This window comes from Ruegeria sp. BB6 (assembly GCF_056539385.1).
Map to the genome: position 1 here is coordinate 113,583 of NZ_JBQFUW010000001.1, position 115,051 is coordinate 228,633.

Here is a 115,051-nt window from a genome sequence, read left to right on the forward strand (position 1 = left end):
TCAGCGCTACTAGCCACAGCGCGCCTATCCGTCTTGCATGGCACCGGGCCGAGATTTTTCGGAGTTAGATGCCACTGCACTATCGCTTGCAGAATTTTGATGGGCTTGTCGCAGACTCCGTTGCAGACCGGGCATAAAAGAGCCTAAGTCATGTGCATTTTCAGCTCATTAGATAATTTCGAGCCATTGATTGATTATCAAGTGGTGGAGTTTGCAGGATGACGCTTTGCTAAGAACTGCTTGGTCTTAGCGCTATCGAACCTTGCAACCAACTGTTGGTTGTTGGGTAGTAGCCGTGCTGCATCAGTTGTCATAGCTTCGGACATTAATTCACAAATTTATGGGCATCTTAGTGAAAAGCCTATCGAAATGGGAGGACTGCTGCTGGGTCGAGCACATAGGGTCGCTCGCGATCAAACACACTTAGTGGTGCACGTGACAAAGGCCGCCCGAGCCGCCAACTTTCAAGGTACAGCAGTTTCGCTGCGTATGGATACAGAGGTATGGAGCTCTGCAAGTGCCGCTTCGGAGGAAGGAGAGTTCATTGTTGGCTGGTACCACAGCCATCCAAACCTTGGTGTATTCTTCAGCGGGACAGATCGGAAGACGCAAAAAGACTTTTTCGACACCGAGTATTCGCTTGGGCTGGTTATTGATCCTGTTCGCGACGAAGAGCTCTGGTTTTTAGGCGGTGACAGTCAGGAGTTAGATCACAAATCGATACTGAAATACTAAGGCCGCATATTCCGAAGTGCTGCGGATTCAAGGTGCGCAAATGCGTTCCGAACTTCTGCATTTGGGGTCGAAATGTCGGTCACTTTGATGAACGGGAGTAGTGTGGGATGGCGACGAAAGAGGACATTCTTGAGCAGATCGTCGAGGAGTATCTCGTTCACAAGGGCTACTTCGTGCAGCACAACCTCAAATTCCTGCCGCGCAAAGACCACCCTGATTACATTAAGAACAAAGATTCGAACCACAGCGATATTGATGTAATCGGCTATCACCCAAAGCTCGAGGGCGATCGAAAGGTCTTGGTCGTGAGTTGCAAGAGTTGGCAGTCTGGCTTCAATCCTGCGTCCGAAATCGACGCGATCGAGAACGACAAAGTTCGGCGTGGCCGCAAAGCATGGCAAGCTTTTCGAGAACTGACTGTACCCAAATGGTCAGAGGCATTCATTAAGGCTGTGTACGATGCGACAGGCACAGATCGCTTCACCTATGTCCTGGCCGTTGCCAAGGTCGCCGGAGACAAGGCGGTTTGGGAAAACCACGAGCCGTTCCGAAATGCTCTTGGCAGCAACCCGGTCAGTATACTGACCTTTCGAGAAATGATTTTTGATATCCAGGGTCAGCTAACGACGACGCTGGCTGCGACAGAAGTAGGACGCATGCTTCAGATGTTCCAGGCTGCAGGCATTCACGTTGATCCGGAGTGAGTTTTTTTTGGGGCTTTTTCTGTGGCCTGATGCCCACCATCGCGGGAAGCATCTAGTTGCGACTATAGCCCTGATCGCCGCGTGTCAGCAGAGCGCGTTCAGACACTACCATGAGCCTCTGAACATCTTCGGTATTGAAAATACGCTCGTTCAAAACAGAGAAGCGATCGGCCACCAACGAGTTCGTTTCGCACATCTGCGAAACGGACTTGAGGAAGCTCCCAGCAGTCGACCTAAATGGCTTTGAGATTTCGAAGGGGATCGCATCCAGACGGTCGAAATAGGCGATCAAGACCTGACAAGCGACGGATAACGTGGCGAGAGCCTCAAGTTGGTAACCTTCGAGCTCCGAACCAAGCAGCGCATCGCTTTGCCAACTTCGACAATGAGGCACCAGAAAGCGTGCCAGAATTCTGATCCAACAGTTCTCGCCCGTTCTTTCGAAGGCAGGGAGAGGATAGGTTTCGCAAGGCTCATCAGGACTCGCTACAGCGAGCGTGGCGTAAACGATAACCTGGAAGAGAAGCGCTTGATCCAACTGCACTTCTCCTGGTTTCTGCAATCCAACCAACTTCTGCAAATCATTCGATCGAATTCTAAGATCGTCTATGAACTGCCGCGCCTCAGCCCTCGAACCTGTCTTGCGCTTGTCGATGATACGTCTGGCTGGCTCCTTTGCGGGCCCATCATCTGATGGATCGCTCCCATCGGTGGAAGCATCAGCGTTTCCCTTTTGGCTCTCTGCCTCTTCCACCGAGGAAAGATTTTGGTCGTGCAAATCCAAGGCATCGTTCGGGTCGGCCCAGTGAGCTTCTCCATGCCCAACGACGCGGTTAATCGCTCGGCGTAGCTCGCTCAGAGTTGTTGCTGTAACGAGTTCATTTTCGACGTTTTCTTCGTCGTCAAATTGGTAGAAGTCCGATTCATCAAGAGTAATCCCATCTTGGGTTTTCCCTCGGTTTTTACGCTGTCCACCGCCAGAGCCGAGTTTTTGCCGCTTGGATTGCATCTCCTTGTGTTGCAGGGCATCCAGTCGACCAATCATTTCGAAGATGTCCCGAATGTCTCGTTTAGCTTTGAGCTCATCAACGAGGCGACGTACCCTCAGCGACTGTGGCGGTTCTGCTGCTCGTTCGAGCTGGGAGAAAACCGTAACAACAAACGGCGCGGACATTGTTCCATCCGCGAACCCTACCCGGCCGAACCGCACCTTTCCTGCAAGATCGTCCGAGACGGGCTGAGGCTCTTTGGGTTTAGGAGAAATCTCTCCAATAACGTTCTCGGTATCATCGTGAAGTGTGATGTTCAGAGCGTCTTCATACCGTTGGGGCGGCAACCAAGATGCCAACCCGTTCTTGATCTGAACTAGCCCTCCATCACGAACGACATCGAGGGTTTCGCCTCCCTCGGCACCCTTCTTGGTGCGAGTCCGAAACTGATTTGCTGGGAAAGGCGTCGCAAGCGCTAGCGCGAGTTCGTCGGAGATTGTCTGAACGCTGTTCCTGTCTACGATTTTCCTGAATATGGCGGCCTCAGCATTTCCTCCAAATTCGCCGCGCCCCCAAAGCCCGGCCTGGCTCGAATTCATGCTGCCGGTCAACACGTAGTCAGCGTCCCTCGACTTGCATATGATAACTTTCGAATGCACCCGGCGTTCGTCAGAAGTAAGTGGTTCTGGACTCATTACAGACAGTTTGGGGTCATGTCTCACGACCTCTTGCGCGAAGTCTTGTTCTGCCAACTCTGGGATAATCCTCGTTTCCGGGTTGCCCAAAGCGTCTCGAAGCTCACGCAGGCCTCGTAGATCCTCATCCCAAAATGGCGATACGACAATCAGTTCCGATACCTCATCACTACCAACCTCTGAAAGAAGCTGGTCAGCGATGGAAGCGTCTTCTGAATCAGTAAAGACGCCTAGACGGCTACCGCTCGCGGCTTCGATCACACTGACTGCATCCACGTCCTTTAGCCAGGGCGTCATCAGAAAGACTTGGTCGATGGCACGCTTCATACCGATGTCGCCTTGCGCTGTGTGGCGCCAAATGTAGTCAAGAACCTTCTTGAATAGCCCAGCCGTATCAATGTTCTCTTCGTCTCTTATGATCAGACTGAACGCCTCGAGGTTCCCGTTAATCCCCGACGTCGTTAGATTGGATGAGCCAACTAGCAGACGCCCCTTTTCCTTCCCAAACTGCGCAACGATTTTTGGATGGAAGCAGCTTTTGAGTGCCCGTTTGGCAAGATGGTAATTTTGGCCTGCAAATCCAGGCGGCCCCAAATCCATCGATGCTTGGTTGATCATTCGGCTGTCGCCAAGAACCGCAATGTTTCTACACTGTGCGGACTTGAGGGTGGTTAGGACGACGTTCTCAAAGCAGATTGGGTCGAAAGAGAATGTGGTCATCAACGCGCTGTGATAACCCTTTTCTCGGAACTGATGATCGTATCTCACTGCTTCTCCAGCTCCGTACGACCAATTTCAGTTAATCCAGCCTCATCGAGCAATCCGAGCTGCGTGAGAAATGCGATAGCGGTTCCTAATCGTGGACCGGCCGCTCCAACTAGCCCAGTCCGCCGAGCTACGACGGTTCCTTCCTCATACTCAAACTGGAATGTGTAATTGCTCTGAAAGCGTAGCTTCCTTGACGCAACAAACAGATGCCTCGAGAGGATTCGATGCCGGATGAATTCGGCTATCGCTGACTGGGCATTAAACTGCGCCTTTGAGCTAAGAAACCCAATTTCAGTGGCGCTGGTTCTAAAGTGGCCCTTTGGCGGGAAGATTTCCTCCATATCTTGCAGCTTCGCGGACCAATCGATCCATAGTTTCGCGATGAGGGTGACTTTGGGTTCAAGGGAGGTCCCGTCTTTTGTAGCCGCCTCCTGGATTTCTCGAGTGGACAATCCACCCGCCAGTTCAACCAGTTCTAGGAAGTAATCCTCGAGGCTTACACTATTTGGTATGGAGGAACACACCTCCGCCGTGAGATCAGATATGTCCATCGTTCCATGATCCGACAGAGTTTGGACGCAAAAGCGGAGGATGCTTTCCATTGAAACGCGCATGCTGTCGGCAACCTGAAAATGCGCCCAAAGCATCCTTTCTTCGAACCTAATTGCATCGGCAGCAGGGAAGTCCTCGAGCCACTCGAACCGCATCAACCATTCACTGGGCAAGCTGCCTTTAGCTCGTGAATACTCCAAGATTTCGAGAATCGTATTTCGGCGTTCTCCGACGCCGCGCCTGCCCACCAAAGCCTCTCGCAGCAGCGTCAGCTCGCGTGTTGTATCCTGTACTTGGTCGAAATTTATCGACATCGCTTTCATGCGCTGGAGCGTATTCAGTTCCACTTTCGCTTGAAGGCAGGTATCACGAAATAGCTTCACAGTCTGTGGTCCGACCGACTCTTCGAACGCATCAGCAAGTGGCAGTCCTAGCTCGGGTGTAGGCGCCAATATCCCGTGCTTGTTCCTTTTGAGGACCCCCATCTCCGCCATCTGCGAGCCATAGATGCCAAAAAACGCGGGAAACTCGAGGTATTCTTCCTGGAGCAATAGAAAGTCGTACTCCGCAACATCCTCGCGCAAGTATCTGCCAAAGGTGTTTTCTCCGGCCAGTCCGCCACCCAAGTCATTTGCACGCGAGATCAAGCCAACAAGAGCCTCACCACGACGAATATGAGCCTCGAGATCATCCTGATTTGTGCTGAAGGTCGCTCGCCCGTACTCTTTCATCCACCAAGCGAAGAAAGCGTAGTAACGAACTCGGACCGTAACGGATGAAATCCCATTGAGCAGTCCCGAGTACAGCTGCTCAATTGGTGCCAACATTGCCAGAGGATCTAGACCGCCGGTTTTGCCGCGGTCGGTCCAATAGGGAATGCCGTCATCGAGTTCGCGCATGACGTTACCACTCGCACCTTTATTCTTTTGTCGTTGCGTTCACAGTAACCACTGGCTGGACTTTCTCAAAGACCACACGACACGCATGATTTGGCGATTTCGTCGGCATCGCGCGTACCATGTGCTGTGGCGCTCTAACGCACAGCGTTTCACGCCAAACTTCTGACACATAACCAAAATATCGTTGGTTCTATGAAGGGAGCGGTGATGCTGCATTATGCATCAGGAACACCAGAAAATGACGATTTCCAGGTGGTCGAAAACCAGCTGGCCCGTCAGCGCTTGTTCTCCGTGCATCCCAATCACTTTAAACCTCTTCTCCGTTGGGTTGATGACCTTCAGGACGGTATATTTTCCTTCGAAGATCAGCTAACCCGAACGCCGAGCTTGAGCGGTAAGCTCGCTCGCGCGGACGCCCGAATGCGCCGGGAACTGTCGGAACACGGACGTGACCCAAAGTCGTGGATAACATATGAGGAGGCGCTTCAGCGGCAACCGCAAGATCAAGCGGGGAATGGCAATGTGCAAAAGCCAGTTCTGCCGCAAGCTGTTTGAGCCAGCGAACGACCACGACTACTGCTCAATCCACTGCCGCGAATTGCAGGAAGTCCACGAAGCCAAAATGAAGGAATACGAGGACTGAAACGCATAAATTCCAGTTTTCGATTTTTTCGCGGGAAGTCGAGGCGGCTTCGACTTACCTTCACGGACACCGGGAAGGTGTTTCCCGTACTGCGCGAAATACCCTGAAAGGGACGTTCAGGGTGATTTACCTCCCTCACCGCGCGGGAGGTGATCACCGCCTTGGCACCGGCCTGCCGGTCAGCCAAGACCACGACTTTCCGTACTTGAGGCTGTAAATCAAACTAGGCGACAGGTTAAACAGTTCTGCGATCCTCACTGGCCTTTGTGCGTCCTTGAGCAGCGCGTCGATTTTCAGCGCTTTAAGGTTAATGAAGTTATTTCCGGCCCGACCATTTGTGCAACTGGACGGAAAAGGATCGATCTGCTTGTGATATGAAACCCAGCTTCTAGAAGGAAAAGTTAAATCTAAAACCTCTATGAGTTTGTATTCGAGAGAAATTTAGTTTTCTGTAGAGAGTGAATTGACGAGGATTTATTAATGATTACTGAGAAATCGACGGGTTTACATGTGATGCGAGCAATAGGTTAATTGGCAAATGTCTAAGATATTTCATCTGTCTCAGAATTTTGGGTGCGGCATAACTTTATTCGTTCTTTGGCTTAGCGTCGCCCATGCGGAGGTTCTAGGGGATGATCCCAAGACTTTTGATCCCATCACAAGTTTTATGTACCAACAGGTTGGAACAATTATCGTTTCCAACGAACAAATTGTCTTTCCGGGCGGAGCCAAACTACAGCTAATCTTCGTTAAAGATAATTCATCTGGTAATTGGCCGGTTACACCCTCGGGCTCTTCAACTTCGGCCAAGATCTACGAAGTAGACGGGGAAATACCTAGACTGAAAGGTGGTGGGTCGTTATGCGGTGACGAAGTTCCAGTTAGGTATTTAGCTGTTTGGCCGGACATCGACCCGACAAACGACAGACGTTCTGAGGCTCGGTTCAACTTCTACTCATCAGACACGCCGCCGCTTACCGACAAAAGCAAAGGTTGGTGTCTTACTTTAATCACATACACTGGCAAACGATATGACGGACCAACTTACGAAGGGACCGTTTGGACGCAACCTAGCCTCTCGACGACGCCAGCCCCAACTACGTCAACGGGTGGTAAGAGTGAAACTGGCGCGGGAGTCACTGCCGCTGATACACAGACTAAAAGCGAGCCGGCAAGCGAAGCATCAAACTTATCAGACGCGGATTATGTCTCTAATTGGATTACGTCTAAGCTGTTATTTATTCTTCTTTTGTTTGCCGCTACCGTGTTCTTGATAATCAAATTTGAGGTATTCTGGAAATCAAAAAGAACCCTAAACAGTTCAGTCAAAAATTTCTGGTTGAAAGAATCAACAGTTAAGAAAAGGGAATATTCGTGGCGATCTAATATAGTGGCTGGTGTTGTCGGCTTGCTAATTGCCGCTTTCTTTATGTGGAATTTAGGCATTATCAGCCCACGGCAACCACAATCGGTCGAAGTTAAAGACGAATGGAAAAGGGTAGCTAACAGCTACATTTCGGAAAGCTCAGAGTGGCCGGGAATATACCTTAAATTCACTTGCTGGCGTTTGGGAGACATAGGAAGGCGATATACTATGAGTTTTTCCACCCTTTACGATCCACGAGCTAAGAAGGATGAAGTTCACAGGCTACTTCGCCGTCACCAGCCTGAAGACAATTCGGTTGTAGTGGTCGGAAGAGAAACAGAAGAATACACATACAAAACACTTTCCGCTTTGGATTTGCTTGGCGGGTCCCGATCGCAACCTCAGGTCCACATTCTTGCGGAACTTATTCGTAGAGGTTCGATTAAAATAACTTCGGAAGGTAAGACCGTTAGATTTTATGCCGGTCCAGAATTGGAAGCACTGAAATACGGTGTTTGTTGACTATTCATATTCGTTTGTTCAGATTCCGGGTCTGGCTACTTAGTAGACAGGAGAAGCGACTTCTTATCAGGCTGACTCTTTTGCTTTTAGAATCGCGTCGTTCCAGACGTTCATCGCCGCTCTGCGCTGTTCCAAGAATTCGGATCGCTGATAAATCCGCGCGACTGTCGAGGCTGTAGACGCGCCGGAGTGATTGAGACATCGGTCTGCGACATGCGGATCAACCCCGTGATCTGCGCAGATCGTCGCAAAGGTTCGCCGCAGGTCTTGGAAGACCCAGCCCGTCACCCCAGACGCTTTATCCAATTCCTTCTTGAATTTCGACCAGCCGCCGAATGGCGTTGTGCCAGTGCGTCCGGCAAAGATTAGGTCTTCGTTAGTCTGCGCCATCGCCGTGTTGAGCGCGGTCGCGGCGTAGTCGTTGACCGGGACGAGATGAACCCGGTTCGACTTGTTCCGAGATGCCGGGAGGGTCCAGAGGCGCGCTGGCAGGTCGATTTCCCCGCGCTGGATAAACGAAACCTCTGCCATCCGTCCGGCAGTCCCCATCAGTACCCGGATCGCCATCGCCGGGACGGTTGGCCCCATCGCTTCGAGGGCGTTTGCTATCGCACCCAGTTCCAGCATCGACAGGGTCCGCTCTCGTTTGCGGGTCTGCCGGGTTTTCACGTCTTGCAGGAGCCGTGACCCCCTGCCCGTTTCTGCGACCCATCCGAAAAATGGCCGCGCGTATCGGACTGCGAGGTCTGCCATGCTCGGTGCCGTGCGCCGTTTCGCGTCTATCGCTGCAATCAAGTCCGGCTGTTCGATCTCGACCAAGCGCCGGGACAGAAGCGCCCCAAAGACGTTTCGCAAGACTTTCTCAGCATGTGCGCCCGTTCTCAGCCCCGCCAGACGGTCGGAAGCGTAAACATCCAATGCCGCCCCCAACGTCAGGCTGGTTCGCCTGTCAGCGGCCTTTCTGCGCTTTCCCTGCCGGTCCCCGTAGGCATCGCCCCCAGCAACCTCTTTCATAGCCGTCGCCTGCGTAAGCGTTCTGGCTGTGTCCCGCGCCGTTTTGTGTCCCATCGCAGGCCAGCGGCCGACTTTGTCCCGAACCCGTCTACCCCCGACTCGGTGCCGGAGAAACCAAGACGCGCCCGCCTTTCGTCCGATCAGTTCCAGTCCGGGGAATGTTTCGTCCCGCCATGTTCTCCGCCCGGTGTCCGGTAGCTGGCGACGTAAATAGTCTTCGCTGTGCATATGTGTCCCGCGTGTGTCCCACTTCGACCTCAAGCCGGGCGCTGATCCGATAACCCCTTGTTAAGCTGACCCGTTCCGACTTTGGGTATTTTAACTATAAAAACAGGCTAGTTAAAGGCTAAATCGCCCAAAACTAAGCTATGGGAATAATAGGGGAATTGGAAGGACCGATTGACTGTTAATCAATTGGTCTTAGGTTCGATCCCTACCGCCGGAGCCAAATCACCCCTCAAAATTGATAGTGTGTTTTGGCAAAAAGCCCGACCTGAGCAGTGTCGAATCCTGTCTAAAAAAACTTCCATCAGCCCTCTGGACGGCGCAGATGCAGGTTGCTATACGGCGCAAACCGTTCCGGCGTAGCTCAGCGGTAGAGCAGTTGACTGTTAATCAATTGGTCGTAGGTTCGATCCCTACCGCCGGAGCCAATCTCTCACATCATTTGCAGAGTCTCGCCGTTAATTCTAATCAAGGGCGAACTGCGTGCGCAGCTATCATCAGGTGGGCTGACGCTTATGCAGTAATCAGGTTGGCTAATTAGAACTCGCCGCTGGGAACGCGATCACAATCCTTAGTTGGAACTACTTGTGTAGGTCGCCTAGCTTGCATCAAGGTTTGTCGATTGAAGGCCGAGCCCATCGGGTCGATGCGGCTAAGGTTGCTGGCAACTTTTTTGTGCTGGGCTCACCAACTACGAAATGGGCGGCTCAGAAATCGAAGGGACCAAGTATCATTTGGTCTCAGGTTCGATCTCAAACCGCCCAAGCGCTTTGCATTTTGGGCATCAGCTCAACCTGCCAGTTCATCCGAAAAATCGGCGCGCAAGTTGCGTTTCAGAACTTTGCCCGTGGCGTTCAACGGCAGAGCGTCCACAAAGACCACCTTATCCGGCACCTGCCACTTGGCGATTTTGCCATCAAAGAAGGACAAAAGCTCCTCCTCTGTGGGATTTTGGCCTTCTGCTTTTACCGCAACAAGCAGGGGGCGCTCATCCCATTTGGGGTGTGGAACGCCAATCACGGCTGCGGTAGCAAGTTTGGGATGGGCTACGGCGATGTTTTCCAGTTCGACCGAACTGATCCACTCACCCCCTGATTTGATGATGTCTTTTGACCGGTCGCGAATGGTCATGTATCCGTCGGGGTCCAAAGTCGCCACGTCTCCGGTGGCGAACCAGCCATCCTGTAGCAAATCCTGGTCTTGCATCTGGAAATAGCTATCCAAAACCCAATGACCGCGCACCATCAGATCACCCTGAGTTTCTCCGTCGCGGGGCAACTCATTGCCGTCGTCATCCACGATTTTCATCTCAACGCCATAGCAAGGGCGCCCCTGACTTTCACGCAACTTGTGTTGCTCTGCCGCTGGCAACTTATCGTGCTTGGCCAAAGGCTGGTTCGCGGTGCCCAAGGGGCTCATCTCGCTCATGCCCCAAGCGTGAACCGTATCGACATCATACGTCTCGCGGAACGTTTCGATCATGGATGGCGGGCAGGCCGCGCCTCCTATGACCGTGCGCTGCAGGCTGGCCAGTTTGCTGCCGGACTTATCGGCATAGGCCAACAGCCCTTGCCAGATCGTTGGAACCCCCATTGCCAGCGTGACGCCATAGGTGTCGATGAGCTTAACCAGCGCTTCGCCGTGCAAATCCGGCCCCGGCAATACCATGCGTGAACCGGACATCGCGCAGGCATAGGGCGAACCCCATGCGTTTACATGGAACATGGGAACAACGGGCATAACCACGTCCATCGCGGAATACCCGATTACATCACGCGTGTTCGAGCCGAAGCTGTGCAAAACTGTCGAGCGATGAGAATACAGCACGCCCTTTGGATTGCCCGTTGTGCCCGACGTATAGCAAAGACTGGATGCGGTGTTTTCGTCAAAGCTGGGCCACTCAAACCCTTCGTCGCCGGTTTCGATCAGCTCATCGTAAAACTGAACACCGGGAATTTGCGAGATCGCATCATCGTTCCTTGGCCCCATCAGAACGAAATGCTGCACTTCGGCAAGATGCTCTTTGATCGCCGCGACAAGCGGAATAAAGGTCGCATCGAAAAACAAAACCCGATCTTTCGCGTGGTTCATGATGTAGGTGAGTTGTTCGGGGAACAGTCTTGGGTTGATCGTGTGACACACAAAGCCCGCACCGGACGTTCCATAATAAATTTCCAGATGCCGCCGATTGTTCCACGCCAGTGTCCCGATACGCGCTTGCGGCTCAAGACCCAGTTTGGTCAAGGCTGACGCCAGCTTTCGCGCATTTACGGCTATTTGAGACCAGCTACTTTCAGTCACCGTCCCGTCAGTTTCGACCGATATGATCTCGGTCTGACCGTGATAGCAGTCTGCGTGCTCAATCAGCGACGAGATCAGCAATGGCTGCGTCATCATTTGTCCTAGCATGGACATCCTCCCTATGTGTGAGCCGCTTCTGTGTGGCGGCTCCTTGTTCTTGCTCTGCCGCGTTTAGCAGCAAAGCACGCGTTCCAGTTGAACCCTGCCAATCATTTAATTGTCTGACAATACGAGAATGTAGCGTGCCATCATACAGGATCCCAATTTTTTGTTATCAACCCCGATGACGCATGGCGTAGGCCACCAATGCGGCGGTTGAACCATCCTTATCTGCGGCACTTTCCTGCCCATCTACGATCGGCCCGAGAGACGTGGCCAGTTCCTTGCCCAGTTCAACGCCCCATTGGTCGAAGGAATTGATCCCCAGCAACACGCCCTCAACGAATACACGGTGTTCATAAAGCGCGATGATCTGACCTAAAACAAACGGAGAGAGCTTGGGATAGATCAGTGTGGTGGATGGGCGATTGCCGGGAAAGACACGATGGCGCGCCTGACGTTCAAGCTCGGAACCCTGTAGTCCTTTTGCGGCCATCCGTTGCCGCGCCTCCTCCAGAGACCGTCCTCGCATCAACGCTTCGGACTGAGCGAGGCAGTTCGCAAACAATAGCCGATGATGGTGCGAAAGCTCAGGCTCGTGCCCTTCGGCGGCAACCATGAACTCACACGGGATTACGTCGGTGCCTTGATGGATCAACTGATAAAAGGCGTGCTGCCCGTTGGTTCCGGGCTCGCCCCACACGACGGGCCCGGACGGAACGGTTAACGCGGCCCCATCCATAGCCACGGATTTGCCGTTCGATTCCATTTCGAGCTGCTGAAAATATGCAGGCAACCGTAACAACCGTTGATCATAGGGTAATACCGCGCGGCTGGCGTGGCCTAGAACTTGCCGATGCCAGACACCGACAAGCGCCAGCAGCACCGGCATGTTTTCACCCCAGTCAGCCGCGCGGAAATGCACATCCATGGCCTGACCGCCGCGCAGAAAGGCGTCAAAAGCGTTCGATCCCACGGCAATCATCACGGGCAAACCAACCGGACCCCAGACCGAGTATCGGCCTCCGACCCAGTCCGCAAAGCCGAATACCCTGTCTTCGGGAATGCCGAACGCCTGGGTTTTGTTCAACGCGCTGGACACCGCCGCGAATTGGGCCGCCGGGTCGCCCCCGCCATCGGTCATCCATGCCCGAGCCGTGCGTGCGTTGGTCATGGTTTCGATGGTCGTGAAGGTTTTCGAGGCGACAATGACCAGCGTCCGCGTCGGATCCAGTTGTCGCAACGTATCCGCGATATGCGCGCCGTCTACGTTCGACACGTAATGCAACCGTGGCCCATCGTGATATGGGGACAAAGCATGAGTGGCCATGACCGGGCCCAGATCAGACCCACCGATTCCGATATTCACCACATCCGTAAAGCTGCCCCCTGCCCCGGCGATGGCACCGCCGCGCACCTCCTCGGCAAAGACCCGCATGCGTTGAAGCGTGTCCAATACGTCAGGCATGACATCCAAACCATCAACCTCGACCGGGCCACCGTCCAGATTGCGAAGGGCCGTATGCAGCACCGCGCGGCCTTCGGTTTCGTTGATCTTCTCTCCGGTGAACATCGCCTCGCGTCGGTCGGCCAACCCTGCCTCGTCGCACAATTGGATCAGGGCATCACGGATCGTCCCATCTATCTGAGTTTTCGAGTAGTCAAACAGCAAATCCCCGGTCGAGGCTGAAAAACTCTGCGCCCTGTCTGGCGACTGCTCGAACAAATCCAAAATTGCGCGGTCCTGCGCGCCGGTTGCCAGTGCTTTGAGGTTGCTCAGTTTCATAGCTGTCACTCCGCCCAGTGTACCGTCATACCGCTTAGTACCGCTGCGATCGGCGCCTCATCCGGGTGCAAGGTGAGTGCGCGGTTCAAAGCCTCGCGCTTTGCGGCTCCGAAAATCACCAGATGTTTGGACAACGCCCCATCCAAAATCGGCGCCGTCAGGGTGATACGCGCCTCCGGCTGGACTTCGGTCCGGGCGATTGCCAGCGGCGGGGCGTGGCTATCAAGGGCTGCCTCCAAACCCTGCATTCCGGGAAACAGCGATGCGGTGTGCATGTCTTCCCCCATCCCAAGAACAAGAACAGACAGGGGAAGGACCGGAGTGATCAAGCTTTCGATTTCCGGCAGCACCGCCTCGGGGTCTTTGCCGTCCAGATATAGCGGAACGTATTGCGCCGCAGATGCACGATTTGTCAGCAGACGCTCGCGGATCAGTTTTTCGTTGGATCGGTCGCTGCTGCCCGGCACGCAGCGTTCATCCGTAGGAAGAACGCGCACCCTGTCCCAGTCCAGATCAGCGGCGCACAATCCGTCAAAAATCGGCCCCGGAGTAGTGCCGCCCGGAACCGCCAACGAAACCATATCATGATGCAGCAACGCGGCGTCCAAATCTCCGGCCAATACGTTGGCGACGTCGATGGCCAGCATGTCCCTGTCGGCGTATTCCTGAATTTTCATGGGTTTATCCCTTGCCAGCGGCGACCATCTCGTTTCATCAGCAGCTCGGCGTCGCCCGGTCCTGTGCTGCCACTTTCGTAAGGTTTCGGAACGTCTCCGCGCGCACGCCACCCCGCAATGATCGGATCAGTCCACGCCCATGCAGCTTCGACCTCATCCCCACGCATGAACAGGGTCTGGTTGCCGCGGATGACATCCATCACCAGCCGTTCATAAGCATCCGGCGGATCCTGATTTTCCGGCCCCAATGCCTCGGCAAAGCTCATATCCAAGGGCACATCGACCAGACGCATCCCCCCTTGCCCCGGTTCCTTGATCGTCACTTTGAGCGTGATACCTTCATTCGGCTGAAGGCGGATCGATAGTACATTAGCATGGCGACCGTCCTGTTCGCCAAAGATGGAATGTGGCGCGTCCTTGAACATCACGTTAATCACCGAAGATCGGGCTACCAACCGCTTGCCCGTGCGCAAGTAAAACGGAGTTCCCGCCCATCGCCAGTTGCTGACATGCGCCCTCAGCGCCACGTAACTTTCCGTGGTGGAACGTGGATTGCCAACGATCTCACGATAGCCTGGCCCACCTCCTTCAAACTGACCGCGCACGATGTGATGCGGCTCGACCGGGTCCAAGGCGCGGATGACCTTCAACTTTTCGTCTCGCACAGCGTCTGGATCGAATTTGGCCGGCGGCTCCATCGCGATCAGGCACAAAAGCTGCATCAGGTGGTTCTGCATCATGTCGCGCATCGCACCAGCGCGTTCATAATACCCCTCCCGACCGTCGATCCCCACGGATTCAGCCACGGTGATCTGGATATGATCCACGTACTGGCTGTTCCAGAGAGGCTCGAACAACATATTCCCGAACCGTACAGCCATCAGGTTCTGAACGGTCTCTTTGCCCAGATAGTGGTCGATCCGGTAGATTTGTTTTTCGCTGAAATGCACGGCCAAGGTTGCGTTCAGCGCGCGTGCGCTCTCCAGATCATGGCCAAAGGGTTTTTCAACAACTATCCGTGTCTGAGGGGTCGCAAGGTCATGAGATTTGATCCGCTCGGCCAAAGGGCCGAACAATCCCGGCCCTACCGAGAAATAAAACGCACGCACGCGATCTGGCTTCAACTTGCCGGATAGCTGATCCCACCCATCGTCCGCAGCACCGTCAAGCGCCACGTATTCAACGCGTTCCAAGAAAGCGCTCAGCGCGACCGAGTCCAAACAATGTGCAGGCGCATGGATCGCCAGCGATTCGGCAACCAGATCACGAAAGTCGGCACTGTCGTGTTTCGTCCTGGCCGCGCCGATGATTTGCACCCCATCGGCCCACTGGCCAGCGCAAAACCGACGAAACAGAGCCGGAAGGATCTTGCGCTGCGCCAGATCACCGGTTCCGCCAAAAATGACCAGATCGAATGGGTCAACGGGTATGACACGAGAAACCATGCGTTTTCCTTACCTTGCCCCAAAGGTCATGTCCAATGTTAGCGCAACCACTACTGCAAATTTCCGCAACATCAAATCTCTGTCAGGTTGTGCGCACCCTACTTAACGAACCGCAACCAAAAAGCTAAGTCAGTGTAAGGACTTCAAGGAACCGGAAACCGGAATGAAAGACGACGCCCCAAGCAGCGCCAATATCGGCAAGTTTCAGAACAAATTGGTCACAGCAGACGGACAGGCCCGCGCGTCCGTGGCACTGAAAAACCCCGAAACCCTTTGGTTCAACACGGGCACCTTGTGCAATATCGAGTGCCTCAATTGTTACATAGCCAGCAGCCCGACAAACGACGCTCTGGTCTACATTACCGCGGATGAGGTGTGCGACTTTCTGGATCAGATCGAGGAACGGAATTGGCCTGTGCGTGAAATCGGGTTCACGGGCGGCGAACCGTTCATGAACCCCGAAATGATCGAGATGGCACGCGCCGCGCTTGAACAGGGTTATGAAGTGTTAATCTTGACCAATGCCATGCAACCTATGCTGCGCCGAAAAATGCGCGATGGGTTGCGGGACTTGCGTCAAGACTTTGGCGACAAGCTGTCATTGCGTATTTCCGTTGATCATTATCGTGCTGAACTGCATGACAAAGAGCGTGGTGAAGGCAGCTTTGAAAAGACCGTGGCTGGAATGGAGTGGCTGCGGGACAATGGTTTCAAGATGGCCGTAGCCGGGCGAACGGTTTGGGACGAAACGGATTCACAAAGCCGCGCGGGATATGCGGCCTTTTTTAAGGCACAGGGGTTTGACATCGACGCGCAGAACCCGGCGCAGACCGTCCTTTTCCCCGAGATGGACGAAACTGCCGAAGTTCCTGAAATTACAACCGCTTGCTGGGGGATATTGGACAAGTCTCCTGAGGCGGTAATGTGCTCAAATGCGCGGATGGTGGTAAAGCGCAAAGGCGCAGAAAAACCTGCAGTGCTTGCCTGCACGCTTCTGGCCTACGAGCCAGAGTTCGAGATGGGCCATACGTTGGCCGAGGCCGAGGCCGACGTCCACCTGAACCACCCGCACTGCGCAAAATTCTGTGTTTTGGGCGGGGCAAGCTGCTCTGGCTGATCAGTTCAGTTCAGGAGATTTCCAGTATTTGGTTCCCGAGGCACCAGCGGACACACGCCACCCTTTCTTGCTGAGCACAAAAAAGGACCGACCATCGGTAAAGCGCAACGTTTCGTCAGTGCGTTCATCCCCGTACATTGCGGCCGATTCAGCGGTCGCGTCATAGCCCTGAGCGATGAACTTGTCCAAATCCGCCTGCGTTTCAAACAGGATAACAAATTTGGTCTCGAATCCGCCAATTCCGATCGCCGCCCCAACGCCGCCAGTACCCATGTTCATATAGACGTGCTGGCCAGTTTCCTTGGACACTGCAACACCGCGCCCGTACCCAGCCGACACAGGGAAAACTGTCACCTTCCGCGAATCAAAAACGGCATATCCCGCGCTGACATCGTACAGTGCCTGCGCCTCTGGATTTTCGGCCAATAATTGCGCCAAGACATCGCTTGCCATGACATCCAGCTTGGCGCGTGTTTCTTCCGGGGTTGCTTCGTTTGACAGCAAATCGGCAGTAGAGTCGATCGTATCGTCAACCGCGCCGACACCTTTTTCAACCGTACTCCCGACACTCTCAGCGCCACGACCGATGGCATCCGCAGTGTTTTCCGCGCCCTTTTTGATTTTATCCAACACCCCCTGAGCGTCTGCGGACTGGCAAAGAAGTGTCGCTGCGACGGCAAGAAACAAACCACGGTGCATAAAGCGATTCCATATGTGACCAACAAGTTGTCCGTCACTTTAACCGATGTTGGCGCAATGAAAACGCCGTTCAATTCACCCGAAACTCACCCACCACATTTCGCCATTCGCCAGGCGCGATCATCTTGCGATGTGTGAACCGGACCGAGTGCAGCGGCCCCTCAATCTCTCGCTGCCAGAAATCTATGAAATCGAACAGTTTCGGATGATCGGGCGCAAGATCATAATCCTGCCAAATAAAGGTATTCAGAACGTGGATGTAGTCGGGCATGTGATAGAAAAATTCCGCCGTCGTCAGCCCGTATCCCTTGAGCATTAATTCGGTTTCGCTTTGCTCCATGCAGACCTCCAATTTCTTGCAAGGTCTCTTTAGGGTAGCACAGAAATCACCAAATACTTGGATAACAATATGTTACCCCAGTGTTACCGTGGTTTTTCGCTCGAAATGCTCAGCTTGCTTGCACCTTATGTGCCGGGTCTGATAAGATGCACACACAAGATATAGACCCAAGCCAAAGATCGGGCAGTTTACGTGAGCGATACGCCAGAAACCCCAGAAAACATGGATGAAACCCCGCCCGAGCGTCCCGTTTATGACGGCCCGACGGTGTCCATCGAATCCGAGATGCGCACGTCCTATCTGGACTATGCCATGTCGGTCATCGTGTCCCGCGCGATCCCTGATCTGCGCGATGGCTTGAAGCCGGTTCACCGGCGCATTCTCTACGCCATGCACGAAACCGGGAACACGCACGATAAGGCCTATCGCAAATCGGCGCGTCCGGTGGGCGATGTGATGGGTAAGTACCACCCGCATGGCGACAGCGCGATCTATGACGCGCTGGTGCGGATGGCGCAGGATTTCTCGATGTCGCTGCCGCTGCTGGATGGACAGGGCAACTTTGGCTCGATGGACGGCGATAATCCGGCGGCCATGCGTTATACCGAAGTGCGGATGGACAAGCCTGCCGCGTCCCTTTTGGCCGATATCGAAAAAGAAACGGTCGATTTTCAGGACAACTATGACGGCAAAGATAAAGAGCCGACCGTCCTGCCCGCCCGTTTCCCGAACATGCTGGTCAATGGTGCCGGTGGTATCGCCGTGGGCATGGCGACGAACATCCCGCCGCATAACCTTGGCGAAGTCGTCGATGCGACTCTGGCCCTGATCGACGATCCCGACCTGACATCCGAGCAACTGATCGAATACGTCCCCGGCCCCGATTTCCCGACCGGAGGCGTCATGTTGGGACGTTCTGGCGCGCGCAAGGCATATCTGGAAGGTCGTGGCAGCGTCATCATCCGCGCCAAAACCCGCGTCGAAGAAATCCGCAGGGACCGTTATGCCATCGTCGTGGATGAGATTCCCTATCAGGTTAACAAGGCCGCGATGATCGAAAAGATCGCCGAAGCGGTGCGCGAGAAGCGCATCGAAGGCGTGGCGCATGTACAGGACGAATCCGACCGCAATGGCGTGCGGGTTGTCGTGGAACTTAAACGCGATGCGACGCCCGAGGTGGTCTTGAATCAGCTCTATCGCTTCTCTCCTATGCAGACCTCGTTCGGCTGCAACATGCTGGCCCTGAACGGTGGCCGGCCCGAGCAATTGACCCTGCGCCGGTTCCTGACCTCGTTCATCGACTTCCGTGAAGACGTTGTCGCCCGCCGCACCGCATATGACCTGCGCAAAGCGCGCGAGCGCAGCCATATCCTGTGTGGTTTGGCCGTGGCCGTATCGAACGTGGACGAAGTGGTCGCCACCATTCGGTCCTCGGCAGACGCAGCCGAGGCGCGTGAAAAGCTGATGACCCGCCGCTGGCCTGCGGCTGAGATCGAAGGCTATCTGCGCTTGATCGACGATCCTCTGTCCAAGATGAACGACGACGGCACCTATAACCTGACCGAAGTTCAGGCCCGTGCGATCCTTGAGCTGCGCCTGCAGCGCCTAACCCAACTGGGCGTCAAAGAGGTCACGGACGAGCTGGAGCAGCTGGCCGCCAAGATCAAGGAATACCTGGATATTCTGTCCTCTCGCGAGCGCATCATGTCGATCATCGGCGATGAGCTGCGCGAAGTTCGCGACCAGTTCGCCGTACCCCGTCGCACCGAGATCGTCGACTGGTCTGGCGACATGGAAGACGAAGACCTGATCGAGCGTGAAGACATGGTCGTGACCGTCACCTCCGGCGGATACATCAAGCGTACCCCTCTGGCCGATTTCCGCGCGCAAAAGCGTGGCGGCAAGGGCTTGTCGGGGATGCAGACCAAGGAAGAAGACGTCGTCACCAACCTCTTTGTGGCGAACACGCATACGCAACTGCTGTTCTTCACCACCGAAGGGATGGTCTACAAGCTCAAGACCTGGCGTCTGCCGCAGTCCAGCCGAACCGGTAAGGGCAAGGCCATCGTCAACATCCTGCCGATCCCCACGGGCGTTTCTATTGCCGCGATCATGCCCGTCGATGTGCCGGATGAGGAATGGGAAAACCTGCAAATCGTCTTCGCCACCAGTGCGGGCGACGTGCGGCGGAATCGTTTGTCAGATTTCACCAATGTGCGCCGCAACGGTAAGATTGCGATGAAACTGCCCGAAGGTGTGGAACTGGTGAACGCCCGTATTTGTTCCGAGGACGAAGACGTGATGCTGGTCACCAATTCGGGCCGTGCGATCCGCTTCCGCACCACCGATGTCCGCGTCTTTAACTCGCGCGAGTCGACCGGTGTACGTGGCATCAGGCTGACCAACGGCGACCGCGTTGTCTCGATGTCCGTCATCCGCCATTTCGAGGCCGGGCCGGACGAGCGAGCCGCCTACCTAAAGATGCGCCGCCTTATGGCTGGCGTCACGGATGAGACCGAGGCGGATGAGGACGAAGGTAATGCAGACAGTGTGTTGCCCCAGGAACGCTATGCCGAGATGTCGGCGGCCGAAAACCTGATCCTGACCATTACCACAGGCGGCGCGGGTAAGCTGAGTTCCAGCCACGACTACCCTGTGCGGGGGCGTGGCGGTATGGGCGTCGCAGCCATGGACAAGGCCATGCGCGGCGGCGAACTTGTGGCCTCGTTCCCGGTAGAGATTGACGACCAGATCATGTTGGCGACGTCCAAAGGCCAGTCGATCCGTGTTCCGGTTGACGGCATCTCATTCCGATCACGCAGCGCGGGCGGGGTGAAAGTCTTTAACACCGGTAAGGGCGAAGAGGTTGTGAGCGTCGCCTGGATTGCCGATCAAGGCGACGAAGACGCGGCAGAATAGCCTTCTGACAATCAAGTCCCCCGCAGCACAAGTTGCGGGGGATTTTTTTTTGGGCTCACCGTTGGCCGCACCATACTCCCTTTACCACGCACCCGGCTCTCACGTTTTTCAGGTAGACGGAACGCCGATACAACCCTTTGAAAGTCAAACAGATAGAAGTCAAAATGATTACGTTCCCAAGTTTCTTCCGATCTTTGTTCCACGCTTTGATACTGTTTACGGCTGCCCCAACATTTGCGGCAGAACTGTTTGTTATGCCCGGCAGCAGGGCAATGTACTCGTCGGAATACGCCCAATTTGCACCTGACCGAACTCTTGACGAGAAATACGAGCAATGTGACCTGCTTCTGACCGGAGGTATCGTTCGCGGTGACCTTCGGCGCTTTCATCAGCTTTATGACTACTGGGACGACGACGAGGGCGGTTCGTATACAACGTTCATAGAAGACGCCACGCTTTGCCTTTCAAGCCCTGGAGGGGATCTGTACGAAGCCCTCCGAATTGCGAGTTTCTTCCGCTATATCGACGCCGATTTGCATACAACCGTTCTCAGCGGAGACCTGTGTGCGTCTGCCTGCTCCATCCTGTTTCTTGCCGGTGCTGATTTCTTTGAAGGCGAAAGCTATTCGACTTTCGCCACCCGTGCGATTCAACCCGGTGCCCAGCTTGGAGTTCACGCCCCCCGCATCGAACTGGGCGGAGAAGGCCCATACTCCAAGCATGACGTCGAAAGTGCGTATTCTTCAGCGATCATTAGTTCGGCAAAGATTTTTGAGTTTTCTCAAGAGCTTGACGTCGAGGGGCGGGCCTATATGAACCCATACCTGTATCAGCGAACACTCAGCACTCCTCCGCAAGACATGTACTATATCGACACTGTGGGCGATGCGATTCTTGGCGATGTCCCGGTGTCAGGTGTCAAACTGCATGCCACGTTGAACGAGACCCTGATCGACACCATTTGCGACAATGCATTCATGCTGGACGACGGTCTGTTTGACTGGGCCTTTGGTCCGACCTGGAAACGCCATCCGCTTGCATCGGCCAAAGAGATCGCTTGGGACTTCTACGACATGCTTGACGATGTTGAGACACAGGAATGGGACCCCGATCCCGACTACCGCACAAACACGAAGGTCGAACAGGTAAACCACACCGCCTATGGCTTCAAACGCGGCTATCAGGTGAGCGGACCATACTACGCCCAAGATTGCCTAGTTCGTATCGACACATCCGCCGATGTTGGCGATGATGTCTATCTGGCCAACCACGAAGACATCTGGTCCGCCAATTTCGACAGCCCCAAAATTCAGATTATGGTTGCCGAGCAATTCCCTCATGGTTTTGCAGACAGCGACGAAGACTACGTCGCACGCCCTTCTACGTATTGGGAAGCCGAGGCCACATCAGAAGAAGCGCAAATCCGGGAATACTCGGCATTGATGGCCTTTCCCTTTGAGATGCCATTGGCAGAATTGCCGCGCCAAGCCCCCAAGCCGGAACAACCACCTGAACGATCACTTCACGACTTTGACTGTGACGAATTGTGGTATGCCAGAAACTACCTGTTTCACATCAACGGGTATTGCTTTGGCTCCGACCGCGGCAAGAGCGTTTTCAGCAACGACGAATGCTTTACCAAGTCACCAGAACTGGACGATGTGGAACAGACCCTCATGAAGGTCATAAAAGCCCGCGAAAAAGAGCTGTCCTGCAACTGATCCTCTACCTAAGAAAGCGGACTGCAGCCTAAGAAGGCTGCGGTCACAGCCCGTAAAGACCGCCGAACTTGCTTTCTAGATAGTCCAGCAGAGGATCTGCGCTGGGCTCTATCCCACTTGCCCTGCGAATGACTTCACGTGGGGCGAACAACCCTCCGTGACGCTGTACGGTATCCCTCAGCCACCCAGTCGCCCCGCTTGTGTCGCCCTGCGCAAGCTGCGTGTCCAGGCTGGGGACAGACGTTTGCAGCGCTTGATACAGACATCCTGCATAGACGTTGCCCAAAGAATAGGTCGGGAAATACCCAAACAGCCCAACTGACCAGTGCACGTCCTGCAAACATCCGTTGGAAGGCTTATCGACTGCGTACCCGAAATCAGCTTTGAAACGGTCGTTCCACGCAGTTTCAAGGTCTTCGACCTGCAGATCACCTGACATCAGGGCGCGCTCAAGATCGAACCGCAGCATGATATGCAGGTTGTACTGAACCTCATCCGCTTCGGTCCTGATATAGCCGTTGTGCACACCGTTCACGGTGGCATAGAAGGTGCCCTCGTCCGCGATCCCGAAGTCGCCAAAGGCTTCTGTCATCTGACGGAATAGCCACCCGGTAAAGGCACGCGAACGCCCAATCTGGTTCTCGTAGATCCGGCTTTGGCTTTCATGAACACCCATCGAAACACCGCTTCCAAGCGGGGTCAGCGCGTAGGCTTGGTTGATGCCCTGTTCATAGGCCGCGTGACCGACCTCGTGAATCGTCGAATAGAAACAGTTGAACGGGTCTGTCTGACTGGTACGGGTGGTGATCCGAACGTCCAGCCCACTACCCGAGCTGAATGGGTGAACGGCCTTGTCCACTCGACCTGTGTTCAGGTCATAGCCGAAGGTGGTGGCCAATTTCTGAGACAGCCGCATTTGCGTTAGCTCATCAAACGTGCCCCTCAGCGTCTGAGCAGCAGGTTTGTCCAGCACCGCCGAACGCAGAGCGACCAGTCTTGGCCGCATCTGATCGAAAATCTCGGCGATCTGCGCTCCGGTCGTGTACGGCTCGTAATCCTCGACCATCGCGTCGTAAACATCGCCACCCTGCGCCAGCGCCTCGCCTTCTTCACGCTTCAGGGCGACGACCTCTTTCAGCACGGGCAGAAAGGCTGCCACATCCTCGTCCGCACGCGCCTGCGCCCATGTGCCCTGCGCGGCCGAGGTAACGCGAGCGATGGCTTTGGCCAGATCAGCAGGCACCTTGATCGTGCGCTCATAAGATCGGCGGATTTCGCGCAGCTGCGCCTTGCCGACCTCATCCTGCGGATCGGCTTGCTCTAACCATTCGGCCACGCGCGGGTCCGAGCGGCGGGCATGTAGAACAGCCTCAATCGCGGCCATTTCCTCGGCCCGTTGCGGGGCGGCCCCGCGCGGCATCACCGTTTCCTGATCCCATCCCAGCCGCCCGGCAATCTGCCCCAGCGCCGAGGTTTCGCGTTGAAAGGCCATCAGGTCGTCAAAAGCGGTCATGTCACGCTCCGCGGATCGAGGTTGCGATTGGATAGGCGGTTAGGAACCGCGCGCGCAGGATCAGAGTCCAGACGACAACGGCCATGAACTGATGGAAAATCGCGATCTGCCACGGAGCGGCATAGACCACGGTCGCGATCCCGATCACCACTTGTAGCAACAGTGCGGCGAAGGCTGCGTTAAAGGCGAAACGGGTTTGCGGATGCGCACTGGTACCGCCGCGCCGCCAGACAATTGCGCCAAAGATCAGCAACAAATAGCCCGCGCAGCGATGGATGAACTGCACCAGACCGGGGCTTTCAAAAAAGTTGCGCCACATCGGTTCAAGCATCGTGGCATCAGACGGCAAAATCTGCCCGCCGATCAGCGGCCAGTCGGTATAGGACCGCCCCGCGTCGATCCCGGCTACCAAAGCGCCGAACAGAATTTGCAGGAACGCAAAGTGCATCAGACCGGTTGAAAGAGAGAACAGCTTCGCCTCTTTCGCGCGTCGGGCCTGCATCAGGTCGCGTTCCTCGCGGCCCAGCTCGAAAATGTACCAGGCCAGAAAGCCAAGGATCACAAAAGCCAGACCCAGATGCACCGCAAGACGATAGCTGGCGACAGCGGTTATCCCCTCGCCCTGCGTCACGCCCGAGGCGACCATCCACCAGCCAACGGCCCCTTGCACGCCGCCCAGCACGCCGGGGATCAGCAGCTTAACGATCCAACCGGTCGGAATTTTACGCGCCACAAGGAAACCGAAGAACCCGATCGCCCAGACCAGACCGATCACGCGGCCCAGCTGACGATGGCCCCACTCCCACCAGTAGATAAATTTGAAATCATCCAACTCCATCCATTGGTTCTGAATGCGCCACTGGTCGATCTGTCGGTATTTGTCGAACTCGGATTGCCAGTTGGCCTCGGTCATCGGTGGGATGGCCCCAGTAATGGGCCGCCATTCTGTGATCGACAAGCCGCTATCGGTCAGGCGTGTCAGCCCACCCACGGCAATCATGATCACGACCAGCGCAAACAGCACCATCAGCCACGCCCGGATCGCCTTGCGCGCACCACCGCGGCCGCGGTCGATCATACCGGGCTGAACCGCTTCTTGTTTCTCGTCGCCCGAGACCTCTTGGAAGATGCTGCGCTTACCGCTCATGCTGTCCTCATGTCCTTGTTTCGTCGCAAGCTAGGGTGAAGCGGAAGAGAGGTCCAGCCTCAGCCCTTTTCCTTCCAGCGGACCATCTGACGCATGATCCCGTGCAACATCTGCACATCCGCCCGCGTCATCCGCATCCGCGACCACAGGTTGCGCAGGTTGGTCTTCATCCCCTCGGCCTTTTCGGGAGGGTAAAAGAACCCCGCCTCGTCCAGCCGATCCTCATAATGTTCAACCAGTTTTTCGACCTCGATACCCGTGGCCCAGTCGCCCTTGCCCAGATCGGTGGCCTCATGAACGACATCCGCGCTTTGGCGCATCCATTCATAGGCGGTCAGCAACACGCATTGCCCAAGGTTGAGCGAGGCATATTCCGGGTTCACCGGGACCGAGATAATGGCGTTGGCCTTGGCGATATCCTCATTCTCAAGCCCTGCGCGTTCGGGGCCGAAAAGCACGGCGACCTTTTCACCCGCCGCCACTTTTTCGGCCGCAATCTGCATGGCGCGCTCGGGACTGTAGACCGGCTTGGTCAGGCCGCGCTGGCGTGCGGTTGTGGCAAAGACAAAAGTGCTATCAGCCAGCGATCCGGCAAGATCGTCGAACAACTGCGCCTCATCCAGCAACCGCCCCGCCCCGCTGGACATGGCCACGGCCTTTGGGTTCGGCCACCCGTCGCGCGGGGCCACGATCCGCATCCGGTCCAGCCCGAAATTCCACATCGCGCGCGCGGCGGCTCCGATATTCTCACCCATCTGAGGGCGCACGAGCACAAATGAAGGCTGGGGCTGATCGCTGGGCATGGCTATCTCCGAAAAACTCCGGCCTGCTCTAATCCCCCCGCCTGATTAGGGCAAGCCGCCCCTGCTTCTTCTGTTCCCAAATACTTCCGCCGGAGGCATAAAAGTTTGCTTCCCCCGCTCAATCCGCTAAACCGCGCCGAGAACTGGAAACCGAAGGACGCGCCATGGACACCCCCGAGCAGCCGCAGATTTACCTGATTACGCCTCCGACCATTGCGCTCAGTACCTTTCCCGAACAGTTGGGTCGCGTGCTGGACAGCGCCGAGATCGCCTGTATCCGCTTGGCTCTGGCCGGAAATGACGAAGACACCATCGCCCGCGCGGCTGACGCCTGCCGCGAAGTCGCCCATGCGCGCGACGTGGCCATCGTGATCTCGAACCATGTCCTGCTGGCGCAACGGCTGGGCTTGGACGGGGTACATCTGGATGACGGCTCGCGCTCGGTTCGCGCTGTGCGCAAAGAACTGGGCGCGGATGCCATCGTCGGCAGCTTTTGTTCGGCCTCAAGCCATGACGGTATGACCGCCGGTGAAAACGGCGCGGATTACGTGGCTTTCGGCCCGGTTGGTACATCTACTTTGGGTGACGGCACCATCGCTGAAAAAGACCTATTCCAGTGGTGGTCCGAAATGATCGAGGTGCCGGTTGTCGCCGAAGGCGGCCTGACGCCCGAGCTGATCCGCGACCTCGCCCCCCATACCGATTTCTTTGGCATCGGCGACGAAATCTGGTCACAGGATGATCCGGTTGCCGCTCTGAAAGCGCTCACTGACGCGATGTGAGCGTTAACCCTTGCACCGGCGCTGACGCTGCGGCATGACACGGGCATGACTCAGAACAGCAACATCCTGTGTATTGGCTCGGTCCTGTGGGACGTGATCGGACGCTCGGCCAGCGCCATGCGGCAGGGATCGGACGTGCCGGGGCGGATCACCCGCCTGCCCGGTGGCGTGGCCATGAATATCGCTATGACGCTGGTGCGGTTCGGCATGACGCCAACGCTGCTGACCGCCATTGGCCGCGACCCCGAAGGTGATGAGCTGGTCAACTCCTGCGCCCGATTGGGGATGGTGACAGATCACGTCTATCGCTCGCAAGATTTGCCGACCGACCGTTACATGGCCGTCGAGGGCGCTAACGGACTGATCGCCGCCATCGCCGACGCCCATTCGCTTGAGGCAGCGGGGGCCAAAATCCTGCGCCCGCTGATGCACGGACCTTTGGGCTATGAGAATACACCGTTTGAAGGTCCGATTGCACTGGACGGCAACCTGACGCTGGCGCTGTTAGAGGAAATCGCCCAAAGCCCGGCCTTCGCCAAGGCCGATCTGCGCGTGGCCCCGGCCTCACCCGGAAAGGCCGAGCGCTTGCTGCCCTTCCTCAAACATGCCCGCGCGACGCTTTACGTAAACCTCGAAGAGGCCGGCATCCTGTGTCAGCGCGAATTCACTGATTCCGAATCCGCCGCCAAGGGTCTGCTGGACCGTGGCGCGCTGCGGGTGCTTGTCACGGATGGCGGTAGCTCTGCCACCGTCGGCACCGCAGATGAAATCCTGACCCAAACACCCCCGTCCGTTCTGGTCACCCGTGTGACTGGCGCGGGTGACACATTTATGGCGGCCCATATCGCCTCAGAATCCGGCGGAGCAACCAGCGACGAGGCTTTGACCCGCGCCCTACACGCCGCCGCAACCTACGTTTCCGGAGAAACCCCACTGTGATCGACATTCACTACTCAGCCGAAGTGCGCGCCGCCAAAGACGCAGGCCAGCCCATCGTTGCGCTGGAAAGCACCATTATCACCCACGGGATGCCCTACCCTCAGAATATCGAGGTTGCCGCGCAGGTCGAACAGGACATCCGCGACGCCGGCGCGGTGCCCGCGACGATGGCGGTTATCAAGGGCACGCTGCATGTCGGGCTTGAGGCAGACGAACTCACGTCTCTGGGGCAGTCTCAGAACGTTGCCAAGCTGTCCCGTGCGGACATGGCCGCGTGTATGGCCACCGGCGGCACAGGCGCAACAACGGTTGCCGCCACCATGATCGCGGCCCGCTACGCCGGGATCGAGGTCTTCGCGACCGGAGGTATTGGCGGTGTCCATCAGGGGGCCGAGACATCCTTTGACATCTCTGCCGACCTTCACGAACTTGCGCAATCGCCCGTAACCGTTGTGGCCGCAGGCGCAAAAGCGATACTGGACTTGGCCAAAACGCTGGAAGTCTTGGAAACGCTGGGGGTTCCGGTCATTGCTTATGGCCAGGATGAATTCCCGGCCTTCTGGTCCGCAAAGTCCCAATTCGACGCCCCTTTGCGTATGAACAGCCCGGACGACATTGCGAAATCCCACGCGACCCGGCGCGCGCTCGGTCTGCCCGGTGGCCAGCTTGTCGCCAACCCCATCCCGGCTGAAGATCAAATCCCCGCCGAAGAGCTGGCCCCCATCATTGCCTCGGCTCAGGCTGACGCTGACGCGCACAGGATCTCAGGCAAAGGCGTCACGCCCTACTTGCTGCAACGGATCTATGAGCAAACCGAAGGCCGGTCGCTAACGGCGAACATCGCACTGGTGCGTAACAACGCGCGACTGGCGGCCGGGATAGCGCGCGCACTGTCAGAACGAAGCGAATGACATAACCCTATTGTACCAAGACCCCGGACTGCTTAACTAATTCGGCAAACCACTCAGGACCGCAATGAACACACCGTTTGATGAAGAACCGCACCGTCGCCCGGGACTTTTCTCCCGTCTGCGCGCCTCTTTTCTGACGGGCATTGTAGTCATTGCGCCGGTTTGGCTGACGATATGGTTGATCTGGTCGGTTGTTGGCTGGATCGACAGCGCGGTTCTGCCCCTGATCCCACAGCGGTTTCAGCCTGAAGAATACGTAGGCATCAACCTGCGCGGCGTCGGTGTCGTCATTTTCCTGATCTTTACCGTGATCGTGGGCTGGATCGCCAAGGGGATTTTGGGACGCTCACTGATCCATTTCGCCGAAAGCCTAGTGAACCGGATGCCGGTTGTTCGTTCGGTCTATTCCGGGATCAAACAGATTTCGGAAACCGTATTTGCCCAGACCGAGCGCTCCTTCGAGAAAGCCTGCCTGATCCAGTACCCCCGCCGGGGAATCTGGGCTATCGGTTTTGTCTCGACCACTGCGAAGGGCGAGGTCACACTGCACGCAGAAACCGCGGGCGAGCTTTTGAGTGTGTTCGTTCCAACGACACCAAACCCGACATCGGGCTTTTTGCTGTTCTTCCCTGCCGAGGACGTGATCCTTCTGGATATGTCGATTGAAGACGCGGCCAAGTTGGTGATTTCCGCAGGGCTTGTTTACCCCAACGAAAAAGACCCGACGCAGCCGCCTGAGTGATCAGCCGAACATCTCGGGCAGATTGACGGTGCTGCGTGCCCCAAGCTCGTCCTTATGGTTCGACAGAAACCGATCTGCGGCCCCGCGCCCCGCATCCTTGAGCTTGTGCAAAATCACCGGATTTGGGACCGTCTTGGTCGCCACCGACAGATCATTCATCAACTCGTCATCCGCGATCATGTGAACCAGTACGCGGCTCATCTCTCCGGCCTTGAGTTTGCCGTCCGCCAATAGCCGCTGAACAAAGCTGATAGCGCGCAGTTCCCGAAACAAGGACGAGTTGAAGCTGATCTCATTGATACGATTCTGAATCTGCTGAGGGGTTCGCGGAACCTCGTTCCGCTCCAGCGGGTTGATATTCACGATCACCACATCGTCGGGCAGGTCTCCGTTGAACAAGGGATACAGCGCCGGATTGCCGGTATATCCACCGTCCCAATAGGCCTCGGTCCGGCCGGATTTCGGATCGAAAATCTCGACCGCCTGAAACAGGTTCGGCAAACAGGCCGAGGCCAAAATAGCATCCGTCGAAACCTCGTGTCCGGTAAAAACCCGTATCTTTCCGCTGCGCACACAGGTCGCGCAAACAAAAAGCTGCGGCCCTTGATCTGCGCAAATCTCGTCGAAATTGAACCGGTCCACCACGGGCTCAAGCGGATTGCGATAGAATGGACCATAGGCGTAGGGCGAAACCATCCTTGACCAGGCATCGCCAACGGAAAACGGCAGCGAATATTCCATCGCCTGCGCGATCTGCGCAGGTTCCAACGACTGCATCCAATTGGCGAGCCGCATGTCCCCGACTGCACCCATCCGGGACCACAAGCCGTTCAGACTTTCCCGCGCCCCGAAGCGTCCGTCGCGTACCATGCCGGACTTGAACGCCGCCCCGTTCAACGCCCCGGCCGAAGTTCCGGTGATCGCCGCAACCTCGATATCTTCTTCATCCAGAAACCGATCCAGCACGCCCCAGGTAAACGCCCCATGCGCACCACCGCCTTGCAGAGCCAGATTGATCCTTTTCACGATCCCACCCCTTCTTCTGTTTCAAAAATACTTCGGGGGTGTGGGGGCAGCGCCCCCACGTAATCTCACAAAGCGGTCCAGCCGCCATCCACGGAAATCGTCGTCCCCGTGATCTGCGCCGCCGCGTCCGAGCACAGGAACACCGTGGTACCCCCCAGCTGTTCAACCGTTGCAAATTCCTTCGACGGCTGCCGCTCTAGCAGGACGTTCATCACGACGTCCTCACGGCTCATGTTGTATTCCTTCATTGTGTTGGGAATCTGGGCGTCAACCAATGGCGTCAGCACATAGCCCGGACAAATCGCGTTGCAGGTGATCGGCTCCTGCGCAGTCTCAAGCGCGACGGTTTTCGTCATCCCCACCACCCCATGTTTGGCCGCGATATAAGCCGCCTTGTAGGGTGAGGCAGTCAGACCATGCGCCGACGCGATATTGACCACGCGCCCCCATCCGGCCTTGCGCATCATCGGCAGCGCAGCAGCGGTCGTGTGAAAGGCCGAGCTCATGTTGATCGCAATGATTGCGTCCCACTTGTCGACCGGAAACAGGTCGATCGGAGAGACATGCTGAATACCCGCATTGTTGACCAGGATATCGCAGGCCCCCGCCTGTTCGATCAGGGCGCGACACTCATCCCCCTTGGACATATCCGCCTTGATGTAGCGCGCGTTGGTGCCGGTCTCTTGGGAGATTTCAGCGGCTAGGGCGTGATCTTCATCCAGATCAGTGAAAGAGTTCAAAACCACGTCCGCCCCAGCCTTGGCCAGTTCGCGCGCAACCCCCAAACCAATCCCTGAATTCGACCCCGTTATGACTGCTGTTTTCCCTGCAAGGCTCATGGCCACTCTCCCTCAGACTCCATGTTGGCCACACAGTGCCATGCTGCACATGCAAAGAAAACGGGGAATGAACCAAGCGGCTCGCTTAAAGAACCAGCACAAAAAAAACGCCCGCACGAAGCGGGCGTTAAGTTATTGAGGCAGGTTTCATACAGGCAAGAAACCTATCGAGCAGTGCACCCTTTATAGGCAATTCCACGCTTCCGTCCAAGCTAAAAGTTTGAAAAGAAGAAAAATCATCGGTACGATGAATCCCAACAAAATAAGGCCAGAGCAGGATTGTTTCCAAAATGAGCCCCGATTTTCTACGACCCGTTCGCCAAGTGACCACGGGAATCACTCTGCTTTTGGGCGCATCAATCGCCAATGCAGATTCGTCGCATGGCATAGCTATGTACGGGGACCCCGCCCTACCACCGGATTTTGTGTCTCTGCCTTACGCAAACCCCGACGCGCCGAAAGGCGGGAAAGTCGTGTTCGGAAATACCGGCGGCTATAACAGCTTGAACCCGTTCGTGCAAAAAGGGACCTCTCCTTGGCAGTTGAGGTTTTGGACGCATGAAAGCCTGATGGGGCGTTCTTGGGATGAACCCTTCACACTTTACGGCCTGTTAGCCGAATCAGTTGAGACTGCTCCGGACCGGTCTTGGGTCGAATTTACGCTGCGCGAAGGGGCGCAGTTTTCGGACGGAACCGCCGTCACGGTCGATGACGTCATCTGGTCGTATGAGATTCTGGGCACCGAAGGGCACCTTCGGTATCGCGGTCTTTGGGGCAAGATCGACACCATCGAAGCGACCAGCCCCCGGACCGTGCGGATCACATTCAATGAACCCGACCGCGAGCTTGCTTTGATCGCCGGGCTGCGTCCGATCCTGCAAAAGGCTCAGTGGGAAGGTAAGGATTTTGCCAATGCCGCGCTGCACGATATTCCCGTCGGCACCGGACCCTATGTAATTGACGGGTACGAGGCTGGTCGGTTCGTCAATCTGCGCCGTAACCCTGACTATTGGGGCAACGATATCCCGTTCCGTCGCGGAACGATGAATCTGGATGAAATGCGGATCGAGTTCTACGGCGACGGCACTGTTCTGTTCGAGGCGTTCAAAGCCGGAGAATTGACCGCCGTGCGTGAGTTCAATGCTGATAAATGGGAAACTCAATACAATTTCCCTGCTGCTCAGCGAGGCGATATCGTCAAAACCAAAATCCCGCACGGCAAGCCGTCGGGTATGACCGGCTATGTCATGAATACCCGCAAAGCGCCGTTCGACGACTGGCGCGTTCGCGAAGCCCTGACGCTGGCCTTCAATTTCGAGTTCATCAACGACACGATCACGGGCGGTGCGCAACCCAGGATCACGTCCTATTTCTCGGGTTCGGATCTGGCCATGCAGCCGGGTGCGGCGACAGGCCGTGTTGAGGAGCTGCTTCAGCCCTACGCCGCAGACCTGCCGCCCGGAACGCTGGAGGGGTATGTCCTGCCGGAAGGTGACGGATCGGCCCGCAACCGGTCAAACATCCGTAAGGCCACTAAACTGCTGTCCGACTCAGGCTGGACCATTCAGGACGGCGTCCTTCGCAACGCCAATGGTCAGGCATTCACGCTGAACGTGCTGCTGCAACAGGGCGACAGCGAAGGCGAGACCGCCATCGAAATCTATACCCGCGCGCTGGAGCGTCTGGGGATTCAGGTTTCGACGGAACAGGTAGACAGCGCGCAGTTCACGGGGCGTACCTCTGATCTGGATTTTGACATGACGTTTTTCCGGCGCGCGCTTTCATTGTCGCCGGGTAATGAACAAAGACTTTATTGGGGCAGCGAGAATGCCGATACCCCGGGTACTCGCAACCTGATGGGTGTCTCCTCTCCCGCCGTGGACGGGTTGATTGACGCCATGCTTGCGTCAGAAAGCCATGAAGACTTTGTTGCCGCCACCCGTGCGTTGGACCGTGTGCTAACTGCCGGTCGGTACGTCATTCCAATCTGGAACTTTGATGTCGGGCGAATTGCCCACGCCAAGGAACTGAAACAGCCGGAAACTTTGCCAATTTACGGGGATGGGCCGGAATACATGCCGCAGGTTTGGTGGTTCGAGGAATAATTCAGGCAACCGCACCTTCGCTGGAACGGCAGCCGACGCCTACGGCTGCCCGGCTTTCGGCGGAAAACAGCAAATGCCTGCCGTTTCTCCACATGTAGCGGTACCGGAATTTTCGTTCCGCTACAACTTGAGCCGCATACTATTGACTGTTTCATACTGGAATTTCCACACAAAGGGCTTTACGCAATACATCTTTGCGATGTAACCTAAGGGCATTATTGCGCTTAGTGTTTTCTGATTATTGCTTTGACTTTAGAAACATAGCTTTTTCTCAGCAACGCAGCGCACAGAATTCGCGGACCAGCTTCCACTCACTCCAGTCTTAGGTCCGTATGCCCGTTGCGGATTGCCTGCAACGGGCACCTTGCTTCTCAGGAAAGTCGATACGCAGTGCGACATTTTGTCATACGCTGATGTGACAGCCCCCTCCGTACCCTGTTTGTGGCCGAGCAGCTTTGAAACCTGGAAACCGGAAAGCTTGCAGATGTTGAACTGGAATGATCTGACGCAAGATTGGGATGCGATGTACACGCGCGCCAAGCGGCGATTTCCGAACCTGCGCGACAAGGACAAACTGCTGCTCAGCAAGGATCGCAAAGGGTTCGAGGCGTATCTTGCCGAACGTCACCACCTGACAGTGAACGAAGCCCATGAAGAACTTGAGGACTTTCTGTTCACCGAGGGTCTGAATCGAGAATTCAGCCGAACCCTAAGTAAGTGATGTCACCCAAAGAATAGTCGCGTCTTCGTCACTGACAGACACCACGTTGTGGCCCATGCTACCGTCGTAATAGGCGCTATCGCCGCGGCGCATTTCAACGGGTTCGTAGAACTCGGTGTACAGGTGAACAACGCCCGTAAGCACGTATAGAAACTCTTCACCGTCGTGACGCACCCAGCCGTCGAACTCGTCCATCGAACGTGCGCGCACTCTGGCTCGGTATGGCAACATCTGCTTTTTCGTCAGCGTCTCGGCCAGCAATTCATGCTCATAGGTGGTGGTTGGATGGGCGGCGCCCTCACCCATACGCGTAACGGCCATCCGGCCGATCACCTGTTCTCGCTGCGGCGGCGTAAACAACTGAGGCACTGATATCTCAAGCCCGGTCGCCAACTTCTTTAGCGCGTCGTAGGTCGGAGACATCTGACCGTTTTCAATCTTGCTGAGCGTTGACCGCGCCAGCCCCGCCTGCGTTGCGGCCTGCTCGAGCGTCCAATTCCTTGCCTTGCGCAGTTCGCGCACGCGCGCGCCAAGGTCCAACGGCTCAACTTCCGTTGGTTCGCCCGAGTCGCGGGCAATTCGTATCAGGGATGTCTGGTCTTGGGTGCTCATGCGCCATTCATAGGGCCAGCCAGACCTGCTTGCAACGCAACATACGCCACGTTAGCCAGACGATATGCTTTCTGTTTTCGATCAAGGCCCTCCTCCTCGCTGTCCCGCCCCTTTCAATCTGGCGGCTCATGTGCTGCGGCAAGCGGACCGAAACGCCGAAAAAACCGCGTTATCGGTGCTTGGGCAGTCTACTGCCGAACACTGGACATACAGCGACCTAAAGCAAGCCATTCTGGGAACAGGCACTGGCCTGCTGCAAGCTGGGCTGAAACCCGGTGACATCGCGCTGATGCGGTTGGGAAACACCGTGGATTTCCCGGTGGCATATCTGGGCGCGATCTCTGTTGGCATCATCCCCGTGCCGACCTCGTCGCAACTGACCGAACCTGAAACAGCCCGCATGATACAGGAACTGACCCCGGCGGTCGTGCTCAGAGATCCAACCGTTTCCTGTGCCCCTCATCCGTTTCAGATCGAACTCGCCGACCTTGCCGAAATGAGGAGCCTACCCGCCGCACCATATCAAATGGGCGACCCGGATCGGATGGCCTATGTCGTCTACACCTCGGGCACTTCGGGGAGACCTCGGGCCGTTGCCCATGCGCACAGGGCGATTTGGGCACGCCAGATGATGGTCGACGGCTGGTACGGTCTTCGTGAGACGGATCGCCTGTGTCATGCCGGCGCGTTCAACTGGACCTACACGCTGGGCACTGGGTTGATGGACCCGTGGACCATCGGCGCGACCGCTCTGATCCCCGAGCCGGGTACGGACTTGTCCACGCTGCCAACTCTTTTGCGCGATCAACGCGCCACCATTTTCGCCGCCGCCCCCGGTGTTTTCCGCAAGATCGTGAACGTGGCACCGGACCTGCGCCTGCCCCATCTGAGGCATGGCCTGTGCGCCGGAGAAAAGCTTTCGCCGACGCTCCACGCACAGTGGAAACGCGCCACCGAAACCGAACTGTATGAAGCCTATGGCATGTCCGAGTGTTCAACCTTCATCTCGTCCAGTCCCGAGCACCCCGCGCGAGGCGAGGCGCTGGGACAACCGCAACCCGGTCGCCGCGTGGCGATCCTCGGGCCGGACGGCCCGGTCCCGCAGGGGCAGGAAGGCACTATCGCCATCCATCGTTCGGATCCCGGCCTGATGCTGACCTATCTGAATGCCCCGGACGAAGCGCAGGCACGGATGCAGGGCGATTGGTTTCTGACCGGGGATCAGGGTGCAATGGCGGTAGATGGGCAGATCACCTATCTGGGCCGCGACGACGATATGATGAACGCTGGCGGGTATCGCGTGTCCCCGGTCGAAGTTGAGGCCGTGCTGTCCCAATACCCCGGCATCACACAGGTTGGCGCTGCGGCAGTTGAGGTAAAACAGGACACATTCGTGATCGCTGCTTTCTATACCGGCCCGGAAAAGCTGGACGAAGATGCGTTGCGCACCTATGTCGAGGCAAATCTGGCGCGCTACAAACAGCCGCGCGCCTTTGTCCACCTGCCCGAGCTGCCAACCGGCGGCAATGGCAAACTCCTGCGCCGGGCGCTTCCGGCCTATTTCAAGGCGACCACCGAATGACCCAGACCGTCAAACTTGACATCATGTCCGACCCGATCTGCCCGTGGTGCTATATCGGCAAGACCCATCTGGACAAGGCGCTGGCCGCGATCCCAGATCATCCCTTTGTCATCGAATGGCACCCTTTCCAGCTTAACCCTGATATGCCCGACGCAGGCATGGACCGCCGCGAGTATCTGGAACGCAAGTTTGGCGGCAAGGACGGTGCTGTCCGGGCCTATGCTCCGGTCGTCGAGCACGCGGAAAATGCCGGCCTCAAGATCAATTTCGAGGGGATGAAGCGCACGCCCAACACGCTGGACGCCCACCGCCTGATCCATTGGGCCGGGATCGAAGGGAAGCAAAACGCAGCCGTTGACGCCCTGTTCGACGCCTATTTCGTACAGACCCGCGACATCGGAGATCACGAAGTACTGGCCGATATTGCCGATAGCATCGGCATGGACGCGGCCGTCGTGCTGAAACTGCTGAAATCAGATGCCGATCGTCAGGATATCAGCGACCGCGACACGCATTCGCGCCAGATGGGGGTAAGCTCTGTGCCGACCTTCATCGTCGCCAACCAGCACGCGGTTCCCGGTGCCCAACCACCGGAAATGTGGGAGCGTGTGATCGGTGAAATCATGTCTCAGCTTGAGGCTTCCCCTGCAAATTAGCACAGACCTCTGTGCACAATTGATCTCTGGCGCCACCTGACCCACCGTGATAGCGCGATCGGGTCAGGAGGTTGAAATGGCTGATCGCATGTCTCGGGGAGAGTTCGTCGCACTTGTCGCGATGATGTTCGCAACAATCGCGTTCTCGATCGATTCCATGCTGCCCGCCCTTCCTGAAATTGGCGCGCAGCTTAGCCCTAACGATGTGAACAAGGCTCAGTTGATCCTGACATCGTTTGTGTTGGGTATGGGGATTGGGACATTTTTCACCGGTCCTCTTTCTGACGCTTTTGGCCGCAAACCGGTCATCTACGTCGGGTCCGCACTGTATATCCTGGCCGCTGCAGTTGCGTGGACCAGCTCCTCGTTGGAAATGCTGCTGATTGCTCGCGTCGTTCAAGGCATTGGCAGCGCGGCACCGCGCGTTGTGGCCATGGCCGTTATCCGCGACCTTTATTCGGGCCGAGAGATGGCGCGCATTGTCTCGATCGCCATGATGATCTTCACTCTGGTCCCTGCGATTGCGCCCATGCTTGGGGCCGGTGTTATCGCATTGACCGGGTGGAGGGGAATTTTTGCCTCGTTCATAGTGTTTTCTCTGATCACCATCTTCTGGATGGGATTGCGCCTGCCCGAGTCTCTTGCAGTTGAAAACCGCAGGCCGCTTTGCCTGCCCTTGATGATGGATGCCGCACGGCACATGTTTGCGCACCCGACCGTGCGGGTTTCGATCATGGTGCAAACTTTGTGCCTGGGGATGCTGTTCACCATGCTGACGATGGTGCAGCCAATCTATGACATCATCCACGACAGCGCCGAGAGCTTTCCGTTCTGGTTCGGTTTCGTGGCGCTGATGTCTGGCTCTGCCAGCCTGCTGAACGCGGCATTGGTTATCAAGCTGGGCATGCGCAGAATCGTGACGTGGGTTCTGGGTGCTCAGATCGTGTTTACAACCTCGGTCATCATTCTGAACACGGCAGACTTGTCGCCAAGTGTGTCCTTCGCCGTTTTCGTAAGCTGGCAGACCGCTGTGTTTTTCATGGCAGGTATGACCATGGGCAACCTGAACGCCATCGCGATGGAGCCGATGGGCCACATCGCAGGCATGGCAGCCTCGGTCATCGGAGCGATTTCAACGGTCTTCGCCGCCGCGATTGCAGCACCGATTGGTCTGCTGTTTGACGGCTCAATCGCGCCTCTGGCGGCCGGAATTCTGACGATGAGCACGCTGGGCTTTGGCCTTATGCTGCACATGGGGCGGATCGAAAACAGATTGCTCGCCTGATCTGTGCAGTCCCGGTGAATCAGGCTAGTCTCCCCTCAATCCGAGGAGAGATTTTCAATGAGCGATTATTACGATCTGGGCACACATACATGTGCGGTCACAACCACCTCAGCCGAAGCGCAGCTTTGGTTCGACCGTGGGTTGGTCTGGACCTACGGTTATAATCACGATGAGGCCGTCGTCTGCTTCCAACGCGCTGTCGAAGCTGACCCGGATTGTGCAATGGCGCACTGGGGTGTCGCCTATGCCGCTGGCCCAAACTATAACCTGCCCTGGGATCTTCTGGATGAACGCGGGAAGAAGAAGGCGCTGACGCTGGCTTATGACGCAACCCAACGCGCGCTTGCTTTGTCCGACGGTTGCACTCCGGTGGAACAGGCGCTGATCCGCGCGCTGCCTGCCCGATATCCGCAGGGCGCCCCAACGGGCGATATGCACCAATGGGACCACGATTTCGCGGACGCCATGCGCGCAGCCTTTGCCGAGCTACCCGACCATCTGGACCTGCGCACCATCTACGTTGAATCGCTGTTGAACCTGACGCCCTGGCAGATGTGGGATTTGAAAACAGGGAAACCGGCCGAGGGTGCAGCGACGCTCGAAGCGCAAGACGTGCTGGAAGACGCCATGGCGAATGATCCAGCGGCCATGTCTCATCCCGGCCTTCTGCATCTTTATGTACACCTGATGGAGATGTCGCCGACCCCCGAGAAAGCGTTGAAAGCTGGGGACATCCTGCGCACCTTGGTGCCTGATGCAGGTCATCTGGTACACATGCCCACTCATATCGACGTTCTGTGCGGTCACTACCAGAACGTCGTTCACTGGAACGAAAAAGCGATCGAAGCAGACCTGAAGTATTATGAGCGCGAAGGCGCCTTCAACATATACACCGGCTATCGCCAACACGATTATCACTTTGTCATCTACGGCGCGTTATTTCTGGGTCAGATCGAACCCGCCCTGCGCGCCAATCAGGGCATGTGGGACACCACGCCCGAAGAAATGTTGCGCATCGAAAGCCCTCCGATGGCGGATTATTTTGAAAGCTACATGTCTATGGGGCCGCACATCCTGATCCGCTTTGGTCGCTGGGAAGAAGCCAAGGCGCTTGAGCCACCCGAGGACACCGATCTTTTCCTTACCCTGACCGCAACGACCTACTATGCACGCGCCATCGCTTTTGCAGCGACCGGTCAGGTGCCCGAAGCCGAGGCCGAGGAACAGCTTTTTCTTGCCGCCAAAGCCCGCGTCCCCGATACGCGGCTGTTGCACAACAACCGTGTTGTCGACCTTCTGGATGTCGCGCGGGAAATGCTGCGGGGCGAGATCGAGTACCGCAAAGAGAATTACGATGCCGCCTATGCGCATCTGCGACGCTCGGTCGAGTTGGACGACAACCTGCCCTATGATGAGCCGTGGGGCTGGATGCAGCCGACCCGTCACGCATTGGGTGCGTTGCTGTTTGAACAAGGTCACACCGCCGAGGCCGAAGCAGTCTATCGCGAGGATTTGGGATTAGGCGGCACACTTAGCCGCGCCTCGATCCACCCTGACAACGTCTGGAGCCTCAAGGGGTTGTACGATTGCCTGAAAGCGCGCGGCGAGGCCGACGAGATCAAGCAAATCAGCCAACGGCTGGACCTGGCTCTGGCCCGCGCTGACCGGGCTGTTGGCGCATCCTGTTTTTGCGCTCAGGCGGCGATGAGGGCCGCAGAATGAAATACATCGCAATGCTAGCCGCTGTCATTTGCGGCCCTGCTCTGGCGGATCGCCAGTCATTCCCTCCGGTAGACGAGGCGGATCAGGATCCAACCCTCGTGGCGTTTCGCACTGATTTGCTGGCCAAAATAAAAGCGCGCGACACCGAAGCAGTTATCGCCGCGGCCTGCCCCGACATTTATCTCAGTCACGGAGGGGACGGAGGCCCAGAAGAATTGCGCGAACGTTTGGTTCTCGATCCTGAGACGCTGCCTGAACAGGATCGCAGGCACGCCGACAAAATCAGTGAATGGTTTTGGACGGATATGGAGCATACGCTCGCTCAACCCGGATATTTCAACGACGAAGGCGAGTTCTGGATGCCGCATCAATGGCAGATCACCCTACCCGCCTCGCTGGACCCCTACATGGCTTATTTCGTCAGCGCCGAGGATGTGACTCTGCGCCAAAGCCCGAACCTTGGTGCGCCCATTCTGGATTTGATCAGCTACGAAGTCGTCATCGTCCGCGAGTATTCCGAGTTTGATGACTATCAGCAGGTTCTGTTGACCGATGGCGGCCAAGGCTACATGCACGGCAAATTTCTTTGGCCGATGGTCGGGTATCGCGCCGCGTTCGCCAAATCAGACACCGGCCAGTGGCAGTTGTGCACATTTGTTGCGGGCGATTAGTACGCCCGCCAAGCTAGCTCTCAATGCACCTTAGGTTTTGGCCTTTTTCTCGGCCATTACCTTTTCTGCCAGATCCCGCGCGATAGAAAACGCACCCTTGATCTTGTCGCTGTCCTTTTTCCAATCGCGCCGCACGACGATCTTGTTGTCTTTGACCTTGGCCAGCCCACGTTGGTTCTGGATAAATTCGACCAACCCCTGAGGCGACGCGAATTTGTGGTTGTGGAACTGGATCGTCGCGCCCTTTGGCCCACCGTCCAGCTTCGCAATACCGGCGCGTTTGCACATTGCTTTGATCCGCACGACCAGCATCAGAGTGTTGACCTCTTTCGGCAGTTTGCCAAAGCGGTCGATCAGTTCCGCTGCAAAACCTTCCAGTTCGACCTTGGTCGAGAGCGACGAGAGGCGACGGTAGAGGCCCAGACGCACATCCAGATCGGGCACGTAATCCTCGGGGATCAGAACGGGCACACCCAGATTGATCTGCGGAGCCCATTGGTCGTCAGAGTCCGACAGCCCCTCCATCTCACCGGCTTTGATCTTGGCAATCGCTTCTTCCAGCATCGACTGGTAGAGTTCATAGCCCACATCGCGCATCTGGCCCGATTGTTCCTCGCCCAGCAGGTTGCCCGCGCCGCGAATGTCCAAATCCTGAGAGGCCAGCGTGAACCCGGCGCCCAGCGTATCCAGCGACCCCAGAACGCGCAGGCGTTTCTCGGCCGTTGCGGTCAGTTTCTGACGAGGTTTCGTTGTCAGATAGGCATAGGCGCGGGTCTTTGAGCGCCCCACCCGGCCGCGTATCTGATAGAGCTGCGCAAGGCCGAACATATCCGCCCGATGCACAACCATCGTGTTCGCGGTTGGAATATCCAGCCCGCTTTCCACAATCGTTGTTGCCAGCAGAACGTCATATTTGCCGTCGTAGAAGGCGTTCATCCGGTCATCAAGTTCGCCCGCCGCCATCTGCCCGTGGGCGACCACATAGGTCAGTTCGGGCAGTTGCTCTTTCAGGAATTCCTCAATCTCGGGCAGGTCCGAGATGCGCGGGACCACATAGAAACTTTGCCCACCGCGATAATGTTCCCGCAGCAACGCCTCGCGGATTGTCACCGCATCGAACTCGCTGACATAAGTGCGGATGGCCAGACGGTCGATGGGCGGTGTGCCGATTATCGACAGGTCGCGCACTCCGGTTAGCGACAGTTGCAGCGTGCGCGGGATCGGCGTGGCGGTCAGGGTCAGAACGTGGATGTCCGAGCGCAGTTGTTTCAAGCGCTCTTTGTGACCGACGCCGAAATGCTGTTCTTCGTCGATGATCAGCAGGCCCAGATTGTTGAACCGTATCCCCTTGGCCAACAGCGCATGGGTGCCGATCACAATATCCACCGTGCCGCGCGCCAGGCCGTCGCGTGTTTGCTGAGCGTCTTTTGCAGAGACAAAGCGCGACAACTGCCGAACCTCCAGCGGGAAGCCCCGGAACCTCTCTTTAAAGCTGGCGGCGTGTTGGCGGGCCAGCAGCGTGGTCGGCGCAACCACGGCCACCTGAACACCTGACATGGCGGCGACAAAGGCGGCGCGCATGGCGACCTCGGTCTTGCCAAAGCCCACATCGCCACAGATCAGACGGTCCATCGGCGCGCCCGAGTGCATGTCCTCCATCACCTCGGAAATCGCGCGCAGCTGGTCGTCGGTTTCCTGATAGGGAAAACGGGCGCTGAACTCCTCCCACGCGTGGGGCGGCGGGTCCATCACGGGCGCTTTGCGCAGCGCACGTTCGGCGGCGATGCGGATCAGCTTGTCCGCCATCTCGCGGATGCGCTCTTTCAGCTTGGCTTTCTTGGCCTGCCAAGCGCCGCCACCCAAGCGATCCAGCAAACCTTCGTCATGGCCGTATTTGGACAGCAGTTCGATGTTTTCGACCGGCAGATACAGTTTGGATTGTTCTGCATACTCCAGCAGCAGACATTCATGGGCGGCACCGGCGGCGGTGACGACCTCCATCCCGATATATCGCCCGATACCGTGATCCACGTGCACCACCAGATCGCCGGGGCTGAGGGATTGGGTTTCGGTCAGGAAATTCTCGGCCTTGCGGCGTTTCTTGGGCTGACGGATCAGGCGATCACCCAGCACGTCCTGTTCAGCAATGACCGTCAGGCCGGGGGCTTCAAACCCATGTTCCAACGCCCAGACAGCCAGATGCAGCCCACGTTTGCCGACGCGCGTGCCATCGGTGACGGGGATCGCCTCGGCCAGACCTTCATCCTCGATCAATCCGGTCAGACGTTCCCGCGCGCCTTCGGAATAGGAGGCGATCAGCACCGGGCCTTTTGTCATCTTGTCGGTGATATGAGCGGCCAGCGCCCCAAACAGGCTAATGCTTTCCTGCTGACGCTCAGGCGCAAAATTGCGCCCGATCCGCCCGCCCGCGTCGATTACACCCGGCCCACTGGCCTGTGGCAGAGGGCTAAATTGCATTACCCGCCGGTCACCAACCGCCTGTTCCCACGCCGCATCGTCCAAATACAGCAATCCGGGAGGCGTGGGCTTATAAACCGTGTCCATGCGGGAGCGGTTTTCCAACGCCAGACGCCGGGTTTCATACTGATCAGCAATCGTATCCCACCGCGCCAGACGCGCAGGCGTCACCTGATCATCCAGCGAGATCGTGGCCCCCGGCAGATAGTCGAAAAGGGTCTCCAGCCTTTCGTGAAAGAATGGAAGCCAATGTTCAACGCCCTGATGTTTGCGCCCCGCGCTCACCGCCTCGTACAGAGGATCATCGGTGCCCGCCGCGCCGAATTCGATGCGGTAGTTCTGGCGGAACCGGGTAATGGCGGCTTCGTCCAGAATGACCTCAGACACCGGGGCCAGTTCCACAACCTCAAGCTTTTCGGTCGTCCGTTGCGAGACAGGATCGAACCGGCGCGCGCCGTCCAAAACGTCTCCGAACAGGTCCAGCCGCACGGGGCCGGACTCTCCGGGTGGGAAAATGTCGATGATACCGCCGCGAACGGCATAGTCCCCGGGCTCCATAACGGTGGGACTTTGGGTAAAACCCATGCGCACCAGAAACGCGCGCAGGGCTTTTTCGTCAACGCGGTGATTCACTCGTGCGGTAAATGCGGCCTGCTTCAGCACTTCGCGCGCCAGAACGCGCTGTGTTGCCGCGTTAAGAGTTGTCAGCAACACGAAACGTTCTGGCATCTGATGGACCAGAGCCGCCAAGGTCGCGACCCGCGCCGCCGCGATATCCGCATTCGGTGAAACCCGGTCATAGGGTAAGCAGTCCCAGCCGGGAAACACGAAAACAGGGACGTCTGGCGCAAAGAAGGCAAGCGCCGCGCGCATCGCTTCCATCCGCTTGTCATCACGCGCGACATGGCAGACCGGACCGCCGGTCCGGGTCATTTCGTTCAGAACAAGCTGTGCGTCAAACCCTTCGGGGGCGCCGCCAACCGTTACATGGTTCGGAGCCGTCATCGCCTTGCCTTTCCGAATTCTCTATCCCAGAACGCTGATCGAAAAGTTCTGATACATACCCCAGAGCGATGTGATCAAGATCGAAATCATCCCGACGATCTGCGTATAGATTCTGCATCGCGACAGAATCTTTGAAACGATTTCCATACCGGCCTCTGCGCGTCGCAATTTGCGCGCGGCGGATATGTTGATCAGCATCACAACGCACAGCGGAAACAAAAGCAGAAATACCGCCTGCGCGAATTCTACACCGTAATAAAAACCAAGCGTCGCCAGCCCCGTAAAGCAGAAGCAACTCAGCGCAAAAATAACCAGCCCGGACACATCCGCGATGTACAACAGCCGATTCCTGTTGATCCTGACGATATCCATAAGATCTTTCTCGGCCTGCCCGCCCATACGGCGCGCGCGCACGACCAGATCATGCGGCACACCCATGGCCCAATGACTTGCCGAGGACCATAGAACCGCCAGCACGATCCAATACCAAAGATTGGAAAAGCTGCGCATGTCAATAAGTTCAAAGATCGAAGAGTATACGTCCACGCGCCAGCCCTTTGTTCACTGTCCTTAGGGACCCTCTTCGCACTGCCGCGTCCATCGTTACCCTTGAGACTACGCCGAATTCATGCCACCCAATGCAGGATTATTCAAGGAGAGCGCGACATGAAACCGACCATCGCCCCTTTTCCAATGACCCGTTTTCGCAGAGTGCGTCAATCTCAGGCGGTGCGGAACCTTGTGCGCGAAAACTCCTTGACCGTCGACGATCTGATCTGGCCGGTTTTTGTGCGCGATGGTGAAGGCATCGAAGAACCCGTGCCATCCATGCCGGGTGTCGTTCGCCGTTCGGTCGATCTGATTGCGAAGGCCGCAGTCGAAGCGCAGGCACTTGGTATTCCCGCGATCTGCATCTTCCCATACACCGACCCCAGCCTAAAGACCGAAGACTGCGCCGAGGCATGGAACCCCGACAACCTGTCCAACCGTGCCATTCGCGCCATCAAGTCCGCAGCCCCGGACATTGCAGTGATGACGGATGTTGCATTGGACCCCTACAACATCAACGGCCACGACGGGTACGTTGTCGATGGCGAGATTGTGAATGATCAGACGGTCGAAGCGTTGGTGAAAATGACGCTGGCCCAGGCTGATGCGGGGGCCGACATCATCGGGCCATCTGACATGATGGACGGCCGGATCGGAGCGATGCGTCGCGCGCTGGAATCCGCAGGCCACAAGAATGTGATGATCCTGAGCTACGCCGCTAAATACGCCAGCGCATTTTACGGCCCGTTCCGCGATGCTGTCGGGGCGTCGGGCGCGCTGACCGGCGACAAGAAAACATATCAGATGGACCCAGCCAATTCAGACGAAGCCCTGCGCCTGATCCAGCGTGATCTGACCGAAGGTGCCGACATGGTCATGATCAAGCCGGGCATGCCCTATCTGGACATCTGCCGTCGGGTGAAAGACACGTTTGGCGCACCGACCTACGCCTATCAGGTATCCGGTGAATATGCGATGATTCAGGCGGCTGCGCAGAACGGCTGGGTGGATGGGGAAAAGGTCATGCTGGAAAGCCTTCTCGCGTTCAAGCGCGCAGGATGTGACGGCATCCTGACCTACTTTGCCCCAGAGGTAGCCCGTCACCTTCAACGCTAATACCTCAAACTTTCGCGATAATTCGCCTATTGAGAACAGGGGCGGTGCAGCTTTCCCGTGACAGGTGGACTCAATAGGCGTATCCTCGCCCACAAGATCGGGAACACCCGACAATTCAGGCAGTCATACAGAGAAAAAACAATGAGCAGTTCCAATCCCATTCGACTAAGTCGTCGTGGCTTTGCCTTTGGCATGGCCGGGCTGACCCTGACCGCAGCTTGCGGCAACGGCGTCGGCAACTCGAACGCGGCCACGATCGACGCGCGCGTCGATGCCACGCTGACCGAAATGTATTCTCGCTATCCGAACACGGTAGAGATCGCGGAAAAAGCCAACGGTATGCTGGTCATGCCCTTGATAACCGAGGCCGGGTTCGTCTTTGGCGGTGGTTACGGCCGCGGCGCATTGCGGATCAACGGTGCGACGGTAGACTACTATTCAGCCGTAAAAGGCACCGCTGGATTGCAGGTCGGCGCACAGCAATATGCCCACGTTCTGTTCTTTATGACGCAGGACGCATTGAATGACTTCCGCCGCTCCAGCGGTTGGACCGCCGGCGCCGATATCGGATATGTGGTCAGCGATCAGGGCGACTCGCTCTCGACGGACACAACAACGTTGCGCTCGCCGGTTCTGGCAGCCGTCTTCGGTCAGGCGGGCCTGCAGATCGGCGCGACAGTCGAAGGGACAAAATATACGCGGATCATTCCGTAAGTCAGCACTAACCCCCTCAGTGCTTAACCCCTGCCATGGGCGCGTCTCTGTGGCAGGGGTTTTTCTTTGCGACGTTGCGCAAAGATGCACATTCTGCCGGCGTTCCTCTTTCGGTTGGGATGGGCTTCCACTACTCTGACGCCAAACGGAGCTAGATCAGAAAATGAGCCTCAGATGGGATTAGTATTTCGTTGGCTGGTGCGCGTTGCCACGGGCCTCGTTCTTCTTACTGTGGCCGCTGTACTTCTGGTCTATTTTCTAGCCAGCCAATCCCTGCCCGAATACAATCAGACCGTCGAGGTGCGCGGACTGACTGCGCCCGTGGAAATCGTGCGCGATACCGCCAATGTGCCGCATATTCTGGGCGAGACCGACCCGGATGTCTTCTTCGGGCTTGGGTATGCACATGCGCAGGACCGGCTTTGGCAGATGACCGTCTTGCGACGCACCGCGCAGGGGCGTCTGTCCGAAGTGTTCGGCGCTCGCACGGTTTCAATCGACAAACTGCTGCGTCGGTTTGACCTTTATGGCCTCGCCCATCGCTCGGTCGACGTACAGGACGACTACACCAAGGCCGCGCTGCGAGCTTACGCTGCGGGGGTTAACGCGCGGCTGGACGAGATCAATGAGATGGCGCTTGGGCGCGGCGCGCCCGAGATGTTTCTGTTCAACGCGCCGGTTTCCCCTTGGCAACCCGGTGACAGCATCGCTGTGATCAAGCTGATGAGCCTTCAGTTGTCGGGCCATCTTGAGGATGAGGTGCTGAGGGCGCGCACCTCGCTTTTGCTGAACAACCCGGCGCGGCTAGCGGATATCCTGCCCGATGTACCCGGTGCCGGGATCGCGGCCCTGCCCGAATATGCCGCCCTGTTCCCGGGCGTGCCCCGATATGCCGCCGGATCGCCCATGCCCGGCAGTCCGCTCTCGCCGTTCCCAAAACGTGGGCTGGCCGGTGCGTCAAACGCCTGGACTGCCGCACCATCACGATCTGCCATTGGCGGGACGCTGCTGGCCAACGATCCGCATCTGGGGTTCACCGCCCCCGGAGTTTGGTATCTGGCCCGGCTGGAACTGGAAAAAGGCGGTGTCATCGGCGCGACGATTCCGGGCATCCCCTCGGTCATGGCGGGGCGCAGCGATCGTCTGGGATGGGGGCTGACTTCGTCCTATCTGGATGATCAGGACGTTCATATTGAACAGCTCAACCCCGACAATCCCGAAGAATACCTGACCCCCGACGGGTACAAGACATTCCGCAACCGCCCCTCGATCATCGAGATCAAGGACGAGGCGCCCATCACTCTGACCCTGCGATGGACGGAAAACGGCCCGGTTCTGCCCGGCAGCCACTACGACCTGGGAACCATCACACCGCCGGGTCACGTCGCATCGCTGTCCTGGACCGCCCTGAGTGCGCGGGACACGTCGATGACCGCGTCGATGGCCTTGATGAATTCCGATACCGTGCCGCAGGCGATTGACGCGGCCGAACTGTTCATCGCCCCGTCTCAGAATCTGTCCTTGGTGGACAAGGACACGATCGGCATGAAGCTGATCGGGGCCATGCCCAAGCGCGACCTGCGCAACCAAAGCCGTGGGCGCATCCCGACACCCGGTTGGCTGACCGAAAACCGCTGGCAGGGTCGCCTTCCCTATGCGGACAACCCCGAATTTGTGGCCCCGGCTGGTGGCATTCTGGGCAATACAAACAATAAGGTCATAGACCGCCCCTTCCCCGAGCATGTCTCATATGAATGGGGTGACACGCAGCGCATTCACCGCTGGGAACGCCTTATGCAATCGCGCGAAGTTCACACGCGTGACAGTTTTATCGAGGCGCAACTGGACACCGTCAGCTTTACCGCCCGCTCGCTGCTGCCCTTGATCGGCGCAGACCTTTGGTTCACCGGCGCTTCGGCCCCCGAAGGCACGCCCGAGCGTCAGCGCCAGATCGCGCTGGGTCTGCTGGCCGAGTGGAACGGCGAGATGAACGAACACCTGCCCGAGCCGCTGATCTATGCCGCTTGGCTGCGCGCATTGCAAATCCGTCTGATCTCGGACGAGCTTGGCCCGCTGGCTGCCGAATACAAACATGTCGAGCCGCTATTCATCGAACGCGTCTACCGCGATATCGACGGCGCGGCGGTTTGGTGTGACGTGCGTCAGAGCGCTCCGGTCGAGACCTGCACAGACATGGCTCGAATGGCGTTGGATGACGCGCTGATCTGGATTTCCGAGAAATATGGCGGATCGCTGGAATCTCTGCGCTGGGGCGACGCGCATCAGGCCACCCATGATCACCCGGTTCTGGGCTCGGTCCCCGTTCTGCGGTTCTTCGTCAATATCCGCCAATCCACCAGCGGCGGCGACAATACCCTGCTGCGCGGGCGCACTTCGGGCGAAGGCCCGGACCCGTTCCAGAACGTACACGGCGCGGGCTATCGGGGCGTCTATGATTTCGCGGACCCTGACAGCTCGGTCTTCATCACGGCCACTGGTCAATCCGGTCATTTCCTGTCGCGCTACTATGACGATCAGGCGCAACTCTGGCGGCGTGGAGAGTATATTCCGATGTCGCTGGACCTTGATCTGGCCCGTGCAGCCGCTGTCGGTGTGACGAATTTGGTGCCGCGCTGAGGCCATCTTTCGGCAAGTCCCCGCCCCTTTTTTGCGCTTCCGTGGACGCAGACCCTTGTTTTGGCTTACGATCCCAGGGGTCAGCGATTTGAACCGGGGGTATTCATGGCCAGTATTCGGGATACGTTGAACAACCTCGCGCGGGACTACGCGATCGCGTGGAGCTCGGGCGATCCTGAAGCGGTCGCCAGCTTTTTCGCACCGGACGGGAAAATTGAGATCAATCGCGGCGAGCCTTTCGTCGGACGCGCAGCAATTGCAGACATGGCGCGGGGCTTCTTTGCCGACTTCCCGGACCTCGAAGTACGATGCGACATGCTAAGATGGGCAGGAACCCACGCCATCTTTGTCTGGACCTTGGAAGGGCATCATGCCCGAACCGGAAATCACGTTGTCACACGCGGTTGGGAAGAATGGGAAATGACCACGGACAACAAGGTGCAATCTTCGCTTGGTTGGTTCGACGCCGAAGACTATCAAAGACAGATCGACGGCGCTTGATCCTTAGAGGGCCGCAAACTGCGCGGCTTGTTTGTCGGTCCAAAGAACCGTGATCTGGAACCCATCGTCCCCCTGCTTTTCAGACTGGACAACATCCTGACGGAACAGCCACGCGCGCTTGTCGCCCTCGGCAAAACCCAATTTCAAGGTCGTTTCGTGCCGGACGCCCTGTAGCTTGACCGCGATATCGGCCAATAGTGGCTCTATCCCTTCACCCGTCACCGCGGAAATCGCAAAGATCGCAGGATCGCGATCCGTGCGCGCGATGGCGGCTTCGCGGTCGTCGTCGCTCAGCAGATCGATCTTGTTCCAGACCTCAAGCCGCGGACGCTCATCGTCGACCCCAAGCGAAGTCAGGATCGTTTCGACATCCCGAGCTTGCTCATCGCTTTCGTCGTGGCTGATGTCGCGGACGTGGACAATGATGTCCGCCCCCAAAACTTCTTCCAGCGTAGCACGGAAGGCCGCGACCAGCTCAGTCGGCAGGTTCGAGATAAAGCCCACCGTATCCGACAGGATCACCTCGGGGCCGTCAGGCAGTTCAACCCGGCGCATGGTCGGGTCCAAGGTGGCGAACAACATGTCCTTGGCCATCACTTCGGCCCCGGTCAATCGGTTGAACAGCGTTGACTTCCCGGCGTTCGTGTACCCCACCAGCGCAACGATGGGATATGGCACCTTGGCGCGTGCGGCCCGGTGCAGCGTCCGCGTCTTGACCACCTTCTGCAACTGCCGCCGCAAGCGTACAAGCTGTTCGTCAATAGCGCGCCGGTCAGCTTCGATCTGGGTTTCGCCGGGTCCACCGACAAATCCAAGCCCGCCCCGCTGCCGTTCAAGGTGGGTCCACGCCCGAACCAGACGTGTCCGCTGATAGCTGAGCGCCGCCATCTCGACCTGCAGAACACCCTCGCGGGTCCGCGCACGGTCACTGAAAATCTCAAGGATCAGACCCGTCCGATCAAGGATTTTGACCTTCCAGGCTTTTTCAAGGTTGCGCTGCTGAACGGGGGTAACCGGCCCGTCGATCAGAACCAGTTCGATCTGGTTGTCGTGCAGCCGCTCTGCCAGTTCCTCAATCTTGCCACTTCCGAAAAGCAAACCGGGCTGGGCACGTTGCAGGCGCACAATTTCCGATCCGATCACGTCAAGATCGGGCAAAGCGGCAGCCAGCGCCACCGCTTCTTCCAGCGCCGGTTCGGGGACGCGGCGCTGTTCATCTGACTTGATTTCCGGATGCAGCACCCAAGCGCGGGTGCGCGTCCTATCGTGTTCCATCAAGAGGCGTCTTCGCCCTCATACAGGCTGATCGGCTGCGACGGCATGATGGTCGAAATCGCGTGCTTGTAGACCAACTGCGACTGTCCGTCGCGGCGCAACAAGACGCAGAAATTATCGAACCAAGTGATTACACCTTGCAATTTCACACCGTTGATCAGGAATATCGTGACCGGGACTTTTGCTTTTCTTACATTATTCAGGAACGCGTCCTGCAGATTCTGTCTGTCCGAAGCCATATTTTTATAATCTCGCCATTGTTCTTGCTACGCGCTGCGGACCAACGCGCTCCCTCCGGCAGAGTATGGAGTGTCGTTAACCGAGTTTCCAGATGAAAAATAAGACATTCTGCGGGTGTGGATTCTCAGCCCCGCCAGAGCGCCGGTGTAATCAAAGCAATAATCGCCAGGGTTTCCAGCCTGCCAATTACCATTGCAGCACACATCGTCAGCTTTGCGCCTGCTGACAAATCGACCAATCGCAACGGAACATCGGTGGCCAGTTCAATCAACGGGCCAGTCGTGCTGAGCGCTGCAACGGTCAGAACCATAGCCTGCTCAAACCCGGCCCCTGTCGCTGCCAGCAGCAAATTGAACGCCGCTGCGGTCAACGCAAACATCATCAGGAAGATCCAGGCAATAAAGGCGCCATCGCTTTGGATGCGCCTGTTGCCACCGCCAACCCCGCTGACCGAGGACGGGTAGATCAGCCGGTCAATCTCGCGCGCGCCATTGAGGTACAGGGCAAATACCCGCAATAGTTTGACCCCTCCTGCCGTGGTTGCGACGCCGCCGCCGATCAACGCCAGCCCCATGAGGATCAATCCGGGCGTGCCAAGGCCAGACAACTGCTGCGCATCATTCCAATTGGCGCTTTCAAATCCGGCTGTGGTCAGAAAAGACAGCGCCGTAAAGGTCATACCCCAAATGACACTCAACGCCTGTAGCGGCTCCATCGTGTTACCGATTTCGTTGACGCCAGCCCAAACACGAAAGAACAACAGGATCGCAACGGAACCGACAATCAACAGACCGATCCGAAATTCAGGATCTTTATCCAGTCGTGAATATCCCGTCATGGCCGTATCGGTCGAAAACGTAAGACGAGACAGCGCGAAGAAAAGGAAAAGAAACAGGATTGCTTCTCCTGTCACACCGGCCTGCGCCCCTTCAAGGCCGCCGACAGGCGAGATACCCGAGGTCGCCATCGTGGACATGGCATGACAAATCGCGGTCAGCCCTTGCTCGCCTGCAATCAGCAACAGCAGCCAGATCACTGCGGTCAAACCTGCGTAGACCGGCGTCAGTGTCCGTGTGACTCGGATCAAGCGACCGCGCGGGTCCACTTTTTCGCTCTGCGCGACACCAGAAACCGGGCGACCCGGCTGCCCGCGTGCGGTGACCTCGAACCCACCAAGCGACAAAGGTGCCAGAATAGCGGCGGCAGAAATCCACATCAAAAGACCGCCCATCCATCCCACTTGCGCACGCCACAAATGCAGCGAGGGCGTCAAACGATCAGGGTTGGGAAATATATCGGCACCGGTCGTGGTCATCGCGCTAACCATATCGAAATAGGCGTTCAGGAATGTCGTATTCCCAAGCGCGTCGTGTAGCGGAATGGCAAGAAATATCGGTAGCACCGTGAAACAGGCCAGCAAAACGGCCAGTTGCCCCAGAGTCCCGCGACGGGGAACTCGGTTGGACGACGCCAGCGCAATACTTGCGACGACGAACAGCCCCAAAAGCCCCGAATAGAAAAAGGACCGCGATGTATCGTGGTCATCCAGCGCCAGTGCGTAGATCGCGGGTATCCACATCGACAATGCGGCAATACCCCAGATGAGAAGGAACAGCGGCAATCGCCGCACCAACCCGATCTTCTGTGCCCGAGCCCGCTCCATCAGAAGAAATCAATCGAAACCTGCAGCAAACGTTCGACCTCGGGGACGTCCTTGGCCATGGCAAAAATCGCGACCACATCCTTTTCCTCGATCCGCAAGCTGCCGCTCGGTCGAAACAGCTCATCCCCTTTGCGGATTGCACCAACCAGAACACCTTCGGGAAAATCAATGTCGCGCAGTTTCTGACCCGCCATCGGAGAGGTGGACAGAACTTCGGCCTCGATCACTTCGGCCTCGGCATCGCCGATGGAATAGACTTGCCGCACACGCCCGTGGCGAATGTGGCGCAGGATCGAGCTGACAGTGGTCGCACGCGGGTTGATATAGGCGTCAATGCCCAGTGGTCCCATCAGGGCAACCATGCTGGGATCATTGATCAAGGCAATCGCCAACGCACAGCCTTCGGCCTTGGCGCGAACGGCGGCCAACATATTGGCACGGTCGTCATCTGTGACGGCCAGCATCGCATCGGCACGTTCGATCCCGGCCTCGCGCAGCAACGCAGCATCCAACCCGTCGCCGTTCAGAACGATTGTGCGTTCCAGCGCCTCGGCCGCGAGTTCCGCGCAGCGGCGATCGCGCTCGATGATTTTTGCACGAACGCGGCTTTCGCGTTCTTCCAGCGTGCGGGCAACCTCGAGCCCAACATTCCCGCCGCCGACGATAACTACGCGATCCTGTTTCTTTTGCGCCTTTCCAAACACTTCCATCGTGCGGTCCACGTCCTGGACGCTGGCAAAGACGTAACATTCATCCCCAACAAATAGCTGGTCTTCGGATTCGGGGGCAAACAGCGTACCCTCGCGACGAACGCCAACAACAACCGAACTCAGGGTGGAAAACAGGTCGGTCAGTTGCCGCAAAGGAGTATTCACGATCGGACAGTCTTCGTCGATGCGAATCCCCAAAAGCTGCGCCTGCCCGTCCATGAACATTTCAGTATCAAAGGCAGATGGGGCAGACAGACGGCGCATGGCCGCTGCCGCAACTTCTCTCTCTGGGCTGATCACCACGTCGATTGGAAGGTGATCCCGACGATACAGGTCCGAATGGATTGCCTCGAGGTAGGACTTTGACCGCAGCCGCGCGATCTTCCGCTGAATCGAGAATACCGAATGCGCCATCTGGCAAGTGACCATGTTCACTTCGTCAGAATGCGTCGCGGCAATGATCATCTCAGCGTCACGCGCGCCTGCACGCTCTAGCACGTCGGGGTAGCTGGCAAACCCGGCGATCCCCTGAACGTCCAGCGTTTCCGTGGCGCGCCGCACGAGGTCTGGATTGTTATCCACCACCGTAACGTCATTCAATTCGCCCGAAAGGTGCCGTGCAATCTGCCAGCCAACCTGACCGGCACCGCATATGATGACCTTCATGTTTTTGGCCCTTCTGCCTGAAATCTTTGAATGACAGATGCCCCCAAAGCGGTCAATTGATTTGTCATACATGTTCAGTCAAGGCAAGATAAGCGTATGAAAACAGTACTTCGCTTGATTATTCCTATTATGTTCCTCAGCTCGTGCGGTCCTCTGTCGCTGTATTACCGCGAAGGCGAAAGTGTCTCGCGCATGCAAACAGAAACCACCGAGTGCCGCGTTCAGGCGCTCAAGGACGCGCCTGTGGCCAACCAGGTACGTCAATCCCCCCCGACATACTGGCCCGGGCGGACCTACTGCCACGGAGACGGGCGGTGTTATCGCTCACCGGGATGGTGGCAACCCGGGCAGGTCTATACCGTGGACGTCAACCAAGGGCTGCGCAACACGGTCGAGGCGCAATGCATGGCGAAAAAAGGGTATCGTCCGATAAGTTTGCCGCCCTGCAAACAGAACGTGAAATCACGCGTTCCGGCACAGCCGACGACAAAATTGCCGCCGCTCAGCACCGAGTCGTGTTTTGTAAAGTTCGACAACGGCTCTTTCCAGATCATCACACCGGGTCAGGCGGGGTGACCTACCGGCGGTTTATTCCGCCGGTTCAGGTTCGTCCAACTGAGCAACCCGAGCGCCCGACTTGTTCGACGTCACGACACCCAGCGATTTCAACTTACGGTGCAGCGCGCTGCGTTCCATACCGACAAAGCTGGCTGTTCGGCTGATATTGCCGCCGAAGCGGTTGATTTGCGTCAGCAGGTATTCACGCTCGAACGCCTCTCGCGCTTCGCGCAATGGCAGGGTTGCCAAGGTACCAGACAAAACGACACGACCGGAATCGTCCGCCTTTTCGTCTTCGGCAGGCAATTCCTTTGCTTCGATCGGCCCAGTGCCGTCGCCAAGGATCAATACGCGTTCGATCAGGTTCTTTAACTGGCGCACGTTGCCGGGCCAAGTCATGGTCTGCAGCAGGGCAACCGCTTCTTCCGAAATCTCGCGCACTGGCAACCCTTGGGATTCGTTGCACATTTCTATGAAGTGCTGTGCCAGAACCGGTATATCCTCGCGCCGGTCTTCAAGCGAAGGGACGTCAATCGGCACGACGTTCAAACGGTGATACAGCTCCTCGCGGAACCGTTCCGCCGCGATCTCTGCATCAAGATCCTTGTTTGTCGACGAGATTACGCGCAGATCGACCCGAACCTTGTCAGACCCGCCAACACGCTGGAATTGCTGATCGACCAGTACCCGCAGGATCTTGGACTGAGTACCCAGCGGCATGTCCGCGACTTCATCGAAATAAATCACCCCGCCATGAGCTTCTTCCAACAACCCAGACTCAACACCGCGTTCCGAGGATTCACGCCCGAACAGAACCTCCTCAACGCGCTCAGGTTCAATACCCGCGCAGTTAACGGTCACGAACGGCGCATTTGCACGGTTTGAATGCGCGTGAATATACCGAGCCGCGATTTCCTTGCCTGCCCCTGCAGGGCCGCTCAGCATCACACGACCATTCGACTTGGTGACCTTGTCAAGCTGGCTCTGCATCGAACGGAAGGCCGCGGACTTGCCGATCATATCGGAATCCGTGACCTCCTTGCGCTTGAGCGAAGCATTTTCGCGACGCAGGCGCGAGGTCTCCATCGCGCGACGGATCACCACCATCAACTGGTCTATGTTAAAGGGCTTTTCGATAAAGTCGTATGCCCCCTGCTTGATCGCCGCCACCGCGATTTCGATATTACCGTGGCCCGAGATGATGACCACCGGAACATCCGGGTTGTCGCGCTTTACGGCCGTGAGGATGTCGATCCCATCCATTCGGCTGTCCTTTAGCCAGATATCCAGGATCAAAAGCCCCGGCGGTTCCGAATTGATTGCCGCCATGCACTCGTCCGAGTTGGCAGCCAGCCGGGTTGAATAGCCTTCGTCCTCCAGAATGTCGGACACCAGCTCGCGAATATCGCGTTCGTCATCTACGATCAGAATGTCACTCATCTTTGGCCTGCTTTCAGTTTGTTTATATTGATTGCCTGCTTCTGTAGCGCCGCCGTCTGGGAGAATTTGCCCCCCGGCAAACGGATCACGGCCATCGCGCCAAAATGGTCCTGTCCGTCAAATACCGGTGCATCTTCCAAAGTCAGCGCACCGCCATGTTCTTCGATGATCTTCTTGACGATGGGCAATCCCAATCCTGTCCCTTCGTCGCGTGTGGTTACGTATGGCTCAAAAAGCCGCGCCCTGTCTTCGGGCAACCCTATTCCGTTATCTGCAATCGTGATGACCGTCCCAGCGTCATCACAGGATATATCCACTTTTATCTGTGGTTTCAGGTTTTCCGGAGCACCCTTTTGTTTCAAGGTTCCAATCGCTTCTCCGGCATTCTTGATCAGGTTCGTCAGAGCCTGATTCAGCATTGTCGCATCAACATCCGCCAGAACCGGATGGTCTGGCAAAGTCGCATCAATCTGCACATCTGGCTGACCTGATTGTTGCAGCAAGACAGCCTCGCGCACCAATTCTATGACGTTTTCTTCATGCCGGTCGGGTTCCGGCATACGCGCGAACTTCGAGAACTCGTCCACAATTCGCCGTAGGTCATTGGTCTGACGCACGATCACGTCCGTCATGGATACAAGGCTATCGCAATCTTCCTCATCCAATTTGCGTGAGAACTTTCGCTTTATCCGCTCGGCGCTTAGTTGAATGGGGGTCAGCGGGTTCTTGATCTCATGGGCAATGCGCCGCGCCACGTCGCCCCAAGCCGCCATACGCTGCGCGCTGACCAAATCGGTCACGTCATCAAAGGCCACCACGTACCCTTCAAGACCGCCGTCTTCGCCACGCCGAGTCGCCATGCGGACCAACAGATTTTCCAACCTGCCTTTGCGGGTCACTTTGATTTCGCCTTGCACGGCCTCCTGACCGCTTTCCTTCAGGCTCTCGAACAGAGGCAGGAACTCAGGCACCGCAATGCCGATTGCCAGGTGTTCTTCCCCGCGCGACCAGTCCAATAGGCGTTCCGCCGACCGGTTCACAAATGTCACGCAGCCCTCTGAATCCACGCCCACGACGCCGGATGTCACCGAACTGAGCACCGAATCGAACAGACGGCGGCGGCGTTCAATCTGACGTGTATTCTCAAGCAGAGTGTCGCGCTGCCCTTTCAGTTGTCTGGTCATCTGGTTGAAGTATCGACCCAGCATGGCGATTTCATCATCGCTTGCTTCTTCGATGACCTGAACGCTCAAGTCCCCGGCTCCGACCCGCTGAGCCGCCGTGGTCAATCGCCCGACGGGACGCGACAAACGCTCCGCGAACCACATCCCCAGAGACATTGCCGCAAGAATCAGAATCACTGCGAACCCCAGATACAGCAGGCCAAACTCAAACAGCACCCTGCCCCTCTCGCTTTCGAGTTGCTGGTAGAACTGTGCAGTTTCCTTCGTATCGTCGAGAAGCGTAAGAAGTTGCCCATCCACCTCACGGCTGACGTAGAGGTATCGGTCCAGATAGGCTTGCAAAGGCACCAATGCCCGGAATTCACTATTCTGCCAGTCTGCAATGATCAAAAGGCCACTATCCGTCGCTTCGATCATCTGCTCGGGCGTTGGAGGTTCAAAATTGAACAGGTAAGACCGATCACCGCGCGATTTGATTTCGCCACTGCCATCAATGACATAGGCTTCGCGTAAACCACGTTGGATTTGCGATTGCCCTTGCGCCAGAACCGAACGTAGCTCGGCGTCCGAGATATAGTAGTCACGCGCGCGCGCCGTGTCCAAGAAACGCGCCAGTACGGTCGCGTCTTGCGTAAGCCCCTCGCGGTGTTCCTGCTCATAAGCCTCGGCCGCCGTCAGAGATGAACCGACAACCTGACGAACACGATCCGAGAACCACCCTTCAAGACCGATATTCACAGTAAGGCCCGCAAAAATCGCGACCGTCACAGTGGGAACCAGAGCCAACAGAGTGAAAGCACCTATCAGACGCAGGTGAAGCCGAGAGCCCGCAGATTTCGCCCGGCGCGCAGCGATCAGGCTGCCGAGCTGACTCAAAACCAAGGCCGCGACCACCAGAACGTAAACCAGGTCGGCCAGCAGGATCAGGCGCAATGTCGGTGCAGTCGTGCCCAGATTAAATGGGCCAATGACAAGGTATGTGGCCAAAGCCAGCACTGGACCCAGCAAAACCAGGCCCAAGGTGCTAAAATTGCGCAGCTTTCGGGATTTCCTCCACCGATTGATCGATAGGATCAGCCCGCTCTGTGCTCGGGTTGCCACCGTCTGCCCTCACCCTGATGTGCCGCTCGCGCGGCTTACCGCCATATTTCGTGGTCGTTGCCGGATGTGTACCCGGATGCCACGCTTTGTGTGGCGATATTACATCAGTTTGCGGCGTCGTGTCACCTGAATATCGAGATCTGTAATCTTTTTGCGCAGCGTGTTCCTATTAATGCCCAGAAGATCGGCACATTTCGCCTGATTTCCGCCAGTTGCATCCAATGCAAGCTCGATCAAGGGGCCTTCGACCTCGCGCAAAATCCGCTGGTACAGACCCGGAGGTGGCAACAAGTTGCCGTGCAGATCAAAATAACGACGCAGATGACGGGCCACGGACGCGGACAGTTTTTCGCGTTCACCGTCACCCAGAACCGGCTCCGCTTCGGGCTGACTACCCAAAACCATTTCGACCTCGGCCTTGGAAATCTCGTCTGCGCGGCTGGTCAGGCTCAGACGGCGGATCGCATTTTCAAGCTGCCTCACATTGCCCGGCCATGAGTACCGGCGCACCAACTCAACCGCATCCGGGCTGAGCCAACGTTTGGCGCCATGCTCACGCTCCTCTCGTGCAAGGAAGTGGTCGGCCAGCAAAGTAATGTCATCCACCCGTTCGCGCAGCGCCGGAACGTGGATTGTCGCGCCGCAAAGCCGGTAATACAGATCCTGGCGCACGCGCCCGCTCTCCATCGCTTCGGTCAGGTCCGACTGGCTGGTGGCCATGAACCGGGGCACGTGGTCGCCCGGCGTATCCATCATGCGAACGATCCGCGCCTGCAATTCGTCCTCGATATCCGCGATTTCATCGATCAGTAGCGTGCCGCCGCGCACACGCGCCATGACGCGCGCCGGGCCTTCCAGATCGCGAAGGTCCGCAGCGGTGGCGGTGACAAACGGCAATGTGCGACGATCCGAAAAGTCATGAATAGCCCTTGCAATCAGCGACTTACCCGTACCACTTTCACCCGAGATCATGACGGACAGATCGGTATTCATCACCCGCGCTACCAGCCGATACAAGGCTTGCATGACCGGTGTGCGCCCAACCAGAGGCAGTTCTTCGGGGCGATCGTCCGTGGGTTCAACCACTTCGGTCTGAACGCGCTGTTTCTGCTCCAGCGCCCGCGCGGTTCGCTTCATCAAATCCGGCAGGTCAAACGGCTTGGGCAAGTAGTCATAGGCATCCGCTTCGGCCGCCTGAATCGCCGTCATGATTGTGTTCTGCGCCGAAATGACGATCACCGGCAAACCGGGTCGATCCTGCGCAATCTTGGGCAGCATCTCCAACCCGTTCCCGTCCGGCATGACCACGTCCGAGATCACCACGTCACCCTTGCCTTCACCGACCCACCTCATCAGCGTCGTCAGCGAAGATGTCGCGTGCACCTTGCACCCGGCCCGCGTCAGGGCCTGAGTCAGAACGGTGCGGATCGTGCGGTCGTCATCTGCGACCAATACTGTTCCATCCATCGGGTGCTCTCCTTATTTTGCTCTTATCGGCATTTGTTGTCTCAAGTTGCGTCGCGCGGCGCCCGCCTAAGCGAGATGCGAAACACCGTTCGACCCGGAACCGAGTCGGCGGAAATCCATCCGTCATGGTCCGAGATGATTTTGCTCACCAGTGCCAGCCCAAGGCCGGTACCGTTTTCCTTTCCCGAAACGAACGGGTCAAAGATGTCGCTGCGAATCTTGTCAGGCAGGCCCGGCCCGTCGTCGATGATCTCGACCTGCAGCGGCAGCGAATGTCCTGACCCGTCGCTGCGGCGCAGTCTGAACGAATGCTCGAAATACGTCCGCAGCCGGATTGTTCCCCCTTTGGGATCGGCCGCTTCCGAAGCGTTTTTCAACAAATTTAGGATCACCTGCAAAAACTGATCAGGGTCGCCATAGGCCAAAGGCAGCGAGGGGTCGTAGTCCTCGACGATTTTCATATGCGCGCCGAAACCCAAAAGCGCCGAACGCCGTGCGCGGTCTAGAACATCGTGAATATTAACCGGTCTGAAATCGGGCTGCGACAGGTTGCCAAACTGTTCGACCTGCTCCAACAGCTTCACGATCCGGCGGCTCTCGGCGACAATTAAGTCAGTTAGTTCAAGGTCTTGCTGCGATATATTCATGCTGAGTAACTGCGCAGCGCCGGTGATCCCAGCCAAAGGGTTCTTGATCTCATGGGCCAGCATTTCCGCCATGCCGATCGCAGATTGCGCCGCGGATTTGACCGTGTTCCCCCGTGTCATCCGACCCGCCAATTCTCGTGGCGAGATGATCATGATCATGGACCCCGAATGCCCGACCAAAGGCGCGATTTGCAGCGCACATTGCAGAGGCGCGCGACTGCCCGAGCCAACATCAACGTCATTTACAAACAACGGCGTGCTCTGCTGACGCGCGCGAAGAAAGGCTTCTTCCAGCGGGGCGTCGACGGCAATCTGATCCCAGACGGGGTTCCCGATGACGGATTTACGCGAAGCGTTCAAAAACCCTTCGCCCGCCGAATTTACATCGGTAATCCTGTCATCCGCATCAATTATGAAGGCCGGGACAGGCAGCGAGGCCCAGATACTTTGGTCCGAAGTCATGCTGCGACCTCCGCACTGCTGTTCAAAGCGTCACCCAACAGACGCAGCACTTCGTTCGTATCCCGAGATGTAAGAACGGCACGGCGCAGCGCCGAGGGTGTGCCTACCTCGTCCATGTACCAACCCAGATGCTTTCGAGCGACCCGCAAGCCCAGATCCTCGCCATAAAACTCAAGCATGGACTGATAGTGCCTCCGCACCAGTTCGGTCAGTTCCTCCTCTGTAGGAATGACCGGAGCAGCCGTTCCATAGAGGTCGGCGCAAATCTGGGCCAGAACCCACGGTCTGCCCTGCGCGCCTCGCCCGACCATGAAGCCATCTGCGCCCGACTCAGCCATTGCAGTCCGAGCAGAGGTTGAATCCACGATGTCACCGTTCGCTATCACCGGAATTGAAACCGCATCTTTTACCGCCCGGATCGCGGCCCAATCTGCGTGACCCTTGTAGAACTGGCACCGGGTTCGCCCGTGGATTGTAACCATTCGGATACCCGCATCCTGCGCCCGCCGCGCAACGTCCGGCGCATTCAGCAAATTATCGTCCCACCCAAGTCGGGTTTTCAGCGTAACCGGCACGTCCACAGCGCCCACCACTGCCTCGATCAGTTTCAGGGCATGGTCTGGTGTCTTCAATAGTGCCGAGCCTGAATAGCCGTTTGTTACCTTTTTCGCGGGGCATCCCATGTTGATGTCGATGACCCGCGCACCCCGATCTGCGACCTGCCGCGCGGCCTCGGCCATCCAATGCGCTTCACGCCCGGCCAGTTGCACCGCAGTGTTTTCAACGTCCGCTGACAACTCGGCACGCTCGCGCACACCGGGTTTTGCCTGAACCATTTCCTGGCTGGCAACCATCTCGCTGACGACCATCCCCGCGCCGAAGCGCATCACCAAATCACGAAACGGGCGGTCCGTGATTCCAGCCATCGGAGCCAGCATAACCGGCGGGTTAATGTCTTTTTCAGCGAGCTGCAGTGTCAACGTGCTTAATCCTTGGGCAGTTGGGGCTTTGATACCGAATTGAGCGTATATGAACAACAAATCGGGCGGCGAAAAGCCCGGAAAATCATCATGTGCCTATTTTTTGGGCGCACTTACGCAGGTGATTGCCTCTCCATTCACCGCGCCCTAAACATTGCTCACAAATCACCAAAGGGAACGCCCCATGATCACCGCTGCCATTATCGTCGCCGCAGGACGCGGAACGCGCGCGGGCGGGGGTACTCCGAAACAATGGCAGCCTCTCGCAGGACGACGGGTCGCGGATTGGACGATTGACCGTTTTAAAGGTCAGGTCGATCACATTGTTCTTGTACTGTCCGAGGACGATCAATCCGCCTGGAGCGAATTTGAAGGAACGAACCTGATCCTCGCGGCAGGTGGGCAAGACAGAGCGGCGTCCGTGCGCAACGGATTGGACGCGCTGGCCAATTTGGACATCAAACACGTTCTGATCCACGATGTGGCGCGTCCTTGCGTGACCACCGGGCTTATTCAAAGTGTTCTCTCGGCGCTGGAGGCATCCCCCGCGGCCGCTCCGGGACTTGCCGTCACGGATGCGCTTTGGACCGGTGATGGGCGCGTTGTAACGGGAACTCAGGACCGCACCGGGCTGTTCGCCGCGCAAACGCCTCAGGGCTTTCACTACGACGCGATCGTCTCAGCCCACGCGACCCACCCCGGAGGCGCGGCAGACGATGTCGAGGTCGCGCGCGCAGCGGGTTTGGACGTGGCGATAGTTCCGGGTAATGCGGACAATCTGAAAATAACACGGCCCGAGGATTTTGCCCGGGCGGAACGCATATTGGGAACGGATATGGATGTAAGACTGGGCAACGGATATGATGTGCATCGGTTTGGCGACGGGGATCATGTGATCCTGTGCGGTGTGAAAGTGCCGCATGATCGCGGCCTTCAGGGGCACTCGGATGCGGATGTCGGAATGCACGCCGTTACTGACGCGATCTACGGCGCGCTGGCGCAGGGCGACATTGGCCAGCACTTTCCGCCCTCGGACCCGCAATGGAAGGGTGCCGCCAGTGAAATTTTCCTGCGTCACGCGGTTCAACTGGCCGAGACGATGGGCTACGCGATCTCGAATGTGGATTGCACCTTGGTCTGCGAATACCCCAAGATTGGCCCCCACGCCGAAGCGATGCGCGTGGAAATGGCGCGGATCATGGGCCTTCGCGCCGATCAGGTCTCGGTCAAGGCGACCACGTCGGAACGGCTGGGCTTTACGGGCCGAAGTGAGGGGATCGCCTCGCTTGCCACTGCGTGTCTGGTGAAATCATGAATGTTGCGCGTCTGGTCGGAACGGTCTGCGGTGTAGGCTATCTGCGCCCCGCGCCGGGCACGTGGGGGTCGCTTGCCGCCCTGCCCATGGCGTGGGTCCTGCATACGCTTGGTGGCTTTCCCTTGCTGGTGATCGCCACGATTGCAGCCTTCTTCGGCGGCCTCTGGGCGACCCGCGTCATGACACAGGGACAGGACGATCACGACCCGTCCGAAATTGTCATCGACGAGGTTGCCGGGCAGTTCATCGCGCTCTGGGCGGTTTCCTATCCGTCTTGGGCACATGGGATCGAGATCACGGCGCTCTGGCCCGGCTGGATTGCTGGGTTTTTGCTGTTTCGCCTGTTCGACATCACTAAACCCGGCCCCGTTGGATGGGCAGACCGCAAGGGGGATGCGATGGGCGTGATGCTGGATGACGTCATCGCCGGGGTCTTCGCGGCCATTGGCGTGTTGCTGCTGGCCGGGCTTGCGCATGGGGTTCTGGGGCTATGAACGTGGCTGACCTGCTCGACCGCGCCAAGGCGCAAGGGCTGATGATCGCCACCGCCGAAAGCTGTACCGGAGGTATGGTGGCCGCTGCTCTGACTGATATCCCCGGCAGTTCCGCCGTGGTCGAGCGCGGCTTCGTCACCTACACCAATACCGCCAAGCGGCAGATGCTGGGCGTTCGGGCCGAGACGTTGGAGGCTCATGGCGCAGTCTCGGAACAAGTCGCCCGCGAAATGGCCGAAGGCGCATTGCAGCACTCAGAGGCGAAACTAGCCGTCTCAATCACCGGCATCGCTGGCCCCGGCGGTTCCGAGCACAAACCAGAAGGACGCGTATGTTTCGGAGTCGCCTTGGAGGGACAACCCACCTTTGTCGAAACCGTCGAATTCGGCGCACTGGGTCGCGCCGAAGTGCGTTTGGCGGCGCGGGATCACGCGCTTGAGCTGCTATCCAAGGCAATTTCCTAAATCGACTATTTTTTAGTCAAACTTCTATTTTGTATGCACATTTAGTCAGCACTTGTGCAAAAGCCCCAAATTTAAGCACGATTTTTGCTGTCTGCCTCTTTTTTCCTCACCTCCCCTCCGCTTCAAAGCCCGCCACGCGAGTTTAAGAGGAGAGCGGCTGATGAATGGAGCCGATACCGCCTGGATCATAGTTGCAACGGCACTGGTCCTTTTCATGACACTTCCGGGACTGGCCCTGTTCTATGGTGGCCTCGTGCGCGCCCGCAACGTGCTGAGTGTCTTCATGCACTGTTTCAGCATTGCGTGCCTGATGAGCATTCTTTGGCTCGTCGCGGGCTACTCGATCGCGTTCGGCGACGGCGGATCAGGGCTTTGGGGCGGTCTGGGCAAAGCCTTTCTGAACGGCGTCGACGCCGACAGCCTGTCGGGAACCCTGCCGGAAGTCCTCTTTTTTGCTTTCCAGATGACCTTCGCCATCATCACACCCGCGCTGATCGTCGGTGCCTATGTGGAACGTGTGGGCTTTGGCTTCGTTATGATCTTCTCGGGCCTGTGGATGCTGCTGTGCTATGCGCCTGTGGTACATTGGATCTGGGGTGGCGGCATCCTGACCGATGGCGGAATTCTGGGTGAGGTCGGCGTGCGCGACTTTGCGGGTGGCATCGTGGTGCATGAAACTGCGGGTCTGGCTGCGCTGATCATTGCTGTTGTGCTTGGTCCCCGCCTGAATCGCACCACTCCGCCGCACAACCCCGGATTTGTGATGGTTGGTGCCGCGATGCTGTGGGTTGGCTGGTTCGGCTTCAACGGCGGGTCGCAACTGGCCGCTGACGGCGGTGCTGCGATGGCGATGACCGTGACGCATATCTCGGCCGCGACCGCCTCACTTACATGGGCGCTGTACGAGCGGATCAAGTATGGCAAAGCCTCGATGGTTGGTCTGGTGACCGGTACGATTGCGGGTCTGGCCTCGATCACCCCGGCTTCGGGCTATGTCGATCCGGTGCAGGCGCTGATCATTGGCGCGGTCGCAGGCGTACTCTGCCAAGAGGCCGTCAACGTCATCCGCAACATTCTGAAAATCGACGACACGCTGGATGTCTTTGCCGTGCACGGCGTCGGCGGCATCTTTGGCACGATCATGATCGCCGTATTCGGCCTTGGCGCGTGGACCGCACAATTGGGCGGGCTGGTCATCGTGGGTGTCTTTACCGCAGTTGTCACCTTTGTCCTGATCAAGGTGGTTGCGCTGATCACACCGCTTCGCGTAGACGCCGAGACCGAAACAAATGGCCTCGACCTGTCGGTACACGGCGAACGAGCCTACGACATGAGCAGCTAAGCCCACCTTGGCGCTCGGGTCCGCTTTGGACCATGGCGGGCCTCGCTTCTGCGGGGTCCGCTTTTCTTTTGGCTGGCCTCTCGACTCTGGGGGGTGCGGCGCGTTATCAGCCCGCAACCTGTTTTCAGCCCAGAGGTTTGCACCATGATCCCCAGCTCGTACCCCGACAGCACCGAAATCGCCCGCCTGACCGCGCGGATGCTGCTGGAGATCAAGGCCGTCCACTTCAATTCGCGTGAACCGTTCACGCTGGCCTCGGGCCTGCCCAGCCCGACCTATATCGACTGCCGCAAGCTGATCTCATATCCGCGCATCCGCTCGACCCTCATGGATTTCCTGACCGTGACAGTGATGCGCGACGCGGGGTTCGAGGCGTTCGACAACATCGCTGGTGGCGAGACCGCAGGCATCCCCTTCGCCGCAATGGTTGCTGAACGCATGGCCCTGCCGATGACCTATGTGCGCAAAAAGCCCAAAGGGTACGGCCGCAACGCGCGCATCGAGGGCGCGATGAGCGAGGGCGAGCGCGTGCTGCTGGTCGAGGACCTGACCACCGATGGCGGATCAAAGCTGTCCTTTGTGGATGCGATCCGCGACACCGGCGCGACCTGCGGGCATACGGCGGTGATCTTCTACTACGGCATCTTCCCCGAGACGGAAAAGACGCTGGGCGACCACGGCGTGCAACTGCACCACCTGTGCACCTGGTGGGATGTTTTGGCCGAGGCCAAGGCGCAGAAAGCCTTTGATGCAGAGACACTTGATGGGGTCGAGGCTTTCCTGAATGACCCGCGTGGATGGCAGGAAGCCCACAAGAGCTAAAAAACCACCTGTGTATAAGCTGGGGGTAACTCGCCACAGAATCGCCCCCAGAGCACTTGCATCTAGTGCCGTGAACATGGCGTCGCACTAAATGTTGCGCCGCGCGATGTTCTTTGGCAAAGTTGTCCAAACTTATCCCAAGCTGAAGCAGAGTTATACGCGACTTATCTTCAGAGATTTACAGATGGCCCTGTCGGTGCCGGATTGATTAGAACTGTCGCACGGGCAGCGGGGACAAAATGAACGAGATAAGCAGTATCGAGCAGGCAGCGGCGCAGATTCAGAACGCCGAAACCATGCCGCATTCCATCGAGGCCGAGCAGCAGCTTCTTGGCGCGATCCTGACGAATAATGACCTGTATGACCGGGTGGCCTCGATCATCGGGGCCGAGCATTTCTATGACCCGGTTCATGCCCGCATCTACGAAGTCGCGGCCAATCGCATCGCCAAGAATGCGCTGGCCTCGCCCGTGACGCTGAAATCCTTCATGGCCGAGGATGAAGGCCTGAAGGAGCTGGGTGGTCCGGCCTATCTGGTCAAACTGGCCGGTGCCTCGATCAGTGCGTTCGCGGTGCATGACTATGCCCAGATGATCTATGACCTCGCCATCCGGCGCGAGTTGATCCGGCTGGGCCGTGACATCTCGGACAAGGCGGCGCGGGTTGATGTGTCCAGCGAACCGAAAGAACAAATCGTCGAGGCCGAGCAACAGCTTTATCAGTTATCCGAGCAGGGCCAGACCGAACAGGGATTTCAATCCTTCCTTAAGGCGGTCACAGAAGCCGTCAACGTCACCAACGAAGCGTACCAGCGCGGCGGTGGCATGGCGGGGATTTCCACCGGTCTGGCCGATTTGGACAAACAGCTTGGCGGGTTGCATCCGTCCGACCTGATCATTCTGGCCGGGCGTCCGTCGATGGGGAAAACCTCGCTGGCGACCAATGTGGCGTTCAACGTGGCCAAGGCCTACAAACGCGGCACCAAATCCGACGGATCCGAAGGGGCGGTTGACGGCGGCGTGGTCGGGTTCTTCTCGCTCGAAATGAGCGCCGAGCAGTTGGCGGGCCGGGTTCTGGCCGAAGCGTCCGAGATTTCCAGCCACAAAATCCGTCAGGGCGACATGACGGAATCCGAATTCCGCCGTTTCGTGGATGCCGCGAAAGAATTGGAAGCCTGCCCGCTGTTCATCGACGACACCCCGGCCCTGCCGATCTCACAACTTGCGGCGCGCGCGCGTCGGTTGAAACGGACGCATGGGCTGGACCTTTTGGTGATCGACTATTTGCAGCTCTGCCGGGGTATGTCCGACAACCGCGTCAACGAGATTGCCGAGATTTCGATGGGCATGAAGGCCATCGCCAAGGAACTGAACATCCCGGTCATCGCGCTGTCTCAGCTCTCGCGTCAGGTGGAAAGCCGCGACGACAAGCGCCCGCAACTGTCAGACCTGCGGGAATCGGGATCGATCGAACAGGACGCCGACGTGGTGATGTTCGTGTTCCGCGAGGAATACTACAAAGAACGCGAAAAGCCCGGCGATCACGAGCTGGAAAAGATGGAAGAATGGAAACAGGCGATGGAGCGACTGCACGGCAAGGCCGAAGTCATTGTCGGCAAGCAGCGACATGGTCCCATCGGTACCGTCGAACTGTCGTTTGAGGCGCAGTTCACCCGTTTCGGAAATCTGGTCAAACCCTGGCAGCAGGACGGCCAGATCGAGGGCTACTGACCTACCACAGCTCGGGTTTGTCAAATGCGGGAACGCAGCGCGACGGACCCGAGAGAGGGGCCGCATCGCCCCCGGCCAGCGACTGCCCAATCCATCCCTTCGGTTGGCTCAGCTTTTGGGGCGGCCGGGCAAAATCTTCAGTCATCGGCTTGAAACCTGTTTTACCGTAGTAAGCGGGATCACCGTAAGTTATCGCGAAATCAACGCCTTGCCCTTTCAGGTCGTCCAGCGCAAAACGGATCAACTTCTGCCCGATCCCCGCTTTCTGGCGATCGGTTTTGACAGCGACCGGCGACATCAAAACGACGTTGCGCGGGTCTTCATCGTAAAACAGGCGCGAAAACAAAATGCATCCCAAAAGAACGTCACCATCGCGTGCCAGATAGCAGCGCAGATCGTCGTCGCGTGTCGCCATTAAGTCCTGTACCAGCGACGTCAGAGCCTGACCTTCGGCGGCCCCTTCGGAGGCGGTAAAAACCTCCCCATAAAACGATGGTATTTGCGCCTCGAAACCAGCGTATCCCGACGTGAATTCAATCATGTTCGCTCTCTTTCCTGTGGCCACAACCCAGGTGAACGATTCCCCGGGCAGACGGCTGTTGATCACAGGTTAAACACAATAGGGCACCCGTAAAAATGAAAACACGACCGGCAAATTGGTGCGCCTACTTCAAAATACAGGCCGCATGCCGCCCACGTTCCGGTCAATCGAGGTAATTATCGGCGCGTACCCCCTTGACCTGCCGCGATCCAATGTCATGAACAGAGCCATGAGTACCGCACGTTTGACGATCAATCTTCATGCGCTGGCCAGCAACTGGCAGGCGCTCGACGCGAAAACCAATGTCGAGACCGGCGCAGTGGTCAAGGCCGACGCTTATGGCCTTGGGGCAGAGCCTGTTTCGGCAACGCTGGCCGAGGAAGGCGTGCGTAAGTTCTTTGTGGCAGCAGCGGAAGAAGGGGCCGCCGTCCGGCAGGCGGTCGGGCCTGTGCCAATGATCGGCGTGTTCTCGGGCCATATGGAAGGCGACACCGACCTGTTGCGCGATCATGACCTGACACCCTTGATCAACTCGCCCGAACAGTTCCAGCGCCACGTCGAAGCCCTGCCCGATCAGGCGTTCGGAATTCAACTGGACAGCGGCATGAACCGTCTTGGCCTTGAACCGGCGGACTGGGCGGAACTGCGCCCCAGGGTTGAACCCCTGAAACCGGTTGTTGTCATGTCGCATCTGGCATGCTCGGACGAGCCTGACCATCCCATGAACCAGCAGCAATTGCGCACCTTCCGCGAGATGACTGATGGAATTTCCGCGCCGCGCTCGCTGGCGGCCACTGGGGGAACGCTGCTTGGCCCCGAATTCCATTTCGACTTTTGCCGTCCGGGTATCGGTCTGTACGGCGGGTTGCCATTCGCTGACGCGAAACCGGTGGTGACCGTAGACTTGCCGGTCATACAGGTACGCGAACTGGCGGTCGGAGAGACGGTCGGCTATGGCAACACCTGGACAGCCCGGCGACCGTCGCGCATTGCAACCGTCGCCGCAGGTTATGCAGATGGGCTGCACAGGGCAATCGGCGGCGGGATCGACGCCTTTTCAGGTGGTCAGCCCTGCCCCGTCGTTGGGCGTATTTCGATGGACCTGATTACCGTCGATGTCACCGATTTGCCCAAAGACCCCGAGCGTCTGCGCATCCTGAATGGTCACCAGACCGTCGATGATCTGGCCGAGGCCGCCGGCACCATCGGATATGAAATTCTTACATCGCTGGGCGCGCGATATTCCCGAGGCTACGTGGAATGAGCGCGCTGGACTTGCTGGGCGGTCTTGGTCGCGCAGTGCTGACCCTGCTTGCGACCTTTGGCAAGGTGGCCCTGTTTACCGTGGATGCGATCTCGCACATATTCCGGCCACCTTATTACCCGCGCGAATTTGCCGTGGCACTTATGAATATCGGATGGCTGTCTCTGCCGGTTGTTGGCCTGACCGCCATCTTCACCGGCGGTGCGCTGGCGCTGCAGATCTATGCAGGCGGCGCACGTTTCAACGCCGAGGCCGTAGTGCCGCAGATCGTTGCGATTGGCATGGTGCGCGAGCTTGGCCCGGTTCTGGTCGGTCTGATGATCGCCGCCCGCGTGACCTCGTCCATCGCGGCTGAGATCGCGACCATGAAAGTGACCGAGCAGATTGACGCGTTGGTGACACTGTCGACCCACCCGATGAAATACCTGACAGCGCCCCGCGTTTTGGCCGCGCTGATTACCGTGCCCCTGCTGGTGGGCATCGGGGATATCATCGGCATCGCCGGGGGATACGTCGTCGCGACCGAGAATCTGGGCTTCAACGCCGCCACCTATCTGCAAAACACAGTCAATTTCCTTGAAACGCGCGACATCGTCTCGTCGCTGGTCAAAGGGGCGGCGTTTGGCCTGATCGCAGCGATCATGGGCTGCTACTACGGCATGAATTCAGGACGCGGCGCGCAAGGTGTCGGTCGGGCGACCAAATCCTCGGTCGAATCCGCCGCAATCATGATTCTGGCCGCAAACTTCATTCTGACAGGGGTGTTCTTCTCGGTATGATCAGGATGGACAATGTACACAAAGCCTTTGGCTCCAATCAGGTTCTGCACGGCATGAGCCTTGAGATTCCCAAGGGCACCTCGATGGTCATCATCGGCGGGTCCGGCACCGGCAAGTCCGTGGCGCTGAAATGTATTCTTGGCTTGATCAAACCCGACAGCGGCATGATCTATGTAGACGACAAGGACGCGACCAAGGGTGACAGAGATGCGTTTCTGGCGCGGTTTGGGATGCTGTTTCAGGGCGCGGCGTTGTTTGACTCGCTCCCTGTCTGGCAAAACGTGGCCTTCCGCCTGCTGCGCGGCCCGTTGAAGCGTCCACCGGAATATGCGCGCGAGATTGCGATTGAGAAACTGCGCCGCGTTGGTCTGAAGTCCGACGTGGCCGACCGGTTCCCGTCTGAGCTGTCCGGCGGGATGCAAAAACGTGTGGGCCTTGCCCGCGCCATCGCCGCCGAGCCCGAGATCATTTTCTTCGACGAGCCCACCACAGGTCTGGACCCGATCATGTCCGGCGTCATCAACGACCTGATCCGCGAGATCGTGACCGAGATGGGCGCCACCGCGATGACCATCACCCACGACATGAGCTCTGTCCGCGCGATTGCCGACAACGTCGCCATGCTGCACGGAGGCGTCATCCAATGGACTGGTCCCGTTGGGCAGATGGATGCCTCGGGTGATCCCTATGTGGAGCAGTTCATCAGCGGCAGTGCCGAGGGGCCGATTGAGGCGGTGCGTTAGCTGGTCCCTGTCTGGGATCCGCCATTCCAAAGTCTTGGTGGTGCATATTCCAAGCACAGATGTATCGTAAGCACTTGAATCGTCATTTGTAGGGACGACGAATAACTTGCAGCCTGTTTTTCTGCCCCATAGATATTCAGATGCTCAATCTGGACTTGCCAATGACCCTTCGCCTCGCCACCATCTCGCTGCTGATCCTCTACCCCATCGCGTGGTTCGCCCCACTGATGCGCGCGGGGCTTCTGCCGATCTTCGGCCTCAGCGAGATCAGCGTGATCACCGGCCTGCAATCCCTGTGGAAATCTGACATCTTCCTCGCGCTGATCGTCACCGTCTTTGCCTTGTTCGCGCCCTATATCAAGACGATCGGCACCGCGCTGGTACAATGGGACCTGCTGGACGCCCGCGTTCAACCCGCGCTGAATATCATGGGCAAACTGGCGATGGCCGACATCTTTCTGATCGCGCTTTACATCACGCTGGCCAAGGGCATCTCCTATGCCACCATAGAAACTGCGTGGGGGCTGTACCTGTTTACGGCCTGTATTCTGGCCTCGATCGCGCTGGGATACATTACGGAAATGACATCCAATTCACGAAAAGCTCAGACCTGATTGATTGAAAACCTTCATCTGGCTATCATCTTAATATTTCGAGCAGCAACAATTAGTAGTTTCAGGTCCGCAGCGGATCAATCTGTGTGTGTTAATTGTCCTCCGCTCTGACCTGGTTTGTGCCGGTTTGAGAAGGAGTTCGTCTGTCATGACCGCCCTCCATAATATCACTTTGCAATTTCAGAATGCCTTTTTAAGACTTACTTTTTTCCTAATATGCGCTGCGGCGCTTTTATCTGTTGCGACCACGCTTTTATCTGCGCTTGGCGTGCTTCCGTGGTTGTCCATGCAAGCCGCGTTCGGCTCGGGCACGTATGTCGATGCGGGTATGTTCATTCAAATTGGATTGACCGTCCTGATTCTTATGCTGGCGTTCTATCTGCCTGCAAACGCCCGCATGATGGCGCTGGAAAACGCTCATCGAAAATTTGCTTTGAACATGCAGGACATTTCCTACGCATACCAATTGGCCCACGCTGCGGATCGCGGAAATACCTTTCTGCTGTCCTCGGAATTCGATGCGGTCAAGGAACGGATGGCCTTTCTGCGCCACCATCCAGACCTGCAATCGCTGGAGCCGGAAATCCTGGAACTGGCCGCACAAATGAGCCAGATCAGTCACGAACTGGCCGAAACCTACGGCGACGCCAAAGTTTCGCGTGCGCGTATGTTCCTGCAACAGCGTCAGGAAGAGATTGAGCAATTCCAGCAGCGGATCGGCGACGCCCAGACCATCCAGCAGGAACTGCGACAGTGGACACGCGATATCGAGATTGAGGAATCCATCGCCAAGTCACAGCTCGCAAGGCTGCGCGATGAGTTGTTCGAGCTTCTGCCGGAACTGTCCGCACAGTTGCAGGCACCGCTTGAAGAGCGCGAGACCTCGGAATCCAGCGTTATTGCGATGTCGCCACCGCGTGCTGCGGAATAGGCGCGTCAGCGCCCGCTGCGGACGATGACCCATAGGGTCTGAGGACGCAGCGCGCCACCGTCGGTGAGGAAAGCCCTTAAGGGCTTGAAGAACCGACCGTCCTCGGGCACCAAGGGCGGCATGGCGAAGACGACTTCTTTTTCCTGTTCGGCCTGTGGTGCCACCCATTCCCGCTGGTCCGGGCGGTGCGACAGTTGCGGCGAATGGAACACGATTGCGCAGGATGTCCCCCTTTCGGCTGGCCCTGCAAAAAAATCCCTCGGCGGCAAACGTGGCCAGCCAATCGCACTCACGGACCTGTCGACCAAGGAAACACCCCCGCCCCGCACGCTTTGCGGGGTTGATGAACTGGACCGCGTTCTGGGTGGTGGACTTGTTCCCGCCTCGGCCTTGCTGGTGGGCGGAGACCCCGGAATCGGCAAATCCACTCTGCTGCTGCAGGCCGCCGCCCGCTTCTCGCGTGCTGGCGTCAAAACCATCTATGTGTCCGGCGAGGAAGCCAGCGCACAGGTACGGATGCGCGCGCGTCGTTTGGGGCTTGAAGACGCGCCGGTGCAACTGGCCGCCGAAACCAACCTGCGCAACATCTTGACCACGCTCGAGGCCGAAAAGCCCGGCCTTGCCATTATCGACTCGATTCAGACCATGTGGGCAGACAATGTCGACAGCGCCCCCGGCTCGGTGTCACAAGTAAGGGCCGCAGCGCATGAATTGACCACGTTTGCGAAACGACACGGCATCTCGATCATCATGGTCGGCCATGTCACCAAAGAGGGTCAAATCGCAGGTCCGCGGGTCGTCGAACACATGGTCGATACGGTGCTGTATTTTGAGGGCGAGCGCGGCCACCAGTTCCGCATCCTGCGCGCGGTCAAGAACCGCTTTGGCCCTGCCGACGAGATTGGCGTGTTCGAGATGACGGGAAAAGGACTTGCGCAGGTCACGAACCCCTCGGCCTTGTTCCTGTCAGAGCGCGGCGCACCTAGCCCCGGTTCGGCTGTTTTTGCAGGTATCGAGGGCACGCGACCGGTTCTGGTTGAATTACAGGCACTTGTCGCTCCTTCCCCACATTCTCAGCCGCGCCGTACCGTAGTGGGTTGGGACAGCGGACGGTTGGCCATGATCCTGGCGGTGCTCGAAGCGCGGTGCGGCGTGCCCTTCACCGGGCTTGACGTATACCTCAACGTGGCCGGTGGCCTTAAAGTCAGCGAACCCGCGGCCGACCTTGCAGTCGCTGCCGCGTTGCTCAGCGCGCGCGAGGACTCTGCCTTGCCTGCAGATACAGTCGTATTTGGAGAAATCTCATTATCCGGGGCACTTAGACCGGCACCTCAAACCGAAAATAGGTTGAAAGAAGCCCAAAAACTTGGTTTCACATCTGCCATAGCTCCGGCGGGCGGCAAAACGGGTACTGTGGCAGGTCTGACACTCACCCGACCCTCGGATTTGGTTGGGTTTGTTGGCGAAACCTTCGGAGCAGGTTAAGGTAACGCCTTAAGAGGCTGAAAAAATACAGGCGAGGGCCATGGAAGGTTTTACAATTATTGACGGGGTGGTAGCCCTGATCGTCGTGGTGTCAGGTCTGCTGGCCTATTCGCGCGGCCTTTTGCGTGAGGTTTTGGCGATTGCGGGTTGGGTCGCAGCCGCCGTTGTCGCCTTTATTTTCGCTCCACAAGTCGTACCGCTGGTGAAAGAAATTCCGGTGGTCGGGGACTTCCTGCGCGACAGTTGCGAACTGTCGGTGATTACCGGTTTTGCCGCTGTATTTGCAGTTGCCCTGATTGTGGTCAGTATCTTTGCCCCGCTGTTCTCGTCGGTCGTGCAACGCTCGGCGCTGGGTGGGCTGGATCAGGCTCTTGGCTTCTTTTTCGGCATCGCGCGAGGGCTTCTTCTGGTTGCCATCGCGTTCTTTGTCTACGACACGGTCATGACAGGCCAGTCTTATACTATCGTCGACGAAAGCCGTTCGGCGAAAGTATTTGAACAATTCAGCGACAAGATCGAAGAACAAAATCCCGAGGCAGCCCTTGGTTGGGTGACACAGCAATACGAAGAACTGGTAGCAAGCTGCACCGACAGCGCCGCACCGGTCGAAGGTTCTGCACCGACCGAAGACACAACGGCCCCGGCCACAACCGAATAAACGAAAGCCCGGTGAAAGCCGGGCTTTTTTCTTCGGCTATTATGGCAAATTCAGATGAACCCTTCACCCGCGCACACGGTGCAGCGGATGCTTTTTAGACCGAAGCAGCCGTCGCAGCGGCTCAGAATTGGTTTCCCGAAAACATCGCGACTTTTAACGATCTCACCGGCCCCGTTGCAGATCTGACAAGGCGCGCGCCCCATGCCGCGACAGCGGTGACACCGGCGCCTAGCCGGTTCCTCCTTCTTTTGCCCTTGTTTGTGCTGCCACATGCCTGAAACTCTCTAAAAAATTTGCATTATCAAACAATCATTTTTATCGAATTGACAGCACAAGCCGCACCAGATGACACCTTTTCACGCGCATTGTGGCAAAATCCACCTGCGTCAAATCGCAAGTGTGATCCTTTGATGACACCGGCAGCGATAGGCATTATGTGAGTGCCGAACTGACATGGAATCGGAGCCACCGATCTTGCTGTATCTGTCTTTTTTCGCGCCTGCCCGTTACAACGATGGCGCGTACGACTCGTCGCCCGGACGAGCCGCCCGGCGCACAGATGCTAACATGCGAATGTTCCAACCCTCGTCGCAAATCAAAACGTCATAGAAATTGGAGCCCTTACATGTGTGGGATTTTGGGGATCGCAAGCAGAACGCATGATGTGTTTGCGGAAATCTATGACGGGCTGCTGATGTTGCAGCACCGGGGTCAGGACGCCTCGGGGATCGTCACATATACCGGAGAATTCTTTCGCGAGAAAAAGGCCAACGGTCTGGTCAAGGATGTGTTCAATTCCAAGGACGCCGAAACGCTGATGGGGAAAGTTGGCATTGGCCACGTCCGCTATCCGACAGCCGGGTCACTCAGCGCGGCGGAAGCACAGCCGTTCTTTGTGAACGCGCCCTACGGGATCTATTTGGTTCACAACGGCAATATCACCAACACCGCGCAACAGCGCGAGAAGGTCACGGGTAAATACAGCCGCCACCTGCGTACCACGTCGGATTCGGAAATCCTTTTGAACGTGATGGCCGACAAGGTTGCTGACGCGATCAAGGTCAACGGCAACGCCGATCCGATCCGCAACATCTTTGCCGGCGTGAAGATGACGATGGAGCGTGTGCAGGGTGCTTATTCCGTCATTTGCCTGATCGCAGGCGTCGGGATGTTGGCGTTTCGGGACCCTCATGGCATCCGCCCTCTGTCTGTCGCGATCCGCGAAACCGAAGGTGACGGCGACGACTACGCCTTTGCCTCGGAAGACGTGGCCTTTGGCATCAACGGGTTCAACAAGATGCGTGACCTTCGCCCGGGCGAAGCGATCCTGATCGATCTTGATGGCAACATGCACGAATTCCAGGCCGTCGAAGGCAAGCTGACGCCCTGTATCTTTGAATACGTGTACCTTGCGCGTCCGGATTCGCTGCTGGACGGCGTATCTGTCTACAAGACACAGATGCGCATGGGGCAAACTCTAGCCAAACAGATTCAGGATTCTGGGCTTGAGATCGACCGGATCATCCCGGTCCCTGACAGCGCCCGCCCTGTCGCGCTTGAGGCTGCCAAGATCACCGGCATCCCGTATCGCGAAGGTTTGGTGAAGAACCGGTATGTCGGTCGTACCTTCATCATGCCCGGTCAGGAAGAGCGCCAAAAATCCGTGCGCCGCAAGCTGAACGCCGTGCCGCTGGAATTCGATGGGCATAATGTACTGCTGATCGACGACTCGATCGTTCGCGGCAATACGATCAAGAAGATCGTCCAGATGTGCCGTGAGGCCGGTGCGAAAAAGGTCTATATCGCCAGCGCATCGCCTCCGGTGAAGTACCCCAACGTCTATGGGATCGACATGCCCACCAAGCATGAATTGATCGCCAACGGAAAAGAGATCGAGGAAATTCGGCAAGAGCTGGGTGCAGACGCCCTGTTCTACCAACATCTCGACGACCTGATCTGGGCGGCCAAGGAAGGCAACCCCGAGATCGAAGCATTCGACTGTTCATGCTTTGACGGGAAATATATCACTGGCAGCGTCAGCAAAGACTATTTGGACACGCTGGAAAACAGCACTCGGGTCAGCAAAAAGCGTGAGGACATGCAGGTGCCCGGAGGGTCGTGGAACGCGGCAAAGCTGGCCTCTGGTTAAGACCCACATCGCGAATCAGTTTCGAAAATGGCCCGAATTGCTTAGGCGAACGGGCCTTTTTTTATGTTCGTCCGCTGACGGATTGGTCGATTTCCGCGCACAACCCTCTGGCGAAGGAAACGCGTTCGCAATGGGTTCGCCGGGCTGTCATATCATGTGACGGAACGGCCCGCCGACCACACCTTTTGTTCCGGTCGCGCGTTTGATAGCCCCCTGCCACCAGCTACTCAACACAAGGGGCTAGGGCCGTGCGCCCCGGTCGCAGTTCATGTCAAACGCCACCGTCACAAGCGCTGCCACGCAGAAGGGCGCGTTGAAGAAAAACTCTGTTTCCCTGCTTGGGGTCTTTGGCCCGAAAACCGATATGCGGGCGCTGGTGCGTTTGTCTTCGGGTCGCGTGAAAGAAGTCAAACTGGGCAGCCGTGTCTCCTCAGGCACTGTAGTCGCGATCGATGCTGAAGGTGTCATGCTGCGACAAAGCGGCCAAACCAAGCGGATCGCGATACCCGGCAGCTAATCCTGTCTTGACGCCTTGCGCGCAGAGGTTCAAACCGCGTGCATGACCGATCAGACCAAAATAGCTCTAGTCACCGGGGCGTCTCGTGGGTTAGGCGCGGCCCTTGCCGAGGCACTGGCGCCTGAACACCACATCGTTGCCGTCGCCCGCACCACCGGCGGGCTTGAAGAACTGGACGACCGCATTCAGGCCAAAGGCGGATCAGCGACACTGGCCCCTATGGATATTGCCGATCCCAACGCGATGGCGACCCTGTGCAGGGGCATCCATGACCGCTGGGGCAAGGTAGATTTGTGGATACATACCGCTGTCCACACCTCGGCCCTGACGCCCGTTCACTTTGTGGATCCCAAAGAGTGGACAAAGGCCGCAAGCATCAACGCAACGGCGACGTCCATTCTGATCCCATACGTGGCGCCTTTGCTGGGTGAAACTGGACATGCCGTGTTTTTCGATGATCCAAAGGCAGGTCAGAAATTCTATGGCATTTACGGTGCGACCAAAGCGGCCCAGATCGCGTTGGCGCGCAGTTGGGCCGCAGAGACCGAGCGGACCGGACCGCGTGTGTCAATCGTTGAACCCGCACCTATGCCGACTGCCGTTCGCGCCAGATTCCATCCCGGAGAAGATCGCGATGCGCTGACGTCCACGGCAGATGAAGCAGCGCGGATTTTGGCACTGTTGTAAGGGAATGGCCCTTGCGGGCCATGCCTCCGGCGGGGATATTTTTAGCCAGATGAAGCGGGCGGATTACCCGATATGGGTTCCGTTTCGCCCCGCCAAATCGACAAAGAACTGCCACGCCACCCGGCCCGAGCGCGCACCGCGCGTGGCCTGCCATTCGATTGCCTCGGCACGCAGCGTTTCGGGGTCTACGGTCACACTGTAAGCGGCACAGTACTGGTTGATCATTGCCAGGTACTCGTCCTGATCGCAGGGGTGAAAACCCAGCCACAGCCCAAACCGATCTGAGAGCGAGACCTTTTCCTCGACCGCTTCGGACGGGTTGATGGCGCTGGATCGTTCGTTTTCGATCATGTCCCGCGGCATCAGGTGGCGGCGGTTCGAGGTGGCGTAGAAGACGACGTTTTCCGGGCGGCCTTCTATACCACCATCAAGCACCGCCTTGAGCGATTTGTAGTGCTGGTCATCGTGGCTGAACGACAGGTCGTCGCAGAAAAGGATGAACCGGTGCGGGGCGGCCCGCAGGTGGTTCAGCAGGCGCGCGACCGAGCCCATATCCTCGCGCTGGAGTTCCACCAGTTTCAGGTTGGGGTGGTCGGATTGCAGGGTGCCGTGGACGGCCTTGACGAGGCTGGATTTCCCCATCCCCCGCGCGCCCCAAAGAAGTGCGTTGTTGGCTTTGAAACCCGCTGCAAAGCGCCGGGTGTTGTCCAGCAGTGTATCGCGGGACCGGTTGATCCCAACCAGCAGCTCCAGATCGACACGGTTGACCTTGGTCACAGCCTCAAGCCGGTCGGGTTCCACGTGCCAGACAAAGGCCGGGGCCGCGCTGAAATCCGGCGCGGCCAAGGGTGCAGGGGCCATCCGCTCCAGAGCGTCAGCGATGCGGTTCAGGGCTTGGTCGTCCATGGGGGCCTCCGGTCTTGTCGTCGCGGTTTCAAACCATGTTCCGGCTTGCGCAACAAGGTCCAGAAAAGAAAAAGGCGCGCCAACCGGAAGCGCGCCTTATTTTTAGTTCAAAGAGCGGTTATTTTCCGTCTTCTTCGTGAATGATCTCGGCATCCGCCTCTTCTTCGTCATCGTAGTAGCCATCGGCACGCAGTTGCTCTTCGCGCTTTTTCTCGACGCGGGCGACGAGGAAGATCGAAATCTCATAGAGTCCGTAGACCACCACAAACAAGATGACCTGCGTGATCACGTCCGGCGGTGTCACCAGCGCCGCCAGCACCAGAATGGCGACCACGGCGTATTTGCGGACCGAGCCCAGACCTTCGGCCGTCACCAACCCGGCCTTGCCCATCAGCGTCAGCAGAACCGGAAGTTGAAAGCACAGGCCAAAGGCCACGATGAACTTGATCGTCAGGTTCAGATATTCCTGCGCCGATCCTTGGAACACCACGCTCAGCGGGGCGGCGGTTGCGCCTTCGGTCACGGCCTCACCTTCGGCTCCGAACTGCTGGAAGCCCAGGAAGAAGTCATAGGCCAGCGGAGTCACCACGTAGAAGGCAAAGCTGGCGCCCAGAAGGAACATGAAGGGCGAGGCCAGCATGAACGGCAGAAACGCGTTCTTTTCCGATTTATACAGCCCCGGGGCCACAAACCGCCACATCTGCATCCCGATATAGGGAAAGGCCAGAATGAACCCGCCCAGAAGCGAGACCTTGATGGCCACAAAGAACCCTTCCTGCGGCGAGATGAAGATCAGCCCGCAATCCTGCCCGCGTTCAGCCAGAACGTCACATAACGGGCGCGTCAGGAAGTTAAAAAGAGGCGTGGCCACCGTAAAGCAGATGATCATCCCGATCAGAAACGCCACGACGCAGTGAATGAGCCGCGTGCGCAACTCCGCCAGATGCTCGATCAATGGGGCCGAGCTGTCCTCGATCTCGTCGGTCTTGGTCATGTCTTGCTTTCGGTGTTCAGCGCGGCTTCGGCTTCTTCCGCCTTGGCCAGAGCTTCGGCTGCTTCCCTAGCCTTACGTTCGGCCGCAGCACGCGCAGTCGAGGCCTGGATCTTCTTCGCCTGTTCCGCCCGTTCAGCCGCCAGTTTGCCGGTCTCACTGTCAGGGTCGAACTTGGTCGGATCCATGCTCTTGGCCATTTCCTGCGCGGCTTCTTTCACGCCGTCCATGGCCGTGCCAACCGGATTGGTCGCCGCGTTCAGCCCCTTCTTGATTTCATTGACACCGGCCTGATCCGCAGCCTCGTTCATCGCACTGCTGAATTCACGCGCCATACCACGCGCTTTGCCGACCCAGCGGCCAACGTTGCGGAACAGCACAGGCAGGTCCTTTGGCCCCACAACGATCAGGGCCACGATGCCAATGACCAGAAGCTCGGTCCAGCCCAGATCAAACATCTGGTCTTATGCCTTGTCTTTGTCAGTCTCGGGCGTGACGTCCTTGGCCAGCTCGGACGCGTCCTGCTCCAACTCATCCGCGCCTTCCTTGACGCCCTTTTTGAACGAGGTGATGCCCTTGCCCACCTCACCCATGAGCGAGCTGATCTTGCCGCGGCCAAACAGCACCAGCACCACTACAGCAATCAGTAGAAGACCGGGAAGACCGATATTGTTGAGCATGTCATATCTCCTTGTACATCGACGCACTGCGTCGGGAATGTGATCTGAGTTCGTGTCTACGCCCGGATCCCGGCTCGCAAAAGTGAGACCTTGCTATTTGGCCGCCAAAATTGACCGCCATACGCGATTTTTTGAGACTCGCAATTCTCAACTGACAGGTTTATGTCAGTTGATACTGGCTAGGTACAGACCATCGAAACTTGGTCAACGGAGACTCAAATGACCCATGTTGCAGAAATCGTCACCTTCAGCCTCGCCAATGGCACCACTCCGGCAGAGTTTGTAAAACTCAGCCAGGCCTCCGAAGGCTTTGTCCGGTCTGCGCCCGGCTTCACCCACCGCCACCTGAGCCAGGGCGAGGATGGTCGCTGGACCGACTACGTAGTCTGGACGGATATGAAGGCGGCCAAAGACGCCGCCGCGCAATTCCCGCAACAGGATTTCTGCGCGGATCTGATGGCTGCGATCAACCCGGAAAGCATCCAGATGCGCCATGAGAACGTGCTATGGAACATGACCGCCTGATCGCGGGCGGACCGGCGTGTCATGCGCCGCACTGACCGCCTGTTCGACATCATCCAGATCCTGCGCGACGGCAAACTGCACCGCGCGCAGGACATCGCGGATCGGCTCGAGGTGTCGGTCCGCACGATCTATCGCGACATGGATACGCTGGTCGCCTCGGGCGTTCCGGTCGAAGGTGAACGCGGCGTGGGCTACATGGTGCGCGAACAGATCACCCTGCCCCCGTTGAACTTGACCCCAGCCGAGCTGGAGGCGCTGAACCTCGGCATGGCGATCGTGGCCGAAGCCGCCGACCCGGATCTGAAAGCCGCCGCCGAAACGCTGGCCGACAAGATCGACGCAGTGCTGCCGACACAGGTCGTAGCCGAGGCCGACACCTGGAAATTCGCCGTCTATCCCTTTGCCGATGCCGCGCGCGGGCTGGCGCATATGGCACCGATCCGGTCCGCTATTAAGTCACGCCAAAAACTACACCTGTCCTACCGCCGCATCGACGGTGTGCTGACAGACCGCACCATCCGCCCGCTCCATATGGAATATTGGGGCCGCGTCTGGACCCTGACGGCATGGTGCGAACTACGAGAGGGCTTCCGCGTCTTCCGCGTAGACCTGATCGAATCTGTCCACCCACTGCCAGAAATCTTCGCCGACGAACCCGGAAAAAGGCTCAGCGACTTCGATCCACACGCGTGATCCGCGCTTCATCTGGCCAAAAATATCCCCGCCGGAGGCATGGTCCGGAACGGACCATCCCTATTGCTTCAAGTAAGGTTCAGGATCGACGGCTTCAAACCCTTTACGAACCTCGAAATGGACATAGGCATTGTCGCCGCCTCGCAAGGACGCGATTTTCTCACCCCGGCGAACGCGATCACCTTTTTTCACCGTGATTTTTTCGACATTGGCATAAACGGTCAGCAGATCGTTCTTGTGCTTTACAACGATGATCGGCACCTGATCCGCGTCGGCTGTAATGGCCGCCACCGTTCCAGCCTCGGCCGCCTTCACGGACGCACCCGGCGCTGCGGCAATATCAATCCCTTCGTTCTTACCTTTCTTGTAAGCGCGAATAATCGTTCCGGTGACAGGCATTCCCAATACGGAATTGCTTTGGTTCGTCGGTGCCTCGGCTGTGACATCAGGTGCGGGCTCAGCAGGGGCGATAACTTCATCCGGCAACGGCTGAGTGGCACTCGGCGGCGTCGGAGTCGGTGACCCCTGCCCCGGCTGCGTGACATTGGTTGCAGGCTGGCTTGTCTGTTGCGGCGCAGGCTGGCTTTTGATCGGGATCAGCAAGAACTGCCCCTCGCGCACGGTAAAGTCCGAATCCAAACCGTTCCAGTCGGCAAGAGCGTCCACCGGCACGTCATAAAGCCGTGAGATCGTAAAGGCTGTTTCGCCCCGTTTGACCTTATGCCGGATCGGTTCCGGACCCGCAGGCGTTGGGGCCGGAGCAGGAGCCGCCGCAGGTTGTGCAGGTTCCAGAGTTGAGGTCCGAACAGACCCGTCCGTCGGCGCGTCGTCAATCGCGGTTCCGGCAATCGTGGCTATGTCCACTGTGCTCGCCGCCCCAACTGCTCGCGGCAGAGCGACGACTTCGCCATCACGCAGAGTGTCAGTCGGTTTGAGGCCGTTGAATGTGGCAAGCTCGCCCTCAGGCAGGCCGACCCGAGCGGCCACGTCCCTCACCGTGTCACCACGGCGCGCTATAGCGACTTGATAGGTCGGGTACGTGATAACGCCCCGCGTGTCTGGCGCCGGTCGGTTCGTGGTCGCGGATTGCGCGGCGTCGGTGGTCGAAAATCCACCGACCTGCCCGCGCAGATCATAATCCAGCGGGCCTTCACACCCGGCCAGAATTGCCAGGGCCGCGACCCCTGGTGCGCAGCGGCGTATCGCTGATTTGGAAACTGCTCTCATTTTACTGTCCTCAACACCTGCCCCTGTTGGCCGGGGTTCCGGTGCATATTGCAGAATATTCCTTTACGCCCCTTCTTTTCCCAGCCCCTCTAACAGGGGTACGAAACGAACGGGCAACAATTCGTCATAGTCCAGACCGGTCTCGGTTCGCCGCACGCGGATCAACGTCTGAACCGCATCCGACTGCCCCACCGGCAAAACCATGATACCGCCGATTTTGAGCTGCGCCAAGAGCGGCCCCGGTGGGTCTTCGGCGGCGGCCGTCACAATAATACGATCAAACGGTGCCTGCTCGGGCAGGCCAAAAGATCCATCAGACAGCATGGCCGTCACATTGGTCAGTCCGAGGTCCCGGAAAAGCTGACCCGTTTCCCTCACCAGACGCTTATGTCGCTCGACAGTATAGACCCGGCGCGCCAGTTTCGACAGGATCGCCGCTTGGTAACCAGAGCCGGTCCCAATCTCCAGAACCGTGTCCCGTGGTCGAACCTCTAGCGCTTGCGTCATCAGCCCAACGACCGAAGGCTGGCTGATTGTCTGGCCACAGGCAATCGGCAGCGGCGTGTCCTCATAGGCGCGTTCGGCGAAAAGACCCTTGACGAATTGCCCCCGGTCGATCTGCTCCATCGCGGCGAGAACGCGCGCATCAGTCACCCCGCGCGAACGCAGGGCAAACAGGAACTGCATGGTGGTTTCCGCGCTTGGTCCGGTCATTCGATTACCTTCAGCGCCTCCACCGCGTCATGTGCCGTCAGGTCCGCCCGCATCGGCGTCACCGAAATATACCCGGCCAAGTTCACCGCTGCATCCGTCCCCGGCGCGGTTGGGTTGTGCTGATAGCCTCCCTTGATCCACAAAAAGCGCCGCCCCGACGGAGAGCTATGCGGTTCGACCGAGAAATGAGTATCCCGACGGAACCCCTGTGGCGCAATCCGGGTGCCCAGCACTTCGTCCGCAGGAACCGGCGGGAAGTTCACGTTATAGAACAGTCGATAGTCGCCCTGCTCTGCTGGCGACACATCCAGAATTTTGCGCACAAGATCAGCCCCATACCGGGTTGCCGTTTCAAAGGGATCGTCCAGCCCAAGGTTGCGCGGGCCAAAATACTGGGACAACGCGATGGCGGGGATACCCTGCAACGCCGCCTCCATCGCGCCACCGACCGTTCCGGAATAAAGCGTGTTTTCAGCCGAGTTATTCCCACGGTTCACCCCTGACAAAACCAGATCGGGCGGTGCATCCTTCATCACATCATGCAGACCAGCAAGCACGCAATCAGCCGGAGAGCCCTCGGCTGCAAATCGACGTTCACCCAGCTTGGCCACCATCATCGGGTGCGTGTAGCTTATGCAATGACCAACGCCTGATTGTTCAAAAGCGGGCGCAACAACCCAGACCTCACCTTCTGGACCGGCAAGCTCGGCGGCAATCGCCTCCAGAGCGATCAGCCCCGGAGCATTAATTCCGTCATCGTTGGTCAGAAGAATACGCATATGCCCCATCCGTCCCTGCGTTTTTCCCTTGATAGACCTGCCCCCGCGCGGCGGCAAGCGAACCGCGCCCCCATTCTGAGGCTTTCGCGCACCACTTGTGTCAAAACTGCAAAGTCAGGTTCTATTTTGGAAAAACAAAACAGCGGTCACGACGAACCGTCAACCACATGACCCGCCCCGGATTTGGCACAAAAACATTGGGCACCGTCGCCTTGAGGATCGACCCGTCATGATCCATCCGAAATTCGACCAAACTCTCGTTGCCAAGAAACCGTGCACGCTCGACCACACCTCGGGCCGCAACGCCGTCAGTCGCCGTTGGAAGTGGACCTTTGCCGTTGCGGTCAAAATCCAGCCGCAGGTGTTGAGGCCGGAATACGATCTCGACATTCGTGCCATCCGGTACGCCCGGAGCAAGAAACTGGCCAAACGGAGTGTCGGCCAACGCTCCATTAACTTGCGCGTTCAACACATTGATATCACTAAAAAAAGCGACCGCGGCCTTGTCAGCAGGGCGGGTATAGACGTTGTACGGCGCACCTTGCTGCACAATCTTGCCTCTGCGCATCAGCGCGATTTCGTCAGCCATGCGCATCGCTTCTTCCGGTTCATGCGTAACCAGAACGACGGCCGCGTCCTCCTCTTTGAGGATCGCAAGCGTCTCGTCGCGGATACCGTCACGAAGACGGTTGTCGAGGCCCGAAAAAGGCTCGTCCATCAGCATGATCCGAGGGCGCGGCGCCAAGGCCCGCGCAAGCGCTACCCGCTGCTGCTCGCCGCCCGACAGGTGATGCGGATAGCTATCCATGAATCGCATCAGATCAACTTTGCGCAGAAGCTCTTCCACCCGCGTGCGTTTTTCGTCTCTGTGACCCTTCAACCCAAAAGCCACATTGTCCGCCACGCTTAGATGTGGGAACAAAGCAAAATCTTGGAACATAAGCCCGATCTCGCGACGTTCCGGGGGAACCCGAAAAACGGTATCGCAAATCAGCTTTCCATCGACGTAAATCTCGCCGGATTCTTGCATCTCGACCCCGGCAATCATGCGCAGCGTCGTCGACTTGCCGCATCCCGATGGCCCCAACAGGCAAGTCACCTGCCCCGCTTGCACGGTCAAAGACACGTCATCCACAACAACCCGCCCTTCATACCGCGCGATCAGGTTGCGGATTTCCAGCCGTGGAGGAGTTGCGTCTACTGTCACTGATGGACCCCGTTGCCTTTCCCGATCAAAACCATCGGGCTTGGGCCGGGATAGCAACCCCGCCTCTCAGGTGCAAGAGATCAGCAGCACCCGCCTGACGGCGCTTCTGCGGTGGCTTCAAATGGGCTTTCACCGCCACACCCTTCAAAAATGCCGTAATGGGTCGAGAAATCGCCGATGAAGTCAAAATGTCGGGCAAATCGCGTGTTTTTCAACATCATCCACGTATTGCCGCACACCGGAAAGACCTTGCCGGTTTCAATTGCATGGTGGTCGTCCAGTTCAAACAGATGCGGAGCATGAGGGATGGTGCCCTTGTAGATCACCGCCTGGCCGTAATCTTCGCAAGCGGGCTCCAGCTCTGACAGTTTGAACAAACGATACGTTGCCGAAAGGAACTTCAACGGCGCAACGCGCGCCTCCAACACCGGGTTTTCAATGGTCAGCGGTCGGTGGGTTACGCGACGCGGATCACCAAAGCCAGCCTTGCGCGAAATCGACAGGAAATCATTCCAATACAGCGCCCCGGACAGGCATTCGCCGTAAAGAACGTCATCCTCGGCCATGGCTTGCGGCACGCGCCGGTCGGCGTAGACGTCCGAGAAATACATCTCGCCGCCTTCTTTCAGCAGACGGTGCGCCCCGCGCAAAACCGCCTCTTTATCTGTGGCCAGATTGATCACGCAGTTCGAGACAATGATGTCGAACGAGCCGGGCTCAAGGTCCAGTTCGTCCAGCTTTTCGATATATCCATGATGGAATTCAACATTCGACGCGCCATGACCAAAGGCCTGTGCGTGAAAGTCCTGATGCGCGCGGGCGACGTCCAGTTGCTCGGGCGTCATGTCCACGCCAACCACGCGGCCTTTTTCGCCGACCATCGCGGACAGGGCGTACACGTCGCGCCCGGCCCCGCAGCCCAGATCGAGGATGCTCATCCCCTCAAGATCAAGCGGCGCTATCAACCCGCATCCATAGTAACGGGTCAGCACATCGTCATGAATTTGCGAGAGAATCCTCTTTACGTGATCCGGCATGTCATCCGGCGTGCAACATGCGTTGGTCTGCAGGTCCGAACTGCCTTGCAAGACTTCGCCATAGTAGTTCTGCACCGACTCATGCTTCATCCCGAAGTTCCCTCTGTTTCGCGTCAAACATCAGCTAGTTCAGAGCGGTCTTAGGTGCAATCCAAGCCTCCAGCATCTAACAGAACTGTGAGTTGCCCACCTTAGTCCAACAGATCGAAATCAACGCCCGCGCGCACCCGGCCATTTACCTGAATCTCTAACCGGTGCGCACCGGGAACCAGCTTGAAGGTTGTCGCATCGGCCTTGAGCTTGTGCTTCTTGGCCAGCCTCAACATTCCGTCGCGCAAAGTCGATTGCTTGAGCTTGTGCACCTTGGCTGAGGTCTTTCCCCCAGGGCGTTGAAAGTGAACGATATAATCCACCAGAACCGGCTGATCACCATCGCCATTCAGCACCACATCAAACTCCAGCGCCCCACCGATCCTCGCCTCACCGAGGACAGCGACACTTGCCGAAATCTCAGCCTCGGGATCGAAGCCCAGAACCTTCATGGCCTCTGGGTGGCCCGATTTAACCAGCCCGCGCAGAGTGTGCGTTGTCATCCAGCGCAATTCCTCGGCATCCTGCTGCGCGTCCCGTGACCAGCTTTGCAAACGGCCCAGAACCAGCTCTGGGTTCTTTTTTGTAATATCATTCAGATGGTTGGCGACCGAACGTGTCACATAGCGGGTCTTGTCCGCATGCAGCCGGTCAAGAAATGGCAGCGGATCAGTCAGGTCCAGCCCAACCGCTTGCCCCCAAGGAAGCCTGGGCCGTGTGCCTTCGCTGACCAGTCTGCGCACGTGATAGCTGTCGTGATCGCACCAAACCTCCATGCGCGCCATCACCATGTCGGGGTGGTGGTTCAGGAATGGGCGAATGGCCCATTCCATTGAAAACCTCTGCGTCAGCTCTTCGATCACGTCCAGCGCTAGATCGGGATGATCCAACCCAACGTTCACAACCCAATCGCCCAACGGGGCAAAGATAAAATCCCCAAAGTCGTCATCCGTCTTGGTCGGGTCCAACGGGGGCGGCAAAGCCTCCAACAACGTCGGCGCGATGTCCGGCAGATCACCGGGAACGGCCTGTTGCAGGCACGCGGCGATCCACGCCATACGTTCTTTCAACTCAAGATCAGGCAGGCGGGACATGACGTTTCTCTCAAACGCCTGCCCATCAAAAGACGGGCTGGCGGCCGCAAACAACCCTGCCAGATAGCGGGTTTTATCCGCGTTAAAAAGCTGATCTTTAAGAGAAAAGTTCTGCGCCATTGCTACATCGTCAGGTTGGTTGCTCCGCCATCCATCAAGATGTTCTGCCCGACAATGAAACCGGCGTGCTGCGAACACAGAAATGCGCAGGTCGCGCCGAATTCTTCGCGCGAGCCGTAGCGTCGTGCCGGGATCGTGGCGGCACGCTCGGCGCGTGCCTCGTCGATTGAAATACCCTTTTGGGCCGACACGCCACCATCCAGCGCATTCGCACGATCCGTCGCATGAATGCCCGGCAACAGGTTGTTGATCGTCACCCCATGCGGAGCCACTTGGCGCGAGGTTCCGGCCACATAGCCCGTCAGCCCGGTCCGTGCCGCATTGGACAGGCCCAGCACCGCGATCGGCGCGCGCACGGATTGCGAGGTAATGTTGACCACGCGCCCCCAGCCTTTGTCCATCATTCCCGGTAGCAAGGCTTTCATGAACGCAATCGGTGTCAGCATGTTGGCGTCCAGCGCTTTGATGAAATCCTCACGCTCCCAATCCGACCACATGCCCGGAGGAGGGCCGCCCGCGTTTGTCACAAGTATATCAACACCCTGCGCGGCACTGATGACCTTTTCTTGACCGTCCGATGAGGTGACATCACACGCCACCGTCTGAACGTTCACGCCATGGTCTGAGCGCAACCGCGCGGCTTCAAACTCTAACGCCTCGGCCCCGCGCGCGTTCATCACCAGATCGACGCCCGCTGCGGCCAAGGCCTCGGCACAGCCCAGACCCAAGCCTTTGCTGCTGGCACAAACCAGCGCACGTTTTCCTTTGATTCCCAGATCCATATGATCCTCCCCATCTGTTGTTGCCCGCATGTCTAGCACCGGCCAGACGGGGAAGACCAGATTTCAGGGTGCGTTAGTAAAAGAACTCTTCGCGAACGATCTTGCCATTCGCCACGTGATAGACACCGACCTCTTGCATATCAAAGGTTTCACCGGTCTCTTTCACCTTGCCCTGCACCGCAAAGATCACGGCAAATCGATCATCGCCGTGCGGGAACGGATCACTGACCGAGGCACCCGAAACTTCGTGTGCGCCTTCCCACCACTCCTGCTTGCCACGGATCGCGTCCCGACCCTGTGTTTCGCGGCCCATATTCATAAAATCCTGCCCCTCGACCGAAACGGCATCCTCGGCATAGAGTTTTTCCAAATTCTCTTTGGCGCGACCCTCGCGGCAGCCTGCGACGAGCTCGTCTGCGATTTCCTTCAAATTCATTGATCCACTCCACTATTTGTTCACTATATGTTCTTATTGCCACAAGCACACGATTCTAACCACCCCCTTTGTCTTGCTTCGGCGGGATTCCCCGCCTATACGCGCGAATATGCTTGATACCTCGAACCAACCCTCCCTGCCGCCCGAGATCGCTCGTCGCCGGACATTCGCTATCATCTCGCACCCGGATGCGGGCAAGACGACGCTGACGGAAAAGTTCCTGCTGTATGGTGGCGCGATCCAGATGGCCGGTCAGGTCCGCGCCAAGGGTGAGGCGCGGCGCACGCGCTCGGACTTCATGCAGATGGAGAAGGATCGGGGCATCTCGGTCTCAGCCTCGGCCATGTCGTTTGACTATGGGAACTTCCGGTTCAATCTGGTGGACACGCCCGGTCACAGCGATTTCTCGGAGGACACCTATCGCACGCTGACCGCCGTAGACGCCGCCGTGATGGTGATCGACGGCGCGAAGGGGGTGGAAAGCCAGACGCAGAAACTGTTCGAGGTTTGCCGCCTGCGCGATCTGCCCATCCTGACCTTCTGTAACAAGATGGACCGCGAAAGCCGCGATACGTTCGAGATCATCGACGAAATTCAGGAAATGCTCGCCATCGACGTCACGCCCGCCGCGTGGCCGATCGGTGTGGGGCGCGACTTCATCGGCTGCTATGACATGCTGCGTGACCGGCTGGAGCTGATGGACCGTGCCGACCGCAACAAAGTGGCCGAGAGCATCCAGATCGACGGGCTGGACGATCCCAAGCTGGCGGAACACGTGCCCGAACATCTGCTTGAGAAGCTGCTGGAAGAGGTCGAGATGGCGCGCGAGTTGCTGCCCGCGCTGGACCCGCAAGCCGTCCTGGAAGGCCACATGACCCCGATCTGGTTCGGCTCGGCCATCAACTCGTTCGGCGTCAAGGAACTGATGGAAGGCATCGGTGCCTACGGCCCGCAACCGCAGGTACAATCGGCTGAACCACGTCAGATCGCGCCGGATGAAAAGAAGGTGGCCGGGTTTGTCTTCAAAGTGCAGGCCAACATGGACCCCAAGCACCGCGACCGGGTGGCGTTTGTCCGCATGGCCTCGGGCCATTTCAAGCGTGGCATGAAACTGACCCATGTGCGGTCGAAAAAGCCGATGGCGATCTCGAATCCCGTTCTGTTTCTGGCGTCTGACCGCGAACTGGCGGACGAGGCTTGGGCGGGCGACATCATCGGCATCCCCAACCACGGTCAGTTGCGCATCGGAGACACCCTGACCGAGGGTGAAGCGCTGCGCGTGACCGGTATCCCTTCGTTCGCCCCGGAACTGCTGCAATCAGTTCGCGCGGCTGATCCGATGAAGGCCAAGCATCTGGAAAAAGCGCTGATGCAGTTTGCCGAAGAAGGCGCGGCCAAGGTGTTCAAGCCCTCAATCGGCTCGGGCTTTATCGTTGGCGTTGTCGGTGCCCTCCAGTTTGAAGTGCTCGCCAGCCGGATCGAGATGGAATACGGCCTGCCCGTGCGGTTTGAGGCGTCTCAGTTCACCTCGGCCCGCTGGGTCAGTGGCATCAAGGCCGAGGTTGAGAAATTCGTCAACGCCAACAAGCAGCACATCGCCCATGATCATGACGGCGACATCGTCTATCTGACACGCCTGCAATGGGACATTGACCGGGTCGTGCGCGACTATCCCGAACTGAACCTGACGGCCACGAAAGAGATGATGACGTGATCGACCCAAAGGTCTTGCATGACGAGTGATGCCCCGAGCTGGGGCATCGTCTCAACGGTCCGCGGCTTGTCCTCGGACATACTAAAGTTCGCGGCGTATCATCTGGACCTCGGCGTCGACCGCATCTACCTCTATTTGGATGAACCCAACCCGCGCGCCTTCAAAGCCCTGAACCGTCATCCAAAAATCGAGGTTCGCAACTGCGACGCCGGGTTCTGGGCCCATCGTAAACGCGAACGCCCGGACAAGCACCAAACCCGGCAGACGGCAAACGCCACCTTTACCTACCGCAAGGCGCAAGAGGATTGGCTGGCGCATATAGATGTCGATGAGTTCCTCTGGTCCGAAAATTCGATCTCCAGCCAACTCAGCGTGGTCCCGGACCAACTGCTTGGTGTCCGCGTCCGCCCGATCGAAGCGATGGCCGGGGGTATCGACCAGTACAAAGCCCATATTCCCGCTGGGCCCGAGCGCGAGAACATCGTCCAAACGCTCTATCCCAATTACGGCGCATTCGTTCTGGGCGGTTTCCTGAGCCACGTGCAGGGAAAGCTGTTCGTGCGAACCGGGCGGCCTAAAGTCAGCCTTCGTATTCACAACGTGTTTCAGCACGGAGAACTATCGCCCTGCAAAGAGGAGCTGCAGCACGTTGATCTTTGCCACAGGCACGCCCCGGACTGGGACCACTTTCTTGCGCACTACCAATTCCGGTTTGAACGCGGCTCTTACCAACCGGGCATGTCCCCCAACGTTCCGCGCGAACTTGGAGGCATGAACAAGAATGAACTGCTGGCGTGGATAGAGGCCGAAGGCGGACAGGACGCGCTGCGCACATTCTTTGACGAACTCAGCGGCGCGGACCCCTTGGTGCATGCAAGACTTGAACAGTACGGCCTTATTCGGCACCGACCGCTGCACCTCGATGAAAAGCTTGCGAAACACTTCCCCGGAAGCGTCTGAATTGTTGCAGGAAATCTCCAGCAGTTCGGCTCGCCGCTACGTTAATTCGTCTTCATTTGACCCCGATCAACGATTTTGTTATGTCCCCGCCAAGCCGAAATGCGCGCTGCTGCGTATGGTCATCCGGGCCCGGCACTCCTTTGACGTGCGGGCCAGGTCTAGTGTCCGCAAAAACGGACATACATGACAAAGTTTAACGAACTGAACCTGAACCCGAAGGTCCTCAAAGCCATTGAGGAAGCCGGATACGAAACCCCCACCCCGATCCAGGAAGGTGCGATTCCCCCTGCGCTTGAGGGTAAGGACGTTCTGGGCATCGCCCAGACAGGCACCGGCAAGACCGCAAGTTTTACCCTGCCGATGATCACCCTGTTGGCCCGTGGCCGTGCGCGTGCGCGGATGCCGCGTTCGCTGGTGCTGTGCCCGACACGGGAACTGGCAGCGCAGGTGGCGGAAAACTTCGACACCTACACCAAGCACCTGAAGCTGACCAAAGCGCTGTTGATCGGTGGCGTCAGCTTCAAAGAGCAAGAGGCACTGATCGACCGTGGCGTCGACGTTCTGATCGCCACGCCGGGTCGTCTGCTGGATCATTTTGAGCGCGGCAAGCTGCTGCTGACCGGCGTTCAGATCATGGTGGTGGATGAGGCCGACCGGATGCTGGACATGGGGTTCATCCCCGATATCGAGCGCATCTTCTCGCTGACGCCGTTCACCCGCCAGACTCTGTTCTTCTCGGCTACTATGGCGTCCGAGATTGAACGAATTACAGACACTTTCCTGTCGGCCCCTGCCCGGATCGAGGTTGCCCGCCAAGCAACGGCGTCAGAGACCATCGAACAGGGCGTCGTCATGTTCAAAGGCGGTCGCCGCGACCGTGAGGCCAGCAATAAACGCAAAGTCCTGCGCGCGTTGATCGACGCCGAGGGTGATAAATGCACCAACGCGATCATCTTCTGCAACCGCAAGACGGATGTGGATATCTGCGCGAAATCGCTGAAGAAATACGGCTATAACGCCGCCGCCATCCATGGCGATCTGGACCAGTCACAGCGCATGAAAACGCTGGATGGGTTCCGTGACGGGTCACTGCGCCTGTTGGTAGCCTCGGACGTGGCCGCGCGCGGGTTGGATATCCCGTCGGTCAGCCACGTGTTCAATTTCGACGTGCCCGGCCATGCCGAGGACTACGTGCACCGGATCGGCCGGACAGGTCGCGCCGGTCGTGAGGGCAAGGCGATCACCATCTGCTCGGGTCGCGATGAAAAGGCGCTGGATGCGATCGAAAAGCTGATCCAGAAGGAAATCCCCCGGATCGACAACCCGGTCAAGGACGAGCCGAAATCCGACGCGCCCAAGCGCGAAAAGAAGGCCAAGCCTTCGGATGAGGGTAAAAGCGACAGCAAAAAGAGCGACCGCAAAAGGGACAAAGAGCCCAAGGGCCGCAATCGTCGCGACGGCGGTGGCTCGGCTGTTGTGGGCATGGGCGATCATCTGCCCAGCTTTATCGCGCTCAGCTTTGATGAGCGTCGCGCCGGTTAAATCGACAGCACCAGCACCAGTATCGACGCGCCCAGCAATGTCATCCCGGCGATCTCACGCCGGGTGATGGTCTCGCGGAAGAACAGCAGCGAAGCGAAAAGGCTCAGGATCAGCTCGACCTGCCCCAGCGCTTTGACATATGCCGCGTTCTGCAATGTGAAGGCCAGAAACCAGCAGAATGACCCGCTCAGGCTGGTAAGGCCGACAAATACTCCGGTCTGGCGCGTGTCCCAGACGGCCCGTAACTCGGCCCGGTCCCGCCACAGCAACCAAAGACCCATGCTGAGAAACTGGAACGACACCACAACGGCCAGTGTCACCAGCGCCCGGAACCACGCGTCGATATCGCCCAACTCCAACGATGCCCCGCGGTAACTGACCGAGGAAAACGCGAACAGAACACCCGACCCCAACCCCAGCCGTGAGGCGCGATTGGTCAGGTGTTTCCACCACGCCCCGTCCCCGCCGGGGTTTTTCGACAGCAACAGAACCGCTGTCAGTCCCAGAATGATCGCCGCAAACGCCCCCGCCGACACCTGATCTCCAAGGACCAGAAACCCTACGATGGCGGTCTGGATAACTTCGGTTTTCTTAAAGGTGATCCCAACGGCAAAATTGCGCTGCTTGAACAAAGCGACCACACAGATCGTTGCCAAAATCTGACTTGTTCCGCCAATCACGGCAAACAGCCAGAACTTGGCGGTCAGCTGCGGCAGGCCGTGTCCGGTCAGCATCACGGCCACGACCAACCCAAGGACCGCCAAAGGCATCGAATAGGCAAACCGCGCAAATGTCGCGCCAGCCGCAGTCAGCTTCACGCTGCTCAGCGATTTTTGCAGCATAAAGCGAACGGTTTGAAAAGACGCGGCCGCAAGAGTGACAGGAATCCAAAGGCTCATGCCGACCCTTGTGGCCTTAAATCAATCCCGTGGCCAGAGAGGATGCGCAACCGGGTCCTTCGCGCGAACCAGGAACGCGCGGAAAATCTCGGCATATGAGAGATACACGTAGGATTCGTTCCTATCCAGATAGCGATCCTTTCCCTTGCGGTACAACGAAGGCAGTTTATACCACGGCGCGCTCGGGTTCATGTGATGGACCACGTGCAGGTTGTTGTTCAGGAACAGAAATGCCAGCGGCCCACGATCTTCGACGATGACGGTTCTGGCCCCTGCATCTTCGTGCGCCCTGTGTTCCAGAAAGGTTCGGATCTTCACCAGACCCAGCCCGATATAGGCAGACAGAATATAGGCCCAAATCGGCATGCCGGACAGCTCAACGACCCAGAGAACCACAGCGACCCCGACCAGATGCAGCCCCCACGCCCTCAGGACATTCCGGTCGCCCTGAAAGGCGGCGCGCATTTCCTGCCGCGTAAAGACATATTGCCCAATCGCCGGGCCCAGAACGATGCGCCCCAACAGAGTGTTGTTCGCGGACAGCAGCAGCCTTTGCCAGCCGTACAAACGGCCCCAGACTTTCGGATCGAGGTAATTCGATTCCGGGTCGTCATACGGATCGGTCAATGTCGCGTCCCGATGGTGGGCAAGGTGCAAGTCCCGGAAACGCTGATACGGAATGAACAGCGTCAACGGCAGAGCCATCAAAGCCTCATTCAACCAGTTTTGCCGGAATGGATGCCCGTGCAACGCTTCATGCGTTAGTGAGGAGTGCATGGCCGCGACAAGCCCCATCGCCGGGATTGCCACCCACACAGGCGTGTAGAAAATTACCCCCAGCCAAGCTGCGTAACATGCCAGAATCAACGCGAAGGTGATCCATTCAGGTCCCTTGCGCTCAGACATTGCGGCCCCATGCGATGCCCGCCCAAACACGTTCGTAAATCACATAAAGCGTCAAACCGATCGCCGTGTTCACAATCGCCAATGTCCCACCGATCGCAGCGGACCCTGTTGCCATCAGCCCAACAAGGGTCATCACGATCAGACCCATTGCATTCCACAGCACCGCCTTCACGACCGATCTTTGTCGTGTTTCCATTCCGTCACCCATATTCTTGTTATGTCTCAAGAATTACGGACAACGTGTCAGGTTGAAAATTCTGAATATGATTAACAAAATTCATCAGCTGTGATATTTTCAAACACATGCAGGATAAAGTCGACAAACGAGACCGCGCGGCGCAGTTCCGACAGCGTCTAGCCCGCGCGATGGAAGAAAGGCACATCAGTCAGAGCGCATTGGCGCGCGACATTGGTGTGGACCGCTCAACCGTGTCGCAGCTTTTGACCGACGATGGCGCGCGGCTACCTAACGCGCACGTGGTCGGCAGTTGCGCTTCGGCCTTGGGCGTGTCGGCAGATTGGCTGCTGAGCCTGTCTGACCGCCCTGAAAGCGCGGCAGAGTTACTGGCAAGCTCACTCACCATGACAGAAGCGCCACGCGCCCTCGTGGACGAGCGGATATTTGAATGGCACAAAGAGGCTGCGGGCTACAAAATCCGTTATGTTCCAGCGACTTTGCCTGACATGTTGAAGACCCGCGCGGTGCTTGAATGGGAGTATGCTCCGCATCTGGGCAGAACGGCAGATCAGGCAATCGGGGCTTCAAATGATCGCCTGACATGGATGCGAAGTGCGCAGTCCGACTATGAAATCGCGATGCCGCTGTATGAGATCGACAGCTTTGCGAACGCGACCGGCTATTACGAAGGCCTCACCCTACAAACCCGGCTAGAGCAAATCGACCAGTTGCTTGCCCTGTGCGAGCAGTTCTACCCGCGTATGCGGATTTACCTGTTTGACGCGAAACGATTGTATTCTGCGCCAGTGACGATCTTTGGGCCACTGATGTGTGTTTTTTACGCGGGCAGCCACTACATGGCCTTTCGGGATCGCGACCGGATCGAGACTTTTACCCGCCACTTTGATACTCTGGTCCGCGAGGCAGATGTGACTGCCAGGCAGTTTCCTACACATCTTCAACGGTTACGCGAAAAGATGCGCTAGGGTCTTTCCTGTGCTATCGTCGGTTGGCGCGAACTTACGGGCATTCCGAACAATGACGGAGGACCACTGGAATGGACGCACTACAAACCGCACAATACGCACGTGCCCTTTACTCGGCACATGGTGACCGCGCCGAGGCGGAAGCCGCGCTGAAAATGCGCGAATGCGAGGCCGCCGGAAACATGCAGCAAGCGCAGGACTGGCAGGCGGTTCGTCAGACCATCCGCCAAATACGCGGGCCAAATCAGGGATAGTCAGAGTTTTGGATCGGGGTTGACGGTATGGCCGTCCACGGCGATCACCTGCCCCGACACCAGCCGTGCCGCATCCGACGCGAGGAACACGGCCATATTCGCTATGTCCTGTCCTTCTACAAAACGCCCCATTGATGTGCCGGACGCGTAGCCGTCATAAACCTGGTCACGGGTCATGCCCTTGGCCGCCGCCTCGCGCTCTAGCACGCCCTCCATGCGCGGTCCTTCCACAGCGCCGGGGCAAATGGTGTTACAACGCACGCCAAACGGCCCAAGCTCCATCGCCAGCGTCTTGGCCAAGCCGATCACTCCCCATTTCGCCGCCGCATAGGGCGCACGATTGGGGTATCCGTATTGTCCGGCAGTTGACGAAGTGATCACCACCGCCCCGCTATTCTGACGCTTCATGATCGGCGCAGCGTATTTCGCACATAGAAACGCACCTTCCAGATTTACCGACAGGCACGCCTGCCATTCCTCAACCGCCACATCTTCGATCGACGCCGTCGGCCCCGCGACACCTGCATTTGCGCACAGCGTATCCAACCCGCCCCATTCGGCTTCGATCCGCGCGAATATGTCTGCAACAGCCGTTTCGTCTGCGACGTTGATTTCAGACCGTCTCCAGTGTGAGGGGCAATGCGACAAAGCCTCTGGGTCCAGATCGGCTACCCAGACCTGCGCACCCGCCGCGTCAAACGCCTCGGCCATGGCCCGACCGACGCCCGAAGCGCCAGCCGTGATCAGGACACGCCCGCTCATGACGGTTTGCGGATCGCGGCGCCCGCGCCTTCGGGATATGGCAAGCCCGCCTGAGCTTCGGCAATCCGCGCCATCGCCGCCTCAATCTCGGCCGACGGAGCACTGGGGCGGCGGGTTTCAAGGCTGACATGCAGCAGAAAACTCTCGCCCGTGGCCAGCAGCTTGTCACCCTCGTACATGCTGTGGAAAACATGCAGTTTCTTGCCCTGCCCCAGCAGCAACTGCGTGCGCACCGCGATCTTCGCGCCTGCATGCACTTCGTCGATATAGCGGATGTGGTTCTCGGCGGTGAAATAGCTGCCACCCGAGGCTATATAGTCCGCATCACAGCCCATGATCTCCATGAACCGATCCGTGGCGGCGGCGAACGCCTCAAGATACCGCGCCTCGTTCATGTGGCCGTTATAGTCCGTCCAATCCAACGGAACCGCACGCGCGACGGTCAGGATCGGCTGGCTCAGATCGGCTTGGTCGATCGTCGGCAAGGCACCGGGCTTCAATACGGAATCATGCTGGTTCAGGACCGCCCCCGCACCCCAGTTCTGCGCCTTGAGCGCCCGCATCATCCCCACAAGATTGTTGTCTCGGATACGCTCCAACTCGCGGATCGAGTGCATCCCCGACTGCGCATCCGACTGGTCAGCGATCATGTCCACCAACTCATCCGTAAATTCGGGCACGTCCATCAGCTTGGTCCAGGGCCATTTCAACGCAGGCCCGAACTGCGCCATAAAGTGCCGCATCCCGGCCTCGCCTCCGGCCACGCGGTAGGTCTCGAATAAGCCCATCTGCGCCCAACGGATACCAAAGCCCATGCGGATGGCTTCGTCGATTTCTTCGGTGGTGGCGATGCCGTCCTTGACCAGCCAAAGCGCCTCGCGCCAAACGGCCTCAAGAAAACGGTCCGCGATATGGGCGTCGATCTCTTTCTTGACGTGCAGAGGGAAGAACCCCACGGATTTCAACAGTTCTTGCGCACGTGCCACCATTTCGGCTGGGTTCCTGTCGGTCGGAACCAATTCGATCAAAGGCAACAGGTAAACCGGGTTGAAGGGATGCGTCACCACGATCTGTTCCGGACGCAGAGCACCCTCCTGCAACTCCGACGGCTTGAACCCGCTGGTCGACGACCCGATGATCGCATCTGGATCACATGCTTCCTGCAAGCCCCTGTAAACCTTCACTTTCAGGTCCAAACGCTCTGGCACACTCTCCTGTATCCACTGCGCCCCATGAACGGCCTCAGACATGTCCGCATGGAAGGTCAGCGCGCCCTCGGGCGGCAGTGGCACCTCGCTCAACCCCGGCAACGACCGCCGCGCATTGTCCAGAACTTCTCCAATCTTGCGCTCGGCCTCTGGGTCCGGATCAAAGACCCGCACATCCCAACCGTTCAGCAGAAACCGTGCAGCCCACCCGCCGCCGATCACGCCACCACCAATGATTGCCGCTGTATTCACTTCGATCCGCCTCTTCATCTGGCCGAAAATATCCCGGGGGTCGCCATCTGTGGCGCCACTGGTACAAGCCCAGATGGCGACGGGGCTGGCCCCAAATCCGCGCCTACTTCGCCACCGGTGCGCGCTTGACCAAGCCAAGCTTCTCACGCACCTCTGCAGGCCCAATCACCCGCGCGCCCATATTCTCGATGATGGTCCCGGCACGTTCCACCAACTGCCAGTTCTCGGCCAGCACGCCCTTGTCCAGCCACAGGTTGTCTTCCAGACCGACGCGCACGTTACCACCCGCCAATACAGTAGCCGCAACATAGGCCATCTGGTTCCGACCCAAAGAGAACGCACTGAACGTCCAGTCATCAGGCACGTTATTCACCATCGCCATAAAGGTGTTCAGGTCATCCGGCGCACCCCACGGCACACCCATGCACAGTTGAACCAAAGCGTTGGGTTCCAAAACTCCCTCTTTCACCAATTGCTTGGCGAACCAAAGATGACCGGTGTCAAAGGCTTCGATCTCGGGCTTAACCCCCATATCGGTCATCATCTGCCCCATCGCCCTCAGCGCACCGGGGGTGTTGGTCATGACATAATCGGCCTCGGCAAAGTTCATGGTGCCGCAATCCAAGGTGCAGATCTCCGGCAGACACTCCGCGATATGCGCCACACGCTCGGACGCGCCAACCATGTCGGTGCCCTCGGCCACTGGAAACGGGGATTCCACCCCACCAAACACGATGTCCCCGCCCATCCCGGCCGTGAGGTTCAACACAACGTCCACATCAGCGTCGCGAATGCGGTCTGTCACCTCGCGATACAGGTCCAGACGACGGCTGGGCACTCCGGTTTCCGAATCGCGCACATGGCAATGGACGACGGCGGCCCCAGCCTTAGCCGCAGCGATCGCACTGTCTGCAATCTGCTGCGGTGAGCGCGGCACATGCGGGCTGCGATCCTGCGTTCCGCCCGATCCGGTTATGGCACAGGTGATGAAGACTTCGCGGTTCATTTCCAGAGGCATGACGTTTTCCCCAAGTTATACCCGGTTTTGCCCTAGGTTTTCCCCAGACTTCTCCCCGGATTCTGATTTGCTTTCGTGCCCGAGTCTGACGCAGCTTTGTGGAAACACTTGCCAGAATGCGAATCAGACTTGATGAAATCCGCAAAAAACATACTGCAACCCGAACATCGCGCCCTGAAAACAGCGGTTTTGGTGCTGGATGAATGCAACACGCTCAGCTTCGCTTCGGCCGTTGACCCGATGCGCGCAGCCAATCGACTTGCAGATCGCCCCGCATTTGACTGGGACTATGTAACCGCTACAGCGGAACCAGCCCTGCTGACCAGTGCCCTGACCGTTCCCGGAATTCCCCTGGCCCGTCTGCAAGGCTGCGATCTGATGATCGTGGTTGCCGGGTTCCAACTGGCGCGCCACGCGACACCCAGCCTGCTGGCCGGTCTACGCCGCATTGCCAGCGGCGGCGCAACCATGGCCGGTATCGACGGTGGCCCCTGGCTACTCGCCGAAGCGGGACTTCTGGACGGACATGCCGCCACCACACATTGGGAAGACCTGGACAACTTCGCCAACCGGTTCCCCGAAGTTGACGTGCGCCCTGATCGTTTCACGGTCTCGGGCAATCGTCTGACATCCGGCGGGGCTATTCCGGCCGTTGAGATGATGCTGCACATAATCGCTGCCCGGCACGGGGCAGGCTTTGCCGCGCGGGTGTCCGGCCTGTTCCTCTATGACGGTGCCCCTGCCCCGACAAAACCGCAAAGTCGCATCGGCGCCCCGCACCGCCACACGGCGCTGACGGCCAAGGCCAACACCCTGATGGAATCGTCACTGGACGAACCCTTACCGCTTTCCGACATTGCCGAGACCCTTGGCACCAGCCCGCGCACCTTGCAGCAGCAATTCCGCCTGCGCCTGAACACCACGCCGCAAGACCACTATCTGCAACTGCGCCTGGCCGAGGCGCGCCGTCTGGTCACCGACACCGACATGCCCCTGATGGATGTGGCGCTGGCCACGGGCTTTGGCTCACAATCCAGCTTCGCCCGCGCCTTCCGCACCGCCCACGGCCTCTCGGCCCGCGATCTGCGACAAGAGCGGACACAGCCCACTCATCACTGACCGGATCCCCCTTCATCTGGCTAAAAATATCCCGGGGGAGTCGCGCGGCACGCGCGGCGGGGACAGCGCCCCCTAGAACGGCATCGGATGCGCGCGGTGCGCCTCGGTAATGTCCGCCAACACCTCATCGGATAGCTGTAGGTCCTTGCCATTCAGTATGTGGGCAAGCTGCTCAACCGTTGTTGCGCCAAAGATCGCCGATAACATGAACGGCCGAGTCTGACACCAGGCTAAGGCCATATGCACCGGGTCCAATCCATGACGCGCAGCAACCTCAAAGTAGGCGTCAACCGCATCAAACGCGCGGGACCGATGCCGTCCACCCATTTCAGGAACCAGTGACATGCGCGACCCTTCGGGCACCACGCCCCCCTGATACTTGCCGGTCAGGAACCCTGCAGCCAGAGGCGAAAAGGCCATTAACCCCACATCCTCATGCACGCTCAACTCGGCCATATCCGTATCGAAATGCCGGCACATCAAAGAGTACTCGTTCTGCACCGAAGCGACACGTGGCCCCACCCCGTCCTCAGCCAGACGCAACCATTGTGCGGTGCCCCAGGCACTTTCGTTCGACAGGCCAAAAGCGCGGATGTTGCCCTTGTCGACCTGCGCTTGCAGCGCCTCAAGGCAGTCCCGCATATTGTCCAGCACCTCGTCTGTTTTGTGACCCGACGGCGCGTAGGTCCAGTTCTGACGGAACATATAGCTGCCCCGATTGGGCCAGTGAAATTGATACAGGTCGATACAGTCCGTTTTCAGGCGACGCAGCGAGCCTTCGATCGCCTCAGGGATTGTCTGACCCGAAATAGGCGCACCATCACGCGCATGCGCGAAACCGGCCCCGGAATGCTTGGTTGCCAGAACATAGTCAGCACGCCGCGCAGGGTTTGCGGCGTTCCAGTTACCCAGTATCTCTTCGGTGCGCCCTACCGTCTCTTTTGAAATTGGGTTGACCGGATACATCTCAGCCGCATCGACAAAGTTGATACCGGCCTCCAGCGCCATTTCGATCTGTGTATGCGCATCGGATTCGGTGGTCTGCGTACCAAAGGTCATCGTGCCCAGACACAGGTCCGAAACCATGATATCCGTGCGGCCCAAGGGCTTCATTTCCATCTTTCAATCTCCTGAAAATATCATTGAAGTAAGGCGTTATGCCTCGGCCTTCATCTCCCACCGGCCCGATTCCTCGGACCAGTACTTGGCCGCGCATCCGGCACCCGTCAACGCCTTCCATTGCCCCCGGGCATGCTGAACCGCCTGCGGGTCATTGCCGTCAAACAAGATGCACACACGTTCCAGAGCGTTCACCTCATCGGGTTCGACAGGCGCGCCATCGACGGCCATCACGCAGGACGGCCCGTTGGCTGCCTGCATCTCAGTCGTCAACAAAATGGGTTGCTTCGCGTCATGAGGGCCACCCGCCCGGCCATGAGGCAAAAACCCATCTTCCGGCCCCTGCCACAACCTTTCGTCCAGCCAGTCCATCCGCGCGGGATCAGTACCCCGCACGGCGATCTTCCACCCGGCCTGCCGCGCCCTGTCCAGAAGAACCGGCAAGGTGTATTCCAGCGGCTGGCGGGTCAGGTGGTAGAAATAGACAGCGCCCACGGACTTACTCGAAATTGTCCTGAACAAAGCGGCTCAGTGCGCGCACGCCCCACCCGGTTGCACCTTTAGGCGCATAGGATGTTTCAGCCGCAACCGAGGCGACCCCGGCAATATCAAGGTGAATCCACGGGGTATCCTCTTTCACAAAGCGCTGTAGGAATTGCGCAGCTGTGATGGACCCCGCAGGCCGTCCGCCCACGTTCTTCATATCCGCGACACGTGACTTTAGTTGGTCGTCATAGGGCTTACCCAATGGCATCCGCCAGGCACCCTCGTCCTCGGCCCCTGCCGCCTTGAGGAACGCATTGCAGAACATGTCGTTGTTCGAGAACACGCCCGCATTTTCGTGTCCCAACCCGATAATGATCGCGCCCGTCAGCGTGGCCAGGTCAACCATACCTACGGGGCTGAACCGCTCTTGCGCGTACCACATGACGTCGCACAGGACCAAACGGCCTTCGGCGTCTGTGTTGATGATCTCGACCGTGTCACCCTTCATCGACTTGACCACATCGCCCGGGCGCGTTGCGTTGCCCGAGGGCATGTTCTCAACCAGCCCAACCAGCCCGACCACATTGGCCTTGGCCTTGCGCTTGGCCAGCGCGCGCATGGTGCCCGCGACAACGCCCGCGCCGCCCATGTCCATGGTCATGTCTTCCATACCACCCGCAGGCTTCAGCGAAATGCCGCCCGTGTCGAACACAACGCCCTTACCGACCAGAGCCAACGGAGCATCGCCTTTGTCACCACCATTCCACTGCATCACCACAACCTTGGACGGGCTGACCGAGCCCTGCCCCACGCTCAGCAGCGTGCGCATTCCCAGCTCTGCCAGCTTGTCTTCTTCCAGAACCTCGACCTCGAGACCCAGGTCTTTCATCTCGGCCAGACGGTCGGCAAATTCGGTCGTGGTCAGGACGTTGGCAGGTTCATTGGTCAGATCACGCGTCATCCGTACGCCGTCCGCCACGGCATAGAGCGGGGCAAACGCAGCCTCAACCTCATCCGGCTTTTGGTGACTGATCGTGACAGCGGCGGTGCGCTCAGACTCTTTCGACTTGTGTGCGTCGAAATCATAGCTGCGCAGTGCGATCCCAAGGGCCAGTTCTTCAGAACGGACCTGATTGCCCGCCATCACAAGGATATCGCGATTGTCTGACAGCTTCGCCAGTTTTGCGCCGGCCTTGCGCGCCTCAGCCGCGTCGGGACGGCGTGGCAGAACCAGAATGTCCAGTGCCTCGGCCGCCATGCCGGTTGGCCACGCAAGCGACACAACATCGCCTGACTTCACCTTTTCAAACCGATCACTTTCGACCAGACGCGCCACGGCTCCACGCGTCAGACGGTTCGCACGTCGAACGGCGGGGCTCATCTTACCGTCCGGTGAAAGGATGATGACCACGCGGCCTTCGGCCTGCGCCATTGCGTCAACGTCAAAAGCCTGAAACTGGATCGGGATAAGACTGCTCATTGCGAACTCCTGAAAATCTGTTCCCCAAGACCTAGCCCGCACTGACCGTATTGACCAGATAGCAGTTTTCCCCGGCTGGCAATTGCAGTACAGTCTCGAAAAAATTCCGACAGGATCGGGGGAGAATACAGTGGCAAGACAGGGCAGGCATAAGCCATCGCTTCGTGGCGAATGTCGTTGTGATTCCGCTCTGACTTTCTTTGGCCGCCACGCCGATCAAGATGTGGCGAGGTCGAAGCCGTGATACTCGATCGTTACTTCGCTCGCCGTTTCATCCAGAGCTTTCTGGTCATAGGTGGAATATTCCTTACGCTGTTGATTCTGATCGACCTAATTGAACAGGTCCGCAGGTTTGACGAGGTTGACCTGTCGTTCGGCAAACTGTTGCATCTGACTTTGCTCAACACACCATCAGCCATCAGTGAAATGCTGCCGCTGCTGGTAATACTTTCGACGATTGCACTTTTTGTCGGCCTTGCCCGCAGTTCAGAACTGGTCGTGACCCGCGCGATTGGCCGGTCTGGGATCAGGGCGCTATTGGCTCCGGCAACGCTGGCCCTGATCATCGGTGCGGTTGCCGTGGCTTTGCTGAACCCCATCGCGGCGGCCACGTCCGAAGAATTCAAAAGACTGTCGGACACGTACAGAAACAACGGTGGATCGGCCTTTTCGATCAGCAGCGAAGGCTTGTGGCTACGGCAGGGGTCTCAGGACGGGCAGTCAGTCATTCAGGCTCGTGGGACGTCAAACGGGGATACGCTGAAGCTGAAGCAGGTTACGATCATTACCTTCTCTCAGGATGGCACCCCGATTCAGCAGATCGTTGCAGACAGCGCGGAATTGCAGGACGGAATCTGGACCTTGCTGAATGCCAAGGTCTGGTCTTTGGCAGAAGACATCAATCCAGAAGCAAACGCCGTGGAACACGCGCGCCTCGAGATACCCACATCACTTACCCGTCAACGTATTCTGGACACACTGGGGCGACAGGGATCAGTCTCGGTCTACGACCTGCCTCAACTCATCCGTGACCTCAGCGAGGCCGGGTTTTCGACCAAACAGTACGAGGTCTGGCTGCAAGTTCAGCTGGCCCGCCCGATCTTTTTGGTCTCGATGGTGCTGATCGGAGCAGCCTTCACCATGAGGCATGTCCGATTTGGCGGTACGGGGATCGCGGTCCTGTCAGCCGTATTGTTGGGTTTCGGCATCTACTTCGTGCGCAACTTTGCCCAAATTCTAGGGGAAAACGGACAATTACCTATCTTTGTAGCGGCCTGGGCGCCGCCCTTCGCAGCCATTCTTCTGTCACTCGGCCTGTTGCTGCACGCGGAGGACGGCTGATGCGGCTAGTTTCCTGCCTGCTTTTGTCCGGTGCGCTTGCGCTGGTCCTGCCTTTGGCCGCAGGTGCCCAGAATCAACCAACCGAAACAGCGCCGCAAAACGCTGCGCAGGAAGACGAACCGGCCCTGCTGGTTGCCGATCGCGTGTTTATCACACCGCAAAGAGTGCTGGTCGCCGAAGGCAATGTCGAAGCGTTTCAGGGCGATATCAAGGTTACCGCTGAACGGATAACCTATGACCGCGACACAGGGCAGTTGACGCTGGACGGGCCAGTCCGAATTGATCAGGGGGGCGCAACGACCCTACTGGCTGACTCGGCCGAGTTGGACAGCGGCATTCAGAACGGGCTGTTGATCGGCGCTCGGATGGTGTTCGAACAGCAAGTCCAAATTGCATCCGTTCAGGCCAAACGCGCGGCGGGCCGCTATACCCAGTTCAGCAAGGTTTCGGCAACATCGTGTCACGTGTGCGCGAATGGGAAGCCGCCGATTTGGCAGATACGCGCGCGAAAGGTCACCCATGACCAACTGGAACGTCAGCTATATTTTGAGGGCGCACAGTTCCGAATTCGGGACATTCCAGTTTTCTATTTTCCCTACCTGCGCCTTCCGGATCCAACCCTGGACAGGGCGACTGGCTTCCTGGTGCCGTCGGTTCGCACCACATCGCAGTTGGGAACCGGTATTCAAGTGCCGTATTTCTTCAAGTTGGGTGATCATAAAGACCTGACACTAACCCCTTACGTGTCCTCCAAGACCAAGACGCTGGGTTTCAGATATCGCCAGGCATTCAAACGCGGCGGCATTCGGGTGTTGGGGGCGTATACCAAAGATGACCTACAGCCCGGAGAGGAGCGCGGTTACCTGTTTGCCGATGGCTGGTTCAATCTTCAGGACGGTTATCGTTTTACATTCGACCTTAAAACCACGTCCGACGACTCGTATCTGGCTGACTACGGTCTGCCGGATTTTGACCGGCTACGCAGTGAGGTCGCGTTAGAGCGGATAAAAAGGGATACCGCTTTCCGCACCAGCTTTATCCACTACAAGACTTTGCGCGACAGCGAAGATCAGGACGAAATCCCGTCTCGAATCTTCGATCTCTACTACGAGAAACGCCACTTCCCGAACGCGCTGGGTGGTGAGGTGCGGTTGGGGTTCAACGCGCACGCTCATGAACGCACCAGTGACGAAGATATCGTGGGCCGGGACGTGGCACGGGCGACGTTTGATGCTGAATGGATGCGCAGTTGGGTATTTACCACCGGCCTGCGGGCAGACGCCCGGATCGGCGCATCAATCGACACATTCAATATCCGCCATGACAGCGATTTTCCCAGACAGGTCAACCGCACGACTCCGCGGGCCGCGCTCACTCTGCGCTATCCGATGTCCCGGCGGGACAAGTCGGGCGCGACTCAGGTTCTCGAACCTATCGCTCAGGTCGGTTGGACACACGTATCGACGAACGATGTTCCTATCGACGAAAGCACCTTTCAGGAATTCGACCAGGGCAACCTGCTGTCCCTTTCTCGTTTCCCGGCACCGGACCGGCGCGAAGACGGGCCGACCGGTGTAATTGGCGTCAACTGGGCCCGCTATGGTGCCCAAGGTTGGCGCGCGCTGGCGACGGTTGGGCAAGTATTCCGCGCCGACGCTGACCCCGAATTCAACCTGACGTCCGGCCTACAGGGTACGTCTTCGGATCTGTTGATTGCGGGGCAGTTGCAAACAGCGAACGGGTGGTCTCTGGCAGGGCGCGGCCTGTTGAACGGGGATTTCAGTTTTGCCAAGGCCGAGATGCGCGCAGCGTGGAGCAAGCAGGCGACGAGCGTATCGGGCAGCTATGTCTGGCAAGAAGCCGATCCGGATGAAAACGCGGACGACAAAATTTCCGAAATACGCGTGAATGGCCGCTACCGCGTTGACCAGAACTGGCTCACCCGCGCGTTTGCGCGTTATGACCTAAGCGAATCCGAACCAATCCGCTATGGGTTGGGCGTGACCTACCAAAACGAATGTGTACAGGCCAATATGGTCGTGAGTAGACGATTTACCGCGTCATCGAGTATTGAGCCTTCGACAGAATTCGGCTTTACCGTAGCCCTGACAGGTTACTCTGTCGAAGGTGGCGGCCAACAGTTCAAGAGAAGATGCAGTTGATATCACGTTTCTCCAATTTCATTCGCTCAGGGTGGCTTAAACCAGCCGCCCCGGTTCTGGCCGCCGCTGTGCTGGTTTTCGCCCCCGTAGCGGGTCAGGCGCAAAGCCCGTTTTCGCCTGCGATCAAGGTCAATCAGGACATCGTCACATGGTACGAGCTGGACCAGCGCCAGCAATTCCTGGCGGCTCTTGGCGCTCCGGGCGCGTCCGCGGATGAGGTCCGGCAGGCGTTGATCGACGACCGGCTTCGCAAACAGGCCATGAATGAGGCGGGAATCGAAATCAGCCCCGAAGATGTGCAGGTTGGCATTGACGAGTTCGCCGCACGGGGGCGCTTGTCGACGGATCAGTTCCTGCAACTTTTGGCCGACGCAGGCGTTTCTCGGGAAACAGTCAGGGATTTTGTCGCGGACCAGCTATCGTGGCGCGATTATATCAGCGCTCGTTTTCTGTCACAGGCTCGCCCCTCGGAAGATGAGATCAATAGGGCGCTGGGTCAGGCTGGCGGCGGCGGACTACAGGTGCTGATGTCCGAAATCATCATCCCGGTAAATCAGCAAACGGTAGCCCAGGCCGAACTTCTGGCGGATGAGATTGCCCAATTGGAAGGCTATGACGCTTTCTCGGCTGCTGCCACTCAATATTCTGCCGCTGGCACGCGAAACAATGGCGGGCGGCTAGACTGGTTGAACCTTACGAACCTGCCTCCTGCTTTGCAGCCGGTCATCCTGGGCCTCAAGAACGGCGACATCACACAGCCGATCACCCTTCCCAACGCAATCGCCCTGTTCCAGATGCGTGGCTTGCGCGAAGTTTCCACGGGCGCTCCGCGTTACTCCAAGATTGACTACGCAATCTATAACCTGCCGGGTGGACGCAGCCAAGAAACACTGGCGCGCGCCGCAAAGCTACGCGAAGAGATAGATACATGCGACGATCTCTACGGGATCGCAAAAGACCAACCAGCACAGGTTCTACAGCGAATCGAAGCCAGCCCTTCGGAAATCCCGCGTGATGTTGCATTGGAATTGGCCAAGCTGGATCTAAACGAAATCTCCACGGCTCTGACCGGAAATAACGGCCAGACCCTCAAGTTCCTGATGTTGTGCACGCGTACCCTTGACCGCGGTGAAGAAACCTCGCGCGTTGATGTCGCGAACGCGCTGACCCAACAACGTCTGGAAGCCTTTTCCGAAAGCCTTCTTGAGCAGCTGCGCGCAGACGCAACGATCATCGAACAATGATCGCTCCAATCGCGCTCAGTTGCGGCGACCCCGCCGGAATTGGCCCGGAGATTGCAGCAAAAGCGTGGTCCGAGTTGCGCGAAACCTGCCCGTTTTTCTACATCGGGGATGCCGCGCACCTGCCCGAAGGAACCCCTACGCAAGTCATTGGCAGCCCGCAGGAAACGCTCGATGTTTGCTCTAGGGGTTTGCCTGTTTTTCAGCTCGACTTTCCCGAACCCAACTACCCCGGACAACCCACTGCCGCCAACGCGCCCAGCGTCATCGATGCAATAGAGATGGGCGTCTCAATGGTTCAATCTGGCGCGGCCTCGGCCCTGTGCACGGCCCCGATCCACAAGAAGGCACTGATTGACGGGGCCGGGTTCGCCTACCCCGGCCATACCGAATTTCTTGCAGCCTTGGCCGGGCGCAAGCGCGTTGTAATGATGCTGGCCAGCGACAAGTTGCGCGTGGTACCTGCTACGATCCACATCCCCCTGTCTCGCGTCGCGTCCGAGTTAACGCCAGACCTGCTGCGCGAAACGATCGAAATCACCGCCGAAGGGCTGCGCACCCAATTCGGGATCGCTTTTCCCCGCATCGCCATTGCCGGCCTCAACCCTCATGCAGGCGAAGGCGGCAAGATGGGGCATGAGGAGTTGGACTGGATCGGCCCGTTGATCTCTGACCTACCCTCAGAAAGCTACATTGTCAGCGGCCCGCACCCCGCAGACACGATGTTTCATGCCGCTGCGCGTGCGCACTATGACGCAGCCATCGCAATGTACCATGATCAGGCGTTGATCCCGATCAAGACGCTGGACTTCGACCAGGGCGTAAACGTGACGCTCGGCCTGCCTTTCATACGGACATCACCTGACCACGGCACCGCGCTCGATATTGCAGGGCAAGGTATCGCCAACCCGTCCAGCCTGATTGAGGCTTTGAAACTCGCCCACCGCATGGCAAAAAGCTCTTGATCCTTCACCTGGCTGAAAATATCCCCGCCGGAGGCAAAAAATCTATGGTGCACGCCATCCCTCCTGCGCCACGGTAAACTGAGAATGAGCGCTATCGACAATCTTCCGCCCCTGCGCGAGGTCATCGCAACCCACCAGCTTTCGGCTCGAAAGTCGCTGGGCCAGAACTTCTTGCTGGACCTGAACCTGACCGCCAAGATTGCGCGTCAGGCCGGGGACTTGTCAGAGTGTGATGTGCTGGAAATCGGTCCCGGTCCCGGCGGTCTGACTCGGGGATTGCTGTCCGAGGGCGCACGAAAAGTGGTCGCGGTCGAGAAAGACACGCGCTGTATTGCTGCCCTGAACGATATTGCCGCCGCATATCCCGGCCGTTTGGAGGTCATCAACGGTGACGCGCTCGAGATTGACCCGCTGGCCCATCTCACACCGCCAATCCGCGTTGCGGCCAACCTGCCCTACAACGTCGGAACTGAGCTTCTTGTGCGGTGGCTGACACCCCCTGATTGGCCCCCGTTCTGGCAAAGCTTGACCCTGATGTTTCAACGCGAGGTCGCCGAACGGATCGTCGCCCAACCCGGCAGCAAAGCCTATGGCCGTCTTGCCATCCTTGCGCAGTGGCGTGCCGAGGCCCGTATAGCCATGTCGCTGCCGCCCGGAGCGTTCACACCTCCGCCCAAGGTCTCAAGCGCCGTCGTCCATCTGACCGCCCTGCCCGAGCCGCGCTATCCCGCCAACCCCGCCACGCTATCTCGTGTCGTGGCCGCAGCGTTCAACCAACGTCGCAAAATGCTGCGCGCTTCCCTGAAGGGCGTCGCACCGAATATCGAGGATAGGCTTTTGGCGGCCGGCATCCAACCAACCGAACGGGCTGAACAAGTGCCGCTGGAAGCCTTCTGCGCGTTATCGCGCGAGGTCGACAAAGGCTGAAACAAAAAAAGCCCCGAGTTGAAACCACGGGGCTTTGTTTTGAACTTGATGCCAGAGCTTACTCAGCCGCTTCGGGCGCATCGCCTTTGTCGGACGGCGTTTCTTCCTTTGCAGCAGCCTTGGGCTTGCGCGAGCGCGGCCTCCGGGCTGGCTTTTCCTTTTTCTCGGTGGCTTCGCCTTCGGTGCCCTTGCTTTCCGGGGTCTCGACCAAACCGGATTCCGGCGACGCGGCCTCGGGCGCAAAGTCCATCACATCGGGCTGCGGAGCTTCTGCCGGATCCGCCTGACGTGCCGCTTCGCGCTCCTGACGCTCGGCGCGTTCACGATCACGCTCGGCCTGGCGCTCGCGGTTCTGTCGCTCCTGCTCCTCCCGACGCGCTTCCATTTCGCGTTGCGCTTCACTCAGCAAGCGCAGGTAATGCTCGGCGTGTTGCTGGAAGTTTTCGGCGGCCACGCGGTCATTGGACAGCTGCGCGTCACGGGCAAGCTGGTTGTATTTGTCAATGATCTGCTGGGGCGTGCCACGCACTTTACCCTCTGGGCCCGAGCTGTCGAAAACCCGGTTTACTACGTTGCCGCCAGAAGGACGATTGCGGTTATTCTTGGCCCGCGAGCGGGATTTGGAAGATCTCATCTACTTTAGTCAGCCTTGTCATTCGATGTCGATCACCTCGCGACTTGCACTGCTCGAAGGCTATTGCTGTGACGCGATGTCGACTTTTTGGGCTTGGCGTCAGGGGCGCGCTGTAACGGCGTCAACCTCGCTGACTAAACCTGAGTAAACATGTCCAGCGCGCACAGACAAGGGGGTTGTCAAAAATTTCGCAGCTTTTTTACATCAATCGGCGTATTTCAGCCTCAGTACGCACCGTCACTGCGGCATTCTGGCAAAAACGACGCGGTCGCGACCGTCCAAATCGGGAATTATCCGTGTCTCGGCCAAGCCTGCGGCATCAAACAAAGCCGACACGCTTTTACCCTGCGAAGGCCCAATTTCGACCAGCAACCGTCCGCCGGGCATCAGAAAATCGGGAACTTCCGCGGCAATGCGGCGATATGCGCCAAGACCATCGCCTTCGTCCGTCAGAGCCATGCGCGGTTCATGCTCACCCACTTCGGGTGAAAGGTCTTGCATTTCATCCAGCGCAATATACGGCGGATTGGAAACAATAATGTCAAATTTGCCCTCAATGTTCGCGCACCAATCAGATTGAAGAATCTCCACCCGGCTTTGAACTTGATGCTGAACCGCGTTCGCGCTGGCCTGAAGGCACGCAGCCTCGCTTAGATCCACGCCTACCCCCAAAGCACTTTCCCTTTCCGCCAACAACGTAATCAGGATACACCCTGACCCGGTGCCGAGATCAAGAACATGGTCAAACGGTTCACTCAGCGCGGCCTCGACCAGCACTTCGGTTTCGGGACGTGGGTCCAGAACGTCGCGGCTGACACGGAAACGACGGCCGTAAAACTCTCGCTCACCCAGCAAATGGGAAACAGGTACCCTGATCGCCCGCAGCGAAATCAGTTGGTCGTACCGCTCGGCTATCTCTGGCGAAAGCTCCTCGGGCGCGATCAGCGTGACGCGGCTTGCTTCGATGCGGGCTGCATGGGCCAGCAAGACACGCGCGTCTCTTGCCGGGTCAGCAACCCCAGCGGCCCTCAGACGGGCCGTTGCAGCGACCATCGCCTGTGCCGCTGTCAGCGCCCCGATCATCGCGACATCTCTGCCAGCAGGCGCGCCTGATCATCTGCCGTAAGCGCGTCGATCACATCATCAAGGTCCCCCTGCATAACCTGATCCAGCTTATAAAGCGTCAGGTTGATACGGTGGTCCGTCATGCGACCCTGCGGAAAGTTATACGTTCTGATCCGTTCGGACCGGTCACCCGAACCTACCTGACTAGCCCGGTCCGCGGATCTTTCGCTGTCTATCCGTTGGCGCTCTAGATCATAGAGGCGTGTCTTGAGCACCTGCATCGCGATTTCCCGGTTTCGGTGCTGTGACTTTTCCGAACTTGTCACGACCAGACCAGTTGGAAGGTGCGTAATCCGCACTGCTGAATCCGTTGTGTTCACATGCTGACCACCCGCGCCAGAGCTGCGCATCGTGTCGATACGGATATCATTCGCTTCAATCTGAATATCCACATCTTCAGCTTCAGGCAGCACGGCGACGGTTGCAGTCGATGTATGGATACGGCCACCGCTTTCGGTTTCTGGAACGCGCTGAACACGGTGCACACCGGATTCATATTTCAACCGGGCAAAGACGTTGTCGCCCTTGATATGCGCCACGACCTCTTTGATGCCGCCAAGGTCCGATCCTTGTTCCTCGACGATTTCAAATCGCCAGCCATGCGCTTCGGCATAGCGTTGATACATGCGCAACAGGTCTCCGGCGAACAGCGCGGCCTCATCCCCTCCGGTTCCGGGACGGATTTCCAACATTGCAGGACGCGCGTCCGCAGCATCACGCGGCAGCAAGGCCAACTGGAGCGCTTGTTCCGCGTCAGGGATGCGGGCTTGCAGGTCGGGGATTTCTTCTTGGGCCAGTTCCTTCATGTCCGGATCGGCCAGCATCGCCTCGGCCTCGGCCAAATCCGTCACAAGTTGCCGCCACGCCATGATCTGATCGACCACCGGCTTGAGGTCAGAGTATTCCTTGGCCAAAGCCGCGATGTCCCCGCCCGCGGCACCGTCTGACATGGCCGCCTCGAGGTATTGGAATCGCTGAGTTATCTGTTCTAGTCGTTCTTCGGGGATCATCCCCGGGGGTGTCTAGCAATCCGGGGCTTTGGTCAAGGGCCGACCGTGTGCTAAGCTGCGGCGCATGAGATGGTTTACGCTTGCTCTGACGCTGTTTTCCACCCCCGCCATGGCCGATTATGTCGGTCCGGACGGTAAGGTTCGTGACTGCTATTGCACCGACACATCCGGCACACGCATCGAACTGGGCGAGATGATCTGCCTGCAGGTTGATGGCCGCATGTTCATGGCTCAGTGCCAGATGTCTTTGAACGTCCCGATGTGGCGCGAAGTGCAGGAAGGTTGCCTGTCCTCAGGACTTGAGAGCGGCCAACCACCCATCAACTCGGTTACGGTTTACCCCGAAATCTGATCGCCCAAACCTTAGACGTCCGTAAATACGCAGCGTATCCCCATCCTGCTGCACAGTGGTGTAGTCGGGAAAACCGACGACCTTGGTACGGGTGACGTATGTGATCATCCCTTCATCCACCGATCCGGCGAGGACAGAGGTCCGCGAGGAACTGAGCGCGACTTGGTTCAAATGAGCCAGCCCATCGGGGCCGGTTTCGACGATACGGAAAACGCCGCCCTTCATATCTCGGTTTACGTCACCGACCGGAGGAACGTGCCATCGCGTGGGATCAGACGGCGCCAATCGTATGTAGGCACCCAGCAGAACAACCAGCGCAACCAATAGCCATATAAACATAATTTTCATCCCGATCCTGTCCTCAGGGAAACCATATTCTGTTTGCAGGACCGGACAAGGCGCAGCACCGCATCTTACCGTGACGTAACACCGGGCAGGATACACAGCAGCTCGAACAACAGGTTGGCCGCTGTAAGCGCCGTGTTGCCTGAAGGATCATAGGGCGGGGAAACCTCAACCAGATCGCAGCCCACCACGTTCAGCCCCCTCAACGCCTGAATCAATTGCAGCGCCTGCGGAGTGGTCAGCCCGGCAATTTCCGGCGTTCCCGTTCCAGGGGCGAAAGATGGATCGAGGCTGTCGATGTCGTATGTGATGTAAACCGGATGCTCACCTATGTCCTTGCGAATTTGCGATCCGATAACTGTCAGGTTCTGCTGCCAAAGCTCCCAGGCCGGGAACTGGCGAAAGCCCCAGCCCTTGGCCTCGGTGAAGTCCGACGCCGCGTAGCCAGAGCCCCGGATACCGATCTGGAAGGTCTTGTCAGGAACGATCAAGCCTTCTTCAAAGGCGCGTCGGAATACCGTTCCGTGGGTCTCTTTCTCACCAAACATCTCATCATTCACATCCGCATGCGCATCCACATGGACC

General features: G+C 58.0%; 106 protein-coding genes and 1 tRNA gene (1 of these 107 running past the window's edge). 54 read left to right on the top strand and 53 right to left on the bottom strand.

Going from position 1 to position 115,051, the window contains the following annotated elements; genetic code table 11:
* Nucleotides 1-282: 282 nt before the first annotated feature.
* Both ACR0B7_RS00555 and ACR0B7_RS00560 read left to right on the top strand, forming a co-directional pair.
* The gene (locus ACR0B7_RS00555) at nt 283-735 is read left to right on the top strand and encodes a Mov34/MPN/PAD-1 family protein (RefSeq protein WP_170576603.1); all 453 of its coding nucleotides are present in this window, start codon (nt 283-285) and stop codon (nt 733-735) included.
* 107 nt (nt 736-842) lie between these two features.
* Nucleotides 843-1,439, top strand: a complete 597-nt coding sequence (locus tag ACR0B7_RS00560; RefSeq protein WP_170576604.1) for a hypothetical protein — start codon at nt 843-845, stop codon at nt 1,437-1,439.
* Nucleotides 1,440-1,491: 52 nt separating this feature from the next.
* Here ACR0B7_RS00560 and ACR0B7_RS00565 read toward each other — a convergent pair whose 3' ends face one another.
* Both ACR0B7_RS00565 and ACR0B7_RS00570 read right to left on the bottom strand, forming a co-directional pair.
* Nucleotides 1,492-3,891, bottom strand: coding sequence for a phospholipase D-like domain-containing protein (locus ACR0B7_RS00565; RefSeq protein ID WP_170576605.1), 2,400 nt, complete (start codon nt 3,889-3,891; stop codon nt 1,492-1,494).
* On the bottom strand, nt 3,888-5,342 hold the full coding sequence (locus ACR0B7_RS00570; RefSeq protein ID WP_170576606.1) for a hypothetical protein: 1,455 nt from the start codon (nt 5,340-5,342) through the stop codon (nt 3,888-3,890). Before ACR0B7_RS00570 ends, ACR0B7_RS00565 begins: the two co-directional genes overlap by 4 nt.
* 207 nt (nt 5,343-5,549) lie before the next feature.
* Here ACR0B7_RS00570 and ACR0B7_RS00575 point away from each other — a divergent pair, with 207 nt between their 5' ends.
* A complete protein-coding gene (locus tag ACR0B7_RS00575) occupies nt 5,550-5,897 on the top strand; it encodes a hypothetical protein (RefSeq protein WP_170576607.1) in 348 nt (115 codons plus the stop codon).
* Nucleotides 5,898-6,523: 626 nt separating this feature from the next.
* Nucleotides 6,524-7,873 (top strand): hypothetical protein, encoded by a 1,350-nt coding sequence (locus tag ACR0B7_RS00580; RefSeq protein ID WP_170576608.1) that lies wholly within the window; start codon nt 6,524-6,526, stop codon nt 7,871-7,873.
* Between the two features lie 66 nt (nt 7,874-7,939).
* Here ACR0B7_RS00580 and ACR0B7_RS00585 read toward each other — a convergent pair whose 3' ends face one another.
* Nucleotides 7,940-8,887: a site-specific integrase gene (locus tag ACR0B7_RS00585; RefSeq protein WP_170569546.1), complete on the bottom strand. Its 948-nt coding sequence runs from the start codon at nt 8,885-8,887 to the stop codon at nt 7,940-7,942.
* 578 nt (nt 8,888-9,465) lie between these two features.
* On the opposite strand from ACR0B7_RS00585, the gene ACR0B7_RS00590 reads away from it, so the two are divergent.
* Nucleotides 9,466-9,540 (top strand) — tRNA-Asn (locus ACR0B7_RS00590).
* Between the two features lie 361 nt (nt 9,541-9,901).
* Here ACR0B7_RS00590 and ACR0B7_RS00595 read toward each other — a convergent pair.
* The 4 genes from ACR0B7_RS00595 to zwf all read right to left on the bottom strand — a co-directional run bounded on the left by ACR0B7_RS00595 (nt 9,902) and on the right by zwf (nt 15,420).
* Entirely contained in the window at nt 9,902-11,521 is a 1,620-nt protein-coding gene (locus ACR0B7_RS00595; protein ID WP_170481748.1) for a long-chain-fatty-acid--CoA ligase, read from the bottom strand.
* 166 nt (nt 11,522-11,687) lie between these two features.
* Nucleotides 11,688-13,298 (bottom strand): glucose-6-phosphate isomerase, encoded by a 1,611-nt coding sequence (gene pgi / locus ACR0B7_RS00600; protein WP_170576609.1) that lies wholly within the window; start codon nt 13,296-13,298, stop codon nt 11,688-11,690.
* Nucleotides 13,299-13,303: 5 nt separating this feature from the next.
* Nucleotides 13,304-13,975 (bottom strand): 6-phosphogluconolactonase, encoded by a 672-nt coding sequence (gene pgl / locus ACR0B7_RS00605; RefSeq protein ID WP_170481743.1) that lies wholly within the window; start codon nt 13,973-13,975, stop codon nt 13,304-13,306.
* Entirely contained in the window at nt 13,972-15,420 is a 1,449-nt protein-coding gene (gene zwf / locus ACR0B7_RS00610; protein WP_170481740.1) for a glucose-6-phosphate dehydrogenase, read from the bottom strand. The genes pgl and zwf overlap by 4 nt, the downstream gene beginning before the upstream one ends.
* A 163-nt stretch (nt 15,421-15,583) precedes the next feature.
* On the opposite strand from zwf, the gene ACR0B7_RS00615 reads away from it, so the two are divergent.
* Complete coding sequence (locus tag ACR0B7_RS00615; RefSeq protein WP_170481737.1) at nt 15,584-16,537, top strand: radical SAM family protein; 954 nt, start codon at nt 15,584-15,586, stop codon at nt 16,535-16,537.
* On the opposite strand, the gene ACR0B7_RS00620 is transcribed toward ACR0B7_RS00615, so the two are convergent.
* Together ACR0B7_RS00620 and ACR0B7_RS00625 are read right to left on the bottom strand one after the other, a co-directional pair.
* Nucleotides 16,538-17,236 carry a hypothetical protein gene (locus tag ACR0B7_RS00620; protein WP_170481734.1) on the bottom strand — a complete coding sequence of 233 codons (699 nt, stop codon included), beginning with the start codon at nt 17,234-17,236 and terminating at the stop codon, nt 16,538-16,540.
* Nucleotides 17,237-17,306: 70 nt separating this feature from the next.
* Nucleotides 17,307-17,576, bottom strand: coding sequence for an usg protein (locus tag ACR0B7_RS00625; RefSeq protein ID WP_170481731.1), 270 nt, complete (start codon nt 17,574-17,576; stop codon nt 17,307-17,309).
* 192 nt (nt 17,577-17,768) lie between these two features.
* On the opposite strand from ACR0B7_RS00625, the gene gyrA reads away from it, so the two are divergent.
* Together gyrA and ACR0B7_RS00635 are read left to right on the top strand one after the other, a co-directional pair.
* Nucleotides 17,769-20,495, top strand: a complete 2,727-nt coding sequence (gene gyrA / locus ACR0B7_RS00630) for a DNA gyrase subunit A (protein ID WP_170481728.1) — start codon at nt 17,769-17,771, stop codon at nt 20,493-20,495.
* 164 nt (nt 20,496-20,659) lie between these two features.
* The gene (locus ACR0B7_RS00635; protein ID WP_170481725.1) at nt 20,660-22,216 is read left to right on the top strand and encodes a YARHG domain-containing protein; all 1,557 of its coding nucleotides are present in this window, start codon (nt 20,660-20,662) and stop codon (nt 22,214-22,216) included.
* A gap of 43 nt (nt 22,217-22,259) precedes the next feature.
* On the opposite strand, the gene ACR0B7_RS00640 is transcribed toward ACR0B7_RS00635, so the two are convergent.
* The 3 genes from ACR0B7_RS00640 to ACR0B7_RS00650 are packed head-to-tail and all read right to left on the bottom strand — an operon-like array spanning nt 22,260 to nt 25,679.
* The gene (locus tag ACR0B7_RS00640) at nt 22,260-23,729 is read right to left on the bottom strand and encodes a carboxypeptidase M32 (protein ID WP_170481723.1); all 1,470 of its coding nucleotides are present in this window, start codon (nt 23,727-23,729) and stop codon (nt 22,260-22,262) included.
* 1 nt (nt 23,730) lies between these two features.
* Complete coding sequence (gene ctaA / locus ACR0B7_RS00645) at nt 23,731-24,876, bottom strand: heme A synthase (protein WP_170481719.1); 1,146 nt, start codon at nt 24,874-24,876, stop codon at nt 23,731-23,733.
* Between the two features lie 59 nt (nt 24,877-24,935).
* Entirely contained in the window at nt 24,936-25,679 is a 744-nt protein-coding gene (locus ACR0B7_RS00650; RefSeq protein ID WP_170413413.1) for an RNA methyltransferase, read from the bottom strand.
* Between the two features lie 164 nt (nt 25,680-25,843).
* Between ACR0B7_RS00650 and ACR0B7_RS00655 the strand changes: the two genes are divergently transcribed.
* The 4 genes from ACR0B7_RS00655 to ACR0B7_RS00670 all read left to right on the top strand — a co-directional run bounded on the left by ACR0B7_RS00655 (nt 25,844) and on the right by ACR0B7_RS00670 (nt 29,053).
* Nucleotides 25,844-26,461 carry a thiamine phosphate synthase gene (locus ACR0B7_RS00655; RefSeq protein ID WP_170413416.1) on the top strand — a complete coding sequence of 206 codons (618 nt, stop codon included), beginning with the start codon at nt 25,844-25,846 and terminating at the stop codon, nt 26,459-26,461.
* Nucleotides 26,462-26,506: 45 nt separating this feature from the next.
* Nucleotides 26,507-27,400 carry a PfkB family carbohydrate kinase gene (locus tag ACR0B7_RS00660; RefSeq protein ID WP_170481716.1) on the top strand — a complete coding sequence of 298 codons (894 nt, stop codon included), beginning with the start codon at nt 26,507-26,509 and terminating at the stop codon, nt 27,398-27,400.
* Nucleotides 27,397-28,311 carry a pseudouridine-5'-phosphate glycosidase gene (locus ACR0B7_RS00665; RefSeq protein WP_170481713.1) on the top strand — a complete coding sequence of 305 codons (915 nt, stop codon included), beginning with the start codon at nt 27,397-27,399 and terminating at the stop codon, nt 28,309-28,311. Before ACR0B7_RS00660 ends, ACR0B7_RS00665 begins: the two co-directional genes overlap by 4 nt.
* A gap of 64 nt (nt 28,312-28,375) precedes the next feature.
* Nucleotides 28,376-29,053 carry a DUF502 domain-containing protein gene (locus ACR0B7_RS00670; RefSeq protein WP_170383071.1) on the top strand — a complete coding sequence of 226 codons (678 nt, stop codon included), beginning with the start codon at nt 28,376-28,378 and terminating at the stop codon, nt 29,051-29,053.
* Here the strand turns inward: ACR0B7_RS00670 and ACR0B7_RS00675 are convergent, their stop codons facing one another.
* A complete protein-coding gene (locus ACR0B7_RS00675; protein ID WP_170482069.1) occupies nt 29,054-30,082 on the bottom strand; it encodes a patatin-like phospholipase family protein in 1,029 nt (342 codons plus the stop codon).
* Between the two features lie 62 nt (nt 30,083-30,144).
* Entirely contained in the window at nt 30,145-30,918 is a 774-nt protein-coding gene (locus ACR0B7_RS00680) for a 3-hydroxybutyrate dehydrogenase (protein WP_170481710.1), read from the bottom strand.
* A gap of 290 nt (nt 30,919-31,208) precedes the next feature.
* Between ACR0B7_RS00680 and ACR0B7_RS00685 the strand changes: the two genes are divergently transcribed.
* Both ACR0B7_RS00685 and ACR0B7_RS00690 read left to right on the top strand, forming a co-directional pair.
* Entirely contained in the window at nt 31,209-33,023 is a 1,815-nt protein-coding gene (locus ACR0B7_RS00685) for an extracellular solute-binding protein (RefSeq protein WP_170576610.1), read from the top strand.
* A gap of 484 nt (nt 33,024-33,507) precedes the next feature.
* On the top strand, nt 33,508-33,744 hold the full coding sequence (locus tag ACR0B7_RS00690; RefSeq protein ID WP_170383065.1) for a hypothetical protein: 237 nt from the start codon (nt 33,508-33,510) through the stop codon (nt 33,742-33,744).
* Here the strand turns inward: ACR0B7_RS00690 and ACR0B7_RS00695 are convergent.
* Nucleotides 33,733-34,356 (bottom strand): XRE family transcriptional regulator, encoded by a 624-nt coding sequence (locus ACR0B7_RS00695; protein ID WP_170383063.1) that lies wholly within the window; start codon nt 34,354-34,356, stop codon nt 33,733-33,735. The two genes, ACR0B7_RS00690 and ACR0B7_RS00695, sit on opposite strands and share 12 nt — an antisense overlap.
* Nucleotides 34,357-34,420: 64 nt before the next feature.
* Here ACR0B7_RS00695 and ACR0B7_RS00700 point away from each other — a divergent pair, with 64 nt between their 5' ends.
* The 5 genes from ACR0B7_RS00700 (at nt 34,421) to ACR0B7_RS00720 (ending at nt 40,272) form a co-directional block, all read left to right on the top strand.
* Nucleotides 34,421-35,938 (top strand): class I adenylate-forming enzyme family protein, encoded by a 1,518-nt coding sequence (locus ACR0B7_RS00700; protein ID WP_170481705.1) that lies wholly within the window; start codon nt 34,421-34,423, stop codon nt 35,936-35,938.
* The gene (locus ACR0B7_RS00705) at nt 35,935-36,594 is read left to right on the top strand and encodes a DsbA family oxidoreductase (RefSeq protein ID WP_170413429.1); all 660 of its coding nucleotides are present in this window, start codon (nt 35,935-35,937) and stop codon (nt 36,592-36,594) included. Before ACR0B7_RS00700 ends, ACR0B7_RS00705 begins: the two co-directional genes overlap by 4 nt.
* A gap of 76 nt (nt 36,595-36,670) precedes the next feature.
* A complete protein-coding gene (locus ACR0B7_RS00710) occupies nt 36,671-37,879 on the top strand; it encodes a multidrug effflux MFS transporter (RefSeq protein ID WP_170576611.1) in 1,209 nt (402 codons plus the stop codon).
* A 57-nt stretch (nt 37,880-37,936) separates the two neighbouring features.
* Nucleotides 37,937-39,601 (top strand): tetratricopeptide repeat protein, encoded by a 1,665-nt coding sequence (locus ACR0B7_RS00715; RefSeq protein ID WP_170481698.1) that lies wholly within the window; start codon nt 37,937-37,939, stop codon nt 39,599-39,601.
* A complete protein-coding gene (locus tag ACR0B7_RS00720; protein WP_170481695.1) occupies nt 39,598-40,272 on the top strand; it encodes an SH3 domain-containing protein in 675 nt (224 codons plus the stop codon). The genes ACR0B7_RS00715 and ACR0B7_RS00720 overlap by 4 nt, the downstream gene beginning before the upstream one ends.
* A gap of 30 nt (nt 40,273-40,302) precedes the next feature.
* Here the strand turns inward: ACR0B7_RS00720 and mfd are convergent, their stop codons facing one another.
* Both mfd and ACR0B7_RS00730 read right to left on the bottom strand, forming a co-directional pair.
* Complete coding sequence (gene mfd / locus ACR0B7_RS00725; RefSeq protein ID WP_480680733.1) at nt 40,303-43,755, bottom strand: transcription-repair coupling factor; 3,453 nt, start codon at nt 43,753-43,755, stop codon at nt 40,303-40,305.
* A gap of 21 nt (nt 43,756-43,776) precedes the next feature.
* Nucleotides 43,777-44,301, bottom strand: a complete 525-nt coding sequence (locus tag ACR0B7_RS00730; protein ID WP_170481687.1) for a component of SufBCD complex — start codon at nt 44,299-44,301, stop codon at nt 43,777-43,779.
* 120 nt (nt 44,302-44,421) lie between these two features.
* On the opposite strand from ACR0B7_RS00730, the gene hemB reads away from it, so the two are divergent.
* The 4 genes from hemB to ACR0B7_RS00750 all read left to right on the top strand — a co-directional run bounded on the left by hemB (nt 44,422) and on the right by ACR0B7_RS00750 (nt 49,272).
* Nucleotides 44,422-45,420, top strand: coding sequence for a porphobilinogen synthase (hemB, locus tag ACR0B7_RS00735; RefSeq protein ID WP_170481684.1), 999 nt, complete (start codon nt 44,422-44,424; stop codon nt 45,418-45,420).
* 141 nt (nt 45,421-45,561) lie between these two features.
* Nucleotides 45,562-46,134, top strand: a complete 573-nt coding sequence (locus tag ACR0B7_RS00740) for a YSC84-related protein (protein ID WP_170383043.1) — start codon at nt 45,562-45,564, stop codon at nt 46,132-46,134.
* Between the two features lie 174 nt (nt 46,135-46,308).
* The gene (locus ACR0B7_RS00745) at nt 46,309-48,771 is read left to right on the top strand and encodes a penicillin acylase family protein (protein ID WP_170481681.1); all 2,463 of its coding nucleotides are present in this window, start codon (nt 46,309-46,311) and stop codon (nt 48,769-48,771) included.
* A 105-nt stretch (nt 48,772-48,876) separates the two neighbouring features.
* Nucleotides 48,877-49,272, top strand: coding sequence for a nuclear transport factor 2 family protein (locus ACR0B7_RS00750; protein ID WP_170481678.1), 396 nt, complete (start codon nt 48,877-48,879; stop codon nt 49,270-49,272).
* A 3-nt stretch (nt 49,273-49,275) separates the two neighbouring features.
* Here the strand turns inward: ACR0B7_RS00750 and hflX are convergent, their stop codons facing one another.
* From hflX to trkA, 4 genes are all read right to left on the bottom strand, one after another.
* Nucleotides 49,276-50,547, bottom strand: coding sequence for a GTPase HflX (gene hflX / locus ACR0B7_RS00755; RefSeq protein ID WP_170481675.1), 1,272 nt, complete (start codon nt 50,545-50,547; stop codon nt 49,276-49,278).
* On the bottom strand, nt 50,547-50,786 hold the full coding sequence (gene hfq / locus ACR0B7_RS00760; protein ID WP_010440340.1) for an RNA chaperone Hfq: 240 nt from the start codon (nt 50,784-50,786) through the stop codon (nt 50,547-50,549). Before hfq ends, hflX begins: the two co-directional genes overlap by 1 nt.
* Before the next feature lie 125 nt (nt 50,787-50,911).
* Complete coding sequence (locus ACR0B7_RS00765; protein WP_170481672.1) at nt 50,912-52,450, bottom strand: TrkH family potassium uptake protein; 1,539 nt, start codon at nt 52,448-52,450, stop codon at nt 50,912-50,914.
* On the bottom strand, nt 52,450-53,826 hold the full coding sequence (trkA, locus tag ACR0B7_RS00770; protein WP_170383033.1) for a Trk system potassium transporter TrkA: 1,377 nt from the start codon (nt 53,824-53,826) through the stop codon (nt 52,450-52,452). The genes ACR0B7_RS00765 and trkA overlap by 1 nt, the downstream gene beginning before the upstream one ends.
* A 96-nt stretch (nt 53,827-53,922) precedes the next feature.
* Here trkA and ACR0B7_RS00775 point away from each other — a divergent pair, with 96 nt between their 5' ends.
* A complete protein-coding gene (locus ACR0B7_RS00775; RefSeq protein ID WP_170383031.1) occupies nt 53,923-54,402 on the top strand; it encodes a hypothetical protein in 480 nt (159 codons plus the stop codon).
* A 12-nt stretch (nt 54,403-54,414) separates the two neighbouring features.
* Here ACR0B7_RS00775 and ntrX read toward each other — a convergent pair whose 3' ends face one another.
* From ntrX to dusB, 5 genes are all read right to left on the bottom strand, one after another.
* A complete protein-coding gene (ntrX, locus tag ACR0B7_RS00780) occupies nt 54,415-55,824 on the bottom strand; it encodes a nitrogen assimilation response regulator NtrX (protein WP_170576613.1) in 1,410 nt (469 codons plus the stop codon).
* A complete protein-coding gene (locus tag ACR0B7_RS00785) occupies nt 55,821-58,109 on the bottom strand; it encodes a sensor histidine kinase (RefSeq protein WP_170481665.1) in 2,289 nt (762 codons plus the stop codon). The genes ntrX and ACR0B7_RS00785 overlap by 4 nt, the downstream gene beginning before the upstream one ends.
* A gap of 99 nt (nt 58,110-58,208) precedes the next feature.
* Nucleotides 58,209-59,576: a sigma-54-dependent transcriptional regulator gene (locus tag ACR0B7_RS00790; RefSeq protein WP_170481662.1), complete on the bottom strand. Its 1,368-nt coding sequence runs from the start codon at nt 59,574-59,576 to the stop codon at nt 58,209-58,211.
* A gap of 41 nt (nt 59,577-59,617) precedes the next feature.
* Nucleotides 59,618-60,685 carry an ATP-binding protein gene (locus tag ACR0B7_RS00795; protein WP_170383022.1) on the bottom strand — a complete coding sequence of 356 codons (1,068 nt, stop codon included), beginning with the start codon at nt 60,683-60,685 and terminating at the stop codon, nt 59,618-59,620.
* Nucleotides 60,682-61,665, bottom strand: coding sequence for a tRNA dihydrouridine synthase DusB (gene dusB / locus ACR0B7_RS00800; protein ID WP_480680738.1), 984 nt, complete (start codon nt 61,663-61,665; stop codon nt 60,682-60,684). Before dusB ends, ACR0B7_RS00795 begins: the two co-directional genes overlap by 4 nt.
* A gap of 184 nt (nt 61,666-61,849) precedes the next feature.
* Between dusB and ACR0B7_RS00805 the strand changes: the two genes are divergently transcribed.
* From ACR0B7_RS00805 to ACR0B7_RS00830, 6 genes are all read left to right on the top strand, one after another.
* A complete protein-coding gene (locus tag ACR0B7_RS00805) occupies nt 61,850-62,980 on the top strand; it encodes a bifunctional 2-C-methyl-D-erythritol 4-phosphate cytidylyltransferase/2-C-methyl-D-erythritol 2,4-cyclodiphosphate synthase (protein WP_170569589.1) in 1,131 nt (376 codons plus the stop codon).
* Nucleotides 62,977-63,474, top strand: a complete 498-nt coding sequence (locus ACR0B7_RS00810) for a phosphatidylglycerophosphatase A family protein (protein WP_170481656.1) — start codon at nt 62,977-62,979, stop codon at nt 63,472-63,474. The genes ACR0B7_RS00805 and ACR0B7_RS00810 overlap by 4 nt, the downstream gene beginning before the upstream one ends.
* On the top strand, nt 63,471-63,938 hold the full coding sequence (locus ACR0B7_RS00815) for a CinA family protein (protein ID WP_170481652.1): 468 nt from the start codon (nt 63,471-63,473) through the stop codon (nt 63,936-63,938). The genes ACR0B7_RS00810 and ACR0B7_RS00815 overlap by 4 nt, the downstream gene beginning before the upstream one ends.
* Before the next feature lie 160 nt (nt 63,939-64,098).
* Entirely contained in the window at nt 64,099-65,280 is a 1,182-nt protein-coding gene (locus ACR0B7_RS00820; protein WP_170413489.1) for an ammonium transporter, read from the top strand.
* A 144-nt stretch (nt 65,281-65,424) separates the two neighbouring features.
* On the top strand, nt 65,425-66,102 hold the full coding sequence (locus ACR0B7_RS00825; RefSeq protein ID WP_170481649.1) for an orotate phosphoribosyltransferase: 678 nt from the start codon (nt 65,425-65,427) through the stop codon (nt 66,100-66,102).
* 239 nt (nt 66,103-66,341) lie between these two features.
* Nucleotides 66,342-67,832 (top strand): replicative DNA helicase, encoded by a 1,491-nt coding sequence (locus ACR0B7_RS00830; protein ID WP_170383012.1) that lies wholly within the window; start codon nt 66,342-66,344, stop codon nt 67,830-67,832.
* A gap of 1 nt (nt 67,833) precedes the next feature.
* Here the strand turns inward: ACR0B7_RS00830 and ACR0B7_RS00835 are convergent, their stop codons facing one another.
* A complete protein-coding gene (locus ACR0B7_RS00835) occupies nt 67,834-68,373 on the bottom strand; it encodes a GNAT family N-acetyltransferase (RefSeq protein WP_170481645.1) in 540 nt (179 codons plus the stop codon).
* Nucleotides 68,374-68,602: 229 nt separating this feature from the next.
* Here ACR0B7_RS00835 and alr point away from each other — a divergent pair, with 229 nt between their 5' ends.
* The 10 genes from alr to ACR0B7_RS00885 all read left to right on the top strand — a co-directional run bounded on the left by alr (nt 68,603) and on the right by ACR0B7_RS00885 (nt 78,200).
* A complete protein-coding gene (alr, locus tag ACR0B7_RS00840; protein WP_170481642.1) occupies nt 68,603-69,637 on the top strand; it encodes an alanine racemase in 1,035 nt (344 codons plus the stop codon).
* Entirely contained in the window at nt 69,634-70,416 is a 783-nt protein-coding gene (locus ACR0B7_RS00845; protein ID WP_170383005.1) for an MlaE family ABC transporter permease, read from the top strand. The genes alr and ACR0B7_RS00845 overlap by 4 nt, the downstream gene beginning before the upstream one ends.
* Nucleotides 70,413-71,159 (top strand): ATP-binding cassette domain-containing protein, encoded by a 747-nt coding sequence (locus tag ACR0B7_RS00850; protein ID WP_170481639.1) that lies wholly within the window; start codon nt 70,413-70,415, stop codon nt 71,157-71,159. Before ACR0B7_RS00845 ends, ACR0B7_RS00850 begins: the two co-directional genes overlap by 4 nt.
* A gap of 161 nt (nt 71,160-71,320) precedes the next feature.
* On the top strand, nt 71,321-71,773 hold the full coding sequence (locus ACR0B7_RS00855) for a paraquat-inducible protein A (protein WP_170481635.1): 453 nt from the start codon (nt 71,321-71,323) through the stop codon (nt 71,771-71,773).
* A gap of 286 nt (nt 71,774-72,059) precedes the next feature.
* Nucleotides 72,060-72,704 (top strand): DNA repair protein, encoded by a 645-nt coding sequence (locus ACR0B7_RS00860; RefSeq protein ID WP_480680743.1) that lies wholly within the window; start codon nt 72,060-72,062, stop codon nt 72,702-72,704.
* Nucleotides 72,705-72,824: 120 nt separating this feature from the next.
* Entirely contained in the window at nt 72,825-74,189 is a 1,365-nt protein-coding gene (radA, locus tag ACR0B7_RS00865; RefSeq protein WP_170482062.1) for a DNA repair protein RadA, read from the top strand.
* A 40-nt stretch (nt 74,190-74,229) separates the two neighbouring features.
* Nucleotides 74,230-74,847 carry a CvpA family protein gene (locus ACR0B7_RS00870; protein WP_170481632.1) on the top strand — a complete coding sequence of 206 codons (618 nt, stop codon included), beginning with the start codon at nt 74,230-74,232 and terminating at the stop codon, nt 74,845-74,847.
* A 625-nt stretch (nt 74,848-75,472) separates the two neighbouring features.
* Complete coding sequence (purF, locus tag ACR0B7_RS00875; protein WP_170551584.1) at nt 75,473-76,996, top strand: amidophosphoribosyltransferase; 1,524 nt, start codon at nt 75,473-75,475, stop codon at nt 76,994-76,996.
* 268 nt (nt 76,997-77,264) lie between these two features.
* Complete coding sequence (locus tag ACR0B7_RS00880) at nt 77,265-77,513, top strand: hypothetical protein (RefSeq protein ID WP_170382986.1); 249 nt, start codon at nt 77,265-77,267, stop codon at nt 77,511-77,513.
* A gap of 42 nt (nt 77,514-77,555) precedes the next feature.
* Nucleotides 77,556-78,200 carry an SDR family NAD(P)-dependent oxidoreductase gene (locus ACR0B7_RS00885; protein ID WP_170481625.1) on the top strand — a complete coding sequence of 215 codons (645 nt, stop codon included), beginning with the start codon at nt 77,556-77,558 and terminating at the stop codon, nt 78,198-78,200.
* A gap of 63 nt (nt 78,201-78,263) precedes the next feature.
* On the opposite strand, the gene ACR0B7_RS00890 is transcribed toward ACR0B7_RS00885, so the two are convergent.
* From ACR0B7_RS00890 to ACR0B7_RS00905, 4 genes are all read right to left on the bottom strand, one after another.
* Complete coding sequence (locus ACR0B7_RS00890; RefSeq protein WP_170481622.1) at nt 78,264-79,106, bottom strand: ATP-binding protein; 843 nt, start codon at nt 79,104-79,106, stop codon at nt 78,264-78,266.
* A gap of 118 nt (nt 79,107-79,224) precedes the next feature.
* On the bottom strand, nt 79,225-80,100 hold the full coding sequence (tatC, locus tag ACR0B7_RS00895) for a twin-arginine translocase subunit TatC (RefSeq protein ID WP_170481619.1): 876 nt from the start codon (nt 80,098-80,100) through the stop codon (nt 79,225-79,227).
* Entirely contained in the window at nt 80,097-80,555 is a 459-nt protein-coding gene (tatB, locus tag ACR0B7_RS00900) for a Sec-independent protein translocase protein TatB (protein ID WP_170382977.1), read from the bottom strand. Before tatB ends, tatC begins: the two co-directional genes overlap by 4 nt.
* Nucleotides 80,556-80,561: 6 nt before the next feature.
* Nucleotides 80,562-80,777: a twin-arginine translocase TatA/TatE family subunit gene (locus ACR0B7_RS00905; RefSeq protein ID WP_039531114.1), complete on the bottom strand. Its 216-nt coding sequence runs from the start codon at nt 80,775-80,777 to the stop codon at nt 80,562-80,564.
* A 219-nt stretch (nt 80,778-80,996) separates the two neighbouring features.
* Here ACR0B7_RS00905 and ACR0B7_RS00910 point away from each other — a divergent pair, with 219 nt between their 5' ends.
* Together ACR0B7_RS00910 and ACR0B7_RS00915 are read left to right on the top strand one after the other, a co-directional pair.
* The gene (locus tag ACR0B7_RS00910; protein WP_170481616.1) at nt 80,997-81,302 is read left to right on the top strand and encodes a hypothetical protein; all 306 of its coding nucleotides are present in this window, start codon (nt 80,997-80,999) and stop codon (nt 81,300-81,302) included.
* 21 nt (nt 81,303-81,323) lie between these two features.
* On the top strand, nt 81,324-81,995 hold the full coding sequence (locus tag ACR0B7_RS00915; RefSeq protein WP_170481613.1) for a helix-turn-helix transcriptional regulator: 672 nt from the start codon (nt 81,324-81,326) through the stop codon (nt 81,993-81,995).
* A gap of 60 nt (nt 81,996-82,055) precedes the next feature.
* Here the strand turns inward: ACR0B7_RS00915 and ACR0B7_RS00920 are convergent, their stop codons facing one another.
* The 8 genes from ACR0B7_RS00920 to ACR0B7_RS00955 form a co-directional block, all read right to left on the bottom strand.
* Nucleotides 82,056-83,222, bottom strand: a complete 1,167-nt coding sequence (locus tag ACR0B7_RS00920; protein ID WP_170567019.1) for a peptidoglycan DD-metalloendopeptidase family protein — start codon at nt 83,220-83,222, stop codon at nt 82,056-82,058.
* Between the two features lie 63 nt (nt 83,223-83,285).
* Nucleotides 83,286-83,936, bottom strand: a complete 651-nt coding sequence (locus ACR0B7_RS00925) for a protein-L-isoaspartate(D-aspartate) O-methyltransferase (protein ID WP_170382969.1) — start codon at nt 83,934-83,936, stop codon at nt 83,286-83,288.
* The gene (surE, locus tag ACR0B7_RS00930; RefSeq protein ID WP_170481606.1) at nt 83,933-84,715 is read right to left on the bottom strand and encodes a 5'/3'-nucleotidase SurE; all 783 of its coding nucleotides are present in this window, start codon (nt 84,713-84,715) and stop codon (nt 83,933-83,935) included. Before surE ends, ACR0B7_RS00925 begins: the two co-directional genes overlap by 4 nt.
* A gap of 121 nt (nt 84,716-84,836) precedes the next feature.
* Nucleotides 84,837-85,922, bottom strand: coding sequence for an ABC transporter ATP-binding protein (locus ACR0B7_RS00935; RefSeq protein WP_480680747.1), 1,086 nt, complete (start codon nt 85,920-85,922; stop codon nt 84,837-84,839).
* Nucleotides 85,923-86,002: 80 nt separating this feature from the next.
* A complete protein-coding gene (locus ACR0B7_RS00940; RefSeq protein ID WP_170481603.1) occupies nt 86,003-87,049 on the bottom strand; it encodes a methyltransferase domain-containing protein in 1,047 nt (348 codons plus the stop codon).
* 101 nt (nt 87,050-87,150) lie between these two features.
* On the bottom strand, nt 87,151-88,263 hold the full coding sequence (locus tag ACR0B7_RS00945; protein WP_170481600.1) for a hypothetical protein: 1,113 nt from the start codon (nt 88,261-88,263) through the stop codon (nt 87,151-87,153).
* A gap of 2 nt (nt 88,264-88,265) precedes the next feature.
* Nucleotides 88,266-89,045, bottom strand: a complete 780-nt coding sequence (locus ACR0B7_RS00950; RefSeq protein WP_170481597.1) for an SDR family oxidoreductase — start codon at nt 89,043-89,045, stop codon at nt 88,266-88,268.
* Between the two features lie 73 nt (nt 89,046-89,118).
* Nucleotides 89,119-89,481, bottom strand: a complete 363-nt coding sequence (locus ACR0B7_RS00955; RefSeq protein ID WP_170382957.1) for a nuclear transport factor 2 family protein — start codon at nt 89,479-89,481, stop codon at nt 89,119-89,121.
* A 109-nt stretch (nt 89,482-89,590) separates the two neighbouring features.
* On the opposite strand from ACR0B7_RS00955, the gene ACR0B7_RS00960 reads away from it, so the two are divergent.
* The 3 genes from ACR0B7_RS00960 (at nt 89,591) to ACR0B7_RS00970 (ending at nt 93,697) form a co-directional block, all read left to right on the top strand.
* Complete coding sequence (locus ACR0B7_RS00960; protein WP_170481594.1) at nt 89,591-91,195, top strand: peptide chain release factor 3; 1,605 nt, start codon at nt 89,591-89,593, stop codon at nt 91,193-91,195.
* A gap of 18 nt (nt 91,196-91,213) precedes the next feature.
* Nucleotides 91,214-92,155 carry a glycosyltransferase family 2 protein gene (locus tag ACR0B7_RS00965; RefSeq protein WP_170576614.1) on the top strand — a complete coding sequence of 314 codons (942 nt, stop codon included), beginning with the start codon at nt 91,214-91,216 and terminating at the stop codon, nt 92,153-92,155.
* Between the two features lie 183 nt (nt 92,156-92,338).
* Complete coding sequence (locus ACR0B7_RS00970) at nt 92,339-93,697, top strand: DEAD/DEAH box helicase (RefSeq protein WP_170481590.1); 1,359 nt, start codon at nt 92,339-92,341, stop codon at nt 93,695-93,697.
* Here ACR0B7_RS00970 and ACR0B7_RS00975 read toward each other — a convergent pair.
* From ACR0B7_RS00975 to ACR0B7_RS00985, 3 genes are read right to left on the bottom strand one after another with little or no spacing between them, the layout of a single operon-like run.
* The gene (locus tag ACR0B7_RS00975) at nt 93,694-94,596 is read right to left on the bottom strand and encodes a DMT family transporter (protein WP_170413551.1); all 903 of its coding nucleotides are present in this window, start codon (nt 94,594-94,596) and stop codon (nt 93,694-93,696) included. The two genes, ACR0B7_RS00970 and ACR0B7_RS00975, sit on opposite strands and share 4 nt — an antisense overlap.
* A gap of 21 nt (nt 94,597-94,617) precedes the next feature.
* Nucleotides 94,618-95,502 carry a fatty acid desaturase gene (locus tag ACR0B7_RS00980; RefSeq protein WP_170481588.1) on the bottom strand — a complete coding sequence of 295 codons (885 nt, stop codon included), beginning with the start codon at nt 95,500-95,502 and terminating at the stop codon, nt 94,618-94,620.
* Entirely contained in the window at nt 95,495-95,698 is a 204-nt protein-coding gene (locus tag ACR0B7_RS00985; RefSeq protein WP_170481586.1) for a DUF2061 domain-containing protein, read from the bottom strand. The genes ACR0B7_RS00980 and ACR0B7_RS00985 overlap by 8 nt, the downstream gene beginning before the upstream one ends.
* A gap of 107 nt (nt 95,699-95,805) precedes the next feature.
* Here ACR0B7_RS00985 and ACR0B7_RS00990 point away from each other — a divergent pair, with 107 nt between their 5' ends.
* On the top strand, nt 95,806-96,666 hold the full coding sequence (locus tag ACR0B7_RS00990) for a helix-turn-helix domain-containing protein (protein ID WP_170481584.1): 861 nt from the start codon (nt 95,806-95,808) through the stop codon (nt 96,664-96,666).
* A 71-nt stretch (nt 96,667-96,737) separates the two neighbouring features.
* On the top strand, nt 96,738-96,920 hold the full coding sequence (locus tag ACR0B7_RS00995) for a hypothetical protein (RefSeq protein ID WP_170382941.1): 183 nt from the start codon (nt 96,738-96,740) through the stop codon (nt 96,918-96,920).
* Here the strand turns inward: ACR0B7_RS00995 and ACR0B7_RS01000 are convergent, their stop codons facing one another.
* From ACR0B7_RS01000 to bcoG, 3 genes are all read right to left on the bottom strand, one after another.
* Entirely contained in the window at nt 96,921-97,682 is a 762-nt protein-coding gene (locus ACR0B7_RS01000) for an SDR family oxidoreductase (protein WP_170481582.1), read from the bottom strand.
* Nucleotides 97,679-99,160, bottom strand: a complete 1,482-nt coding sequence (locus ACR0B7_RS01005; protein ID WP_170576615.1) for a carnitine 3-dehydrogenase — start codon at nt 99,158-99,160, stop codon at nt 97,679-97,681. The genes ACR0B7_RS01000 and ACR0B7_RS01005 overlap by 4 nt, the downstream gene beginning before the upstream one ends.
* Nucleotides 99,161-99,245: 85 nt before the next feature.
* Nucleotides 99,246-100,160, bottom strand: a complete 915-nt coding sequence (bcoG, locus tag ACR0B7_RS01010; protein WP_170481578.1) for a 3-dehydrocarnitine:acetyl-CoA trimethylamine transferase BcoG — start codon at nt 100,158-100,160, stop codon at nt 99,246-99,248.
* Between the two features lie 132 nt (nt 100,161-100,292).
* Between bcoG and ACR0B7_RS01015 the strand changes: the two genes are divergently transcribed.
* Nucleotides 100,293-101,279, top strand: coding sequence for a GlxA family transcriptional regulator (locus tag ACR0B7_RS01015; RefSeq protein WP_170481575.1), 987 nt, complete (start codon nt 100,293-100,295; stop codon nt 101,277-101,279).
* A 72-nt stretch (nt 101,280-101,351) separates the two neighbouring features.
* On the opposite strand, the gene ACR0B7_RS01020 is transcribed toward ACR0B7_RS01015, so the two are convergent.
* Genes ACR0B7_RS01020 through ACR0B7_RS01030 form a run of 3 tightly spaced genes read right to left on the bottom strand, consistent with a single transcriptional unit; the run spans nt 101,352 to nt 104,364 of the window.
* Entirely contained in the window at nt 101,352-102,398 is a 1,047-nt protein-coding gene (locus ACR0B7_RS01020) for an aldo/keto reductase (protein ID WP_170481572.1), read from the bottom strand.
* 36 nt (nt 102,399-102,434) lie between these two features.
* Nucleotides 102,435-102,893: a DNA polymerase III subunit chi gene (locus ACR0B7_RS01025; protein WP_170481569.1), complete on the bottom strand. Its 459-nt coding sequence runs from the start codon at nt 102,891-102,893 to the stop codon at nt 102,435-102,437.
* 4 nt (nt 102,894-102,897) lie between these two features.
* Nucleotides 102,898-104,364: a leucyl aminopeptidase gene (locus ACR0B7_RS01030; RefSeq protein ID WP_170481564.1), complete on the bottom strand. Its 1,467-nt coding sequence runs from the start codon at nt 104,362-104,364 to the stop codon at nt 102,898-102,900.
* Between the two features lie 240 nt (nt 104,365-104,604).
* Between ACR0B7_RS01030 and lptG the strand changes: the two genes are divergently transcribed.
* From lptG to rsmA, 5 genes are all read left to right on the top strand, one after another.
* Nucleotides 104,605-105,705, top strand: coding sequence for an LPS export ABC transporter permease LptG (gene lptG / locus ACR0B7_RS01035; protein WP_170569605.1), 1,101 nt, complete (start codon nt 104,605-104,607; stop codon nt 105,703-105,705).
* Nucleotides 105,705-107,867, top strand: a complete 2,163-nt coding sequence (locus ACR0B7_RS01040) for an LPS assembly protein LptD (RefSeq protein WP_170481558.1) — start codon at nt 105,705-105,707, stop codon at nt 107,865-107,867. Before lptG ends, ACR0B7_RS01040 begins: the two co-directional genes overlap by 1 nt.
* Entirely contained in the window at nt 107,858-109,111 is a 1,254-nt protein-coding gene (locus ACR0B7_RS01045; RefSeq protein ID WP_170413585.1) for a peptidylprolyl isomerase, read from the top strand. Before ACR0B7_RS01040 ends, ACR0B7_RS01045 begins: the two co-directional genes overlap by 10 nt.
* Nucleotides 109,108-110,073, top strand: a complete 966-nt coding sequence (pdxA, locus tag ACR0B7_RS01050; RefSeq protein WP_170576616.1) for a 4-hydroxythreonine-4-phosphate dehydrogenase PdxA — start codon at nt 109,108-109,110, stop codon at nt 110,071-110,073. Before ACR0B7_RS01045 ends, pdxA begins: the two co-directional genes overlap by 4 nt.
* 84 nt (nt 110,074-110,157) lie before the next feature.
* Nucleotides 110,158-111,000, top strand: a complete 843-nt coding sequence (rsmA, locus tag ACR0B7_RS01055; protein ID WP_480680755.1) for a 16S rRNA (adenine(1518)-N(6)/adenine(1519)-N(6))-dimethyltransferase RsmA — start codon at nt 110,158-110,160, stop codon at nt 110,998-111,000.
* A gap of 58 nt (nt 111,001-111,058) precedes the next feature.
* On the opposite strand, the gene ACR0B7_RS01060 is transcribed toward rsmA, so the two are convergent.
* The 3 genes from ACR0B7_RS01060 to prfA all read right to left on the bottom strand — a co-directional run bounded on the left by ACR0B7_RS01060 (nt 111,059) and on the right by prfA (nt 113,769).
* Nucleotides 111,059-111,634, bottom strand: a complete 576-nt coding sequence (locus tag ACR0B7_RS01060; RefSeq protein WP_170413593.1) for a DUF4167 domain-containing protein — start codon at nt 111,632-111,634, stop codon at nt 111,059-111,061.
* Between the two features lie 237 nt (nt 111,635-111,871).
* Complete coding sequence (prmC, locus tag ACR0B7_RS01065; protein WP_170481549.1) at nt 111,872-112,717, bottom strand: peptide chain release factor N(5)-glutamine methyltransferase; 846 nt, start codon at nt 112,715-112,717, stop codon at nt 111,872-111,874.
* Nucleotides 112,714-113,769, bottom strand: a complete 1,056-nt coding sequence (prfA, locus tag ACR0B7_RS01070; protein WP_170576617.1) for a peptide chain release factor 1 — start codon at nt 113,767-113,769, stop codon at nt 112,714-112,716. The genes prmC and prfA overlap by 4 nt, the downstream gene beginning before the upstream one ends.
* Nucleotides 113,770-113,833: 64 nt before the next feature.
* On the opposite strand from prfA, the gene ACR0B7_RS01075 reads away from it, so the two are divergent.
* Nucleotides 113,834-114,121: a hypothetical protein gene (locus ACR0B7_RS01075; protein ID WP_170481524.1), complete on the top strand. Its 288-nt coding sequence runs from the start codon at nt 113,834-113,836 to the stop codon at nt 114,119-114,121.
* Here the strand turns inward: ACR0B7_RS01075 and ACR0B7_RS01080 are convergent.
* Both ACR0B7_RS01080 and speB read right to left on the bottom strand, forming a co-directional pair.
* On the bottom strand, nt 114,062-114,469 hold the full coding sequence (locus ACR0B7_RS01080; protein ID WP_170481520.1) for a DUF1499 domain-containing protein: 408 nt from the start codon (nt 114,467-114,469) through the stop codon (nt 114,062-114,064). The two genes, ACR0B7_RS01075 and ACR0B7_RS01080, sit on opposite strands and share 60 nt — an antisense overlap.
* A gap of 65 nt (nt 114,470-114,534) precedes the next feature.
* Nucleotides 114,535-115,051, bottom strand: partial view of an agmatinase gene (gene speB / locus ACR0B7_RS01085; RefSeq protein WP_170481516.1) — the 3' portion only. The gene runs 431 nt beyond the window's last position; only the last 517 of its 948 coding nucleotides appear in the window; the start codon falls outside the window, past its right edge; it ends in the stop codon at nt 114,535-114,537.

Bases quoted from the DNA above. Each gene is read 5' to 3' on its own strand.
- ACR0B7_RS00650 (WP_170413413.1), bottom strand. From the start codon at position 25,679: ATGCCCAGCGATCAGCCCCAGCCTTCATTTGTGCTCGTGCGCCCTCAG.
- ACR0B7_RS00765 (WP_170481672.1), bottom strand. From the start codon at position 52,450: ATGGAGCGGGCTCGGGCACAGAAGATCGGGTTGGTGCGGCGATTGCCG.
- ACR0B7_RS00685 (WP_170576610.1), top strand. From the start codon at position 31,209: ATGAGCCCCGATTTTCTACGACCCGTTCGCCAAGTGACCACGGGAATC.
- ACR0B7_RS01000 (WP_170481582.1), bottom strand. From the start codon at position 97,682: ATGAGCGGGCGTGTCCTGATCACGGCTGGCGCTTCGGGCGTCGGTCGG.
- trkA (WP_170383033.1), bottom strand. From the start codon at position 53,826: ATGAAGGTCATCATATGCGGTGCCGGTCAGGTTGGCTGGCAGATTGCA.
- ACR0B7_RS00615 (WP_170481737.1), top strand. From the start codon at position 15,584: ATGAAAGACGACGCCCCAAGCAGCGCCAATATCGGCAAGTTTCAGAAC.
- ACR0B7_RS01045 (WP_170413585.1), top strand. From the start codon at position 107,858: ATGCAGTTGATATCACGTTTCTCCAATTTCATTCGCTCAGGGTGGCTT.
- ACR0B7_RS00825 (WP_170481649.1), top strand. From the start codon at position 65,425: ATGATCCCCAGCTCGTACCCCGACAGCACCGAAATCGCCCGCCTGACC.
- ACR0B7_RS00595 (WP_170481748.1), bottom strand. From the start codon at position 11,521: ATGCTAGGACAAATGATGACGCAGCCATTGCTGATCTCGTCGCTGATT.
- radA (WP_170482062.1), top strand. From the start codon at position 72,825: ATGGCGAAGACGACTTCTTTTTCCTGTTCGGCCTGTGGTGCCACCCAT.
- surE (WP_170481606.1), bottom strand. From the start codon at position 84,715: ATGCGTATTCTTCTGACCAACGATGACGGAATTAATGCTCCGGGGCTG.
- prfA (WP_170576617.1), bottom strand. From the start codon at position 113,769: ATGATCCCCGAAGAACGACTAGAACAGATAACTCAGCGATTCCAATAC.
- pdxA (WP_170576616.1), top strand. From the start codon at position 109,108: ATGATCGCTCCAATCGCGCTCAGTTGCGGCGACCCCGCCGGAATTGGC.
- ACR0B7_RS00960 (WP_170481594.1), top strand. From the start codon at position 89,591: ATGCTTGATACCTCGAACCAACCCTCCCTGCCGCCCGAGATCGCTCGT.
- ACR0B7_RS00915 (WP_170481613.1), top strand. From the start codon at position 81,324: ATGCGCCGCACTGACCGCCTGTTCGACATCATCCAGATCCTGCGCGAC.
- hflX (WP_170481675.1), bottom strand. From the start codon at position 50,547: ATGGAACACGATAGGACGCGCACCCGCGCTTGGGTGCTGCATCCGGAA.
- ACR0B7_RS00980 (WP_170481588.1), bottom strand. From the start codon at position 95,502: ATGTCTGAGCGCAAGGGACCTGAATGGATCACCTTCGCGTTGATTCTG.
- ACR0B7_RS00575 (WP_170576607.1), top strand. From the start codon at position 5,550: ATGCTGCATTATGCATCAGGAACACCAGAAAATGACGATTTCCAGGTG.
- ACR0B7_RS00585 (WP_170569546.1), bottom strand. From the start codon at position 8,887: ATGAAAGAGGTTGCTGGGGGCGATGCCTACGGGGACCGGCAGGGAAAG.
- ACR0B7_RS01080 (WP_170481520.1), bottom strand. From the start codon at position 114,469: ATGAAAATTATGTTTATATGGCTATTGGTTGCGCTGGTTGTTCTGCTG.
- purF (WP_170551584.1), top strand. From the start codon at position 75,473: ATGTGTGGGATTTTGGGGATCGCAAGCAGAACGCATGATGTGTTTGCG.
- pgl (WP_170481743.1), bottom strand. From the start codon at position 13,975: ATGAAAATTCAGGAATACGCCGACAGGGACATGCTGGCCATCGACGTC.
- ACR0B7_RS00870 (WP_170481632.1), top strand. From the start codon at position 74,230: ATGGAAGGTTTTACAATTATTGACGGGGTGGTAGCCCTGATCGTCGTG.
- ACR0B7_RS01040 (WP_170481558.1), top strand. From the start codon at position 105,705: ATGCGGCTAGTTTCCTGCCTGCTTTTGTCCGGTGCGCTTGCGCTGGTC.
- ACR0B7_RS00680 (WP_170481710.1), bottom strand. From the start codon at position 30,918: ATGAGCCTTGCAGGGAAAACAGCAGTCATAACGGGGTCGAATTCAGGG.
- ACR0B7_RS00775 (WP_170383031.1), top strand. From the start codon at position 53,923: ATGAAAACAGTACTTCGCTTGATTATTCCTATTATGTTCCTCAGCTCG.
- ACR0B7_RS00660 (WP_170481716.1), top strand. From the start codon at position 26,507: ATGACTCAGAACAGCAACATCCTGTGTATTGGCTCGGTCCTGTGGGAC.
- ACR0B7_RS00720 (WP_170481695.1), top strand. From the start codon at position 39,598: ATGAAATACATCGCAATGCTAGCCGCTGTCATTTGCGGCCCTGCTCTG.
- tatB (WP_170382977.1), bottom strand. From the start codon at position 80,555: ATGTTTGATCTGGGCTGGACCGAGCTTCTGGTCATTGGCATCGTGGCC.
- ACR0B7_RS00920 (WP_170567019.1), bottom strand. From the start codon at position 83,222: ATGAGAGCAGTTTCCAAATCAGCGATACGCCGCTGCGCACCAGGGGTC.
- ACR0B7_RS00910 (WP_170481616.1), top strand. From the start codon at position 80,997: ATGACCCATGTTGCAGAAATCGTCACCTTCAGCCTCGCCAATGGCACC.
- ACR0B7_RS00790 (WP_170481662.1), bottom strand. From the start codon at position 59,576: ATGGATGGAACAGTATTGGTCGCAGATGACGACCGCACGATCCGCACC.
- ACR0B7_RS00740 (WP_170383043.1), top strand. From the start codon at position 45,562: ATGAGCAGTTCCAATCCCATTCGACTAAGTCGTCGTGGCTTTGCCTTT.
- ACR0B7_RS00810 (WP_170481656.1), top strand. From the start codon at position 62,977: ATGAATGTTGCGCGTCTGGTCGGAACGGTCTGCGGTGTAGGCTATCTG.
- ACR0B7_RS00710 (WP_170576611.1), top strand. From the start codon at position 36,671: ATGGCTGATCGCATGTCTCGGGGAGAGTTCGTCGCACTTGTCGCGATG.
- ACR0B7_RS00970 (WP_170481590.1), top strand. From the start codon at position 92,339: ATGACAAAGTTTAACGAACTGAACCTGAACCCGAAGGTCCTCAAAGCC.
- tatC (WP_170481619.1), bottom strand. From the start codon at position 80,100: ATGACCAAGACCGACGAGATCGAGGACAGCTCGGCCCCATTGATCGAG.
- alr (WP_170481642.1), top strand. From the start codon at position 68,603: ATGAGTACCGCACGTTTGACGATCAATCTTCATGCGCTGGCCAGCAAC.
- ACR0B7_RS00890 (WP_170481622.1), bottom strand. From the start codon at position 79,106: ATGGACGACCAAGCCCTGAACCGCATCGCTGACGCTCTGGAGCGGATG.
- ACR0B7_RS00815 (WP_170481652.1), top strand. From the start codon at position 63,471: ATGAACGTGGCTGACCTGCTCGACCGCGCCAAGGCGCAAGGGCTGATG.
- ACR0B7_RS00945 (WP_170481600.1), bottom strand. From the start codon at position 88,263: ATGGCGCAGAACTTTTCTCTTAAAGATCAGCTTTTTAACGCGGATAAA.
- ACR0B7_RS00635 (WP_170481725.1), top strand. From the start codon at position 20,660: ATGATTACGTTCCCAAGTTTCTTCCGATCTTTGTTCCACGCTTTGATA.
- ACR0B7_RS00880 (WP_170382986.1), top strand. From the start codon at position 77,265: ATGTCAAACGCCACCGTCACAAGCGCTGCCACGCAGAAGGGCGCGTTG.
- ACR0B7_RS01075 (WP_170481524.1), top strand. From the start codon at position 113,834: ATGAGATGGTTTACGCTTGCTCTGACGCTGTTTTCCACCCCCGCCATG.
- hemB (WP_170481684.1), top strand. From the start codon at position 44,422: ATGAAACCGACCATCGCCCCTTTTCCAATGACCCGTTTTCGCAGAGTG.
- ACR0B7_RS00965 (WP_170576614.1), top strand. From the start codon at position 91,214: ATGACGAGTGATGCCCCGAGCTGGGGCATCGTCTCAACGGTCCGCGGC.
- ACR0B7_RS00700 (WP_170481705.1), top strand. From the start codon at position 34,421: ATGCTTTCTGTTTTCGATCAAGGCCCTCCTCCTCGCTGTCCCGCCCCT.
- ACR0B7_RS00795 (WP_170383022.1), bottom strand. From the start codon at position 60,685: ATGACTTCGGACCAAAGTATCTGGGCCTCGCTGCCTGTCCCGGCCTTC.
- ACR0B7_RS00690 (WP_170383065.1), top strand. From the start codon at position 33,508: ATGTTGAACTGGAATGATCTGACGCAAGATTGGGATGCGATGTACACG.
- ACR0B7_RS00695 (WP_170383063.1), bottom strand. From the start codon at position 34,356: ATGAGCACCCAAGACCAGACATCCCTGATACGAATTGCCCGCGACTCG.
- ACR0B7_RS00620 (WP_170481734.1), bottom strand. From the start codon at position 17,236: ATGCACCGTGGTTTGTTTCTTGCCGTCGCAGCGACACTTCTTTGCCAG.
- rsmA (WP_480680755.1), top strand. From the start codon at position 110,158: ATGAGCGCTATCGACAATCTTCCGCCCCTGCGCGAGGTCATCGCAACC.
- ACR0B7_RS00570 (WP_170576606.1), bottom strand. From the start codon at position 5,342: ATGCGCGAACTCGATGACGGCATTCCCTATTGGACCGACCGCGGCAAA.
- ACR0B7_RS00845 (WP_170383005.1), top strand. From the start codon at position 69,634: ATGAGCGCGCTGGACTTGCTGGGCGGTCTTGGTCGCGCAGTGCTGACC.
- ACR0B7_RS00990 (WP_170481584.1), top strand. From the start codon at position 95,806: ATGCAGGATAAAGTCGACAAACGAGACCGCGCGGCGCAGTTCCGACAG.
- bcoG (WP_170481578.1), bottom strand. From the start codon at position 100,160: ATGCCTCTGGAAATGAACCGCGAAGTCTTCATCACCTGTGCCATAACC.
- ACR0B7_RS00625 (WP_170481731.1), bottom strand. From the start codon at position 17,576: ATGGAGCAAAGCGAAACCGAATTAATGCTCAAGGGATACGGGCTGACG.
- hfq (WP_010440340.1), bottom strand. From the start codon at position 50,786: ATGGCTTCGGACAGACAGAATCTGCAGGACGCGTTCCTGAATAATGTA.
- ACR0B7_RS01020 (WP_170481572.1), bottom strand. From the start codon at position 102,398: ATGGAAATGAAGCCCTTGGGCCGCACGGATATCATGGTTTCGGACCTG.
- ACR0B7_RS00560 (WP_170576604.1), top strand. From the start codon at position 843: ATGGCGACGAAAGAGGACATTCTTGAGCAGATCGTCGAGGAGTATCTC.
- ACR0B7_RS00955 (WP_170382957.1), bottom strand. From the start codon at position 89,481: ATGAATTTGAAGGAAATCGCAGACGAGCTCGTCGCAGGCTGCCGCGAG.
- ctaA (WP_170481719.1), bottom strand. From the start codon at position 24,876: ATGAGCGGTAAGCGCAGCATCTTCCAAGAGGTCTCGGGCGACGAGAAA.
- ACR0B7_RS01030 (WP_170481564.1), bottom strand. From the start codon at position 104,364: ATGAGCAGTCTTATCCCGATCCAGTTTCAGGCTTTTGACGTTGACGCA.
- ACR0B7_RS00715 (WP_170481698.1), top strand. From the start codon at position 37,937: ATGAGCGATTATTACGATCTGGGCACACATACATGTGCGGTCACAACC.
- ACR0B7_RS00750 (WP_170481678.1), top strand. From the start codon at position 48,877: ATGGCCAGTATTCGGGATACGTTGAACAACCTCGCGCGGGACTACGCG.
- ACR0B7_RS00975 (WP_170413551.1), bottom strand. From the start codon at position 94,596: ATGAGCCTTTGGATTCCTGTCACTCTTGCGGCCGCGTCTTTTCAAACC.
- ACR0B7_RS01060 (WP_170413593.1), bottom strand. From the start codon at position 111,634: ATGAGATCTTCCAAATCCCGCTCGCGGGCCAAGAATAACCGCAATCGT.
- prmC (WP_170481549.1), bottom strand. From the start codon at position 112,717: ATGATCGGGGCGCTGACAGCGGCACAGGCGATGGTCGCTGCAACGGCC.
- ACR0B7_RS00925 (WP_170382969.1), bottom strand. From the start codon at position 83,936: ATGACCGGACCAAGCGCGGAAACCACCATGCAGTTCCTGTTTGCCCTG.
- ACR0B7_RS00805 (WP_170569589.1), top strand. From the start codon at position 61,850: ATGATCACCGCTGCCATTATCGTCGCCGCAGGACGCGGAACGCGCGCG.
- ACR0B7_RS00830 (WP_170383012.1), top strand. From the start codon at position 66,342: ATGAACGAGATAAGCAGTATCGAGCAGGCAGCGGCGCAGATTCAGAAC.
- ACR0B7_RS00670 (WP_170383071.1), top strand. From the start codon at position 28,376: ATGAACACACCGTTTGATGAAGAACCGCACCGTCGCCCGGGACTTTTC.
- ACR0B7_RS00835 (WP_170481645.1), bottom strand. From the start codon at position 68,373: ATGATTGAATTCACGTCGGGATACGCTGGTTTCGAGGCGCAAATACCA.
- ACR0B7_RS00885 (WP_170481625.1), top strand. From the start codon at position 77,556: ATGACCGATCAGACCAAAATAGCTCTAGTCACCGGGGCGTCTCGTGGG.
- ACR0B7_RS01005 (WP_170576615.1), bottom strand. From the start codon at position 99,160: ATGAAGAGGCGGATCGAAGTGAATACAGCGGCAATCATTGGTGGTGGC.
- ACR0B7_RS00745 (WP_170481681.1), top strand. From the start codon at position 46,309: ATGGGATTAGTATTTCGTTGGCTGGTGCGCGTTGCCACGGGCCTCGTT.
- ACR0B7_RS00855 (WP_170481635.1), top strand. From the start codon at position 71,321: ATGACCCTTCGCCTCGCCACCATCTCGCTGCTGATCCTCTACCCCATC.
- pgi (WP_170576609.1), bottom strand. From the start codon at position 13,298: ATGAAACTGAGCAACCTCAAAGCACTGGCAACCGGCGCGCAGGACCGC.
- ACR0B7_RS00820 (WP_170413489.1), top strand. From the start codon at position 64,099: ATGAATGGAGCCGATACCGCCTGGATCATAGTTGCAACGGCACTGGTC.
- ACR0B7_RS01015 (WP_170481575.1), top strand. From the start codon at position 100,293: ATGAAATCCGCAAAAAACATACTGCAACCCGAACATCGCGCCCTGAAA.
- ACR0B7_RS00850 (WP_170481639.1), top strand. From the start codon at position 70,413: ATGATCAGGATGGACAATGTACACAAAGCCTTTGGCTCCAATCAGGTT.
- ACR0B7_RS00940 (WP_170481603.1), bottom strand. From the start codon at position 87,049: ATGAAGCATGAGTCGGTGCAGAACTACTATGGCGAAGTCTTGCAAGGC.
- ACR0B7_RS00950 (WP_170481597.1), bottom strand. From the start codon at position 89,045: ATGGATCTGGGAATCAAAGGAAAACGTGCGCTGGTTTGTGCCAGCAGC.
- ACR0B7_RS00705 (WP_170413429.1), top strand. From the start codon at position 35,935: ATGACCCAGACCGTCAAACTTGACATCATGTCCGACCCGATCTGCCCG.
- ACR0B7_RS00640 (WP_170481723.1), bottom strand. From the start codon at position 23,729: ATGACCGCTTTTGACGACCTGATGGCCTTTCAACGCGAAACCTCGGCG.
- ACR0B7_RS00580 (WP_170576608.1), top strand. From the start codon at position 6,524: ATGTCTAAGATATTTCATCTGTCTCAGAATTTTGGGTGCGGCATAACT.
- ntrX (WP_170576613.1), bottom strand. From the start codon at position 55,824: ATGAGTGACATTCTGATCGTAGATGACGAACGCGATATTCGCGAGCTG.
- ACR0B7_RS00995 (WP_170382941.1), top strand. From the start codon at position 96,738: ATGGACGCACTACAAACCGCACAATACGCACGTGCCCTTTACTCGGCA.
- mfd (WP_480680733.1), bottom strand. From the start codon at position 43,755: ATGACGGCTCCGAACCATGTAACGGTTGGCGGCGCCCCCGAAGGGTTT.
- ACR0B7_RS00860 (WP_480680743.1), top strand. From the start codon at position 72,060: ATGCAAGCCGCGTTCGGCTCGGGCACGTATGTCGATGCGGGTATGTTC.
- ACR0B7_RS00985 (WP_170481586.1), bottom strand. From the start codon at position 95,698: ATGGAAACACGACAAAGATCGGTCGTGAAGGCGGTGCTGTGGAATGCA.
- ACR0B7_RS00905 (WP_039531114.1), bottom strand. From the start codon at position 80,777: ATGCTCAACAATATCGGTCTTCCCGGTCTTCTACTGATTGCTGTAGTG.
- ACR0B7_RS00655 (WP_170413416.1), top strand. From the start codon at position 25,844: ATGGACACCCCCGAGCAGCCGCAGATTTACCTGATTACGCCTCCGACC.
- zwf (WP_170481740.1), bottom strand. From the start codon at position 15,420: ATGGTTTCTCGTGTCATACCCGTTGACCCATTCGATCTGGTCATTTTT.